Source organism: Stenotrophomonas sp. 28608_Sma (genome assembly GCF_056486185.1).
Genome location: NZ_CM151308.1, coordinates 2,171,050 through 2,286,392, shown reverse-complemented (window position 1 = coordinate 2,286,392; position 115,343 = coordinate 2,171,050). Strand labels below are relative to the sequence as shown.

The window sequence follows — 115,343 nt, the reverse complement described above, 5'->3', positions numbered from 1 at the left end:
AGCGCCTTCAGCAGGCCCCACATGTAGAACGCCAGGGTGAACGAGAACGGCAGGCCGCACAGCACCACCGCGGTCTGCATCGCACTGAAGTTGCCGGCCAGCAGCAGGCCGACGCTGGCCACGGTGATGCCGGCCGCCCAGAACACGCGCAGCCAGATCGGCGCGTCGTGGCCATCCTCCACGCCGTCGTCGACCCGGCGGGTACACAGGTTGGCGATCATCAGCGTGCCCGAGTCGACCGGGGTCAGGAACAACACGAAGCCGATCACCACGGCAGCGCCGGCCACGTACGGCGCGGCGGGCAGGTACTCCAGCAGCTTGAACAGCGTCATCGCCGCATCGTGCTGGGCCACGTCACCCAGAATCGCCTGGCCGTGGTTGAGCACCAGGTCGATGGCGGTGTTGCCGAAGATCGACAGCCACGCCAGGGTGAAGCCGAGCGGGATCAGCAGCACGCCCATGATCACTTCACGGATGGTGCGGCCACGCGAGATGCGCGCCACGAAAAGACCGACGAACGGCGCCCAGGCGATCCACCACGCCCAGTAGAACAGCGTCCACGAGCCCATCCACTCACGGCCCTTCGGGTCGTTGAGGTACATGTCGAAGCTCTTGCGCACGAATGCGCCGAGATAATCGCCGGTGTTCTGGATCAGACCATCGAACAGGTGCAGGGTCGGGCCGGTGACCAGCACGAACAGCAGCAGGCCGCACAGCAGGCGCACGTTGAGGTTGGAGAGCCAAGCAATGCCCTTCTCCACACCCGCCACCACGCCGATGGTGGCCACCACCATCATCACCAGCACGATTGCCACCAGCACCTGCGGCGTATCCGGAATGTGGAACAGGTAGACCAGGCCGGACTGCACCACCAGCGCGCCGATGCCGAGGTTGGTCACCATCGAGATCAGCGTGGCAAGGATGCCGAAGCCATCGACCATGTCGCCGATGCGGCCATGGATGCGCTCACCGAAGATCGGGTACAGCGCCGAGCGCAGCGCCAGCGGCAGGTCGCGGCGGTAGGCGAAATAGCCCAGCGCCACGCCGACCAGCGCGTACAGCGCCCAGCCGTGCAGGCCCCAGTGCAGGAAGGTCAGCACCATCGCCTCGCGGCCGGCGGCCACGGTACCGCCGGGCTGCCCGGGCGGATTGAGGAAGTGGTCCAGCGGCTCGTAGGCGCCGTAGTACAGCAGCGCGATGCCGATGCCGGCCGAGAACAGCATCGACACCCAGGCCACGTAACCGAAGGCCGGTGATTCCTCGTTGTGGCCCAGGCGGATGCGGCCATACGGTGAGAACGCCAGCCACAGCACGAAGCCCAGGCACAGCACGATCAGCAGCATGTACCACCAGCCGAACGCCGCCGAGACTTCGGCCTGCGCCCACTGCAGCCAGTGCTCGCTGCTTTCGGGATAAAGAACGGTGAGCAGCCCGAGGATGCCGATCGACACCGAAGAGCTGAAGAAGACAAAACGGTTCAAGCGCAGGGGCGAACGCTTGGGATGAGCCAGGGAAGACATGGGGTCGTCTCATCAAGTCCGAGGGGGCACATGGGCGGGGCCGGACCGGTAAACCGGGCCCATGGCGTGGGGCGCGAGCGCATCCTAGGGTTTATTGATTGAACGTTCAATCAATAAAAAGCATAATGGCGGGCAGCCCGATCCTTCGGGTCGCAATCCGTGGAGAGACAATGCCGAAGAAAGGCGTGGAACCGGTACGGCGCGAACAGCTGATCCGGGCCACTTTCCAGACCATCGACGAGATCGGCATGGCCGATGCGACCGTCGCCACCATCGCGAAGAAGGCAGGGCTGTCCAGCGGCATCGTCGCCCACTACTTCGGCGACAAGGACGGCCTGCTCAATGCTGCAATGCGGCAGATCCTGCGCGAGCTGAAGGACGCGGTCGCCCGCTACCGCGCCGACGCCAGCGACGACCCGCGCGAGCAGCTGCGCGCCATCGTCGACGGCAACTTCGACGACAGCCAGATCAACGGCACCGCGATGCGCGTCTGGCTGACCTTCTGGGCCGCCAGCATGCACCAGCCGGAACTGGCCCGGCTGCAGCGCGCCAACGACCAGCGCCTGTTCTCCAACCTGTGCCACCAGTTCAACCGCCTGCTGCCCCACCCGCAGGCCCGCCTGGCCGCCCGTGGCCTGGCCGCGATGATCGACGGCCTGTGGCTGCGCGGCAGCCTGGTCGGCGGCCAGTTCAACGCCGAGAAGTCCCGGCGCATCGCTTACGGCTACATCGACTTCCAGTTGCAGGCTGTCGCGCTATAAGCGCTTCAGCACCCGCCCCCTTCCAAGGAGTACGCCCCATGACCACCCTGCCCGTCCAACAGCTCTACATCCACGGCCAGCGCGTCGATGCCAGCAGCGGCAAGACCTTCAGGACCGTGAACCCGGCCACCGGTGACGTGATCGCTGAAGTGCAGGTCGCCAGCCAGGCCGACGTCGAACGCGCCGTGCAGAGCGCGGCCGAAGGCCAGAAGGTGTGGGCCGCGATGACTGCCATGGAGCGTTCGCGCATCCTGCGCCGCGCCGTCGAGATCCTGCGCGAGCGCAACGACGAACTGGCGCACCTGGAAACCCTGGACACCGGCAAGGCGCTGGCCGAAACCACCACCGTGGACATCGTCACCGGCGCCGACGTGGTCGAGTACTACGCCGGCCTGGCCACCGCCATCGAAGGCATCCAGCTGCCGCTGCGCGAATCGAGCTTCTTCTACACCCGCCGCGAGCCGCTGGGCGTGGTCGCCGGCATCGGCGCCTGGAACTACCCGATCCAGATCGCCATGTGGAAGTCGGCCCCGGCCCTGGCCGCCGGCAACGCGATGGTGTTCAAGCCGTCCGAAGTGACCCCGCTGACCGCGATCCGCCTGGCCGAGATCTACACCGAAGCCGGTGTGCCGGCCGGCGTGTTCAATGTCGTGCAGGGCCCGGGCCGCGAGATCGGCCAGTGGCTGACCGAGCACCCGGTGATCGAGAAGATCTCCTTCACCGGCGGCGTCGCCACCGGCAAGAAGGTCATGGCCAGCGCCGCATCCTCGTCGCTGAAGGAAGTGACCATGGAGCTGGGCGGCAAGTCGCCGCTGGTGATCTGCGATGACGCCGACCTGGACCGCGCCGCCGACATCGCGGTGATGGCCAACTTCTTCAGTTCCGGCCAGGTCTGCACCAACGGCACCCGCGTGTTCGTGCCGCGCAGCATGCTCGCCGCGTTCGAGGCCGCCGTTGTCGAGCGCGTCAAGCGCATCCGCATCGGCGACCCGATGGCCGCCGAAACCAACTTCGGCCCGCTGACCAGCTTCCCGCACATGGAAAACGTGCTGCGCTACATCGAAAGCGGCAAGGCCGAAGGCGCCCGCCTGCTGACCGGCGGTGGCCGTGCCACCGAAGGCGCGCTGGCCAATGGCGCCTACGTTCTGCCGACCGTGTTCTCCGACTGCCGCGATGACATGACCATCGTCAAGGAAGAGATCTTCGGGCCGGTCATGAGCATCCTCGCCTACGACGACGAAGACGAAGTGGTGCGTCGCGCCAACGACACCACCTTCGGTCTGGCCGCCGGCGTGGTCAGCAAGGACATCAGCCGCGCCCACCGCATCATCCACCGCCTGGAAGCCGGCATCTGCTGGATCAATACGTGGGGGGAGTCGCCGGCCGAAATGCCGGTCGGTGGCTACAAGGAATCCGGCGTCGGCCGCGAGAACGGCATCTCCACCCTCGGCCACTACACCCGCATCAAGTCGGTGCAGGTGGAACTGGGCGACTACGCCAGCGTGTTCTGACCGGCGCGCCCCGAGCGCGCACCCTCGTCCGGCCACCGCGCCGATCCGACATTCCGCCGGGACGCCTGCATGCAGCGCGCCCCGGCCTGCAGGAGACACCCATGAGCACCCACAACGAGTACGACTACATCATCATCGGCGCCGGTTCGGCCGGCAACGTGCTGGCCACCCGCCTCACCGAAGATGCCGATGTCAGCGTGCTGCTGCTGGAAGCCGGTGGCCCGGACTACCGGCTCGACTTCCGTACCCAGATGCCGGCGGCACTGGCCTTCCCGCTGCAGGGCAAGCGCTACAACTGGGCGTACAAGACCGATCCCGAGCCCTTCATGAACAACCGCCGCATGGACTGCGGCCGCGGCAAGGGCCTGGGCGGCTCGTCGCTGATCAACGGCATGTGCTACATCCGCGGCAACGCGATGGACTATGACAACTGGGCCAGCATGCCGGGCCTGGAAGACTGGACCTACCTGGACTGCCTGCCGTACTTCCGCAAGGCCGAAACCCGCGACATCGGCCCCAATGACTACCACGGTGGCGACGGCCCGCTGCGCGTGACCACGCCGAAGGCCGGCAACAACGAACTGTTCGCTGCGATGGTCGAGGCCGGCGTGCAGGCCGGCTACCCGCGCACCGACGACCTCAACGGCTACCAGCAGGAAGGCTTCGGCCCGATGGACCGCACGGTGACCCCGAAGGGCCGTCGTTCCAGCACCGCCCGCGGCTACCTGGACCTGGCCAAGCCGCGCCCGAACCTGACCATCGTCACCCACGCGCTGACCGACCGCATCCTGTTCTCGGGCAAGCGTGCGGTGGGCGTGCAGTGGCTGCACAACGACCAGCCGCAGCGTGCCACCGCCCGCCGCGAAGTGCTGCTGTGTGGCGGCGCCATCGCCTCGCCGCAGATCCTGCAGCGCTCGGGCGTCGGCCCTGCCGACCTGCTGCGCAGCCTCGACATCGACCTGGTGCACCACCTGCCGGGCGTCGGCGCCAACCTGCAGGATCACCTGGAGATGTACCTGCAATACGAGTGCAAGAAGCCCGTCTCGCTGGCCCCGGCTCTGAAGCTGTACAACCAGCCGGCCATCGGTGCCGAGTGGCTGTTCCTGGGCACCGGCATCGGCGCCAGCAACCAGTTCGAGGCCGGTGGCTTCATCCGCAGCGACGCCGAGTTCGACTGGCCGAACCTGCAGTACCACTTCCTGCCGGTGGCGATCAATTACAACGGCTCCAACCCGATCAAGGCGCACAGCTTCCAGATGCACGTCGGTTCGATGCGCTCGCCCAGCCGCGGCCGCATCCACGTGCGTTCGAAGGATCCGCGCGAACATCCGAGCATCCTGTTCAACTACATGTCGCACGACCAGGACTGGCGCGAGTTCCGCGCGGCGATCCGCATCACCCGCGAGATCTTCGCGCAGCCGGCACTGGCTCCGTACAGCGGCCGCGAGATCTCGCCGGGCAGCGCACTGCAGACCGATGCGCAGATCGATGCGTTCGTCCGCGAGCATGCCGAGACCGCCTACCACCCGTCGTGCTCGAACAAGATGGGCCATGCCGATGACCCGATGGCGGTGGTCGACGGCCAGGGCCGCGTGCACGGGCTGGAAGGCCTGCGCATCGTCGATGCCTCGATCATGCCGCAGGTGGTGACCGGCAACCTCAACGCGCCGACCATCATGATGGCCGAGAAGCTGGCCGACGTGATCCGTGGCCGCACTCCCCTGGCCCGCAGCACCGCGCCGTACTACAAAGCCAACGGCGCACCGGTACGCAAGCAGGGCTGACGCAAGCGCCCCGCTTGGGGCCACGGTAGTGCCGGCCGCTGGCCGGCATCCACCGGAATCCCGATCGAGCGCAGATGCCGGCCAACGGCCGGCACCACCAAGCAAAGAGGCCCTTCGGGGCCTCTTCGCGTTTTCCCTACGGCGGGGTATGCTGCAATGACCGGCCGTTGTCGATACGCTCAGGGCCGGAACCTAATACATCACGATTCCTGGAGGGGGAATATGAGTCTGGATCGTCCCTGGCTGCAGAGCTATCCGAAAGGCGTTCCCGCCGAAATCGACGTCAACGAATTCCATTCGGTCGCCTCGGTCTTCGACGCTTCCGTCGCGAAATTCCGCGACCGTCCCGCCTACTCCAGCTTCGGCAAGGTCCTCACCTATGGTGAGACGGACGCGCTGGTCACCCAGTTCGCCGCCTACCTGCTGGGTGAGCTCAAGCTCAAGAAGGGTGACCGCGTCGCCCTGATGATGCCCAACTGCCTGCAGTACCCGGTGGCCACCTTCGGCGTGCTGCGCGCCGGCCTGACCGTGGTCAACGTCAACCCGCTGTACACCGCGCGCGAACTCAAGCACCAGCTGGTTGATGCCGGCGTCAGCGCCCTGGTGGTGGTCGACAACTTCGGCGACACCGTCGAACAGGTCATCGCCGATACGCCGGTCAAGCACGTGGTCACCACCGGCCTGGGCGACCTGCTCGGCGCCAAGGGCGCGATCGTCAACTTCGTGCTGAAGTACATCAAGAAGATGGTGCCCAACTACCACATCAAGGGCGCCGTCCGCTTCAAGCAGGCGCTCAAGCTGGGCAGCCGCCACGCGCTTCCGGCGGTCGAGATCGACCACGACGACATTGCCTTCCTGCAGTACACCGGCGGGACCACCGGCGTGGCCAAGGGTGCGATGCTGACCAACCGCAACCTGATCGCCAACATGCAGCAGGCGTCGGCGTGGCTGTCCACCTCGGGCATCGAGCCGGGCAAGGAAGTGATCATCACTGCCCTGCCGCTGTACCACATCTTCGCGTTGACCGCGAACGGGCTGGTCTTCATGAAGTTCGGTGGCTGCAACCACCTGATCACCAACCCACGCGACATGAAGGGCTTCGTCAAGGAGCTCAAGGGCACCCGCTTCACTGCCATCACCGGCGTCAACACGCTGTTCAACGGCCTGCTCAACACCCCGGGCTTCGACGAGATCGACTTCTCTTCGGTCAAGTTCACCCTGGGTGGCGGCATGGCGGTGCAGCGCGCCGTGGCCGAACGCTGGAAGAAGACCACCGGGGTGACCCTGGTCGAGGCCTATGGCCTGACCGAAACCTCCCCCGCGGCCTGTATCAATCCGCTCACCCTGCCCGAGTACAACGGTGCCATCGGCCTGCCGATCCCGTCCACCGATGCCTGCATCAAGGACGACAACGGCAACATCCTGGCGCTGGGCGAAGTGGGCGAGCTGTGCATCAAGGGCCCGCAGGTGATGAAGGGCTACTGGCAGCGTCCGGAAGAAACCGCCACCGCCATCGATGCGGACGGCTGGCTGCACACCGGCGACATGGCGAAGATGGACGAACAGGGCTTCTTCTACATCGTCGACCGCAAGAAGGACATGATCCTGGTGTCCGGCTTCAACGTGTACCCGAATGAGGTCGAAGACGTCATCGCGATGATGCCGGGCGTGCTGGAAGTCGCCGCCGTCGGTGTCCCGGACGAAAAGTCCGGCGAAGTGGTCAAGGTCGTCATCGTGAAGAAGGACCCGAACCTGACCGCGGAAATGGTCAAGGAACATGCGCGGGCAAACCTGACCGGTTACAAGCACCCCAGAATCGTAGAATTCCGAAAGGAGCTGCCGAAGACCAACGTCGGCAAGATTCTCCGTCGCGAGCTGCGTGATACGCCCGCCCAGTAAGGGTTTCCGGGCAACGGGAGAGTACAGGGACCCCGCCGGAGACGGCGGGGTCTTTTTATTGCCGGAACATGGCCGGTACAGCGCTTGCGGGCGGTTCACGACGGGTGCATAGAATCAGTCGCCGCCGCACGTTCAGCCCGCCCCCTCACTCCTCTCCGTCCGCTCTGCGGTTGGCCGGACGGTCACACGGAGAACTCCCATGTCCGCAGTACGCCCCATCATCACCCGTCCCTCGCAGCACCCTACCCTGCGTATCACCGAAGAACCCGAGCGGGATGTCTACTGGATCCACATGCACGCCAACCTGGTCAACCAGCCGGGCCGGCCGTGCTTCGCCTCGCGTCTGGTCGATGACATCGTCGACTACCAGCGCGAACTGGGCGATCGCCTCAGCGCCTCGCACGCTCTGTCACCCCATGTCGTTCTTGCCTCGGACAGCGACGTGTTCAACCTGGGTGGCGATCTCGAACTGTTCTGCCGCCTGATCCGCGAGGGCGACCGTGCCCGCCTGCTCGACTATGCCCAGCGCTGCGTGCGCGGCGTGCATGCCTTCCATGCCGGCCTGGGCACCCGTGCCCACAGCATCGCCCTGGTCCAGGGCAATGCACTGGGGGGCGGCTTCGAGGCCGCACTGAGCTGCCACACCATCGTCGCCGAGGAAGGCGTGTTGATGGGCCTGCCGGAGGTGCTGTTCGACCTGTTCCCCGGCATGGGCGCCTACTCCTTCCTGTGCCAGCGGATCAGTCCGCGGCTGGCGGAGAAGATCATGCTGGAAGGCAACCTCTACACCGCCAGCCAGCTGAAGGAAATGGGCCTGGTCGACATCGTGGTGCCGGTGGGCGAAGGTGTTGCCGCAGTCGAACAGGTGATCAAGGAAAGCCGACGCATCCCGCACGCCTGGGCGGCGATGCGTGAGGTCAACGAGATCGCCACCATGGTGCCGCTGCATGAAATGATGCGGATCACCGAGATCTGGGTAGACACTGCGATGCAGCTCGGCGAGAAGTCCCTGCGCACCATGGATCGGCTGGTACGGGCGCAGGCCCGGCGCAATGGCGACCCGGCCTGATCGTCTGGCGGGTCAGGACGGGCTGCGCTCGCTGTCGTCGCGGTGCGGTGCCCCCGCACTACGGGCAGCCAACGCATTCCTGCCGTTGCGCAGAGCGGTCGCCAGGTTGCTGAGGCGGGAGCTCCATTCACCCTTCAGCTGCCAGTCCGCCATGCGCATGATTTCGCCACTGGAGGCGGCAACCTGGACAAGCCCCAGGTTGCTTGCCACGCCGCGCAGCGCGTGGGCGTGCTCGCGGAAATCCTCCCAGGCCTGGCGCTCGCCGCAGCCTTGGAGCTGGCCCATGCTCGCGTCGACGTCCGCCAGGCACTGGTCGATGAACTTGCGTTCGAAGCCATCGCCCATGCCCAGCGACGCCAGCTCGTCCAGCACCGCGGTATCGAGCACGCCATCGCCAACCGGCAATGCAGGCACCGACTGGATGCCGGGTTCGGCGCGGGTGTTGGCGGCGACATCGGCCAGCACTTCCAGCAGACGGGTGGCCACCACGGGCTTGGCAAGGAAGGCGCGGGCACCGGCCTGCTCGCAACGCAGGATGGACTCGGGGGTGACGTCTGCGCTCAGCACCATGACCGGAACGTAAGGCATGCCACTGGCCTGCATCACCCGCAACTGCTTGAGCAGGTCCAGTCCGCTCATGCCGGGCATGTGCAGATCGACGATCGCTGCGTCGTAACTGGCCTGCTCCAACGCGTCGAGCACTTCGGCGCCGCCATTGACGCAGGTGACCTTGTGGCCGGCCTTCTCCAGCAACCGCTGCAGCACCATGCGGTTGGCCTCGTGGTCGTCGGCGACCAGAACCCGCAGGCTCCGCACCCGTGCACGATGGCGCAGGAAGGGGTTGGAAAACGCGATGACATTGCCGGCTTCAGCCACCTCGGACGGAACCGCCGGGGCTGATGAGGTGTCTGCGACGTCCAGCGTGATCTCGACCCAGAACACGCTGCCACGCGGGCTGTTCGGCGCATAGCCGACCTGCCCGCCCATCGACTCGACCAGGCCCTTGGCAATGGCGGTGCCCAGACCGGTGCCTTCATGGCGCCGGGCCAGGCCGACATCGCCCTGCTCGAAGGCATTGAACAGGCGTCCGCGCAACGCCACCGGCACGCCGATGCCGGTATCGACGATCTCGAATCGCAGGCGCATCCGCTCGCTGCCCAGCGCATCGGGGCTGGACACGCGCAGATGCACGTAGCCGCTGTCGGTGAACTTGACCGCGTTACCCATCAGATTGAGCAGGATCTGCTGCAGATGACCGGCATCACCCAGCAGGCGCGGCGGCACGTTGTCATCCACCTGCACGCGATAGTCCAGCGATTTGGAGCGGGTCTGCGGGGTCAGGATCAGGTTGATCGCCTGCAGCACGTCGGCCAGCGCGAACTCGTGCCACTCCACGCGCACCTTGCCGGCTTCGATCGCGGAGATGTCCAGCACCTCTTCCACCAGCGCCAACAGGCTGCGGGTCGAGGCCTGGATGGTGTTCAGGCACTCGCGCTGTTCGTCGTCCAGGCGGGTGGTGGCCAGCACTTCGGTCATGCCGGCCAGCCCGTTCAACGGCGTGCGGAACTCATGGCTCATGTTGGCCAGGAAACGGCTCTTGGCTTCGTTGGCCTGGCGCGCCTCTGCCACCGCCCGGGTCAAGGCATGCAGCAGCGAATCGAAGTACAGCGGAATCGCGCCCAGGCCCAGCAGCAGGCCCCAGCCCAGATAGTCGTGGCCGCGCCAGTACGGCGACAGCATCACCGTGCACAGGAAGGCCAGGCAGCCCATGGCCGTGGCCACGCGCAGGTAGGTGCTGCCGTAGCGCATGCCGTTGCCGATCGTGACCCACAGCATCACCGCATACAGCGGTGCCGCCGGCTCACCCTGGATGGTCATGATCCAGGCCATGCAGGTGTAGTCGGTCAGCATGCCGATCACCCGGCGCACATGCGACACACCCGGATTGACCAGGATCGCGGTCAGCAGGCCGGCGGAAATGGTCAGCTCGAAGGCGAGGATCAGCCACGTCGCAGTAAGTGCCTCACCGCCGCCGCTCAGCGAGCGCCAGCCTAGATAGCTGATGAACAGCGCCGTGATGATGATGCGGATCAGGTTCTGCGCGTGCTCGCTGTCCTCGCGCCCGGACAGGCGTTGCTTGAAGCGTGCCAGCAGCGAGCGCTTGTCGGAGCCAGCGGCGGGAGTCGTATCCATGGTCGGATGTCGCATCCTTCGGCGCAGCAGGGAAGAGCAGCACAACGGTACTGCCAGCAACCCCAACCACAGGGAAATGGCCAGCCCCAGGTTGGCCTGCCAGTAAGGGGTCAACAGCACGGTGGTGCCGAAACTGACCATCGCCAGCACGATGGCAGCGGCCAGGTAACGCGGCCCGAAGCGCAGGCCGTTGCCCACCGTGACCCACATCACCACCGCATACACCCACGCCAGCGGCTCACCCATCTGGATCATGCCGACCGCGATCAGGCCGTAATCGGCCAGCATTCCGGCCACCCGCCGCGGATCGGAGCGCTCCGGCTTCCACAGCAGCCAACCGAACAGCAGCAGCGAAAGTCCCAATCCGGTCAGTACCGTCGCCAGCACGCCCTGGTACTGCTCCAGACGGTGCAGGCGCGCACCGGACAGCAGCACATAGACCAGGATCAGCGAGATCAGCACCACCCGCACGATCGCCTGGCCATGTTCCGAATCCGGACGCTGCGCCAGCCGACGCCTCACGCGTGCGAACAGGTCCTGCATGTCACCCACCCGGTCGCGTCGATGCCGTCGAGTGCTGGGCGCAGATATCCATCAACTGCTGGTGGCCGCGCATCAGCGCATCCACGCAGCGTGGATCGAACAGGCGGCCACGCTGGGCATACAGATAGGCCAGTGTGGCTTCCATGGTCCATGCTTCCTTGTACGGACGGGGTGAGATGAGTGCGTCGAAGACGTCGGCCACGGCGACGATGCGCGCTTCCAGCGGAATCGCCTCACCGACCAGCCCATCCGGGTAGCCGCTGCCGTCGTAACGTTCGTGGTGGCGCAGCGCGATCAATGCGCCGACCTGGATGAAGCGGTTCTGGCTGCCACTGAGCAGCTCATGGCCGATGCGTGGGTGCCGACGCATGATCGCCAGCTCCTCGTCGTTGAGCTTGCCCTGCTTGAGCAGCACTGCATCGGGAATGGCGATCTTGCCCATGTCATGCAGCGGCGCGGCCATCTCGATCAGGCGCACGTCGTCTTCGGGCAGGCCCAGCTGCTCGGCGATCAGCCCTGCCACGCGCGCCATGCGTTCAAGGTAGGCACTGGTGCCGGCATCACGGAACTCGATCGCCCGCGCCAACCGCGACAGGGTCTCACGCTCGCGTTCCTCGACCTCGTGCATGCTGGCCAGCAAGCGCTGCTCCAGCGACAACGCGCGTTGCTTCACGTTCTCGGTCTGCTGGCGCAGCTGCAACAGGTTGTAGCAGCGCGCGCGCAGTTCGCGCGGACGGATGGGCTTGACCAGGAAGTCGATGACCCCCGCTTCCAGCGCCGCCTGACGGATCGGCTCGTCGCCGACCACGGTGATCAGGATCACGGGAATGTCGCGATGCTTGGGCAGGCGACGGAAACGGCGGGCGAACTCCAGCCCGTCCATTTCCGGCATGCGGTAATCGAGCAGCAGCAGGTCGACCGGATGCGCCTCACACCAGGCCAATGCGGTCAGCGGATCACCGAAGTCATACACGCTCAGTTCCGGCGCGATATCTTCGATGACGTGACGCAGCATCGTCCGGGCGGACGTCTGGTCGTCAACAATGACGATGTTCAACGCGTACTCTGCCTGGTTTCTCGACCATGCTGGATCATCAGCAGGCGAGGATACCCTGCCGCTGCGAACGCTCGCACCCTGCATCGGCCTGACTCCCGTGTCATGCGTCCCGGTTCATGATCGTCATCACATTGTGAAGCGGACTCTCCACAATGCGCACTCCCCCTGGCGCCGATCAAGCCACAACAGACGTCAAGGTAGTGCATTAACGATACGCCGAGTGCGGGAGGCGTCAATCGCGCCGTCTCATTTCGCGACGGCGCGCACAAACAGGAGTCAAAAAGACGACTTACTGCTCCGGACGCATGTACGGGAACAGCAGCACGTCACGGATCGAGCTGCTGCCAGTCAGCAGCATCACCAGGCGATCGACGCCGATGCCGAGGCCGCCGGTCGGTGCCATGCCGTACTCCAGCGCACGGATGTAGTCGGCGTCGTAGTGCATGGCCTCGTCGTCGCCACCTTCCTTCGCGGCTACCTGGGCCTGGAAACGCTGGGCCTGGTCTTCCGGGTCGTTCAGCTCGGAGAAGCCATTGGCCAGCTCCTTGCCGTTGACGAACAGCTCGAAGCGGTCGGTGTAGCCCGGATCGTTGTCGTTGGCACGGGCCAGCGGCGAGACCTCCACCGGATGGTCGGTGATGAAGGTCGGCTGGATCAGGGTGTGCTCGACCGTGGCCTCGAAGATCTCCAGCAGCAGCTTGCCCCAACCGTAGGACGGCTTGACGCGGATCTTCAAGCGCTCGCAATGGCGCAGCAGCGCCTCGCGGTCGGTGCAGTCGGCAGCAGAGATTTCCGGGTTGTGGTGGCGCACAGCCTCGTCCATGCGCCAGCGGCGGAACGCCGGGCCCAGGTCGATCTTCGCGCCGTCCCACTCCACTTCGGTGGAACCGTTGACGGTCGTGGCCACGTCACGGATCACACCTTCGGTCAGGTCCATGATCTCGTTGTACGTGGCATAGGCCTCGTACAGCTCCATCATGGTGAATTCCGGGTTGTGGCGGGTGCTGACGCCTTCATTGCGGAAGTTGCGGTTGATCTCGTACACGCGCTCCAGGCCACCCACGGTCAGGCGCTTGAGGTACAGCTCCGGCGCCACGCGCAGGTACAGGTCCAAGTCCAGCGCATTGTGGTGGGTGGTGAACGGCTTGGCCGCCGCGCCGCCGGGGATGTAATGCATCATCGGCGTTTCGACTTCGAGGAAGTCGCGGTTGTCCAGCCACGCGCGCATGGCGCGGATGATCTTCGAGCGCTTGATGAACACCGCGCGCGACTCCGGGGTCACGATCAGGTCGACATAGCGCTGGCGGTAGCGCTGCTCGACGTCGGCCAGGCCATGCCACTTGTCCGGCAGCGGGCGCAGCGACTTGGTCAGCAGGCGGATCGATTCGGCCTTGACCGACAGCTCGCCGGTCTTGGTACGGGTCAGGCCGCCTTCGACGGCGATGATGTCGCCCACGTCCCAGCCCTTGAAGGCGGTGTAGGCATCGCCCAGCACCGTGCCCTGCAGGAACAGCTGGATGCGGCCGGACTCGTCCTGGATCTGCGCGAAACTGGCCTTGCCCATGATGCGCTTGGCCATCAGGCGGCCCGCCATCTTCACCTGGCGGCCGTTGCCTTCCAGGGCCTCAGCGGTCCACTGCTCGGCGTCGGCGAATTCTTCCTGCAGGCGGCCGGCGAAGTCCTCGCGACGGAAATCGTTCGGGTACGCGATGCCCTGCCCACGCAGCGTTTTGAGTTTCTCGCGGCGCTCGGCGATCAACTTGTTTTCGTCAACGGGGGGGGTATCGGTAGCTTCGCTCATGGATCTGCGGGAATCGTGTAGTGAGGGGGGATGTTGCGCCCGGCACAGCCGGTTGCCCAGCATACCAAAACCGCCCCGCCCCAGCCCTGGGCCGGGCCCCGGCCCGCTGCCCGGTTGCCGCCAACCTTGGTTGGCGGTCCGTGTGTCGACCAAGGTCGACACCTACCAGGCCCACTGCCCGCCGCTCTGGTAGCCGCCAACCTTGGTTGGCGGTCCGCGTGTCGACCAAGGTCGACACCTACCAGGCCCACTGCCCGCCGCCTGGTAGCCGCCAACCTTGGTTGGCGCTCCATCGTGTCGACCAAGGTCGACACCTACCAGGTCCGCTGCCCGCCGATCTGGTAGCCGCCAACCTTGGTTGGCGGTCCGTGTGTCGACCAAGGTCGACACCTACCGGATTCCGGGGAACCGATGCCCCGGTAGTCGCCAACCTTGGTTGGCGCTCGTCCCGGCGTCAACCGGTCCCGGGGAACGCCTGCCGCAGCTCGTCCACCAGCACCCGCTGGTTCTCCGAGTAGTCGATCGGCACCGATACCAGGTGCACCCCACCCTCGTTGAACGCCGCCTCCAGCGTCGGGATGAACTGCTCGATGGCCGTCACCTCATGCCCCTTGCAGCCATAGGCTTCCGCATACTTCACGAAATCCGGGTTGCTGAACGTCATGCCGTAGTCGGTGAAGCCATCCACCGCCTGCTTCCAGCGGATCATCCCGTAGGCGCCGTCGTTGAGGATCAGCACCACCAGGTTCAGGCCCAGCCGACGCGCGGTCTCCAGCTCCTGGCTGTTCATCATGAATCCGCCATCGCCGCACACCGCCAACACCCGCCGCTGCGGGTACAGGATCGAGGCCATGATCGCCGACGGCAGGCCCGCGCCCATCGTCGCCAGCGCGTTGTCCAGCAGCAGCGTATTGGCCACCTGGGTGCGGTAATTGCGCGCAAACCAGATCTTGTACATGCCGTTGTCCAGCGCCACGATGCCGTCCGGCGGCATCACCTGGCGCACGTCGTGCACCAGCCGCTGCGGGGTGAATCCAGCTTCCTCGGCTCGGTCAGCCAAGTGTTCCAGAATGGTCGCGCGCAGCGGCAGCAGCGCGTCGGCGTTCGGCACTGCACCTTCGATACGGTCGGCCAACTGGGTCAGCGAACGGCCGATGTCACCGATCACTTCCACCTGCGGGAAGTACACCTGCTCCACCGCCGCCTGCGAATAGCCAATATGGATCACGGTCGGCCCACCCGGGCGCATCACGAACGGCGGCTTCTCGGTGACCTCGTGGCCGATCGTCACGATCACGTCGGCCTGGTCGATCGCCATGTGCACGTAGTCGCGCTCGGTCAGCGCGGCGGTGCCCATGTACAGGCCCGAACCACCGGCCACCGCGCCCTTGCCCATCTGCGTGGTGAAGAATGGAATACCCGCGCGCAGCACGAATGCCGACAACGCTTCGCTGGACTGCGGCCGCGACGCCGCCGAGGCGATCATCAGCAGCGGGCGCTTGGCGTTGCGGATGATCTCCGCCGCGCGGTCCAGTGCTTCCGGACTGGCAATGGGACGATCCACCGCGTGCGGCGGAATCAGCGCTACGTCCCCGACCTCATCGGCCGCGATGTCTTCGGGCAGCTCCAGCAGCACCGGGCCCGGGCGCTCTTCCAGCGCGGTACGGAATGCCTCGCGGACGATGGTCGGAATGGTGCGCGCCGAGACAATCTGCCGCGCCTGCTTGGTCAGCGGCTTCATGGTGCTGACGATGTCGACGATCTGGAAACGCGCCTGCTTGCTGGCGACGATGCCCTTTTGGCCGGTGATCATGATCACCGGCCACGCACCCAGCAGCGCGTAGGCGGCGCCGGTGGTGAAGTTGAGCGCGCCCGGGCCGAGCGTGGCCAGGCACACACCCGGCTTGCCGGTCAGCCGGCCATAAGTCGCCGCCATGAACACGGCCGCCTGTTCGTGGCGGGTGATGACCAGCTCGATGCTGGAATGGCGCAGCGACTCGACCACGTCGAGATTCTCTTCGCCGGGAATACCGAAAATACGCTCGACGCCTTCGTTCTCAAGCGCGGCGACGAGCAGATCTGAACCCTTGGACATTGGAATGCCGTCCTTTTCGCTGGACTGATGATGGATCGTTGCAGGAAGGATGGAAGCTGCGCGTCAACGCTTGTCGAACCACACCGTCTGCGCGTTGACGAATTCGCGGATGCCGAAGTGCGAGAGCTCACGGCCGAAGCCGCTCTTCTTCACGCCACCGATCGGCACGCGCGGGTCAGAGGCGGAGAAACCGTTGACGAACACGCCGCCGGTCTGCAGCCGGCGCGCCAACTGCAGGGCCCGTGCGCGGTCGCCGGTCCACAGGTTGCCGCTGAGGCCGAACTCGCTCTGGTTGGCCAGTTCCACCGCATGATCGGCATCACGGGCGCGGCTGATCGAGGCAACCGGACCGAAGGTCTCGGTATCGAAAGCCTGCATGCCCGGCTCCACGTCCGCCAGCACGGTGGGGGCATAGAACGCGCCTGGGCGATCCAGCTGATGGCCGCCGACCAGCAGCTTCGCGCCCGCGTCCACCGAGGCCCGTACCTGCGCGTCCAGCTGCTCCAGCAGGTCCTGGCGTGCCATCGGGCCGATACGGTTGTCGGCTTCACGGCCGTCGCCGATGGTCAGCGCCTGCACCTTCTGGCAGAACTGCGCCACGAACCGGTCGTAGACCGCGTCTTCAACGATGATGCGCTTGCCGGCGATGCAGACCTGCCCGGTGTTCTGGAAGCGCGAAGCCACCGCTGCATCGACGGCAGCGTCCAGATCGGCGTCGGCCAGCACGATGAACGGATCCGAGCCACCCAGTTCCAGCACCACCTTTTTCAGCGCCTGCCCGGCCTGGGCGGCAATGCTGCGGCCGGCGGCCACGCTGCCGGTCAGGGTGACGGCGGCGATGCGGTCATCGGCGATCGCACGGCTGGTGCCCTCGCGGCTGATGTTGGCGGCGATGAAGGTGGCTTCCGGCAGGCCTGCGTCGCGCCAGGCGGCGTCAAGCAGCTGCGCGGTACCGACGATGTTCTCGGCCGGCTTCAGCAGGAAGCCGTTGCCGCCCATCAGGATCGGTACCGCCGCGCGCATCACCTGCCAGTACGGGAAGTTCCACGGCATGATGCCCAGCACCACGCCCAGCGGCAGGTAGGACACGTAAGCCTTGTCGTCGGGCACCTGGGTCGGTTCGTCGCGCAGGAACTGCGCGCCGTGGTCGGCGTACCAGTCGCACAGCACGGCGCACTTCTCGATCTCGGCCAGCGACTCGGCCTGGACCTTGCCCATTTCGGCGGTGGCCAGTGCAGCCAGCTTTTCACGGTCACGGCGCAGTACCACCGCCATCGCACGCAGTACGTCTGCACGCTGTTCAAGGCTCCTGGCGCTCCAGGCCGCGAAGCCAACCTGGCCGCGATCCAGGATTGTTTCCAGTTCGGCGTCGGTGGCGAAGGGATGGCTGGCGATCTGCTGGCCGGTGGCCGGATCGCGGGAAATGGCGGTGCTGGGGGCAGCGGACATGCAGGTCTCCTGGTGTCTCGACAACGGGCGGCGGCCCGTCTCCTGCACAGGAATGTGGACCCGATCGACGGGCACAACAAGGCGTCTGCTTATCCTGTGACCTGCAGTTACCTGCCTGAATGGGGTTATCGGCAGGGCTGCGCCCTGCACCCGCCGAAGCAACAGCAACAGCCGAAGCAACAGCACAAGCTGGTTTCCTGCGGGATGGCGGGGTGGGTCCGGTTGCGGGGGTCGCTGCAAGTACGTCCATGTAAGCTCGGTCGCCGCATCCATGCGGCTCACGCCCCCGCAACCGGCCCCATCCCGCCTTCGACAGTTTTCCGCGATCTGTCGGAACGGATCCAACTTCAGATGAATTTCGATATCTGACAGATGTGTCGACCAAGGTCGACACCTACCAACAGCCGCCGGAATCTGTCAGAGGCGGGGCGGTGTCGGAGTGCGGGGTGTCAGCCGCATGGGCCCGAGGCATGCCTCGGGCGGGTTGGGCAGGACGCCCAATCCCGGTCTTGCCGTGTGCGCAGGACTGCGCACACGAGCAAGCGGCTGCCAAGCCTGCACGGACGTACTTGCGGCGTCCCCGCACTCCGACACCGCCCCGCCAACCCACGGATAGCTCGCTGTTGCTGTTGCCGTTGCTTCGGCTTGAAGCAGGTGCAGGGCTGCAAGCCCTGCCGAACAACCCCCTACCTACGCGGCAGGTAGGTAACCAGTGACAGGTCGTGCCGGCTCTCCGGCACCAGCGCCACGTACTGCAGGTCCAGCAACCCGCGCGTGGGGTGGTTCAGCTTCTTCGCGCCTTCGTCGAACCGGCGCACGTCGTGCTCCGGCCACCACTGGCGGAACTCCTCGCTGTGCGCAGCGATGTCCTCGGCCAGCGCCAGGAACGGGGCCTTGTCCGGCGCCTGCGCCATCGCCGCGCGGAAGCCGGCCAGCAGGCCGCGGGTCATTTCTTCCCAGTTGAGGATCAACGTGCGGTACGGCGGGTACAGGAACATCAGCCGCAGCGTGTTGCGCTCATGTGGCACCAGCTGGCTGTAGTCCACGAACAGGTCGGCGATGGCCGGGTTCCAGGCCAGAATGTCGTAACGGGTATTGCGCACGTAGGCCGGGATCGGCTGCATGGCCTCGACCAGCTGGCGCAGGCCATCGGTCACTGTCTCATCGGGAGATTCCAGTGGCACACCGTAGCCGGACAGCGCGAACGCATAGGCACGCTCGTCGTCGCTCATGCGCAGTACCTGCGCCAGGCGTTCAAGGACCTCCGGCGAAGCGCGCACTTCGCGGCCCTGTTCGATCCAGGTGTACCAGCTGACGCTGACCCCGATCGCCAGTGCGACTTCCTCCCGCTTCAGGCCCGGGGTACGCCGGCGCCCGGCCGGGAGGCCGAGCGTGGCGGGGTCGACACGGGCACGGCAGGCCTTGAGGAAGCCGCCAAGTTCCTTGCGTTCACTTTCGCTGCGCATCATCGGCCCGTCCTACCCTTTGTAGCGTCGAGCCATGCTCGACGCGTCCGCCAGCTCGCGAAAAACAGCCGAGCATGGCTCGGCTCTACACAAAAACGGTTCAACCACCCTCGGCGTTGAGCGCGAGGGTGACGATCTCCGCGCAGGCACGTCGATCAGGCATCGACACGCTTGGAGCCCACGGCCAGGCCGGCCTTCAGGCTGGCTTCGACGAACTCGTCCAGGTCGCCGTCGAGCACCTTCTGCGTATCCGAACGCTCGATGCCGGTGCGCAGGTCCTTGATACGGCTCTGGTCGAGCACGTAATTGCGGATCTGGCTGCCCCAGCCGATGTCGGACTTGGTGGCTTCCACGGCGTCCTTTTCGGCGTTGCGCTTTTGGATCTCCAGCTCGTACAGCTTGGCGGCCAGCATCTTCATCGCGTTGTCGCGGTTCTGGTGCTGGCTGCGGCCGGTCTGGCAGGCCACGACGATGTTGGTCGGGATGTGGGTAATACGCACCGCCGACTCGGTCTTGTTCACGTGCTGGCCACCGGCACCGGACGAACGGTACACGTCGGTACGCAGGTCGGCCGGGTTGATGGTGATGTCGATGTTGTCATCGATTTCCGGCGACACGAACACCGAGGTGAAGCTGGTGTGGCGGCGGTTGTCCGAGTCGAACGGCGACTTGCGCACCAGGCGGTGCACGCCGGTCTCGGTCTTCAGCCAGCCGTAGGCATAGTCGCCTTCCACGCGCAGCGTAGCCGACTTGATGCCGGCGACGTCGCCACCGGAGACTTCCATCAGCTCGGTCTTCCAGCCGCGCGATTCACACCAGCGCAGGTACATGCGCAGCAGGATCTCGGCCCAGTCCTGGGCTTCGGTGCCGCCGGCACCGGCCTGGATGTCGACGAACGCGGCAGCATTGTCCATCTCGCCGGAGAACATGCGCTGGAACTCCAGCTTCTCCACGTGCGACTGGTGCTTGTCCAGGTCGGCGACCACGGCCAGCGCGGTGTCCTCGTCCTGTTCGGACTCTGCCAGCTCAAGCAGCTCGGTGGCATCAGCCAGGCCGTCCAGCACCGAGGCGATGCCGCCCACGGTCTTTTCCAGGCTGGAACGCTCGCGGCCCAGGTTCTGGGCGTATTCGGCGTTGTTCCAGACGTCGGGGCTTTCCAGCTCCCGCGTTACTTCTTCAAGACGCTCTTTCTTGGCGTCGTAGTCAAAGATACCCCCGAAGCGACAGCACGCGATCGGTCAGATCGGTGATGCGCTGGCGGACAGGATTCAGTTCGATCATGTCGGCGGTTATGCATTCAAAAGATGACTGGTAATGATACCGCAGGCCGGGGATGCCCGGAATGAGGGCCTCACCCTGCCCCCAGCGCCTGCCGCAGCAGCGGTAGCTGGCGCCGGCTGCAGGGCACCTTCGCCCCGTCGGCCATGTGCAGCAGGGCCTCGCCGCCGTCCAGCGGCTCGATCGAGCGCAGCTGGCCCCGATGGATCAGCCAGCTGCGGTGCGGACGCAGGAACTCGCCCGGGTCCAGCCGCTGTTCCAGTACCGCCATGGTGATCCGCAGCGGGTAGTCGTGGCCGCGTACCCGCAGGTTCACGTAGTTCCCCGCCGCCTGGGCGTACTCCACGTCGGCGGTGGCGACCAGGAACTCCTTGCCCAGCTTGCGCACCAGGAAGTGCTGGGGGCGCTCGACCGGTTCCACCGGCGGGCCGACATCGGGCGATGCCAGCAGGTGCGCCTCGCCCTGGCGCTGACGGCCGAACCAGGCCACGGCGTGCACGGCAATCACCAGCAGGCTGTAGGTCTGCACGTCCTTGAAGAACTCGTAGAACCACTGCGCCGGCCAGGCGCCATAGGTGTAGTGCTGGCCAATCAGGGCGAAGGCCAGCTTGCGCAGCAGCACCATGGCACTGACATGCAGCAGCCACCAGGCAACACCACCCAGCACGTAGAAGCCGATCCGGCGCCGCCAGGTATCTGCATGCAACGGCCAGCGACGAGCGGCGGCGTGCAGAAGCGCCAACAGGCCCAGGCTGGCCAGCGCACTGCTGAACTCCTCGATCGAGACAGTCCCTGCGGAAAAGGGCTGCGCGTCGCGCAATGCCCGCATCCACTGCGCCAGCACATTGCCTGCGGCGGTACACAGGAACAGCAGCGACCAGAACACTGCAGCCATGCCCGCGCGGTTGGGACGATCTGCAACAAGGGCGGGATCGACCGCCGGATCTCCATTTTCCATGCCGCCATTGTTGCCCATCCGACCCTTTCCGCATCGGCCATTGGTCCCAACAACCCCTCCATTGGACCCTGCAAGGCTGCCATTGCACCCTATCCGCTGGCGACGCTGAGCCTTGCGGCAGAAGGTGAAGCATCCTCCTGACGCCCATTGCCATGCACCGTCGCCACGATCTGGACACCCTGCGCATCGCCGCCTTCGCGTTGCTGATCCTCTACCACGCCGCCATGGCCTATGTGGCCGGCTGGGACTTCCACCTCAAGAGCGCCTACACCGCCGAATGGCTGCAGTGGCCGATGATCGCGCTGAACCGCTGGCGCATGCCGCTGCTGTTTGCCATCAGTGGTATCGCCTTGGGCCTTTCCCTGCCAGACCACGGGCGACTGCAGCACACGCTCCGCCGTGGCTGGCGCCTGCTTCTGCCATTGCTGTTCGGCATCGTCGCCGTCGTGTCCCTGCAGGCCTACTACGAAGCGCTGGACAAGGGCGACGTGGCACCGGGGCTGGCCCGGTTCCTGTGGCGCTACTGGCAGTTCCAGCCGTGGCCGGGCGCGCATTTCAGTGGTGCCGCCTACGGCTTCACCTGGAACCACCTGTGGTATCTGGCCTACCTGCTGCCTTACACCGTACTGGCGGTGGTACTGGCCAGCCTGCTGCGTCCACTGCGCAAGCTGCTGCCAGGCTGGCAGCCGAGCGACCGCCTGCTGGGCGCCTCACTGCTGGTAGTGCCAGTGGCCTGGCTGGCCTGGTCCCTGCTGGTACTGATGCCGCGTTGGCCACCCACCCACGCCCTGCTGGACGACGTTTATGTACATGCCGAGTCGCTGCCGCTGTTCCTCGGCGGCTTCCTGGCGGCGCGCTGGCAGCGCGGCTGGGATCTGCTGGTGCGCGGGCGCCGCGTGACCCTGGCCCTGGCGGTGCTGGGGCTCTGCCTGGAGCTGGGCATCCGCGCACTGGCCCGCCTGCCCCATGTGGGCGATCTGGATGCATGGGTGCTGGCACTGCCGTGGGCCCAGACCGAACGCGTCGGCCGCGCGTTGTATACGTGGTGCATGCTGCTGACCCTGTTCGGCTGGGCGCGGGTGCTGCTGTTCCGCCCGTGGCCAGGCCTGGGCTATTGCCGGGAAGCGGTGTTCAGCTGGTACAGCCTGCATCAGACTGTGCTGATCGTTCTGCTGTACGCGCTGCGCCCGCTGCAGCTGGGCCCGTGGCTGGAACCTGCACTACTGGTGGCTGGCACGATAAGCGGCTGCCTGCTGATCCACGAACTGCTGATCCGGCGCTCGCGCTGGCTGCGGCCGCTGTTCGGCCTGCGCGCCGCATCGTCATCGCTGCTCGTGGCACGTGTTGCGCCGGTGTAGAGCCGAGTCCACACTCGGCTGCTTTGGCGCGGTTCTGTTGAGCTGCGCCTGATTACCAACGGATGATGAGGACAACGGATGTTCCAGACCCACTGGCACCTGTGGCTGCAGCAGACTCTCGACAGCGGCTGGATGCTGGCGCTGATGCAGTTCATCAGCCTGCTCGGCTATGAAATGGCCTATACCGCGCTGATCCTGGTATGTGCATTCGGGGCACGCCTTCGCGCTGGCCTCTGCGTGATGCTGGCGGTGCTGCTGATGGCCTGTGCCACGCATGCAATCAAACAGGGCGCCGCCCTGCCCCGCCCGTCGGATGTGGATGCGCGCGTACTGGATGAAGGGGTGCCGTCGCACCCCTTCGTGGTCAACGGCGGCGGACAATCGTTCTGGTCACTGCCCGATGCGCAGTCCACCGCCATGCTGCGCGCGCAGCCCGACGCCGACTATGGCTTCAACAGTGGCCATGTGGGCGTGGCCACCGCTGCCTGCGTCGGCCTGCTGCTGGCCTTCGGCATTCGCCGACGCTGGCTGCGCTGGACGTTGGCGCTGGGCTGGCCGCTGCTGATGGCGCTGTCACGGATGTACCTGGGCCGGCATTTCCTGGCCGACGTGGTGGGCGGATGGCTGATCGGCATCGGCGTGGCTCTGTTGGCATGGCAGCTGATGCCAGGGATGCGCTCAAGCAGACAGTGGCAGCTGCCGGTCCTGTTGGGGCTTGGCGTGCTGCTGGCGTGGGCGGCAGCGACCACCCGCTTCGTTCCAGTTGGTGAAGCCGGACGACTGCTCGCGCTGGGCCTGCTGGTGGCGTGGCTGCAATGGCGCGGCTGGCCGGTGGATCCGAAGAACATCGTGCAGCGGGGGTTGCGCGTGCTGGCTGTGGTGGTGATCTATCTACTGGCACGGCCGTTGATCGATCTGTTCGCCGCGGCCATTCCGCTGCCTGATGTACCGGCGACCGAAGTGCTGTGGCAGACCGTTGGCACGCTGTTGATCCTCGGTGGCGGTGTGGCACTGGCGCGGTGGATGCAGTGGATTCCGCATGGGGTCTCCAAGGTCTGAGACTAACCCTACCTGTTGGTTACCTTCACGGCATTTGCAACTATTCGCATTGGATGTTCCCAAGAACCTTGCGATTCTCCCTGGTCGCCTTCCAGACGGAAGTGGACCTTTGCCCTGGAGACCTGCAATGGATCAATCCGACATCAATATGCTGGCCGCCTTCATTGAATCAGAGGAGGCTGCGCTTGCTGAAGAACGTCAGGGCGACTTCTATCCGAGTTATCACTATCAACTCGCGGCACTCGCACCAAGGGCTGGTAACGGCCTGCCCCAGGATATGCTGCAACGCTTCTACTTCCATTGGCTGCGAGTGGGAGACTGGAAGGTCGCAGGACTTCCGCAGAGAGACTTTCCCATCCTTGTTGCCGCGTACCAGGAGCTCACGAAGCTCCCTGTGGGCTACGACACACGCCAGCCAGGCCTCAGCCTCCCGCATCTCTTCTGCTTCGGCTTCAATGAACATGGCGAGCTGCCAAGCGGTGTGGTTACCAATGCCGCGGATCTGAAACAGCGCACGCGTCTGGTGGAGCACTGCAGGAAGTACCAGTCGTTCCAGGCCCAGCGAGAGAAGGTCGATAAATTTCTGCCATATCGCCCATTTGCGCGAACCATTCTCGAGACAGCTCGGTTCCTGCAACACGATATCAAGGGTATGGGTCAAATCCTCTATTGGGGCATGGCGCTCATTGCACTGCTCGATGAGGACACACGCATCCAGATGACAAACGACCTGATAGCCAGGAACTGGCCCGAAGACAGGGAACGCGGCCATGTGCTCTCCCTGCTTCATCACACCGCCGAGGCGACCCGGCCCCATTGCGCAGCGGACGCCGAGTTCGACGTTCTCTGCGAACATCTGGCGCAGCTGCACGACACCCGGATCATGACGGGCGACGCAGTCCAGTTGGCGCAGCGGGAGGGCTGGCACGTTGACAACATCCGTGATTGGAATGCCAGCATCACCCTCTATCACGGAGGTGAGTACAGCAGCGAGCCGGGGCATCCCCGGATCAGACTTGATCTCAACAGCTGGCCTGATACCCCTTGGTCAATCAATCTGAGCGTCGGCAATGGCTCCTACGTCGCCTACCGGGACGAACCCACCAGCAATGATTTCCAATTGCCGCCAATCATCGGCGCCACGCTTGATCATTTCCCTGAATGGGTCAAGCAGATAAACGCACGACTAGGAATCAATCTGGTTCCAGGCACTGGCTCAGCTGCATCTGCCTACAAGAATCGTACGTTGGCTAGACAACTCGACGCATGGATGCGCGGGAAATAGCAGCAGGATTGCGTCGTATAGAGCCGAGCATGGGCTCGGCTCTACATCGAGGCAGTCGAGCAAGCTCGACTCTACAAAAGCCCGGGATCGATCATTTCACCTCGAACTCGCCCACAAGCACGGTTTCAGCGCGATCCTTCAATCGCATCGTGACCATCTGGTCCTTCTGCTTCGGCGTGCCCCAGTGCGTGGTCAGCCGCAGCATCAGTGTCGTCGCACCGGTCACCAGCTGCTGGCGGCTGCCGAAGTAGTTGGCCTCCACCTTGTACTTGCCGGGCTTGGCGTTGCGCAGCGAGAACTGCTCGGGACCATAGCCACCAGTGAAGTCCTGCGACATCTGCCCACCCTGATAGGTCAGGCGGTTGCCGTAGTACGCGCGCTCGCCGTTCGGGTCGGTCACCCACAGGTCCATGTCGCTGTTGTCGGCATCCCACGACAGCACCACGCGCAGGTCCAGCGGCATCGCCTGCAGCAGGCGCGGGTCGATGCTGCGGGTATCCAGCCGTGGCGTGCTGCGTGCCACCAGGTTGTTCAGCTCATCCAGCGCGATCAGGGCGATGCCGTCAAAGCGGTTGTCCCACGGCCGCACCACCACCTGGTACAGCGGCGCCAACGCCTGCTGCGGCTTGCCCGCAGCCGCCAGTGCCAGGCCAAGATCGCGGAAGCTCTGCGGTTCTTCCTGGCCCATCGCCAGCACCTGCTCGAACACCGGAACCGCCAGTGCCGGCGCGTCGGCCTGCATCAACCGGTAGCCGAGCACGCGCAGCAAGTGGCGGTTGTCCAGATCCATCTCGGCCAGGTTCGACAGCACACGCAGTGCCAGGTCGCGCTGACCCTGCTCCAGCAACAGGTCGGCCACGTCGAGGAAGAATGCGCTGCTATCGGCGTGTGCATCGCGCTCGGCCAGATAGCGGTCATAGAGCTGCGACGCCGGGCCCTGGCGCAGGCGCCGGGCGATGGCCGAATCCGGCTGCCACGCCGCCAGCTGGATGCCGAGCTCCCCATTGTTGGCGGCAGCGGGCGCAGCGACACGACCACCAGTGACCGTGATTGAATCCAGGGCCTTGTTCGATGCGGACGCTGAGCGACGTGCACGCGCGCTGCTGGCTTCCATGCGCTGCTCGGCAGCTGCGGCCATCGGTGCCGGCGCGGGCGGTGCCGCGGGGGCCGGCGCAGCGAGCATCGCCACCGGCGCCGAGTCCATCGCGTAGTCCGCGGATGCAACTTCCAGCGCCCCGCCTTTCAACTGTGGAGGCGCTCCCTTCGGCCAGCTTCGGTTCCACCACTGCTGGCGCTCCTTCCAACGTGCGGCAACCTGGTCCAGGCGCTGGCGATCGGCGGCGGCGCGATCGCTCACCTGCCGTGCGAAGCGGACATCGTACTCGGCGCGCAGTTTGCCGGACGGGCGGATCGCGTAGCGCAGGTAGTCCTCCAGGGTTTCCAGCACGATCAGAGAGGTATCCGGACCGACCAGGCCGAACTGCTGCGACAGCAGTTGCATTGCCTCGCGGTTGCCTCGGCGATCGGCGCCGAGTTGCTGCAGACGGGCCTGCGCCCACAAGCCCGCCAGCAGCTCACCATCGTCACTCTTCTGCGTTGCCGGCAGCACCTGCCATTCACCACCGCCCACGCGCACCCGCATCGGCACACCGTCCGCCGCAAGGCGGGCATGCAGCCATAGCCAGCCTTCGGCCTCGCTGCGACGATCGATCACAACATCCTGTACGCCACGGCCCGCATCCACCTGCACGTCCAACGGCGAAGACAACAGCTCGCGCGCGGCCGCATCAACATCCTTCCCCAGCGCGACGAAGCGTCCGCCATGGGCTTCGCTCCAGCCACGCAGGCGCACTGCATCGGTTCGCGCACCAGCACTGCTGACCGCGAACAGGCGCTGCTGCGGTGCGAGTGCTGGCAATGCTTCCGGTCCATAGGTCAGCAGGCCATCGCTGACCAGCAGGTATTCCTTCACGCTCGGTTGCGGCTGCCACTGCGCCAGCGCGCTGGCACCGTCAGGGCGTACGGCCTGCAGTGCTGCACGCAGCTCGCTCCAGTTGCCCGCACGGACACGGAAGCGACGCACCGGTTCCGCGCGGTCGCGCAGCACGGTCAACGCCACGGTGCCGTCACCCATCGCTGCGAAGTAGCGATCCAGCAGCGCGAACTCACGCGTGCGATCGCGCTGACCCGAGGATCCGGAGCCGTCCCACAGCAGGCCGATCTCGCTGGGCAACGTGCGCGGCGCGCTGCTGGACGACACCGGCAGCTGCGCCAACAGGTAGTGCCCGTCCTGCCAGGGCGCCACCTGCACCTGCGCCTGACGTGCTGCGGGCAGGCTCCACTGCAGCTGCGACGGCAACTGCGCGCCCTTTCCCTGCCACTGCAGCCGGCCCGCGCTGATGCGGAATGGCGCCGTACCCGCGGCGGTCGCGCCGGGGGCCTGCAGCTTCAGTTCAACCGAGGCTGCACCGGCGGCGAACTGCAGCGGCAGCGTCCACTGCCAGCCCTGGCCGGCGAAGGCCAGCGGTTCGCGAATCACCAGCTGCACGCGCCGGCTGCCGCCGGCCGGCAGCGGATAGATACGCAGGCGGAACTGGTTGCCGGCAGTCTGTTCCAGCAGGCCCGGGTCGACACCGCGGCGGGCGATTTCCTCGAACACCTGGCGGCCACGGTCCTTGGGCACCGGCACGGCGTCACGCAGTTCACCGTTGATGTCAAGTGCGAAGCCGCTGATCTGCTGGCCATCGGCCAACGGGAACTGCAGTTCGCCCTCCAGCACGCGCCGGTTCGGATTGTGGAACTCCAGCGTGATCCGGGTCTGGGCGATGCCGGCCTGGACCTCGCCTTCAATGCGGGCACGCTGCAGTTGCACCGGCTGTTCGGCGGCGGGCGCAATCAACAGCGGGGTGGTGGCTTGCGGCCTGGCAATGCGTGGCGACTGAGCGCCGACAGGCCCAGCCGCGAGGGCCAGCAACAACACAGCGCAGCAACGGACGAAGACCATGACAGGGCTCCAGTGGGATCGTGGACATTTGAACGCACGGACAGCCGGAATGGGGTTGGACCGTGCGCGGCTTTTCTTTGCCCCCACCCACAGGCACCATGCCCCACGCTCCCACACGCGCAAGGATGCCGATGCGATTGCCCCTGCTGGCCACTCTGTTAGCACTGGCCTGCCCCCTGACAGCGCTTGCTGCGGCTCCGGCCAAGAGTCTGTATTTCCAGCACCACGACTGGGTCGTGGCCTGTGACAACACCTTGACCTGCCGCGCCGCCGGCTACGCCACCGACGATGACAGCACCCTGAGTGTGCTGCTCACCCGCAAGGGCGGCCCGGATCAGGCCATCCAGGGCCGCCTGACGCTGCAGCCGGAAGAAGGCCAGACCCAGCCCAAGGGCGCGCTGCATCTGCGCATCCAGCAACAGGACCTGGGCGTGCTGACCCCGGCAAAGAGCGAAGGCACGCACAGCTTGACTGCTGCGCAGACCAGCGCGCTGCTGTCCGCATTGGTGCGCGGCGGTGGAATCGGCGTGACCGATGGCGCTGGCCATCGCTGGCCGCTGTCGGACAAGGGTGCCGCAGCGGTACTGCTGAAGATCGATGAGTACCAGGGCCGCCTCGGCACGCCCGGCGCCGTGATGCGCAAGGGCAGCACGCCTGAATCCAGCGTCCCCGCCGCACTGCCGGTGCCGGTTGTGCGCAAGGCCGCCACCCTGGACTCGACTCCGGATGATCCCGCGTTTGCTCGGCTGGCCGCCTCACCCGCCCTGCGCGCAGCACTGCGTGCCACGCTGGAGGACGACAGCTGCGAAGGCCTGCAGGAAACTGATGCCGACGTTCCGCTCAGCAACTCCCCGCTGCAGGTCCGGCGCCTGGACGCGCAGCATGTGCTGGTGACGGTCCCGTGTTGGCGCGGGGCCTACAACATCGGCGATGGCTATTGGGTCGCGCGCCCGCAGGCGCCGTTCCAGGCGCAATGGGTGACCAGCGATGCGATCGACTACGCCGACGGCCAGATCATTGCCGCGCAGAAGGGCCGCGGGCTCGCTGACTGCATGTCGTACGCAGCCTGGACGTGGGACGGGACGAACTTCATCGCGACGTCCGAGGTGGCACCTGGGCTATGCCGGGGCGTGCCCGGTGGCACCTGGGATCTGCCGATGCTGGTGACCGAGGTCCGCTGACGCCACAGAAAAAGGGGACGGAGGGGATTAAGTCGCAAGTGGCAAACAAGGCACAAGCGACTTAATCCCCTCCGTCCCCTTTTTTCATGCAGGCAGGCAGTGCTCGACGATCAGCTGGATGGCGCTGCCGCCGCGATAGTCGTCGCAGGCCAGTCGATAGGCCAGATGCACATGACGGCCGGGTGCGTTGCCGTGCCAGCCGCCGAAATGGATCGCATTGATCGTGCCAGGCACGCCCGGCAGGCGCAGTTCCAGCTTGAGGTGGCGTTCCTTCAGCACGCGCCAGTTGGCCACTTCGAAGTGGCCGTCGAACAGCGGCTCGGGGAAGCCCTGGCCCCACGGGCCGGCCAGGCGCAGCGCATCGGCATGGCGATGATCGAGTTCGTCGGCGGCCAGTTCGCCGTCGCTCAACACCTGCTGTTGGAGCGCCGCCGGGTCGAGCATCTCCAGCACCACACCGACGAACGCGGCCTTGAAGTCATCGACGTGATCCAGCCGCATGCTCAGTCCAGCCGCCATGGCATGCCCACCGAAGCGTTCGATCAGGCCCGGATGCCGCGCATCGACCAGTGCCAGTGCGTCACGGATGTGCAGGCCGGGAATCGAGCGCGCCGAGCCACGCAGCGTGTCGGCGCCCGGTTCGGCCGGGGCGAAGGCGATCACCGGGCGATGCAGGCGATCCTTCATCTTCGACGCGACCAGGCCGACCACGCCCGGATGCCAATCGGCATCGAACAGGCAGGCGGCCACCGGACGCTGGCCGGCCATGTCCAGCACCACGCGGGTCAACGCCTGCTCGGCGTCGTCAGTCATCGACTGCTGCACGGCGCGCCGTTCCGAATTGATCTGCTCCAGCGTCTGCGCGATCTCGCGCGCCTGGCGCGGGTCTTCGGTCAGCAGCAGCGCGATGCCCAGCGCCATGTCTTCCAGCCGGCCCGCAGCGTTCAGGCGCGGGCCGAGTGCGAAGCCGATATCGGTGGCGGTCAGTCGCGCGGCATCACGGCCACTGGCTTCGATCAGCGCACGCAGGCCGACACAGCCCTGCCCCGCACGCAGACGGCGTAGGCCCGCACTGACCAGCGCACGGTTGTTCGGATCCAGTGCCACCAGGTCGGCAACGGTGCCGACCGCCACCAGGTCCAGCAGCGTGGTCAGGTCCGGCCCCTTGCCATCGGCAAAGACGCCGGCCTCGCGCATCTGCCGGCGCAGCGCCATCAGCACGTAGAAGATCACGCCGACACCGGCCAACGACTTGCTGGGGAAGGCGTCGCCGTCCAGATTCGGATCAACGATCACGTCAGCCGGCGGCAGCTGCGGGCCGGGAAGATGATGGTCGGTGACCAGCACCTGCCAGCCACGGGCCTTGGCCGCAGTCACACCCGCGTGGCAGGCAATGCCGTGGTCGACCGTGACCAGCAGGTCCGGTTTCAGCTCGGCCAACTCCTCCACCAGTGAAGGTGACAGGCCATAGCCGTGCACCATGCGGTTCGGCACCGCGTGGAAGACATGCTGCGCGCCGAGCATGCGCAGGCCACGCACACCGACCGCACAGGCGGTAGCACCATCGCAGTCGAAATCGCCGACCACCAGGATGCGCTTGTCGTTGGCGATGGCCTCGACCAGAAGGCCCACTGCATCGTCGATGCCGGTCAGCAGCTCGGGCGCATGCAGGCTGCCCAGCTTCGGCAGCGCCAGCTCCGGGGTACCGGCACCGCGACTGGCGTAGAGCCGCGCCAGCAACGGCAGCGTGCCCTCCGGCCAGTTGGCGGGCGCAACCGCATCGCGGCGGCGGATCGTCGGCGTATCAGAGGAGGGCTGCACGGCATCGGCGGCAAGGGACATCGGCATCGCCGGTTACGAAAGACAGAGGGATGATACCGCGCGTGGGAGAGGCTGGCGGGATTGCGCCCGGCTGCTGCGGTAGTGCCGGCCGCTGGCCGGCAACCCCGGCAAACATCGGGGGTCAGAGCCGCTTTCCGATGGAAAACGGATCCGATCCCGCTCAATCGTGAAGCTGGCGCGGCTTCTTCCAGAACTGCCAGCGCTGGCCACGATCCAGCTGGAACTGCAGGCCATCCTCGAAATCCAGCACCAGCCGCTGCAGCTCGCCACGTTTCAGCGCGGCCAGCAGCGGACGGATCGCATCATTGCCGAGCTGCTGCAAAGAGCGCAGCTGGCGCAGGTCGACCAGTGCATCCACCGCCTGCTCGCCATCCACGGCCACGCCTGCCGCCAGAGCCAGGCCCTGCAGCAGGGCATCACGACTGCGCACCTGCGCATGCGGCGTACTGACCGACACCGGCATCACGCCACCGCCCCAGAACCACAGCGAATTGATCGGCTGTTGTCCCTGCGCGGCGCGCTGCTGGTTCCAGGAATGATTGTGCAGCAGCACCTGCGCCTCGGTCATCAGCGCCCGCCAGCGGCGACCGCCCTCGCCTTCCGGCAGGTGCGAGAACAGGTCATCGCCCAGCACCTCGTCCGGACTGTCGAAGTCCGGCAGGGCCAGGTCGATCGGAAGCCGCAGGTACCAGCGCGAGGGATCGGGCGCGTCGAGCACGAACCCGGCATCGGCGAACAACGGCTGCAGCACCGGCAGCAGGGCCAGGCTGTCGGCCAGCGTCGGCCGCAGTGTTTCGCCATAGGCCATCATCCGCGCACCGTGCATGTCCGGCACCATGCAGGCCGGATCGGCACGCAGCCAGCACGCGCCGGCAGCATCGCCGACGTCACGCTGGCGGCTCAGTGCGGCCACCGGCCAGTGCGGCGCGGCGACCGTGAAATGGCGCTGCAGCTGCGCCCGCTCGCCGGCTTCGAACTGCGAGGCGTTGGCGCGGCCCAGGGCACGCGCCACGTCATCAGGCAGCGCAGCCGCGGCAAAGCGGCTGCGCGCGGGCAACAGCAGGGTCGCCGTTGCCACCGGGTCAGTCCACGTAGCTGACGCTGACGATCTCGTACTCGCGCTGGCCGGCCGGGGCGTCGATCACGATCGAATCGCCTTCCAGCTTGCCGATCATCGCGCGCGCCACCGGCGAGGAAATCGCGATCAGGCCCAGCTTGATGTCCGCTTCCAGGTCACCGACGATCTGGTACTTCTTCTCTTCGTCGGTTTCCACGTCGGCCAGCGTCACGCTGGCGCCGAACACCACCTTGGAGCCGGCATTGAGCTTGCTCACGTCGATGATCTCGGCGTGCGACAGCTCGCCTTCCAGCTGCTTGATGCGGCCTTCGATGAAGCCCTGTTCCTCGCGCGCGGCGTGGTACTCGGCATTTTCCTTCAGGTCGCCATGCTCACGCGCTTCGGCGATGGCCGCAATGACCTTCGGGCGCTTGACCGACTTCAGGTGATCCAGCTCGTCGCGCAGCTTCTGCGCGCCCTTCATCGTGATGGGGGCTCTCATGCATTCAACTCCTTGTGCAGCTCCTGCAGCGACCAGACGGGGCCGGTGCCGCGGAATTCCAGTGAATCCACCAGCGCCTTGGCGCCGGCAATGGTGGTCGAGTAGGTGACGCGATGCTGCAGCGCCTCGCGACGGATCGAGAACGAGTCGTTGATCGCCGAACGACCTTCGGTCGTGTTGACGATGTAGACGATCTCGCCGTTCTTGATCGAGTCGACGATGTGCGGACGGCCTTCGACCACCTTGTTGATGATCTCGCAGTCCATGCCGTGCTGCTGCAGCCATGCGGCGGTGCCACGGGTGGCGACCAGGCTGTAGCCACGCGCCAGCAGCGCCTTGGCCACCGGCAGCACGCGCTTCTTGTCCGGATCGCGGACGGAGACGAAGGCCTTGCCGACCGGCGGTGCCTTGATGCCACCGGCTTCCTGCGCACGCGCGAAGGCGGCGTTGAAGGTGCGGCCGACGCCCATCACCTCACCGGTGGAGCGCATCTCCGGCCCGAGGATCGGGTCGACGCCCTGGAACTTGGCGAACGGGAAGATCGCCTCCTTCACCGAGTAGTAGTCCGGCACGATTTCCTTGGTCGCGCCCTGCTCGGCCAGGCTCTTGCCAGCCATGCAACGGGCGGCGATCTTGGCCAGCGGCATGCCGGTGGCCTTGGACACGAACGGCACGGTGCGCGAGGCACGCGGGTTCACTTCCAGCAGGTAGATGGTGTCGGCACCTTCATCGCTGGTCTGGATCGCGAACTGGGTGTTCATCAGGCCGACCACGTTCAGGGCCTTGGCCAGTTCCACCACCTGGCGACGCAGCTCGGCCTGGGTTTCAGCCGACAGCGAGTACGGCGGCAGCGAGCACGAAGAATCGCCCGAGTGCACGCCGGCTTCTTCGATGTGCTCCATCACGCCGCCGATCAGGACGTTGCCCTGGGCATCGGCAATGATGTCGACGTCGCACTCCACGGCGTTGTCGAGGAAGCGGTCCAGCAGCACCGGCGAATCGTTGGACACCTTCACCGCGTCGCGCACGTAGCGGGCCAGGTCGGCTTCGCCGTAGACGATCTCCATCGCACGGCCGCCCAGCACGTAGCTCGGGCGCACCACCAGCGGGTAGCCGATCTCGCGGGCCAGCAGCAGGGCTTCCTGGTCGTTGCGGGCGATGCGGTTCGGCGGCTGCTTCAGGCCCAGCTTGTCGACCAGCTGCTGGAAGCGCTCACGGTCTTCGGCCAGGTCGATGGAGTCCGGGCTGGTGCCGATCACCGGCACGCCGTTGGCTTCCAGCGCGCGCGCCAGCTTCAGCGGGGTCTGGCCGCCGTACTGCACGATCACGCCCTTCGGCTGTTCCAGTTCGACGATTTCCAGCACGTCTTCCAGGGTCAGCGGTTCGAAGTACAGGCGGTCGGAGGTGTCGTAGTCGGTCGACACGGTTTCCGGGTTGCAGTTGACCATGATGGTTTCATAGCCATCCTCGCGCAGCGCCAGTGCCGCGTGCACGCAGCAGTAGTCGAACTCGATGCCCTGGCCGATGCGGTTCGGGCCACCACCCAGGATCATGATCTTGTCGCGGTTGCTCGGCGCGGCCTCGCACTCGTCCTCGTAGGTCGAGTACAGGTAGGCGGTGCCGGTGGAGAACTCACCGGCGCAGGAATCCACGCGCTTGTAGACCGGGCGCACCTTGTGCGCACGACGCAGCGCGCGGATGGCGGCTTCGTTGGTACCAGTCAGCTGCGCCAGGCGTGCGTCGGAGAAGCCAGCGCGCTTCAGCTTGCGCAGGCGGGCGGCGTCCAGCGCGTCGATGCCACCGGCAGCGACTTCGGCTTCGGCCGCGATGATTTCCTCGATCTGGTCCAGGAACCAGTGATCGATGAACGACAGTGCGTAGATCTCTTCCACGCTCATGCCGGCACGGAACGCATCGGCGACGAAGAACAGGCGCTCCGGGCCCGGGGCCTTCAGCTCGCGGCGCAGGGTCTGCAGGTCTTCTTCATTGCTCAGGTCCAGGCCGGTCGGGTCGAAGCCGACCTTGCCGGTTTCCAGGCCACGCAGCGCCTTCTGCACCGACTCCTGGAAGGTACGGCCCATTGCCATCACCTCGCCCACCGACTTCATCTGGGTGGTCAGGCGGGCATCGGCGGCCGGGAACTTCTCGAAGGCGAAACGCGGGATCTTGGTGACGACGTAGTCGATCGACGGCTCGAACGAGGCCGGGGTCAGGCCACCGGTGATTTCGTTCTTCAGTTCGTCCAGGGTGTAACCCACGGCCAGCTTGGCGGCGACCTTGGCGATCGGGAAGCCGGTGGCCTTGGAGGCCAGCGCCGAGGAACGCGACACGCGCGGGTTCATCTCGATGACGACCACGCGGCCGGTCTTCGGGTTGATGCCGAACTGCACGTTCGAGCCACCGGTATCGACGCCGATCTTGCGCAGCACGGCGATGGAGGCATCGCGCAGGCGCTGGTACTCCTTGTCGGTCAGGGTCTGCGCCGGCGCCACGGTGATCGAGTCACCGGTGTGCACGCCCATCGGGTCCAGGTTCTCGATCGAGCAGACGATGATGCAGTTGTCCGCGGTATCGCGGACCACTTCCATCTCGAACTCCTTCCAGCCCAGCACCGACTCTTCCACCAGCACTTCGGTGGTCGGCGACAGTTCCAGGCCGCGGCTGACGATCTCGACCAGCTCTTCGCGGTTGTAGGCGATGCCGCCACCGCTGCCGCCCAGGGTGAAGCTGGGGCGGATGATGGTCGGGTAGCCGACGCGGGTCTGGATCTCCAGCGCTTCGTCCAGGGTATGGGCGACGGCGGCGGTCGGGCATTCCAGGCCGATCTCACCCATGGCGACGCGGAACAGCTCGCGGTCTTCGGCCATGCGGATCGCTTCGCGTTTGGCGCCGATCAGCTCGACGTTGTACTTCTCCAGTACGCCGTTGTCGGCCAGGTCCAGCGCGCAGTTCAGCGCGGTCTGGCCACCCATGGTCGGCAGCAGTGCATCGGGCTTTTCCTTGGCGATGATCTTCTCGACCGTCTGCCAGTTGATCGGCTCGATGTAGACGGCGTCGGCCATCTCTGGGTCGGTCATGATCGTGGCCGGGTTGCTGTTGACCAGCACCACGCGGTAACCCTCGTCACGCAGGGCCTTGCAGGCCTGGGCGCCGGAGTAGTCGAACTCGCAGGCCTGGCCGATGACGATCGGGCCAGCACCGATGATGAGGATGGTCTTGAGGTCAGTGCGCTTGGGCATTTTCTTCTCTAAGTCAGTACAGCGTGACAAGGGGGGTGATCGCACGCTGTCGATCAGGAATCTTGATCCGCAGCGCCGCGCCAGCGGCAGCAGCGTTGCGGGGTTTACGGTCCATCGCGACGCCACCGGGGGGCCGGCGGCGTACTGATCACGCCTTGGCCTGCTCCATCAGCACCACGAAGCGGTCGAACAGCGGACCGACATCGGTCGGGCCCGGCGACGCTTCCGGGTGGCCCTGGAACGAGAACGCCGGCACGTCGGTGCGGGCCACGCCCTGGTTGGTGCCATCGAACAGCGAGCGGTGGGTCACGCGCAGGGTCGGCGGCAGGGTCGCTTCATCGATCGCGAAACCGTGGTTCTGCGAGGTGATCATCACCCGGCCGCTGTCCAGGTCCTGCACCGGGTGGTTGGCACCGTGGTGGCCATGGCCCATCTTCATGGTCTGCGCGCCCGAGGCCAGGCCCAGCAGCTGGTGGCCCAGGCAGATGCCGAAGGTCGGGATCTTCACGTCGATGAAGGTCTTGATCGCTTCGATGGCGTAGTCGCACGGTTCCGGGTCACCCGGGCCGTTGGACAGGAACACGCCGTCCGGCTTCAGCGCCAGCACTTCGGCGGCCGGGGTCTGCGCCGGCACCACGGTCACTTCGCAGCCGCGCTCGGCCAGCATGCGCAGGATGTTGGTCTTCACGCCGAAATCGTAGGCCACGACCTTGTACTTGGCCGGCACGCTGACGAAGGCATTGGCATCCAGGTCCAGCTGGCCCTCGGTCCAAGTGTAGGTCTTCTCGGTAGTGACGACCTTGGCCAGATCCATGCCCTTCAGCCCCGGGAACTTGCGGGCAGCTTCCAGTGCCTTTTCCACGTCGATGTCACCGGCCATCAGCGCACCGTTCTGCGCGCCCTTCTCGCGCAGGATGCGGGTCAGCTTGCGGGTGTCGATGCCGGCGATGGCGACCACGCCACGCTGGATCAGCCAGTCCTGCAGCGACACCTGGCTGCGCCAGTTGCTGGGACGGCGGGGAACATCGCGCACGATCAGGCCGGCCGACCACACCTTGGACGCTTCATTGTCCTGGTCGGTCATGCCGGTGTTACCGATATGCGGATAGGTCAGCGTGACCATCTGCCGGGCGTAGGACGGGTCGGTCAGCACTTCCTGGTAGCCGGTCATGGCGGTGTTGAACACCACCTCACCGACGGACAGGCCGGGCGCGCCTACGGATTCGCCCTCGAATACGGTGCCGTCTTCGAGGACGAGGATTGCGGCTTGGGTCACGGGAATCTCACTTTGGCTACCGAGGGGGCTGCCGAAGTCACGCCTGCGCTTCACGGAAATCCGGTTGCAAAAAAGCGCGGACGTGCGGTCTGGGACCGGTCCGGCTTTCGTGATTCGGCGAGTGCGAATTGTAGCGCTGCCGGGGCGCTCGCGCCAGCGGTTATCGCACTTCATGAACAGGCGATTGCGCATTCATTTCAATCCGGCGGCGTATGCGGGCCGCCATGACCCTGGTAGACGCCAACCTTGGTTGGCGCTTCCCGGAAAGCCTGCCAACCAAGGTTGGCATCTACCATCGGCCTGGACCGTTACCGGGGGCCGTCCAGCAGGTCCCGCACCCGGTAGCTGCCCGGGGCGCGGCCCTGCAGCTGGCGGGCGGCGAACAGCGCGCCTCTGGCGAAGATGTCGCGGTTGGTGGCCCGGTGCACCAGCTCGATGCGCTCACCCAGGCCGGTGAACTGCACCAGATGCTCGCCGACGATGTCACCGGCACGCAGGCTGGCGTAATGCGGCTCCGCCCCACCCCGCTGCCCGGCCGCGCCCAGGGTCAGCGCGGTACCCGACGGCGCGTCCTTCTTCTGCGTGTGGTGCGATTCGACGATGTCGCAGTCCCAGCCGGCCAGCGCCTGCGCCGCGCGCTCGACCAGCTCGTCCAGTACCGCCACGCCCAGGCTGAAATTCGACGCCCAGACCAGCGGGATGGACGCCGCCGCGGCCTCCAGCGCCTGCCGCTGTGTGCTGGAGATGCCAGTAGTGCCCGAGACCAGGCCCGCACCCCGCTCCACGCATAGCGCCAGCATCGGGTCGAAGCCCTCCGGCAGGCTGAAGTCGATCGCCACATCGAACACCGGCGCGCCAGGCAGTTCGCTGGCGCCGAAGAACGGCACGCCGTCGACCACGCGCTGGGTCGGCGCACGGCCGGTTACCGCAGCCACGATCTGCAGGGTTTCGGGATGTTCGGCGGCCAGCCGCAGCAGGGCCTGGCCCATGCGCCCGGAGGCACCGTGAATGAGCAATCGCAGGGGAGTCTGGTTCATGCCTGCAGGCTAGCGGCAGCACGCCCGCTCCGGCAAGCGCCATCGCTGCTACGCTGCATGCCCTTTCATGCAATGGATGGCAGCTCCTTCATGCAGATCAGCGAACAGCTGGTGCTGGTCACTGGCGCCGGCCGCGGCCTTGGCAAGCACATCGCCCGCGCCTTCGCCACCCAGGGCGCCCGCGTCATCATCAACTACCACTGCAGCGAAGCCGCCGCACGTACGCTGGCCACTGAGCTGGGCGGACAGGCGATCGCGCTGCCGGCCGACGTCACCGACCGCGCCCAGGTCGATGCGATGCTGCAGCACGCACTGGCCCACTTCGGCCAAGGTGTCACCACCGTGGTCAACAACGCGCTGGCCGCTTTCTCGTTCAATGGCGATGCCCGCGACGGCGCCGCGGAAATCGGCTGGCCGGCCTTCCAGGCGCAATTCGAGGGCAGCGTGCGTGGCGCACTGAACACCGTGCAGGCCGCCCTGCCCGGCATGCAGGCGCGCCGTTTCGGTCGCGTCATCAACATCGGCACCAACCTGTTCCAGAATCCGGTGGTGCCCTATCACGACTACACTGCCGCCAAGGCCGCGCTGCTGTCGCTGACCCGCACCCTGGCAGGCGACCTCGGCCCGCACGGCATCACCGTGAACATGCTGTCCGGCGGCCTGCTGCGCACCACCGATGCCAGCGCCGCCACGCCCGAAGCGGTATTCGACTACATCGCCGCCAACACCCCGCTGCGCAGCGTCACCACCCCGGCCGAGTTCGCCGATGCGGCGCTGTTCTTCGCCAGCCCGTGGTCGCGCGCGGTGACCGGCCAGAACCTGGTGGTCGACGGCGGGCTGGTGCGGAACTGAGCCGATGCGCATCTCCGAGGTCAGCCGCCTCACCGGTGCCAGCGCCAAGGCCATCCGCTTGTACGAGGCGCGCGGCCTACTGCCGCCCGTGCCGCGCCTGAACCGCTATCGCGACTACAGCGGACAGGACGTGGCCTGGGTGCAATTGATCCTTCAGGCGCTGCGGTTGGGCATCACCCTGGCCGCGATCTCGCGCCTGCAGGGTCGCGATGGACAGCTCGACTGGCCAGCGGTACTGGCCTTGCTGGAACAGCAGCGCAGCCGCGTTGCCAGCGAACGGGCACGGCTGGCGCAGGTCGAGCTCGACCTGCAACAGGTCAGCGACGAACTTCAGCAATGGCTGCACTCCGGCAGTACTGACTGCATCCTGCAACCCAGCAGCTGCACCACCGGCGTTTGACTCTGCCCCTGGGGCATAGCCCAACCTCGCGCACTTTCCATTGCCCGAGGTTGCCGTGTCCCGTTCCATCCTGATCCTGCTCGGCCATCCCGACCGCGACAGCCTGTGCGGCGCCCTCGCCCAGCGCTACGCCACCGCCGCCGAGAATGCCGGCCACTGGGTGCGCTTGATCGCATTGGGTGAACTCGAGTTCGATCCGGTGCTGCGGCGTGGCTACCGCCAGATCCAGCCGCTGGAAGCCGACCTGCAGGACGCGGCGGAAGCGATCGAGGCCTGCGATCACCTGGTGCTGGTCTATCCCACCTGGTGGGGTGCGATGCCGGCGCTGCTGAAGGGCTTCTTCGATCGCGTGCTGTTGTCGGGGTACGCCTTCCGCTACCGGCGCGATTCGGTGTGGTGGGACCGGCTGCTGGCCGGGCGCAGCGCGCGGGTGATCACCACGCTGGATACGCCGCCCTGGTACTACCGCTGGATCTACCGCGACCCGGGCATCACCCAGATCCGCGCCCCCCTCCTGGAATTCTGCGGCATCCGCCCGGTGCGTGTCAGCCGTCTCGGTGCGGTGCGCAGCAGTACCCCAGCACAACGCAGCAAGTGGCTGGCGTTGGCAGCAGAGCTGGGTTCACGCGCCAGGTAGATCCAAGCCATGCGTGGATGAAATGCCGGCCACGTTCCATGTGTCGCGTTTGCCAATTGACCGCCAGGCACCGTGCCTCAAGGCTGAGGGCCCTCTTCCGGCCCAGGCAACGCCCATGAAATCCTCGACTGTCTTCAGCAAGTGCGCCAGGAAGACCGGCTTTTCCGGCACGTCGACGACCCGCTACCGCTTGCTGGATGCCGCCCTGCTTGTCGTGAATCACCAGCGCGCCAGCGAAAGCCGGGGCTTCTATGTGAATGCTGGGCTCTACTTTCCAGAACTGCTCGAGCATCCCCTTGCGCCTGACGATCTTGAAACGGCTTTCCGGTACCGCTCCAGCATTCCCACGCCCCATGTCGACTGGCGGATCGAAGAGACGCCCGGCCTGCGCCGGGCTTTCATCCAGCAGGATCTGGATGATCTGCTGGAGGCCGGCAATCGCGATGGGATGAAATGCCTGCTGCTCGATGCCCTTGCCGACGTGGCGGGCTTCGCGGCAACCCATGGAAACCGCGAGTCGGTGCGGCGGTTGAATCAGGACGGGAACTTCCGGGCGATCATCCGCAGAGAGGTCTAGTAGATCCACGCCATGCGTGGATGGACTCCAGGAGTGTGCGAACCAAGGTTCGCACCTACCAGGACACATTCAGTGCTGTTTGGGCGGCGTCGGCCCGCAGCTGTCGCAACCGCCACAGGCGCCACCGCCTCCGCTCACCGGCCGTGCGATCTTCCGCCCCAGCGCCTGCAGCCAGGCAGCGCGGCCCGGCTTCAGCAGGGCCAGCGCCAGCGCCCCGCGCAGCTTGCGCACGGCGCCGGGGAACTGCTTCTTCAACACCACCCAGGCACTGACCAGTACGGCCACCGCGATGATCAGGTACTGGATCAGCAGGCCGGTATCCATCAGCCGCCTCCCAGCGCCTTGGTCACCTGGTAGGTGATCAGCGCCGCCACGTAGGCCGCAGCAAACAGGTAGAACGCCGAGAAGGCCATCGTCTTCCACGAATTGGTCTCGCGCTTGATGGTGGCCAGCGTCGAGATGCACATCGGGGCGTAGATGTACCAGACCAGCAGCGACAGCGCGGTGGCCAGCGACCAGCCGTCGCTGATCAGCGGGGTCAGTGCCTGGCTGGCGGCATCGTCATCGGCTGCGGACAGCGCGTACACGGTCGCCAGCGAGGACACCGCCACTTCGCGCGCGGCCAGGCCCGGAATCAGCGCGATGCAGATCTGCCAGTTGAAGCCCAGCGGCGCGAAGAACACCGCCATCGCATGGCCGATCTGGCCCGCATAGCTGTAATCGATGGCCGGCATGGTGGCGCCGGCCGGAGCCGCCGGGAACGACAGCAGCACCCACAGCAGGATGGTCAGCGCCAGGATGATGCCGCCGACACGCTTGAGGAAGATCATGCCGCGCTCGTACAGGCCGACCGCCAGGTCGCGCACGTGCGGCAGGCGGTATGACGGCAGCTCCAGCATCAGCGGGTGCTCGCTCTTGTCGCGGCGCCACTTCTTCATGATCCACGACATCGCCAGCGCACTGAGGATGCCCGCCGCATACAGGCCGAACAGCACCAGGCCCTGCTGGTTGAACACGCCCCACACCGTCTTCTGCGGGATGAACGCGCCAATCAGCAGCGCATACACCGGCAGGCGTGCCGAGCAGGTCATCAGCGGCGCGACCAGGATCGTGGCCAGGCGGTCACGCGGGTCCTGGATGCTGCGCGTGGACATGATGCCCGGCACCGCGCAGGCGAAGCTGGACAGCAGCGGGATGAACGAGCGGCCGGACAGGCCGGCGGCGGCCATCATGCGGTCGAGCAGGAACGCCGCACGCGGCAGGTAGCCGGATTCCTCCAGCACCAGGATGAAGAAGAACAGGATCAGGATCTGCGGCAGGAACACCACCACGCCACCCACACCGGCGATGATGCCGTCAGTCAGCAGGCTGGCCAGCGGGCCTTCCGGCAGCACGCTGCCAACAAACGCACCAAGCCAGGCGAAACCGGCCTCGATGCCGTCCATCAACGGTGTCGCCCAGGCATACACCGCCTGGAAGATCAGGAACATCACCACCGCCAGGCTGATCAGGCCGAACACCGGGTGCAGCAGCCAGCGGTCCAGCGCGTCGTCGACCTTGGCGGTCCGCGCCGGCATGCGCACGGCCACTGACAGGATCTCGCGCACCTTGGCGTGGTAGTCGATGCCACCTTCCGGGCCCGGCACCGGCGCATCCAGGTGCGGCACCATCGCATCGAGGCGCTCGACCAGGGCTTTGGCGCCCTGCTTGCGCACCGCCACGGTTTCCACCACCGGCACGCCCAGCTCGCGCTCCAGCGCGGCCACGTCCACCTGGATGCCACGGCGCTGGGCCGCATCGACCATGTTCAGCGCAACCACCATCGGCTTGCCCAGCTCGCGCAGTTCCAGCGCGAAGCGCAGGTGCAGGCGCAGGTTGGTGGCGTCGATCACGCACAGCAGCACATCCGGTGCAGCCTCGCCCGGGTAGAAGCCCCGGCACAGGTCACGGGTGATCGCCTCGTCCAGGCTGGCCGGGTGCAGGCTGTAGGCACCGGGCAGATCGAGTACGGCGAACTCGCGACCGGACGGCGCGCGCAGGCGACCTTCCTTGCGCTCGACGGTGACGCCGGTGTAGTTGGCAACCTTCTGCCGGCTGCCGGTCAGCTGGTTGAACAGCGCGGTCTTGCCGCTGTTGGGGTTACCGACCAGCGCAATGCGCAGGGGCGCGGTAGAAGTTGCAGCGGTCATGCGCGACGCTCCTGGCGGTTGGCGTCGACCACGACGCGCTTGGCTTCACTGATACGCAGCGCAAACCGGGTGAACCCGACCTGCACCAGCAGCGGCTCGCCACCGACCGGGCCCTTGGCCACCAGGCGCACTTCCTCGCCCTTCACGAAACCCAGCTCGCGCAGGCGACGGGCGATGGCATCGTTGGCATGGAGGTCCTGCACGGACTCGACCACGGCCGAGGCGTGCAGCGGCAGTTCGGACAGCGTCATCTAGCGCATTCTCTGCTGGATGTAAATGGTTCTCGATTCTAACATTCCCGCGTCGCGTCATGGCCCATGACCAATGGCCCGCTATGATCCATACAGGTATGGAGTGACCCTGGAATCCCATGAACGATGCTTTGCAGATCGAGCGCAGCGGCGCCGTCCTCACCCTCTGGCTGAACCGGCCCGAGCTGCACAATGCCTTTGACGCCGGCTTGATAGCGCGGCTGACCGCCGCCCTCGAAGCCGCCGGACGCGACGACGCGGTGCGCGCGGTAGTGGTGGCCGGCCACGGCGCCTCCTTCTCGGCCGGCGCCGACATGCAGTGGATGCGTGGCATGGCCGCCGCCAGCGAGGCCGACAACCGCGAGGACTCGCTGGCCCTGGCGCGGCTGATGCGCACCCTGGACGAGCTGCCCAAGCCGACCCTGGCCCGGGTCCACGGCGCGGCCTTCGGTGGCGGCGTCGGCCTGGTCGCCTGCTGCGACATCGCCATCGCCAGCACCGCGGCCCGCTTCGGCCTGACCGAAAGCCGCCTCGGCCTGCTGCCAGCGGTGATCTCGCCCTACGTGATCGAGGCCATCGGCCCGCGCCAGGCCCGTCGCTGGTTCGCCACCGGCGAGCACTTCGATGCCGATACCGCACTGCGCATCGGCCTGGTCCACCAGCTGGTCGAGCCCGAGCGCCTGGACGAGGCCGTGCAGCGCCAGCTGGCCCTGCTCGACAAGGCCGGCCCGATCGCTTCTTCCAGCGCCAAGCAGCTGGTGCGGCAGGTGCGTGACAGCCATGACCGCGACGCCCTGGATCGCGATAATGCCGCCCTGATCGCGCGCCTGCGGGTGTCCGCCGAGGGCCAGGAAGGCCTGGGCGCCTTCCTCGACAAGCGCGCGCCCCACTGGGTCACGGAAGCCTGAACATGCTCGATCATCTTGGTTTGACCAGCGCCGACCTGGCGCGCAGCAAGACCTTCTTCCTGCAGGCGCTGGCGCCGCTGCAGATCGGCGTGGTGATGGAAGTCACCGCCGAACAGACCGGCGCGCACGACCACATCGGCTTCGGCAGCGAGGGCAAGCCGTTCTTCTGGCTCGGCAATGGCGGCACCGCCAGCCACGGTGTGCACGTGGCCTTCGCCTGCACCAGCCGCACCCAGGTGGACGCCTTCCATGCCGCTGCCCTCGCCGCCGGCGGTCGCGACAACGGCACGCCGGGCCTGCGCCCGTGGTACCACCCCGACTACTACGGCGCCTTCGTGCTCGACCCGGATGGCAACAACATCGAGGCGGTATGCCACCGCCCTGCCGACGAGGTGGCCGCATGAGCGACTACGTCCGCATCGTCGAGGTCGGCCCGCGTGACGGTCTGCAGAACGAAAAGCAGTCGGTGTCCACCGCCGACAAGATCGAACTGATCAACCGCCTGTCGGGCACCGGCCTGCGCAGCATCGAGGCGACCAGCTTCGTCAGCCCGAAGTGGATCCCGCAGCTGGCCGATGCCGCCGAGGTCTACGCCGGCATCCAGCGCCGGCCCGGCATCCACTACCCGGTACTGGTGCCGAACGAACAGGGCTACGACCGCGCCCGTGCGGTGGGCGTGGAGGAAGTGGCGGTGTTCACCGCAGCGTCCGAGGCGTTCAACCGCACCAACACCAATGCCGGCATCGACGAATCGCTGGCCCGGTTCGAGCCGATCCTGCGCCGCGCCGCCGCCGATGGCGTGCGCGTGCGCGGCTATGTCTCCACCGTGCTCGGCTGCCCCTACCAGGGCGAGGTGCCACTGGCCGACGTGGTGCGGGTGGCGCGTGCCCTGCACCAGATGGGCTGTTACGAAATCTCGCTGGGCGACACCATCGGCGTCGGCACCCCGCGCAAGGCGCGGGCGATGCTGCAGGCGGTTGCCGCCGAGATTCCGATGGCGGCACTGGCCGTGCACTTCCACGACACCTATGGCCAGGCCATCGCCAACATCGCCACCTGCCTGGAAGAAGGCGTGCGCGTGGTCGACAGCGCGGTGTCTGGCGCCGGTGGCTGCCCGTATGCCAAGGGCGCCAGCGGCAATGTCGCCAGCGAGGACGTGGTCTACCTGCTGCAGGGCCTGGGCCTGGACAGCGGCGTGGACCTGCCGGCACTGGCCGAGACCGGCCGCTGGCTGGCCGGCCTGCTCGGCCGCGCCACCGCCAGCCGCACCGGCCAGGCACTGGCCGCCGCCGGCTGACCGCCGCGCTGCGCCGCCCTGCAGCGGCGGCGCAGTGCACAACAGCGGCGGTCGCGGCTTCCGTTAGAATCGGCGGTTCTCGAACCTGCAGGACCGTGCAATGCAGCTGTCTTCCGTACGTGCCGTGATCACTGGCGGCGTCTCCGGCCTCGGCCTGGCCGTGGCCCAGCACCTCGTCGCCCAGGGCGGCAAGGTGGCCCTGTTCGACCTCAACGACGACAAGGGTGCTGCTGCCGTTGCCGGGCTGGGTGCCGACAAGGCCCGCTACTTCAACGTCAACGTCAGTGATGAAGCGGCCGTCTCGGCAGCCATCGACCAGGCCCACGATTTCCTCGGCGGCCTGAACGTGGCGATGAACTGCGCCGGCATCCTCGGCGCCGGCCGCGTGCTGGGCAAAGAAGGCCCGATGCCGCTGGCCGGCTTCCAGGGCACGGTGATGGTCAACCTGGTCGGTAGCTTCAACGTTGCAAAGGCCGCGGCCAACCGCATGCAGCACAACGAAGCCGGCACCGACGGCGAGCGCGGCGTGATCATCAATACCGCCAGCATCGCCGCCTACGAAGGCCAGATCGGCCAGGCCGCGTACGCCGCCAGCAAGGGCGGCGTGGTGTCGATGACGCTGCCGATGGCGCGCGAACTGTCGCGCTTCGGCATCCGCGTCAACACCATCGCCCCGGGCGTGTTCTGGACGCCGATGGTCGATGGCATGCCCGAGGCGGTGCAGCAGTCGCTGGCCGCGTCGATCCCGTTCCCGTCGCGCCTGGGCAAGCCGGAAGACTTCGCCAGCCTGGTCGGCTTCATCCTCGGCAACACCTACCTCAATGGCGAGACCATCCGCCTGGACGGCGCTACCCGCCTCGCTCCGAAGTGATTCCCCCCGGGCGCCGGGACGGCGCCCTCCCCCAACGACCTAGATCACCATGAAAGCCAACGACATCAAGAAGGGCAACGTCGTCGAGTACAACAACGGCGTGTACCAGATCCGCGACATCGAGCGCAGCTCGCCGCAGGGTCGCGGCGGCAACGTCCGCTTCCGCTTCATCATGTACAGCGTGCCGGGCGGCAACAAGCTCGATGCCAGCTTCGATGCCGACGACAACCTGGTCGAGGTCGAACTGCTGCGCCGCCAGTCCACCTATTCGTACAAGGACGGCGATGCGTTCGTGTTCCTCGATGACGAGGACTACACCCCGTACACCCTGGACGCGGACGTGATCGGCGACGACGCCGGCTACATCACCGACGGCCTGACCGGCATCTACGTGCAGGTGATCGACGAGCAGCCGGTGGCGATCCAGCTGCCGGCCTCGGTGGTGCTGGAAGTGATTGAAACCCCGCCGGAACTGAAGGGCGGCACCGCCACCAAGCGCCCGAAGCCGGCCAAGCTCAACACCGGCATCGAAATCATGGTGCCGGAGTACATCGTCAACGGCGAGCGCGTGCTGGTGAACACCGCCACCGGCGAATTCGCGGGCCGTGCCGACTAAGCGCCTTGCGCTGATCGGTTGTCTGTCCCTGCTTGCGGCGTGCTCGCCGCAGGCAGCGGACAATGCTGCCGACGCCACGCCAGCCGAACCGGCCGTGACCGCCGCACCAGCGGTGGAGGCACCGGCCGCCGTGGAGGCCATCGCCGAAGCGGAGCCCGCTACCGAGCAGCCCTCGGGCGATGAGGACCTGGACAAGGTACGTGCAGCCGCAGGCTGTCCGGTCCCGGAGGATGTGTATGACGTCGACGACGTGCGCATCTACTGCGCGATGCCGGCCGACGTGCAGGCCTTCCTCGCGCGCGAGAACACCTGCCAGCATTTCGCCGGCGAAGAGCCGTACGACGACGAGCGTCGCCGCGAACTGGAAGAGGCCAGCGCGAAGTACTGCGAGGGCCGCGAGAAGATCTTCACCGATCTGGTCGCGCGTCATCGCGGTGACTGCGCTGTCCGCGCAGCGCTGATCGGGATCAACGGCCGCTATGACCTGGACTTCGATCTCGACCTGAAGCCCTGCGAGGGCTGACCCCTCGATGATGTAGAGCCGAGCGTGGGCTCGGCTCTACAGATGGCTTACGGCTGCTTCGCGCCGAAGTTGCCGCAGCCGTGATACTGGCGGGTGCCGATGGTCAGGTTCACCCTGGCCTCGAACGCCTCGCCACTCATGTCGTCCTGGCAGGTCGTGCGCTGGAAGCTGAGCTTGACGTCGGTGCCATCGGACGCCTTGCCGCTCCATCCATCGGCACCTTCGGTGGGTTTGGCCACGTCGAAGCGGCGCTCGCCGTAATCGACTTCCACCCGCAGGCCCGGCGTGTCGCCATCTACGACCGCGAGCCAGCCGGGTTCATTGCCGGTGGCACGGAACGCGGCATTGCCGGCACTGCCATCGCCTTCGGTGGCTTCGACCGCATGGCACTCGCGATCGGCTTCGCCCTTCAGGCTCAACAGGCCGTCATCGCTGCCCTTGGTCCAGAAGCTGTTGCCCTTGCCATCGCCGTACTTGGCACCCGACGCCGCACGCTCGGAGCTCATGGCGAAGGTGCGTTCGCCGATCACCACCGTGGCCGCATCCTCGCCATTGAAGGTCGCGCGCACGCTCAGATCACCGCACTGGTACGTCGTCTCGCTGCCACCTTCGCTGCTGGCGCTCGGCTGCGGCGTGGCAGGCAGGGTGTCATTGCCGCCTGCGGCGGGCGGCTGTGCCGGCTGGCACGCGGCCAGCACCAACCCGAGGGAGGCTGCCAACAGACTGGGGACTACACGCATGGCTCGACTCCTTGTCGACACTACAGAGATCTTCGACCCTACCACCTGCCGGTGAGCGGGGCCTGAAAGCGGCCTGACCGCACTCACGTGGCCAGCACCGCCATCGACAGCAACTGTGCGCCACTGTCGCCGGAACTGCAGGTCCAGACCCGCAGCAGGCGCAGTTTCAGCTCGCGCTCCTGGCCCTGCCCGCGCACCGACAAGCGCACGTCACTGGACAACAATGCCAGGCGTCCGCACAGCAGCGTTTCCACCGCGCACGATTGCAGGCTGCTCACCCGCAGGTTCCCGGCCAGCCAGTCGCCCAGCCAGGGCAGATCGAGCATGCGCCCGCCCTGCCCATCCATCATGAACAAGGCCGGCGATACCAGCGCGGTCAGCGCATCGTGGTCGTCATCCAGCAATGCCTGCCGCAGGCGCTGTTCCAGCGCTGCCAGCTGCCGCTCATGCAGGTCTTCAACGATGTCCCGTTCCATCCACGGATCCTTCCGGCATCGGCCGGCGCCTGCGCAGGCGTTGCGCGATCCACTGCCGCGCGCCCTGCACTACTACATAGAAGACCGGTACGAAGAACACCGCCAGCACGGTCGCACTGACCATGCCGCCGAACACGCCGGTTCCGATCGCCTGCTGGGTTTCCTTCGATGCGCCCTGCGCCAGCATCAGCGGCACCACGCCCAGCGCGAACGCCAGCGAGGTCATCACGATCGGCCGCAGGCGCAGCCGTGCCGCCTCCAAGGCCGCTTCGACCAGGCCACGGCCCTGCTGCTGCAGCTGGCGTGCGAACTCGACGATGAGGATCGCGTTCTTCGCCGACAGCCCGATCACCGTGATCATGCCGACCTTGAAGAACACGTCGTTGGGCATGTCGCGCAACAACACGGCGGCGACCGCGCCGAGAAGGCCCAGCGGCACCACCAGCATCACCGCCAGCGGAATCGACCAGCTCTCGTACAGCGCCGCCAGCACCAGGAACACCACCAGCATCGACAGCAGCAACAGCCACGGCGCCTGCGCGCCCGATTCACGCTCCTGCAGCGACTGGCTGGTCCATTGCAGAGCGAAGCCAGACGGCAGCTTCTCCGCCAACCGCTCCATCTCCGCCATCGCCTGGCCGGTCGACACGCCGGAGGCCGGGGCGCCGGACAGATTCAGCGCCGGGAAGCCGAGATAGCGCTGCAGCTGCAGCGGCGCCTCGGTCCAGTGCGGGGTCACCAGTTCGGACAGCGCCACCATGCCGCCCTCGCTGTTGCGCACGTACAGCTTCAGCACGTCCTCCAGTTCCATCCGGTGGGGTGCATCGGCCTGCAGGATCACCTGCTGCAACCGGCCCTTGTTGGGGAAATCATTGACGTACTGCGAGCCCATTGCCGCCGACAGCGTGCTGCTGATGTGTTCGAAGCCCACGCCCATCGCCTCGGCCTTGGCCCGGTCGATATCCAGCCGCACGCTGGTACCCGCTGGCAGGCCATCGGCATGCACCTCGGACAGCAGCGGGCTGGCCTCGGCCAGCTTCAGCAGCTGCTGCAGGGCCGCGCGCAGTTCGGCCTGGCTCTGCCCGGTACGCGCCTGCAGGGCGAGCGAGAACCCGGACGAACGGCCCAGGCTGTCGATCGCCGGCGGCATCACGCTCATCACCTCGCCCTCGGCAATCGTGGACATCGCCTTCTGCGCGGCCTCCACCTCGCCGGCCGCGGTGGCGCCTGCACGCTCGCTCCAGTCCTTGAGCATGGTGTAGGTCAGCGCCGCGCTCGGGCCGGAACCGGAGAAGCTGTAGCCGAGGATCGACTGGTTGGAGCCGATGCCCGGACGCGAGGCCACGTGCCGCTCGTAGGCTTCGACCACGGCCAGCGTGCGCTCGGCGGTGGCTTCGGCCGGCAGCTGGATCGAGGTCATGAAATAGCCCTGGTCTTCTTCCGGCAGGAACGCACCCGGCAACCAGTGCAGGCCCAGCAGCAGTGCCACTACCAGTGCGGCGAACACGCCCATCACCCGCCCACTGCGCTGCAGCACCGAAGCCACGCCACGCTGGTAGCGCCCGGTCATCGCCTCGAAGCCACGATTGAAGGCGCCGAACAGCCCACCACGACCATGGTGTCCATGGGTATTCGGGCGCAGCAGGGTCGCGCACAGCGCCGGGGTCAGGCTCAATGCCAGCAGCGCCGAGAACAGGATCGACACCGCCATCGCCACGGTGAACTGGCGGTAGATCGCGCCCACCGAGCCGCTGGCCAACGCCATCGGAATGAACACGGCGGTCAGCACCAGGGTGATGCCGATCACCGCACCGGTCAGCTCGCGCATCGCCTTGATGGTGGCCTCGCGCGGCGGCAGTCCTTCCTCGGCCATGATCCGTTCCACGCCCTCGACCACCACGATGGCGTCGTCGACGATGATGCCGATCGCCAGCACCATGCCGAACATGGTCAGCACGTTGATCGAGAAGCCCAGTGCCAGCATCACCGCGAAGGTGCCGAGCAGCGCGATCGGTGCGACCAGCGCCGGAATCAGCGTGTAGCGCCAGTTCTGCAGGAACAGGTACATCACCGCGAACACCAGCAGCATGGCCTCCAGCAGCGTCTGCACCACCTTCTGGATCGAGATCTTCACGATCGGTGCGGTGTCGAACGGAATGCTCGACTCCACGCCGCGCGGCAGCAGCGGCGCCAGTTCGGCCATGCGCTCGCGTACCGCCGACGCGGTGCGCACTGCGTTCGCGCCAGGACGCAACTGCACCCCGGCGGCGGTCGCTGGGTGGCCATCCTCACGGGTGCCCCACGCATAGCTCTGCGCGCCCAGTTCGACGCGGGCGACATCGCCCAGCACCACCCGTGAACCGTCTGCCCCGGCGCGCAGCACGATGGCTGCGAACTGCTCCGGCGTGGACAGCTGCCCATCGGCGCTGAGCGGCACGGTGATGCGCTGGCCCGGAACACCCGGCGAATCACCGATGCGTCCCGGCGAGATCTCCAGGTTCTGCTGCTCGATGGCGGTGGCCACATCGCCCATGGTCAGGCCGTAGCCGGTCAACCGGGTCGGGTCCAGCCAAACGCGCATCGCCTGTTCGGCACCGAACAGCTGCACGCGGCCGACGCCATCGATGCGGCGCAGCTCTTCGATGATGTTGCGCGCCATGAAGTCGCCCAGTGCGGCCTCGCTGACGCTGGCATCCGGCGAACGCAGGCCGACCAGCATCAGGAAGCCGGAATCGGCGGCCTCCACGAACAGGCCGTTCTGGCGCACGCTGCGCGGCAGGCGCGGCTCGATCGCCTTGATCCGGTTCTGCACGTCCACCTGCGCCAGCTCCGGGTTGGTACCGGGCTTGAAGGTCGCAGTGATCGAGGCTTCGCCGGAGGTGTCCACCGACGATTCGAAGTACAGCAGGTGCTTGACGCTGGACAGCTCGCGCTCGATCAGCCCGACCACCGCATCATTCAGCGTCTGCGGGCTGGCACCCGGGTAGCTGGCATAGATGCTGACACTGGGCGGCGCGACCGCCGGATAGCGCTCCACGGCCAAGCGCGGAATCGCCAGTACGCCGGCCAGGATGATGAAGATCGCCAGCACCCAGGCGAACACCGGGCGATCGATGAAGAAACGTGCCATGTTGGATTTTCCTGGAGGGGCTGGCCCGGGAAAGGCTCAGCCCTTGCTGCCGGCCTGCACCGCGCCGGCGCTGGCGACCGGCACCTGCCAATCGCGCGCATCGACCACCACGCCTTCCTGCAGGCGTTCCTGGCCCTCGACCACCACCTTTTCGCCCGCCTTCAGACCGGTGCGCACCAGCCACTGGCGATCAACGCTGCCGTCGACTTCCAGCGTGCGGATCACCGCCTTGCCATCGCCACCGATCACCCAGGCATAGGCCTGGCCACCGGCGCTGCGCAGCACGGCCTGCTGCGGCACGGTCAGCGCACTGGCCGGTGCACCCCGCGGCACTTTCGCGCGCACATACATGCCGGGCAGCAGCTGGCGCTGCGGGTTGTCGACCAGGATGCGGAGGATCACATCACCGGTACGCGCATCGACGTTGATGCCGGAGAACAGCATCTGGCCACGCTCGGACAGCGGCTTGCCGGCGGCACCGATGATCGTCACCGGCAGCTCGCCACCACCGGCAGCACTGCGCTGCAGCGATTCCAGCTGGGCCGCCGGCTGGCGCACATCGACGTAGACCTGGTCGATCTGCTGTACCACCGCCATCGGCTCGGCATCGGCCACGCCGACCAGTGCGCCTTCGGTCACCAGCGCCTGATCGATGCGGCCGGCAATCGGCGCGCTGACCGTGGCATAGCGCAGGTCGAGCTGGCGACGGGCCAGGATCGCGCGCGCTTCGTTGACTGCGGCACGTGCCTGTTCGTACTCGGCACTGGCATCGTCGCGATGCTGCTGGCTGACGGCCTGTGCCGCGGCCAGTGCATGCAGGCGCTGCGACTGCACGCGACTGCGGCCCAGGGCGGCCTCACTGCGCTGCAGCGCGGCCAGTGCCGAATCGACATCGGCACGGAAGGCCGCCGGATCGATCTGGAACAGGGCCTGGCCGGCGTCTACTTCCGCGCCCTGGTCAAACAGCCGGCGCTGCACGATGCCACCCACCTGCGCTCGGATCTGCGCGGTGCGCACGGCGGCCACGCGGCCAGGCAGTTCGTCGTCACGCTGCACCACCTGCGGGCCGACGGTAACCACGCTCACGCGGGGTGCGGCTTCGGGCGTGGCTTCGGGGGTGGAGCAGGCCGTCATGGCCAGGGCGAGGGCCGCGATCAACGCGACCGGAGTCCTGAAGGTTCTCATTGCTGTGCACAATGCCGCGCGGGCGGCTGATAGGTTCTGAAGAACCCAGTGTGCGTGGCGATGATGGGGTTTCGATGGAGGAACTGTGGAGATACGATGGAGGCAAGCACCTTAAGGCCCCGCCCCTGCATGCATGCCGCCCCTGCCCTCGCCGCCCTCGTCCTGATCGTCGAGGATGAGGCCGAGATCGCCGACATTCTTACCGCCTATCTGGAACGCGAAGGACTGCGTACGCTGCGCGCCGCCGACGGCCACAGCGCGCTGGACCTGCATCGCAGCGCCCGCCCCGACCTGGTCCTGCTCGACGTGCAGCTGCCGCGGCTGGATGGCTGGAGCGTGCTGACCCAGCTGCGCCAGCGCGGCGAGACGCCGGTGATCATGCTGACCGCACTGGACCAGGACCTGGACAAGCTGACCGCACTGCGCATGGGCGCTGATGACTACGTGGTCAAACCATTCAATCCGGCCGAAGTGGCGGCGCGCGTGCGCGCCGTGCTGCGGCGTACGTTGCGCGCCTCGCGCGTGGATGCCCCGACCGCGCTGCGGGCGGGCCCGCTGCTGATCGACTCGGCCACCCACGCCGTACACGTGGAAGGCGAAGGCTACAGCCACGAAGTGCTGCTCACGCTCACCGAGTTCAAGCTGCTGCACTGCATGGCGCTGGCGCCGACCCGCATCTTCAGCCGCAGCGAACTGATGCACGAATGCCTGCCGGAAAGCGAGGCGCTGGAGCGCACGGTCGACAGTCATGTCAGCAAGCTGCGCCGCAAGCTGGATGAAGTGGGCATGGTCAATGTGCCAGCCAGCGTGCGTGGCGTCGGCTACCGGTTGATGGCCGACCGCTGATGACCCGCCTGCGCCGCTCCGGGCTCAGCCGCCACATCATCGTCTCGATGTCGCTGATGGTGATCGGCGTCATCGTGATGATGATCCTGTCATCGTGGCTGCTGTATGCAGTGCTGGTCGAATTTTTCCCCGGCACTACCGAGGAGCCGGAAAGCTGGCTGCCGACCGGCCCTGAACTGGCATGGATGGTCGGCGTGATCCTGACCGGCCTGGCGCTGGCCATCGCCGCCTCGTTCCGTCTTGCCCATCGCATCCTGTCGCCGTTGAATTCGCTGGTGGACAGCGTGCGCGCGCTCGCGGGCGGCGACCTCGGTGCCCGTGCCAGCGTCGAGGAAAACTCGCCGGGCGAAGTGGCCACCTTGGTCGAGGACTTCAATGCCATGGCGCGGCGGCTGCAGCACGTGGAGAGCGAGCGTGCGATGTGGCATGCAGCCATCGCCCATGAACTGCGGACTCCGGTGACGATCCTGCGCGGCCGCCTGCAGGGCCTGGCCGAGGGCGTCTTCCAGCCGGACGAATCACAGTTCCGCAGCCTGCTCGCCCAGGTCGAGGGCCTGTCACGACTGATCGAGGATCTGCGCGTGCTGAGCCTGTCCGACAATGCGCGGCTGGACGTGCGCCGCGCACGTACCGACGTGGTGGCCGAAGTGCATTCGGTGATGACCCTGGTCGATCCCCAGTTCCGCGCCGCCGGCTTCGTGCTGGAGCTGGAAACCAGCCGCGAAGAACACAACGCGCACTGCGACCCGACCCGTCTGCGCCAGGCGCTGCTGGCGCTGCTGGAGAACGCGCGCCGCTATGCCAGCCCGGGCAAGGTGCGGATTGCCGTGCATGACACACCGGGCCATGTGCAGGTAGCGATCGAGGATGAGGGCCCGGGCATCGCCCCTGAGCTGCACGCCGACATCTTCTCTCCGTTCATGCGTGCCGACGGTTCGCGTTCGCGCCAGGGTGGCGGTAGCGGGCTCGGCCTGGCGGTGGTCAAGGCCATCGCCGACGCGCACGGCGGCCGCGTCTACTGCACGGCGGGCAACGCTGGTGGCAGCCGTTTCGTTATCGAGCTGCCGCGCCAATAGCCGGCGTGGCTGCCTGTTCCCGCAGGCGGGCACCGAGCGCAGCGAGGTTGGCGTCGATCGCATCCATTTCGTTGCGCTGCTTCTCCGGCAGCTGCTGACGCAGCTGTACGCGCAGCGCCTGCCAGGCCGGCACCGCCTGTGCGCTGGCGGTGGCAACCGCTTCGGCCAGCACCGCCTGCTCATCGGCCAGCGGCAACCCGTAGCCGCCGCCCGCCAGCAGCGTCCCCGGGCGCAGCCACTGCCCGCTCTGCTCCAGCAACCCCCGCAGGCTGCGCGTTTCAGCGCTGTCCGGTGCGGCCAGCAGCTGCCGCTTGAGCACATCGCGCGCGCGCAGTTCGGCGCGGCGTTGCGCAGCCTGTTCCAGCAGCAACAGGCCGGCACTGGCACGCAGGTCCCCCTTCAGCAGCCACGGCGCCCGTTGCCGTGCAGGCAGCTTCAACCAGCCGCGCACATCGCGTGCGGGCAATGCCAGCTGGGCTGCGGCCACGCCGAACAACTGCTGGTAGTGGTCGCGCGCCGAAGCGAAGTAGTAACCCTGCGCCTGCGCTGCATCGCGGTCCGTCAGTACCCCCTCGTCCAGCACATGCAGCTGCGACAGCCGACGCTTCAAACCACGCGGACTCAGCTGGGCCAGCCCGGCCTCGCCCAGCCGCGGCACACCCGCCTGCAGCAGCTTGGCGGTTTCCACCGCGCAGTTGTTGCTGACGAAGTAATAGCGCCCGTCATAGCTCCAGTGCACCTGCGCAGTGCGCTCGAGCAGGCTGGCGATCTCGCCGGGCGACAACTGCAACGGCAGCGACTGCAACCCGCGCAGCTCGACCTTGGTGTACTCATCCACAACCTGCTGCAGCGGCAGCACGAACAGTCGCGACGGGTAGCCACCAGTAAGGCCACGCCAGTTGGAAATCTGCACGTCACCAACGAAGGCACGGAACGAAAGCACACGGTGGTATTCCAGGTCCAGGCGACAGTCCGGCCCCGGCGCACGGCCCGGCCGGCAGATCACCAGCCGCAGCATGCTGTGGCCCCAGCGGCTCATCGGCTGCGCGCTGCCTTCGGCAAACAGGTAGTCCACCGCGTAGACGCGTGCCGGGTCGAGGTGCAGCAACGACGCCGCACCCTCTTCCGGTTCGGCCTGGAGCAAGGGCAGCGTCGTAGCGCACTGCGGCTGTGGAAGCGACGGCGGTGTTCCGAAGTGAGCCTGGTACCACTGCGCCAACGCGGGGCGCCGGCAGGCGAACTCGCCATCGAGCACGAAATGCTCGGCGTTCACTGCCAGGTACTCGGCCGGGTCCTTCAGCTCATAGGCATCCGGACTGCGGTCATGGAAGTCGTTGTCGCCACGGCCGAGATGCCAGGGCTTGCGCTGCCATCCGGCCAGATCACGCCAGCGCATACTGCGCGACCAGTTCGCCGCCGTACGGTCGGCAACATGGGTCAGTTCGTGTACCAGCGCGCTGCGGCGTGCGCGCCGGGCGCCGGGCATGCCGTCATCCAGAAGATCGCGGCGCAACGTGATGCGGCTGGCGAAGGCGCGGCCATGCACCTCGGCGGGAAGGCCATCACTCCAGCGCACCTGCACCTGCGCCGGCAGGGCGCGCAGCAGGCCATCTGGCAACAATGACTGCACGTCGGCCAGGGTCTGCGTCGCCACCTGCTGCTGTGCAGGGCTCAACCCCGCAGGATCGAGCTGCAGGCGATCAGCCGCGTGCGCGACATGAGCGATCAGCAGTAGAGCCACGCCGTGCGTGGCTGCGTTCCGTGCAGATGTCATGGCGTTGCCGGCCAGCGGCCGGCACTACCCGAAGGCGGGATCAACGCGCCAGCAGCGCGCGGGCCAGTTCCAGGTCGCTCTGCTGCTGTGCGGCAGTGCTCTGCTCACGCAGGTGGACAAGCGCCGCCTGCAGGCGAGCGCCACGGATCTGGCCGTCGCTGGCGACGAACGCGGCGGCATCGTCGCGCGCAGCCAGTACCACCTTGTCATCGCCCGAGCTGCTGCCCGAGGAACCGGAGGACGCACCGGTGGCCGAGCCGGCCGAGGTGCCGGCGAAGCTGGAAGCGAAGCCGGCCAGCGGCAGGGACAGCAGGGCAAGCAGCAGAAGCGGACGGGTCATCGGTTCGAAGCCGGTTGTTAGGAAGCGTGGAGCGTAACGGGTGCGTGAAGGATTTGCCCGGCTCAAACGTCGAACAGCTTGCCGGGATTCAGCCGCGCTTGGGGATCGAACGCGCGTTTGACCGCCTTCATCAGCGCGATCTCGGCCGGGCCGCGGGTGCTGTCCAGGTAGCCCTTCTTGACCAGACCGATGCCGTGCTCGGCCGAGATGCTGCCGCCGAAGCGGGCCAGCACCTGCGCCAGCAGCTTGGTTACGTGCTCGCATTGCGCCACGAAATCAGCGTCACTGGTGTCGTCCGGCTTGAGCACGTTGATGTGCAGATTGCCGTCGCCGATGTGGCCGAACCACACCACATCGAAGTGCGGGTAGGCCTGCCCGATCAATGCCTGGGTCTCGGCCAGGAACGCCGGCATCGCCGAGATTCGCACCGAGACGTCGTTCTTGTAGGGCTTGTAGCGCGCCAGCGATTCGGTGATGCCTTCGCGCAGGCGCCACAGCTGCGCGGCCTGCGCGTCGCTGGCACTGATCACGCCATCGCTGACCCAGCCATTGCCCATGCAGTCCTCGAACGCGGCCATCGCAGCCGCTTCCTGGGCCTCGTCGCCGGCCGCGAACTCGGTCACCACGTAATACGGGTGCACTTCGTCGAACGGCGCCTGCGCGCCATGCGCCAGCACGTGCTCCAGCGCCCGGTCGGTGAAGAATTCGAAGGCCTGCAGCTGCAGGCGCGCGCGGAACGCGGCGAATACCTGCATCAGCACCTCGAAGCTGGGTACGGCCAGCAGCATCACATTGCTGGCCGGCGGCGGATCGGTCAATTTCACCGTGGCTTCGACGATCACGCCCAGCGTGCCTTCCGAGCCGATCATCAGCTGGCGGAAGTCGTAGCCGCTGGAGTTCTTGATCAGGCCCTTGTTGAGCTCCAGCAACTCGCCATCAGCCGTGACCACTTTCAGGCCGGCGATCCACTCGCGGGTGTTGCCGTAGCGGATCACGCGGATGCCACCGGCATTGGTAGCGATGTTGCCGCCGATCGAGCAGGACCCGCGCGCGGCGAAATCCACCGGGTAGATCAGGCCGTGATCCAGCGCGACGTTGTGCACGGCCTCCAGCGGCATGCCGGCCTGCACCACCAGGGTGCGATCGACCGCGTCGTAGGCCAGTGCCTTGTTCATCCGTTCCAGGCTGAGCACCAGCTCGCCGTTGGCGGCCACCGCGCCACCCGAGAGGCCGGTGCGGCCACCGGACGGCACCACGGCCACGCCCTCGCCTGCGCTCCAGCGCATCAACGCCTGCACTTCCTCGACCGTGGCCGGCAGTGCGATCGCCAGCGGCGCCGGCGTCCAGCGTCGGGTCCAGTCGCGCCCGTAATGCTCCAGGTCGGACGGATCGGTCTTCAGCTTCAGGCCGGGGCAGGCTTGTTGCAGCGAGGCAATGCGGGAATCGGTCATGACGGTCCAGCGCGGTGCGTGAAGAACGGGCAAGCGTGCCAGCGGCACGCGCCAGCGTCCAGCCCCGCAGCCGTGCAGATAGCTACGGATGCAACCAATTGCGCACTGCACCATGGTCGCTGCGATCTGGCATAGTGGTCAGCCCCTGTCCCACTGGCCGTGTCGCCCCATGTCGCCGAAGAAGACCTCGTTCCCGAAGCAGGATATCCGTGTGCTGTTGCTGGAGGGGGTCAGCCAGACCGCCGTGGAGGTGTTCAGCGCCGCCGGCTACAGCCAGATCGAAGCGCACACCAAGGCGCTGCCCGAGGACGAACTGAAGGCGCGCATCGCCGAGGCGCACATCGTCGGCATCCGTTCGCGCACCCAGCTCAGCGCCGAAGTGCTGGCCGAGGCCAAGCGCCTGATCGCGGTGGGCTGCTTCTGCATCGGCACCAACCAGGTCGACCTGGACGCGGCCGAACTGGCCGGCATCCCGGTGTTCAACGCGCCGTACTCCAACACCCGCAGCGTGGCCGAGCTGGTGATCGCCGAGGCGATCATGCTGACCCGCGGCATTCCGCAGAAGAACGCTGAATGCCATCGCGGCGGCTGGTCCAAGTCGGCCAGCGGCAGCCACGAAGTGCGCGGCAAGACCCTGGGCATCATCGGCTATGGCCACATCGGCACCCAGGTCGGCGTGCTGGCCGAATCGCTGGGCATGCAGGTGATCTTCCACGACGTGGAAACCAAGCTGGCACTGGGCAATGCCCGCGCAGCGGCCAGCCTGGACGACCTGCTGGCGCGCGCCGACATCGTCACCCTGCACGTGCCGGAGACCCCGTCCACGCAGTGGATGATCGGCAGCACCGAGCTGGCGAAGATGCGCAAGGGCGCGCACCTGATCAATGCCGCGCGCGGCACCGTGGTCGACATCGATGCGCTGGACGCGGCCCTGGCCAGCGGCCACGTCGGCGGCGCCGCGCTGGACGTGTTCCCGGTCGAACCGAAGGGCAATGGCGATATCTTCGAATCGCCGCTGACCCGCCACGACAATGTGATCCTGACCCCGCACGTGGGCGGCAGCACGCTGGAGGCGCAGGACAACATCGGCGTGGAGGTGGCGGCCAAGCTGGTGCGCTACAGCGACAACGGCAGCACCCTGTCGGCGGTCAACTTCCCGGAAGTGACCCTGCCCGAACACGAAGACAGCCTGCGCCTGCTGCACATCCACCAGAACGTGCCGGGCGTGCTGTCCAGGATCAACGAGATCTTCTCGCGCCACAACGTCAACATCGACGGCCAGTTCCTGCGCACCGACCCGAAGGTGGGCTACGTGGTGATCGACATTACCGCCAGCGAGGCACAGGCCGCCGCCGTGCGCGACGAGCTGGCCGCGATTCCGGGCACGCTGCGGACGCGCATCCTGTATTGAAAAAAGGGGACGGAGGGGATTAAGTCGTTTGCGGCACATGCGCTATAAACGACTTAATCCCCTCCGTCCCCTTTTTACCTCAACGTGCCAGCCACCGGCGCGCCATGCGCTGCATGGACTCGTCCGATTCCGGATCGGAGGCGACTTCGGTCACCGGCCGCCATGCCAGGTCAAGTGACTCCTCGCTGAGCACGAAGGCTTCGCCACCCAGCGCGCGGATCACGAAACGCACGTCGTAGTGCCAGTGCCCCGGCACATCCTTGCGCTCCGGAATCCAGTGCTTGTCCAGATCGAAGATGGCCGGGTCTTCCAGTACCAGCCCGCTCAGGCCCGACTCCTCTTCGGCCTCCTTCAGCGCGACCTGGGCCAGGTCACGGTCGCCGTCTGCGTGGCCGCCCAACTGCAGCCAGCGCTGCAGCTTGCGGTGGTGGGTCAGCAGCAGGCGCTGGCCATCGGCACTGACCAGCCAGCAGCTGGCAGTGAAGTGGCCGGCCAGCCGCTCGCGCCGGAACGGATCTTCCGGATCGTCCAACAATGTGCCGAATTCGGCAGCCAATGCGTCGTGGGCGGGCTCGCGGCGGGCGTAGTCCCGCAGCAGGCCACGCAGGCGATCGTCAAGCACGGCAAGGGTTTCGGCGGTCTGGCTCATGAATGGGCGGCGTTTGGAAAAATACTGCTCATTATCGCCGTTCATTGTTGCGATTGCGCTTGTGCGTTGGCTTCAGCTTTGGCTAAGGTACAGCGGGCCGTTCGCGCGGCCTTCACCATTCCAGGGTTGCCGGCAACGTATCGGCGGCCCACCCAATCCGATCACTAGGAAGTACTGCATGCTGAAAGCTCTGTTGAGGGTCAAGCCGGTTGAACCGGCCGGGCACGTCGATGCCGGCGAACCCATCGAAGGCAGCCTGGACGGCGAAGCCACGTTGAAACGGACCCTCACGGCTAAACACCTCATCCTGCTTGGCGTGGGTGCGGTGATCGGCGCTGGTATCTTCGTGCTGACCGGCCAGGCCGCGGCCAACCATGCCGGCCCGGCGGTGATGCTTTCGTTCGTGCTGGCCGGTTTCGCCTGTGCCCTGGCGGGCCTGTGCTACGCCGAGTTCGCGGCGATGATGCCGGTCTCCGGCAGTGCCTACTCGTACTCCTACGCCACCCTGGGCGAAGGCATGGCCTGGTTCATCGGCTGGTGCCTGGTGCTGGAGTACCTGTTCGCCTCGGCCTCGGTCGCGGTGGGCTGGTCGGCGTACCTGATCAGCTTCATCACCACCACCCTGCACATGCCGTTCCCGGATGCGCTTAGCGCAGCCCCGATCGCCTGGACCGGCAGCGAGTTCATCGCCTCGGGCAAGCTGTTCAACCTGCCGGCAGTACTGATCGTGGCGGCGGTGTCCGGCCTACTGTACGTGGGCGTGACCCAGTCGGCCTTTGTCAACGCGATCATCGTGGCGATCAAGGTCACCGTCATCTGCCTGTTCATCGGCATCGGCGCGGCCCACATCGACCCCGCCAACTGGCAGCCGTTCATTCCGGAAAATACCGGCGTGCCGGGTGAGTTCGGCTGGAGCGGCGTGTTCCGCGCGGCCACCATCGTGTTCTTCGCCTACATCGGCTTCGACGCGGTCTCCACCGCCGCCGGCGAGACCAAGGACCCGCAGCGCAACATGCCGATCGGCCTGCTTGGCTCGCTGGCCGTGTGCACCATCGTCTACATCATCGTCTGTGCGGTGCTGACCGGCATGATGCCGTACCACCTGCTGGGCACCGACAAGCCGGTGGCCACCGCGCTGGAGCCCTACCCGACCCTGTCGTGGCTGAAGACGTTCGTGGAAATCGGCGCCATCGCCGGCCTGTCCTCGGTGGTGCTGGTGATGATGATGGGCCAGACCCGCATCGCCTACACCATCTCCCGCGATGGCCTGCTGCCGAAGTTCTTCGGCAGGGTCCACGCCCGCTTCCGCACCCCGTACGTCGCCACCATCGTGGTCGGCGTGATCGCCGCCGCACTGGCCGGCCTGGTACCGCTGAACGTGCTGGGCGAACTGGTCTCGATGGGCACCCTGCTGGCCTTCGCCACGGTCTGCATCGGCGTGCTGGTTCTGCGCTATACCAAGCCGGACATCCACCGCCCGTTCCGCGTGCCGGCGGTGTGGATCATCTGCCCGCTCGGCGCGGCGACCTGCCTGTTCCTGTTCTGGCAGGCGTTCGTGGTGCACTGGCACCTGTTCGTCGGCTGGACGCTGCTCGGCCTGCTGATCTACCTGGGCTACGGCATCCGCAACAGCAAGCTGGCCAAGTCGCCCTGATCCGCCTACGGGCCGGCCTTGCGCCGGCCCGTCCGTTTTCCCCGCGCGCCGGTCATGGCGCGCTTCGACAAGACCACCACACATGTTCAAGCAACTGTGGGCCACCAAGCACCCGCATGCCGCCCATGAAGACGCCAACGGCCTGAGCCTGCGCCGCCACCTCGGCCCCTGGGGCCTGACCGCCCTGGGCATCGGCGCGGTGATCGGCGGCGGCATCTTCGTCATCACCGGCCAGGCCGCCGCCAACCACGCCGGCCCGGCGATCATGCTGTCGTTCGTGCTGGCCGCCATCTGCTGCGCCTTCTGCGCGCTGGCCTACGCGGAATTCGCCTCGATGGTGCCGGTTTCCGGCAGCGCCTACACCTATACCTACGCCACCTTCGGCGAGCTCTCCGCCTGGTTCATCGGCTGGATGCTGGTGCTCGAGTACGGCGTCTCCGCCTCGGCGGTCGCGGTCAGCTGGACCGGCTATTTCCTCAGCCTGCTCAGCCAGTTCGACATCCATCTACCGGCGGCGCTGGTCAGCGCGCCACTCGACGCGCAACTGCGCCCGACCGGCGCGATCGCCAACCTGCCCGCCGCCGCACTGGTGCTGCTGCTGACCTGGCTGTGCTACGTCGGCATCAGCAAGTCCTCGGCGATGAACATGGCAATGGTCGTGCTGAAGACCGGCCTGATCCTGCTGGTCATCGTGGTCGGCTGGAAGTACGTGGACACCAGCAACTGGACCCCGTTCATTCCGGCCAACGAAGGCCCCGGCAAGTACGGCATGGAAGGCGTGCTGCGTGGCGCGGCGATGGTGTTCTTCGCCTACATCGGTTTCGAGGCGGTGTCGGTGGCGGCGCAGGAATCGAAGAACCCGCAGCGCGACATGCCGTTCGGCATGATGCTGTCGCTGGTGATCTGCACCGTGCTGTACATCGCGATGGCCGCAGTGATGACCGGCCTGGTGCCGTTCCAGCTGCTGGGCACCGATGAGCCGGTGGTGACCGCCGTGGCGGCGCATCCGCAGCTGGGCTGGTTGCGCTGGGTGGTCGAGGTCGGCGCGCTGGTCGGCCTGTCCTCGGTGGTGCTGGTGATGATCATCGGCCAGCCGCGCATCTTCATGATCATGGGGCGCGACGGCCTGCTGCCGCCGGTGTTCACCAAGATCCACCCGAAGTACCGCACCCCGCACATCAACACCGTGATCACCGGCATCGGCATCGCCCTGCTGGCGGCGCTGTTCCCGCTGGACATCCTGGGCGAGCTGACCTCGATGGGCACGCTGATCGCGTTCGCGGCGGTGTGCGCGGGCGTGCTGATCCTGCGCCGCACCCAGCCGGACCTGCCGCGTCCGTTCCGCATGCCGATGGCGTGGCTGATCTGCAGCCTGGGCGTGCTGAGTTGCCTTGCCCTGCTGTCGGCGATGACGATGCACAACTGGATGCTGATGGGGGTGTGGACGTTCGTCGGCTTCGTGATCTATTTCTGCTACGGCTTCAGACACAGCCGCCTGCGGGGTAAGTAAAGGGATTGCAGGGCCTGCGGCCCTGCACCCGCCTTTGAAGCCGGAGCAACGACAAGAGCTGGGCTGAGGGTTTGGCGGGGAGGCATGGGTTCGCGGGGGACGCCGTGAATCCATCCCTGGAGGCTTGGCCGCGGCATCCATGGCGCGGATACCCCCGCGAACCCATGCCTCCCCGCCCATGACAGTCTCCCGGCGCATCCGGTGGATCCACGCCATGCGTGGATGAATTCGGTCTGGGAAATGAATTCTCTGTAGAGCCGAGCCATGCTCGGCTCCGAGCAAGCGCAGCGCCGCGACCCGCTTCTGCCTTTCCTTCTTCACTCCGTGGCTGACGCGCACGGAACCTGTCCGTGGTCGGGCGGGTGGGTTGTGCAGGGGTGTCCGCGGCATGGATGCCGCGGCCAAGCCCCCAAGGAAGGGTCTACGGCGTCCCCTGCGCAGCCCACCCAACCGGCCAACCCGCGAAATCTGCTTCTGACGCCAGCCACGAGGGGCTCAGCCGTTGGCCGAATCCAGTAAAATCGCCGACATGAACGCCCCCACCTTCCCGTACGACACCGCGCGCCTGAGCGAACTGGCCCAGCTGCTGATCGACAACGTCCGCGAACTGGCCCACGCCGGCTGGACCCCGGCCACCAGCAGCAACTTCTCCCACCGCCTGGACGACCGCCACGCCGCGATCACCGTCTCCGGCAAGGACAAGGGCCGCCTGATCGAGGACGACATCATGGTGGTGGACTTCGACGGCCTGGCCGTCGGCCGCCCGCTGCGCCCGTCCGCCGAGACCCTGCTGCACACCCATCTGTACCGCCGTTTCCCGGAAATCGGCTGCGTGCTGCACACCCACTCGCCGGTGCAGACCGTCGCCTCGCGCCTGTACGCGCCGCAGGGCCACATCCGCCTGGAAGGCTACGAGCTGCTGAAGGCCTTCGCCGGCAACAGCACCCACGAGATGGCCATCGACGTGCCGGTGTTCGCCAACACCCAGGACATGAACGTGCTTTCGAAGCAGGTCGATGACCTGCTCGACCGGCAGAACCTGTGGGGCTACCTGATCGACGGCCACGGCCTGTATGCCTGGGGCCGCGACATGGCCGAGGCACGCCGCCACCTGGAAGCGTTCGAGTTCCTGTTCCACTGCGAGCTGGAACTGCGCAAGCTGCGCGGCTGAACCCGCACGCAGGTGCAGATGCCGATCCGGAATCTGCACCTCGTGCCCACCCTGCTACCCTGTCTTCCCCCCGAGACGTTCAAGCTGCCGCCATGAGCCGACTGCGCATCTACGACGACACCCGCCCCGAATCACCGCTGCTGGACACCCAGGACGGCGCGATCATCGCTGCCGAGCTGCAGAAGATCGGCGTCACCTTCGAGCGCTGGCAGGCCACCGCACCGGTCGCACCGGGCGCCAGCCAGGATGAAGTGTTCGCCGCTTACCGCGCGGACATCGACCGCCTGGTTGCCGAGCGCGGCTTCAAGAGCGTGGACGTGGCCTCGATCGCCCCGGACAACCCGAACCGCGCCGAGCTGCGCAAGAAGTTCCTCGACGAACACTTCCACAAGGAAGACGAGGTGCGCTTCTTCGTCGCAGGCTCCGGCCTGTTCACCCTGCACGTGGGTGACAAGGTCTATGAGATCGAGTGCGTGAAGGACGACCTGATCGCCGTGCCCGACGGCACCACCCACTGGTTCGACATGGGCGATGAGCCCAGCTTCGTGGCGATCCGCTTCTTCACCGAGCCGGACGGCTGGGTCGGTCACTTCACCGGCACCGACATCGCGCAGAAATTCCCCCGTTACGTACCTACCCAGGCGTCCTGATCCATGCAGCCCCGCGTCATCCTGACCGATATCGAAGGCACCACCAGCAGCATCTCGTTCGTCAAGAACGTGCTGTTCCCCTATGCCCGCAAGGCGCTGCCCGCGTTCGTCGCCGAGCACGGCCAGCAGCCGGAAGTCCGCCGTTGGCTGGATGCGGTGGCCACCGAGATCGGCGGCGCCTGCCAGGACAGCCTGGTGGCCGAGACGCTGCAGGGCTGGATCGACCAGGACCGCAAGCACACCGCACTGAAGGCGCTGCAGGGCCTGATCTGGGACGAAGGCTACCGCCGCGGCGACTACACCGCGCACTTCTACCCGGAAGTGGCGCCGGTGCTGAAGGGCTGGCACGCCTCCGGCCTGCCACTGTACGTGTACTCCTCCGGCTCGGTGCCGGCGCAGAAGCTGTTCTTCGGCTTCAGCGACGCCGGTGACCTCAGCCCGCTGGTGTCGGGCTGGTTCGACACCGAAGTCGGCGGCAAGCGCGAGGCCGACAGCTACCGACGCATCGTGCAGGCCATTGGCGTGCCGGCCGGCGAGATCCTGTTCCTGTCCGATGTGGTGGAAGAGCTGGATGCTGCCCGCGAAGCCGGCCTGCAGACCCGCCTGATTGATCGCCTGGATGACTACCCGCTGCCGCGCACCGGCCAGGCCGCCAACAGCCATGAGCGGGTCGAGAATTTCCAGCAGATCCAGCTCTAAACGCGGCCCGCCGATGGGCTCTGCGGCATCGGCTACCGGGTACCGTTCTTGGTAGATGCCAACCTTGGTTGGCATACGACCGATGTGTCAACCAAGGTTGACACCTACCAAAGTGGTGGAAGAGCTGGATGCTGCCCGCGAAGCCGGCCTGCAGACCCGCCTGATTGATCGCCTGGATGACTACCCGCTGCCGCGCACCGGCCAGGCCGCCAACGGCCATGAGCGCGTCGAGAATTTTCAGCAGATCCAGCTGTAAAGAAGAGATGTGTGCGGACCAACGGTCCGCACCTACCCGTCTCCGCTTCTGGTAGATGCCAACCTTGGTTGGCATGTTCGGGGTGTGCCAACCAAGGTTGGCACCTACCAAAACAGGATGCGCCGCCCTCAACGATCGTTGAGGGTTTTTACCTTCAGCGCTTCGCGCAGCGTCGTCAGATCCACCGGGCCACGCACTGCGATGTCGCGGGTTTCGCCCGGCAGCAGATCCAGCAGGTTGTCTTCCACCTGCACGTCCAATGCACCGAAGTCGATCCACGCCGAACGCATGTAGGCCGCGCTTTCCAATCGCAGACGGTAGTGGTCGCCTTCAATGGACAGGCTGGCCTTGAGCTTCTGCCGCGGCAGGATCTGATCCTTGGCCTCAACGAAGCCGACCACCTGGCGGGCACTCACCGCCCCGTTCTGCAGCAGTTCGAACACGGCCACCGTGCGCTTCGGGTCGGCACCGGCCAACAATTCGGCATCGCGGAAATCACCGATCGAGGTGACACCGGCCGCCGCCAGCGTCACCGCGTCCTCGCGACGACGCAGCACCTTGCCATCCACATCCATCACCCGCAGCCGCCAACGTGCGTCTGCGGCAGCGCCATCATTGATCAGGCGCACCCGCGTACTGCCCTCATCACGCAATGCCGCCAGCGTGACCGGCGCGAAGAAGCGCCGCGCGGCGTAGTGCAGCGCCTTCCAGCGACCGAAGTAGTCCACGCTGGACCATGAAGCACCCGGCCAGACGTCGTTGAGCTGCCAGTACAGCGAGCCCATCGTGTACGGCCGCGAGGCGCGATGGTGCAGCGCGGCCAGCGCGATGCCATCGGCCTGCATCACCTGGCTGAGGTAGACGAAGTCCTCGAAGTCCTTCGGCGTGCCGTAGCCCAGTTCGATGTAGTGCAGCAGGCGGCTGTTGCCCTCGCCGGCCATGAATTTCTGGTGCGCGCGGATCACCGGGCTGTCGATGCGCTGCTCGGCGCGGGTGGCAATCTGGTCCACGGTGGCCACCGACGGCCATGCCTGCAGGCCGTACTCGGACATGAAGCGCGGCGTCTCGCGCAGGTAAGCCTGCACCGGCAGCGCCGGATTGCCCCAGACCTGCCAGTAGTGCTTGTCGCCACGGGTCGAGTCGTTCGCCTTTTCGTCCAGGTCGTTACTGGGCGAGCTGGACCAGTACGGCACGCCCAGCCCCTCCTCACCCACTACCTGGCGCAGGTCATTGCCGAACAGGTCGACATAGCCCTGCCAGACCTTCTCGGCAAACGCCGGGTCGGCCGCCTTCAGGTCGCGGCCGTGGCCCCAGTCCTTCCAGGCGGTTTCTTCCTCGTTGTTGCCACACCACAGCACGATGCTGGGGTGATGGCGCAGCCGGCGCACGTTGTCGCGCGCCTCGGCCACCACGCTGGTACGGAATGCCGGATCGTAGCCCGGCTGCATGCCGCCGCCGAACATGAAATCCTGCCAGACCAGCAGGCCCAGCTCGTCGGCGATGTCGAAGAACGCGTCGTCCTCGTAGTAGCCACCGCCCCAGTTGCGCAGCATGTTCATGTTGGCATCGCGCGCGGCGGTCAGCACCTGGCGCAGGCGTGCGGCATCGACGCGTGCGGAGAAGGCGTCGAACGGAATGACGTTGGCGCCCTTGGCAAAGATCTCCACACCATTGATGACGAAGGCGAAGCCCTGCCCTCCCTTGCCGTCTTCCTCGCGGCGCAGTTCGACCGTGCGCAGGCCGATGCGCTGCTCGCGCGCCAGCGTTGCATCGGCGCCACCGTCCAGGCGGGCCTGCACGGTGTAGCGGTCCTGTGCACCGTGGCCGACCGGCCACCAGCGCTGCGGCTTGACCAGTTCGACCGGTACTTCGACGGCGTTCTGGCCGGGCTTCAGCAGCACCGTGCGCTGCACCTGGGCCACGATGCGACCCTGCGGATCGCGCACATCGACATTCACCACCGCAGAACCGGCCGCCGCGCCCTGCTCCATCTCCAGCAGCACGGCCAGCTTCGCCTGCTCCGCGCTCAATGCATCGGTACGCACGGCAAGATCGGTCAGGCGGTGCGCATCCCAGGCCTGCAGGTCGACCCCGCGCCACACGCCGGCGGTGACATAGCGCGGGCCCCAGTCCCAGCCGAAGTGATAGGCCGGCTTGCGCGCGAAGTTGCCGACCATCGCGTCTTTGGGCTCATCCCCATAGGGTGAAGGATAGTTGCCGGCAATCTTGTGCGGCATCGCCTGCACGCCCGGCAGCAGCGTGCGGATCGGTGAGCGGAACACGATCTGCAGTTCATTGCCGTTCGCGCGCAGGCGCCCGTCCACACGTGCATGCCACGTGCGGTGCGCGTTGTCCGCGCGCAGCAGCGGCTTGCCGTTGAGGCTGACCTCGGCGTAGGTATCCAGCCCGTCGAAACGCAGTTCGGCATTCGGCTTGGCCAGCGTCGCCGCATCCACGTCAAAGCGGGCGCGGTACTCCCAGGCAGCCAGGCCGATCCATTGCAGCTCGGCCTCGGGTGCACCGACGTACGGATCGCGGATCAGCCCATGCGCCAGCAGGTCGGTGTGCACGCTGCCCGGCACCTTCGCCGCACGCCATTGCTGCAGGCCTGGACGCGCGGCGCCCTGCGCGTCGCCGGGCAGCATGCGGAATTCCCACTGCGCCTGCAGCGGGGCTGCGGCCACCGGGAAGGAGATGGCTGCAGTCAGCAGCAGGAGCAGACGGACAACGAGGGAAAGGCGATGCACGTGGCGCTCCTGTTTTTCCGCCGGGCGTGACCCAGCGCTACCGATTTCGGATTGCCAGGCATGGCCTGGCACTACTGCATTCGAACGATCTTCAACGCACGACGTTCAACACTTCGTAGCACGCGCCCATGGTGTGATAATCCACCTTGCCGGCAGGGCTTTTCTCGTCGCTGTACTTGCGGTTGTCGGCATCGAGGATGCGGAACCATGCACCGTACTGGTGGTCGACGAAGTGCTCCCACGAATACGCCCAGATGCGTTCGTACCACTGCCAGTAGCGGTCATCGCCGGTACGCTTGGCCATCAGCGCGGCGGTCGCCAGCGTTTCGGCCTGCACCCAGAAATACTTGTCGTCGTCGCAGACGAAGCTGTCGCCACCGATCGGTGCGCCATCCATGCCCGGCTGCCGCCGCGATTCAGGTGCGAAGCCGTAGTACAAGCCACCCCGGGTGTCGTCCCAACTGCGTGCGACGGCGACGTCGAACAGATGCTGCGCGGTCGGCACCAGCCAGTCGGCCTGCACGTGGCGATCGAGGATCAGCAGCAGTTTGGCCCACTCGGTCTGATGCCCCGGCTGGAAGCCCCACGGGCGGAACAGGTGCTTGGGATCGTCCAGGTTGTAGTCCCAGTCGATTTCCCAGTTCACATCGTAATGTTCCCAGACCAGGCCACCGGCCTTGGCGGCCTGGCGGCGGGTCATGTTGTCGGCCAGCTGCAGCGCGCGCTCGACATAGCGCTGCTCGCCACTGGCCTCGAACGCGGCCAGCATCGCCTCGCACATGTGCATGTTGGCGTTCTGGCCGCGGTAGCCAGTGAAGCTCCACTGGCCGTCAGCCTCGTCCTTGTACAAGCCATGCTGCGGCTCCCAGAAGCGCGCTTCCAGCAGCTGCCAGGTCTCGTCCATCCAGTCGCGCGCCTGCTCGATGCCCGCCTTCAGCGCGCAACTGTAGGCCAGCAGCACGAAGGCCACGCCGTAGCAGTGGTTCATATCGTCCTCGACCTTGCCGTCGCGCAGGGTCCAGGCATAACCGCCGGTGGCCGGGTTGCGGTGCACCTCGCGCAGATAGCGCACGCCATGCTCGACAGCCTCCCGGTATTCGGCATTGCCGAACTCGCGGTAGGCCATCGCATAGTTGAAGACGAAGCGGGTGCTGCTCACCAGGTGGCGGTGGCTGGCATCGTAGATGCTGCCGTCATCACGGAAGTAGTGGAAGAAACCGCCGTCCGGATCGATGCAGCGCGGGTGGTAGAACGCCATCGTGTCGGCGATATGCGCGCGCAGGAACGCGGGTGAACGGAAATCGGGCGAGGTGCTCATGCGGTAATGTCCTGGGCCTGCAGCAGCTGCTGCACTTCATCGAGCGAGGGCATCGCGGCGAACGCGCCCTTGCGGGTAACAGCCAGCGCACCCACGGCGGCGCCGAAGCGCAGCGTGGCGGTGATCGCCTCCGGGTCCTGGCAGAACGCGGCGAAACCAGCACCCGCCCCACCCCGCTCCAGCAGGCCCACCAGCACGCCACCGACGAAGGCATCGCCGGCGGCCGTGGTGTCGACCGTGGCCACGCGGAAACTGGTGACCGTGCCGTGGTTGTCGCGGGTGTACCACCGCAGCGTGGCCGCGCCATCGGTGACGATCACCCAGCGCGCCTGCGCGGCCAGCAGGCGCCGCAGCACCACCGCCTCGCCATCGGCGCCCAGCGGTGCGGCCAGGTAATCCAGTTCCTCGCGCGACAGCTTGACCAGGTCGGCGCGCTCCAGCGCCTGCCACAGGCGCGGCGTCGGATCTTCGTTGGCTGGCCACAGAGCCGGGCGCAGGTTGAGGTCCAGGCTGACCACCGCACCGGCGGCACGGGCGCGCTCCATGCCGGCGAAGGTCGCCTCGGCGATGGCCGGCTCGGTCAGGCTGTTGGAACAGACGTGGAAGCACTGCGCGCTGTCGAGGCACTCCGCCTGGAAGTCACTGTCACGGAACAGCAGGTCAGCCGCCGGCGGGCGGTAGAAACTGAAGCTGCGCTCGCCACTGGCATCCAGCGCGACGAAGGCCAGCGCAGTCTTGGCGGCGTCGGTGCGCACGATGTAATCCGTCCCCACGCCGTGCTGGACCAGACTGTCGGCCAGGAAGTCACCGAACATGTCGCGGCCAAGCATGCCGACGAACTGGGTCTTCGCCCCCAGCCGCGCAGCCGCCACCGCGACGTTGGCCGGCGCACCGCCGGCGTACTGCAGGAACGCGCGCGGGGTATCGGCCGAGGCCGGCGGCTGCGCTAGTAGATCGATCAAAATTTCGCCGAAGCAGACAATGGCACCCATTTCCGACTCAGCCTCCCTGCGTTGCGGAAGCCGGCGGGCGCGAACCCACCAGGCCGTAGAAGATGATGTAGACGTAGCAGACCACCGGCAGCACGAAGCTGAGGTGCAGACCGATGCGGTCGGCCAGCATGCCCTGCAGCAGTGGGATGATCGCGCCGCCGACAATGGCCATGATCAACAGGCTGGACGCCTTGTTGGTCAGCGGGCCCAGGCGTTCGATGGCCAGCGAGAAGATGGTCGGGAACATGATGGAATTGAACAGACCGGTCGCCACGATGCCGTACAGCGCGACCTTGCCACCCGACGCCAGCGTGACGCCCAGCAGCACCACATTGGCCACTGCGAATCCGGCCAGCAGGCCGCGCGGCGAGTACTTGGCCAGCAGCCACGCACCTGCAAAGCGACCAACCATGGCGCCCCCCCAGTAGGCCGACACATAGTGCGTGGCCTGCTGTTCAGTCATGCCGCCGATCTCCGGCAGTGCCAGGTAGTTCACCATCAGGCTGCCGATGGACACCTCAGCACCGACGTAGAAGAAAATAGCCAGCACGCCGAAAAGTACGTGCGGATGCTTGAGTGCATCCAGCAGCGTGTGGTGGCCGCTGTCGGCCTGCTCGGTGGTCTCGGTCAGGCTGGGCAGGCGGAACAGGTAGACGAACACTGCCAGCAGCACCAGTGCGATGGCCAGGCCCACGTACGGGCCCTGCACCGACTGCGCTTCGGCGGTACGGTAGGCAATCTGTTCGGCCACGGGCAGCGCGTTGATCTCGTCGCCGCTCTTCACTGCGGTGCTCAGAATCAGGAAACCACCAAACAGCGGCGCCAGCGTGGTACCCAACGAGTTGAGTGCCTGCGCCAGGGTCAGACGGCTCGATGCGGTCTGTTCCGGGCCCAGCAGCGCAACGTAGGGATTGGCTGCCACCTGCAGCACGGTAATGCCGGTAGCAAGTACGAACAGCGAACCAAGGAACGCTTCATAGGTGCGCAATGCGGCCGACGGCCAGAAGCCCAGCGCGCCCACGCCGGCGATCAGCAGGCCGGCGATGATGCCCTTCTTGTAGCCCAGGTGGGCCACCAGCCGACCGGCCGGCACCGACATCAGGAAGTACGCGCCGAAGAAGGTGAACTGCACCAGCATCGCGCGGGTGTAGTTCAGTTCGAACACCGCCTTCAGGTGCGGAATCAGCACGTCGTTGAGGCTGGTCAGGAAGCCCCACATGAAGAATATGGTGGTGGCAACCGCCAGAGCAGCACGGACATTCATGACCGGCGCCTGGCTGCTGGAGGTACCCGATGGACGGGGCGTTGCGGAGATCGGCATGCGGTACGCGCCTCGATGCGCGGAAGGTCGTTGTTGCGTGGAAGGGGTGTATGGAAGGAATCAGTTCGGTCGTGCGGCACTGCTTTCGCGGATGCGCAGCTGCACCGGCGCGACCGTGCGCCGTGGCGGCGCATCCGGTTCGTCCAGTCGTTGCAGCAGCAGCGCGGCAGCTTGCCGGCCCCGCTCGCGCGGATCGGCAGTGAGCGTAGTCAACGGCGGCACCGCGACCGACGCCTCGGAAATATCATCGAAACCGGTAACGGCAAAGTCACCGCCCGGACGGATGCCACGCGAATTCAAGCCCAGCATCAAGCCCAGCGCGACGGTGTCGTTGTAGCAGACCGCTGCACTCGGCCGATGGCCGTCGGCAAACAGCTCATCGGTGCGCGCCGCAGCTTCCAGACGGTTCGGTGCCGACTCGATCATCCAGCCCGGCGGCAGCGACAGACCGGCCTCGGCCAGCGCCTGCTGGAAACCGGCACGGCGCTGGTGGCACGAACTGGACGCAGCGTGGCCACCGAAGAAGGCGATCTGACGATGGCCGCGCTCGATCAGGTGGCGGGTGGCCAGATAGGCGCCGTGCTGGTTGTCCAGGGTCAGGAAGTCCCAGTCGGCCCCCTCCAGTTCGCGGTTGAACAGCAGCACGTTGGCGTTGGCACCCAGCGCCTGCCGCAGCAGCGCGGTGTCGCTACCCTCGGCCGGCGACAGGATCAGGCCGGCCGGTGTGTGCTCCATCAACGTGGACAGCACTGCCTGCTGGCGCTCCGGCGATTCACCGGTGCTGCCGAGCAGGGTCACGTAACCGCGTCCGCCCAGCGCCTCGTCCACGCCGGACGCGAATTCGGCGAAGAACGGGTTGGACAGATCGTTGATCACCAGCGCGATGCTCGACGAGGTCCGCCGGCGCAGGTTGGCCGCCGCGCGGTTGTAGACATAGCGCTGGCGGCGCAGTTCGGCCTCGACCTTGGCGCGGGTATCGACGTTGACCAGCGGGCTGCCGCGCAGCACCAGCGATACGGTCGCCCGTGACACGCCGATGGCACGCGCGATGTCGGTCACCGTCACTGCCTTGCCGGCGCGCTTGCTGGGACTGCTGCCGTTGTCGTTCATCGTCTTCCCGGACTCCGCTGGAGGCTCAAGCCTAATGGATCAGGGCCGTGTCGTGCCGTGCCGTTCGCTGGGTCACCGCGAACGGCACAGTCCGGCTCAGCGCAGCTGGCTGCCCGGTGCCGCGCACCAGGACACCGGCAGGTCCTTCACCGCCGTACCCCAGCCCTGCTCCGGCGCCTTCGCGTCAAGCGCGAACTGCAGGCGCGGGCCCTGCTGCAGCTGGTTCCAGTCCAGCCAGACCGGCGCATGCGCCTGGCCATCGACCTGCACGCCCTGAACGTACTGCAGGCGGCGGCCATCGGCACCCGGCGCGTCGATGCGCAGGGTGCGGCCATTGCCCATGTCCACTTCCACCTTGTTGAAACGCGGGGTGTGCAGCAGGAACTGGCCGCTGCCGGGCACCGCCGGATACACGCCGATGGCGCTGAAGAGATACCAGGCCGACATCGTGCCGAGGTCGTCGTTGCCGGTCACGCCATTCGGGGCATTGGTGAACAACTGCTGCGCGGCACGCACCACGGCCGCGGTCTTCCACGGCTGGCCGATCAGCGTGTACAGCCACGGCGAGTGCAGGTCCGGCTCGTTGTTCGGGTTGTAGCGGAACTGGTTGTAGTAGCTGTACGGCCCGACCACCCACTCCTTGCGGGCTGCATTGAGCGGGTCGGCCTGCAGCGCGTCCATCGCGAAGAACGCATCCAGGCGGCGGCCAGCCTGTTCGCGGCCATCCATCGCTTCGACCAGGCCCGGCACGTCCTGCTGCGCCAGCCACTGATACTGCCACGCCGTCCCCTCATGGAAACCATGGTGCGAGCGCGGGCTGTAGTGACCATCGGCCGGCGTGTACCACTGGCCGTCTTCGGTACGCGGGCGCGGGAAACCGGTGAAGCCGGTCTCGGCGTCACGCACCTGCGGGTCCCACACCTTGCGCCAGTTGCGGCCGCGCTCACGCAGCGTCGCCGCGTCCTGCGCGTGGCCGAGGCCATCGGCCATCTGCGAAAGCGCGCAGTCGGCCAGCGCATATTCCAAGGTGGCCGAACCGCCGTGGTGCGGATCGACGTCCATGCCCTTGGATGGGAATGCGCGGTCGTAGACCACGTAGCCCTTGTCCAGGTAGGTCGGGTTGCCGGAACGGCCGGCCATCCGCGAGTTCAGCGGCGGCGTGCCGAACGCGTTGCGGCGCAGCGCATCCCACGCCTGCGATTCACGGCCCTTGAGCGCACCGAAGCGCCACAGGTCGACCATGAACGGCGTGACTGGATCGCCGGTCATGATGTTGGTCTCGAAGTTGGCATAGCCCCAGCGCGGCAGCCAGCCACCCTGCTCGTCGATCGCCAGCAGGGTACGGCCGATGTCACGCGCCACGTCCGGGCGGGTCAGTGCCAGCCACTGGTTCTGCGCGCGGTAGGTATCCCACAGCGAGAAGTACTCGTAATAGGTCCAGCCATCGGCGCGGTGGATACCATCGTCATAGCCGCGGTAGCGGCCGTCGGCATCGTTGCCGGTCATCGGCTGCAGCAGCGCGTGGTAGGCCGCGCTGTAGAACACGGTGCGGTCATCGGCCGTACCGCCCTGCACACGCACCCGACCCAGCTGCTCGCGCCACGACTGCTGGGACAGCGCACGCATGCGGTCGAAACCGAGCAGCGCCCCACCCTGCATGCCGTCCGCGCGCAGATTGATGCGCGCGCCTTCGGCGTCCACATGCGAGATCGCGCTGACCGCCGTCACCGACTGGCCCTTGGCCAGGTCGAAGCTGAGCCAGGCGCCGTTCGGCTTCTGCTCGCCTTCCATGCTGTGGCGCGCACCCGGCAGGCCACCGCCTTCGCCCCAGGTACCGTGTGCCTTGAACGGGCGGTCGAACTCGATGCGGAACCAGGTGGTGTACTGATGGCCACCACAGAAACTCTTGGTGACCAGCTTGCCTTCCACCACGCGGTCGCCGACCACATCAACCACGCTGCCGATCACCGAGTGGCGCTCGTTCGCCTGGCCGACATTGACCAGCACGTGGCCATCGCCACTGCGCTGGCTGAAGGTGTAGCGCTCGGCCGCGGCACGCGTACGCGCGGTGGTCTCGGCATCGATGCCGCCGTAGCTGGTCAGCCGCACCTTGTAATAACCCGCCTGGCCGATCTCGCCGTCATGCGTGTACGACGCGGCATAGGCCTTGTGGTCAAACTTCTTCGCGTTGCCGGTATCGAAATCGCCGCCGGGACCGATCGAACCGGTCACCGGCAGCACCGACACCTGCCCGCCCTGCTCCCAGCAACCTGCGCCGGAGATGAAGGAGTGGCCGAAACCGCGGATCTTCTCGTCGTCATAGCGCCAGCCCGAATAGTGGCTGCCGATCGGGCTGACCTGGATCAGGCCGAACGGTGCCGACGCGCCCGGGAAGGTGTTGCCGTCGTCCTTGCTGCCGATGAAGGTGTTGACCTCGCGCTCCAGCGCAGCCGGCGCGGCCTGCAGCAGCATCGGCACTGACGACAGTGCAAGCAGGCAGGCCAGGCGCAGCAGCGGGCGCGAGGACACTGGGACGGCGGGAGCGGACGGCACTGGGCGCATGTCGGGTTCCTGTAGTCGATGAGGCGGAGGCAGACGGCCGGGGCCGTCCGGCACCGTTCCGCAGAGCCCCGCCATGACTGGCAGAAAGCTCCCCCTGGAATGACGCCCGACCCACCAGACCGTGAATTTAGATCGATTCAAGTAGAGCATGCAGGTTCAGCCGAATGCATTCTGCGGCGCAGCATGAGAGGGGGTGTTCGGCAGGGCTGCGCCCTGCACCCGCTCCGAGCTGGAGCAACAGCAACACCAACAGCAGAAGCTGATTTCCTGTGGGGAGGCGGGGTGGGTCCGGTTGCGGGGGCCGCTGCAAGTACGTCCATGTAAGCTCGGTCGCCGCATCCATGCGGCTCACGCCCCCGCAACCGGACCCACCCCGCCTTCGACAGTTTCTCGCGATCTGCAGTAGATCCACGCCATGCGTGGATCAATCTCTGTCGGATAACGAAATCAATCGGGATCAGATCCGTTTTCCAACGGAAAACGGATCTGACCCCATGACCTCGCGTGATTCCAAGACCTATCCAACCGTCACCAGGAAACTGTCGGGGGTGGGGCGATGTGGGCTGGCAGGACCGTTGGCGCCATGGATGGCGCCATCGAGCCCCCATGGGTGAGGGCGCTTTGCTTGCGAAGCACTGCTTCGCAAGCGCCCGAACGCCCAGCCGCCAGCGGCTGGGCCGGACCCCGGAGGGGGGTTTACGGCGTGTCCTGCCAGCCCACACCGCCCGGCCAAACCAGCAGAAAACCAGAGCCGCTTTGGTTTTGGTTTTGGCTTTGGCTTTGGCTTTGGCTTTGGCTTTGGATTTGGCTTTGGCTTTGGCTGTTGCCGGCCAGCGGCCGGCACTACCGCAGGTGCAGGGCGCAGCCCTGCCGCCCCACCCTCCCCTGCGCACGAAAACGATTTCACTGATTTCAGCAAACCGTCAGGCCATCGCCACGCCAGTACCATATTGCGGAGCAGCATGCGCCCGCGGGCGACCCATGCTAAAAAACGCCCGCCCATCGCTTAGATCGATCCAAGAACGACACTGCGATGGCCGGGAGTTGGGGGAGCAGCAACAGGACGTACCAGGCCACGCGCACGGTGCTACTGCCACTGCATGGCAATAGCGACAATGTCACTTCAAATTAGATCGATTCAAGTTGTCCGTGCCACGTCACCGGATCAATCCAGGAGAGAGGGAGAGATGGGAATGAAGCATTCAACACGTACGCATGGTCAGGACGCACTGGCGCTGGCCATCGCGCTGGCCTTGGCCGCCGCCGTCATTCCGGCTGGCGCCGCCGCGCAGCAGGCCGCTTCCACCGGCGCGCAGGAAGCCACCAACCTGGACAGCGTCCAGGTCACCGGCTACCGCTACGCCATTGAAAAGAGTCTTGAGCAGAAGCGCGACGCCAACGCCGTGGTCGAAGTGATCACCGCCGAAGACGTCGGCAAGTTCCCTGACAAGAACGTGGCCGACGCTCTGCAGCGCGTGCCCGGCGTGGTCATCACCCGCAGTGGCGGCGAAGGCAAGAGCGTCAGCGTGCGTGGCCTGGCACCCGACCTGACCCTGACCCAGTTGAACGGCAACTACGTGGCCACGTCGGAAACCAACGACGAAGCCACCCGTTCGTTCAACTACACCCTGCTGCCGTCGAACATGCTGTCCAGTGCCGAGCTGTTCAAATCACCGGAAGCCCGCATCGATGAAGGCGGCATCGGCGGCACGGTCATCCTGCACACCCGCCGTCCGCTGGACATGGAGTCCAACTCGGGCTTCGTCACGCTCGAGGGCACCTCCTCCGATACCCACCACGATATCGACCCGCAGGCGTCGGCCCTGTATTCGTGGCACAGCAAGGACGAGCGTTTCGGCGTGCTGATCGGCGTGACGCAGCAGAAGCGCACCACCCGCACCATGGAAGCCAGCACCGAGGACTACCAGTGGTACGGCGCCGGCAAGGCGCGCGATGCCTATGGCAACGTGCAGGCGCAGGATGGCATCCACTACTGGTGGGGCAAGTCAGGCTTCAACAACCAGACCGGCGGCAACTACAGCGACTTCTTCATGCCGACGTCGGTCAACTTCGCGGTGAAGGAAGAGAAGCGCGAACGCAAGGGCGGCCAGCTGACCTTCCAGTTCAAGCCGGTCGACAACGTTACGATGACGGCCAACTACTTCCGCTTCGAGCTGCAGGGTGACTACACCCAGAACATGCTGAAGATTCCGGAATGGAGCATGGCCCGCTTCAACGGCGATGGAAACTGGGCCGGCGGCCGCCTGCTCAACGGCCTGGATTTCGATCCCAGCGGCAACACCGTTACCGGCGCCCAGTTCGAAAAGCTGGCTGGAAAGACCTACTACTGCAGCGAAGACCAGGCCAAGGCCGCTGGCCTCAAGCCCGGCGGCTGGGGCCCGGACGACTGCACGGTTCCGACGCCGCAGCTGACCGGTGGCTACAGCAAGGAAAAGGCGCTCTCGCAGACCGCTGACCTGACCATCGACTGGGACATCAGCCCGCTGTGGAAGGCCTCGTTCACCGGCGGCCGTACCTGGTCCGAAGGTGGTCCGTCGATGAACTTCCGGATGTCGGCCAAGCCGCGCCGCAAGGTCGGCAACGATTACCTGTCGGGCAACCTGTACAGCGCCTGGGACCTGACCGGTACGCCGTCGGCCACCTTCTCGCCCGACCTGCAGCAGCAGCTGATGAACGGCATCGCCGAAGTCGACACCGGCTCGACCGATTCGTCGTGGAAGCGCACCGAGGTCAAGCAGAACTACTTCCAGGCTGACGTCACCAAGCTGTTCGAGTCCGGCTGGCTGGACTCGATCCAGTTCGGCGCCAAGTACCGTGACGGCAAGGTCCATCGCAATACCGGCAACACCTACTGGGTGTGCCCGGGCCGCGACCCGGCCGACTATGACAACAGCCGCTACCAGAGTGGCTGCGATCCGACTGCGGGCGACGCGCAGCCGGGCTTCTTCCTGTCCAATCCGATCAGCAACATCGCGGGCGGCTTCAATGCCAACGTGTTCCCGGGCATCAACTACCCGGCCTACATCGATTACCTGAACAAGACCTACGGTGGTTCTCACAACCGCACCGAGGAAGACTTCGTCTACAACGTCAACGAGAAGATCTACTCGGGCTACTTCCAGGCCAACTTCCGCACCGAACGCGTGCGCGGCAATGTCGGCGTGCGCGTGGTGCGCACCAAGCAGTTCGCGCAGTCCTCCGACTCGATCGAGAAGTTCAACGACTACTTCCTGGACAACGCGTCCGGCGCACCGATGGCGTGCACCGATCCGGCCGCTGCGGCCTACCCGACCTACAGCTGCGAGAGCGGCTTCGTGCGCCTGCCGCACGATCTGGCGCAGAGCAAGACCTACAGCCTGATCGGCGTGGATCGCACCTACACTGACGTACTGCCGAGTTTCAATATCGCCTGGGACATCACCGACACGCTGGTGCTGCGTGGTGCCGCATCGAAGGTGATCGCCCGCCCTGGCTACACCGACATAGCAGCACCGGGCGCACTGAGCTATTACAGCGAAGAGTACGTCAATGATCGCCGCGTTGCCGGTGGCGCATCGACCGCAGGCTGGGTCGGCCAGGGCAGCAACAAGCAGCTGGAACCGTTCAAGGCCACCCAGTTCGACCTGGGCCTGGAGTGGTACTTCCAGCCGGGCGCGGTCGCCGGCGTCGGCCTGTTCCGCAAGAACGTGGACAACTTCACCCTGCCGGTGGTGCGCGACACGCCGATGGTCATCAACGGTGAAGCGGTGAACGTGCAGCGCTACGAGACCCAGGCCAATGGCCGCGATGGTGTCTCGCAGGGCGTCGAGCTGTATGGCCAGTACACGTTCGATTTCGGCTTCGGCGTGCAGGCCAACTACACCTACAACGACACCAACCTGGCCTCCATTGTTCTGGACGGTCAGGAAATCGGCTCCTCGCCACTGGTCGGCAGCGCCAAGAACCAGGCCAATGTCACGGTGTTCTACGAGAACGAGAAGTTCCTCGCGCGCGCCTCGTTCAACCGTCGCGGCCAGGTGGTCGGTGGGCTCAACAATGGCCTCACCGTCTACACCGAGCCGTATGACCAGCTGGATCTGAACGTGGCCTACAACCTGACCCCGGACTGGACCCTGACCGCCTCGGTGATCAATGCCACCAAGTCCGAGCAGCGCGTTCACCTGGGCAGCGACACCAAGGCACGCCTGATCTCCAATACCTACGCAGGCCGCCAGCTGTACTTCGGCGCTACCTGGAAGTTCTAAGGCAACACCGGGTTGCCCGGGCCTGCCCCGGTGCAACCCACGCCCCGCCCTGGCGGGGACGTTCCTCCACGGCAGCCACGCTGGTACAGGTGGCTGCCGTTTTCATTGGTGCTTTGTCTTCGGTTCAGCCCTGCGCTTGACCCTGCCAATGTTGGAAGGTGCACACTGGCGCCACCCCAAGAGCACCGAAGGAGCTACAGATGGAATTCCACGTGGAAGGCATGACCTGCGGCGGCTGCGCACGCAGCGTGACCAAGGCGATCGAGCTGGTCGATCCGCAGGCCAGCGTGCAGGCAGATCCGGCCAGCCGTCGCGTGCAGGTGCAGACCTCGGCCAGCGAAGCGCAGATCGTGGCGGCGCTGACCGATGCAGGCTTCCCGCCGCGCACGGCCTGATCCCCTACCCTGCGCCTGCAACGAAAAGCCCGCCCGGTGCAGCTGCACCGGGCGGGCTTTTTCATGCACGCAACGCCAGGTCAGTGCTTGTGCGTGCGGCGCCGTACTGCACCGGTCTTCGCGGTCTCCGGCGGTGCCAGGGTCTCTTCGTCTTCGCCCAGCCGCTGCAGGATCGGGCATTCCGGGCGCTCATCGCCCGCACAGCAGCTGATCAACGACTTCAGCGTGTCGGCCATCTGCCGCATGCTTTCGATACGCTGCTCCAGGTCGGCGATGTGCTGTTCGGCAAGATGCTTGACGTCGGCACTGTGCCGCGAGGTGTCGTTCCACAGGCCGAGCAGATCGGTGATCTCCGCCACCTGGAAGCCAAGATCGCGCGCCCGCCGAATGAAGCGCAGGCGGTGGATGTCCGCCTGCGAATATGCCCGGTAGCCGGACTCGGTGCGATCGGCCGCAGGAATCAGGCCGATCTGTTCGTAGTAGCGGATCATCTTCGCCGAAACGCTGGACGCCTTGGCGGCTTCACCGATGTTCATGCGGTTCTCCTTCAGTGGCTCGCAGCGGGGGCATCCGCCATCGGCGGCTGGAAGCGGCGCAGGCGCAGTGCGTTGCCCAGCACGAACACGCTGGACAGCGCCATCGCACCGGCGGCGAACACCGGCGAGAGCAACACACCCCATACCGGGTACAGCACGCCGGCCGCCACCGGAATCAATGCGGTGTTGTAGGCGAAGGCCCAGAACAGGTTCTGCCGGATGTTGCCCAGCGTTGCCTTCGAAAGCGCGATGGCATTCGGCACGCCCTGCAGGTTGCCCGACATCAGCACCACATCGGCCGACTCCACCGCGATATCGGTGCCGGTGCCGATGGCCAGGCCGACATCGGCCTCGGCCAGCGCCGGCGCATCGTTGATGCCGTCTCCAACGAAGGCGACATGGCCGTGCGTGGCCTTCAAGCGACGCACCGCTTCGACCTTGCCTTCCGGCAGCACCTCGGCAACGACTTCATCGATACCCAGCTGGCGTGCGATCGCCTGCGCGGTGCCGGCATTGTCGCCGGTGATCATCGCCACCTTCAGGCCAAGCTGGTGCAGCGCCGCGATCGCGGCCGGCGTGCTCGGCTTGATCGGATCGGATACTGCGATGATCGCTGCCAGGCGTCCATCGATGGCCGCGTACAACGGCGACTTCCCCTGCGCGCCGAGTTCGGCCGCCAGCGCCGCAAATGCGGTGATATCCACGCCCAGGTCGCGCATGAAGCGATCAGCACCGACCTCCACACGCGCACCCTCGACGCTGGCGCGTACACCCATGCCGGTGACCGATTCGAAGTCGACCATGGCCGGCAATGCGATGCCATGCTCGGTGGCTGCATCGACGATGGCGCGGGCGATCGGATGCTCCGAACGTGATTCCACGGTGGCGACGGCGGCCAGCACTGTGCCGCGATCAAAGCCGTCGGCGATCTCCAGGTCGGTCAGGCGCGGGCGGCCTTCGGTCAGCGTGCCGGTCTTGTCCACCGCCACCACCTGCGCGTCCTTCAGCAACTGCAGTGCTTCACCCTTGCGGAACAGCACGCCCATCTCGGCGCCACGACCGGTTCCGACCATGATCGACGTCGGCGTGGCCAGACCCATTGCACACGGGCAGGCGATGATCAGCACCGCCACCGCATTGACCAGCGCGAAGCTCAGCGCCGGCGATGGGCCGAAGATCAACCAGACCGCGAAGGTCGCCAGTGCGGCCAGCATCACCGCCGGCACGAACCACAGGGTGACCTTGTCGACCACCGCCTGGATCGGCAGCTTCGAGCCCTGTGCCTGTTCGACCATGCGGATGATCTGCGCCAGCATGGTCTGCGCGCCCACCGCCGTGGCACGCACGGTCAGTGCACCTTTCTGGTTGACCGTGCCGCCGACCACGCTGCTGCCCGGCTGCTTCTCGACCGGAATCGGTTCGCCACTGATCATCGACTCGTCGATGTAGCTGCGCCCCTCGATCACCTCGCCATCGACCGGCACGCGCTCGCCCGGGCGCACTTCCACCACATCGCCGCTCAGAACCTCGTTGACCGGGATCTCGATCGTACGGCCGTCACGGATCACATGCGCGACCTTGGCCTGCAGGTTGACCAGGCGCTTGATCGCCTCGGAGGTGCGGCCCTTCGCGCGCGCTTCAAGGAAGCGGCCGAGCAGGATCAGCGCGACGATCACCGCCGCTGCTTCGTAGTAGACGTTCACCGTGCCCGGCGGCAGCAACCGCGGTGCAAAGGTCGCCACCACCGAGTAACCGAACGCTGCGGCGGTACCCACCGCCACCAGCGAGTTCATGTCCGGTGCCAGCCGCAGCAGTGCCGGGAAACCCTTCTGGTAGAAACGGCGGCCGGGAATGGCCAGCACCAGCAGGGTCAGTACGAACTGCAGGTACCAGCTGGTCTGCATGCCGAGGGTGGCCATCACCCATTCGTGCATGCCGGGAATCAGGTGCGACCCCATTTCCAGCACGAACACCGGAAGTGCAAGTGCGGTGGCCACGATCAGGTCGCGTTTCAGTTCGGCGCGCTCGGCATCCTTCTTTTCCGCCGCTTCGTCATCGGACTGAACGCCCGCTTCGATGGCATGGGCGGCATAACCGACCTTGTCGATGGCCGCTACCAGCGCATCCACAGCGGCCACGCCGCGCACCGTAGCGCGTTCGGTGGCCAGGTTGACGCTGGCCTGGCTGACGCCCGGTACCGCCAGCAGCGCGCGCTCGACGCGACCGACGCAGGAGGCACAGGTCATGCCTTCCACTGCCAGCTCGATGGTGCCGGCCGGCACGTCATAGCCCACCCGCTCCACCGCCTGGATCAGCGCGGCGCGATCGACCGGACCGGACGGGCGGATATCCGCGCGCTCGGTGGCCAGATTGACCGAAACACTGCCGACGCCCTCGACCTTGGACAGCGCCGCTTCGACACGGCCGACGCAGCTGGCGCAGGTCATGCCCTCGATGGGCAGGCTGATGGTGGACGGGCTTGCGGGGACTGCAGTGGCGCGGGGCGTGCTCATGATCGGATTCCCGGGGTTCCTTCTGGATGCGGACAGGCTAAACCTTGCCATCGTGGGAAGGTCAAATCCAGCCACCCCGGGGTTCATGAAGGGGTTCATCCACGCATGGCGTGGATCTACCGGGCGGACGGGGGCGCCTTGCGGATCAAGGCCCGACGCCCCCGCCGTCCACCTCAGAAGGTGAACACGTATTCCAGCGCGAACTCGCGGCCAACCGCGCCGAGCAGGCGGGTCGGAGCGAAATCGTAGTCCAGCTTGTACGGGTCCTTGTGGTTCCAGCTGGCCGAGTTGAACGCGTTGTTGACGTAGACATTGACCTTGGCATGCTCGGTCACCTGGTAGCCCACGTTGAAGTTCCAGGTGATGAACGGCCCGACCCGCCCGTAGTAGCGCGCCGTCTGCTGGCCGGCGTTGGGATTCGGATTCGGCGAGCCGTCCGGACGCGTCGCCGGCTCCAGACAGTTGAGCGACGGGCTGTCGCTGGGCACGTAACCATCGGCGAACGGCAGGCAGCCGCCAGGATTGTTCAGGCGATCGGTGCCCCAGTGGTAGCGCACGCCCGGCACCGGACCGATGCGATCGGCATAGACGTTGGCATTCCAGTTGCCACGCTGCCAGGCCAGGCTCGCGCGCAGCTTGCTGCGCAGGTCACGGTCACGACGCTCCGGGTTCGGATCGTTGGCATAGCGCTGCTCCTTGGTCGAGATCTGGTTGGTGTAGTTCAGGCCGAGCTGGAAGCTGCCCCACTGCGCGGTTTCCAGACGATAGCGCGCGGTCAGGTCGATGCCGCGCACTTCGCGGCTGGCCAGGTTGAACGGGCCGCGCTCGATCGATACCAGGCGGCCGTTGCTGTCACGGTTCACGCGGGCCAGGATGCCAGCGCAATACTCGCCACCGGCCGGATTGGCCCACGGCGTACCGTCCATGTTCTTGCCGGTCAGACAGCCCGCTTCGCTGGCCAGCACCTCGTCGGCGCCAACGTCGACGATCATGTCTTCCAGCTTGATTGCCCAGTAGTCGGCACTGACCGAGAGATTGGGCATCACGTCCCAGACGAAACCGACCGTCCACGAATCACCGGTCTCCGAGCGCAGCAGCGGCGTGCCACGCCGGTTCACATCGAACGTGTACCAGACATCGGTATTGCCCACGCCACAGTTGTTGACCAGGTACGCGCCGCTCTGGATGCAGCGCAGGCGGTCATAGGTCTGCACTTCAGAGCTGCTGGGCTGGCCCAGCAGGTAGTGCATGTCCGGCGCATGGAAGCTGGTGGCATAGGAGCCACGCACCAGCAGCGACTCCACCGGGCGCCATTCCAGGCCGACATTCCAGGTGGTCTCCTTCTGGCTGCCGATGTCCAGCGCTTCGCCGCTGTTGTCAGCCTTGTAGCTGCCATAGCGGTCATAGCGCGCGGCCGCAGTGGCGGTCACGCTTTCCAGCAGCGGGATCTTGAACTCGACGCCGGCCGAATAGCGGGTACGCTCGCCGCCACCGCGATCGACGTTCTGCAGGTCGAAATCGATGCCGGCGCGCGGATCCGGACTGAGGTGATAGCCCTGCTGCGCGACTTCGGCCACCGCCGCGAACGAGATCGGACCGGCCCAGCCCTGGAACAGCTCGCCGGTGATGTCCGCCGACGCCTGGTTGACCCATGAGGACGCACGGTTCTTCGCCACCGTGCCCATCTGCCAGTACTGGTCCGGCGTCAGCGGGTTCCACCAGCGCGATTCGTTCAACGCATAGATCGCCTCGCCGTCGGCGGTAGTGCCCAGCTTCGGGCCGAGGAAATAGTCGTACGACTTCTGCTTGTCGACCACGTTCTGCCGCTCTTCAACGCGGTAGTAGGAACGGCCCACCGTGGCGCTCCAGTCGAAGCGATCGGCCAGGCGACCACGCAGGCCCGCACTCCAGTCCCAGGACAGTTCGCGGTTGGTGTTGCGCAGCGTATCCAGGCCGCCCACCTCGTTCGGGGTGAACTGGCGCACGCCGAGGATCGGGCGGTTGCGGTTGGCGTCCCAGTAGTAGCCGTTGTCATCGTCGATCAGCGACACGCCGGGCGGATTGGTGCCCCAGATCGCTTCGGAGCGGTACACCGCCAGGTTGGTCCAGGCCTGCAGGTCATTGCTGAAATCGAAGGTGGCATACAGGTTGCCGGACACGTTCTCGGCACCGCCGGTGAGCAGCCAGTTGGCGTAGTCGGCGCTCATGCCGCACAGGCGGCCGGTGTTGCTGATGGTGTTGGCGGCGTAGTTGTAGACCAGGCGATCGGCGGTGTAGTACTCGCCATCGAACTTCTCGCAGGTGCCGGTGGGCGGCGCCAGGCGCTGGCCGGTGGTGGGATCGATCAGCGCCAGGCCGGCGGTGGGACGGAACCCGACCTTGCGTTGTTCCATGTTCCAGGACGGGTACGGCGCATCGTCGGCATCGTCCATCTGCGGGCGGTCACGTCCGAACAGCGGATCGCGCTTGGTGTACTGCAGCGCGTAGGTCACGCTCCAGTTGTCGCCGGTCTTGCCGCCGGCCCAGGACAGATCCCAGGTATCGCGGCCGCCTTCGGTGGAGGTACCACCGCGCACGCGTACTTCGTCGCCGTCATAGTTGGTCTTCAGGATGACGTTGACCACGCCGGCGATCGCATCCGAGCCATAGATGGCCGAGGCGCCACCGGTCAGCACTTCGATGCGCTCCACCGCGGCAGCGGGAATGTTGCCGTAGTTGGAGAAGTTGGTTTCGCCACCGTAGGGCAGCGGGTAGTCCGCTACGCGACGCCCGTTGACCAGCAGCAGCGAACGGTTCGGGCCCATCCCGCGCAGGTTCAGGCCGCTGGCATTGGGCGTGTGCGAACCCCACTGCGAGGCCGCCTCGACGGTGCCGGTGGCTTCAGTGAGTGTCTTCAGCGCGTCGTACACGCTGACGAAGCCTTCCTTCTGGATCTGTGCGGCGGTGATCACGTTGACCGGCGCTGGGCCTTCAACGCTGGCGCGCTTGATGCGCGAACCGGTGACGGTGACCGCGTCGAGATCCTTGGTGGACGAACTGGCGGCCTCCTGCGCGCTGGCCGCCAGGGGCAACAGGGCCAGGACCAGGGCCTGGGACAGCAGGTGACGACGCTTGCGGACGATCTGAGCCATGGGTGGTTGCTCTTCGAAAGTGTGGACGCACGGACGGGTGGTGGCGCGGCACTACGGCTGATCCGGGCACCTGGATCGGTTCAAGACCGTCCCGACACCCTCCCCTGTGGATCGATCCAAACTAAAGCACAGCTGAACCACGCCCGGCATGCGGCGACGCAGCAACACGTGGCGTAATGCCGTTATCGGCTGCAGGTATCCAAAACAATCAACGGGTTGCGAAACATCGCTGAGAAGACGGCGCACACGTCAATGACACGATCGCGACAATCGTGCGCGGAACTGTTTTGTCCGCCCTCAGCGGCTTCTCTCGTCCGATTGAAGCGGGACAAAACGGCCATTGCGGAGTGCATAGTGGCTTGAGGCCTTCCCGTCAGGCCCGGCACCCCACCACGTGATGGTGAACCCGTCGTGCTGCCAGACCACCGAGGAAAAGTCGGACTCACTTTCGGGACTTCCCGAGTTCTGGCTGGCCAGGGACACGGTCTCAAGGCAACTACTGATCAGTATCCTGCCCCGCTCGACAGGTTTGGGCGGGATCAATTCGTAGACGAAGAGTTCGATCTCGCGCCCCGCGCCACAATGGCCCATCGGGCTATCGGCGTTTGAATCGAATACCTGGTACATCGCCCGAAAGCGTTGATTTCCAATCAGATGCTCGCGCGTGTCGACGAACGCACCATTAGCAGCGGGAGTCAGCGTCACCCCGCTCAGGACAGTGTCGATGCGGATTCCCTCGGGACCGGCCGCCTTCCAGATCAACACGGGGGACTGCCCCTCTTCCGCAGCTGTTACAGCGGCAGGCAGCAGACAGAGAAGCAGCAAGAGCAGTCGAGGCATGCAGAAGGAGGATCGTTGCCACAGGGATGTGGGCCCCCACTGTCGAGAATCTCGATTGGATCGTCCAGTCGGAAACACGGATGCCCCTGCGTTCCGCTGTTTGGCGAATGCTCTGGCTATTCGAGCGCGTCAAAAGCGTCGCTTTTCGGCAATGCGTGCGCATCCAGATGGGGTCAGAGCCCTTCTGCGAAGGGATCCGACCCGGGACTTGCGATCAGGCGTCCAGCGCCTGCCGCAGCGCGGCTACGGTGGCGGTTGCGGTCTGGCTCCAGTCCGGGTCCAGTCCGCGCAGCGCCGGGTTCTGGAACTGCATGGCCGAGCGGCGCAGGCCCTTGGCCGAGGCGTGCAGTTCGGTGCAGCCGGTCTGCCTTGCCACGGTAGCGATGTTGCCCGGTGCCAATCCGGCACCAGCCATCACCGTAATGCGGCCTGCTGCGTGGGTAACGAGGCCTGCCAGCACATCGGCACCCGCCTCGGCACTGACCTGACCGCCCGAGGTCAGCACGCGCTGGCAGCCCAGCCCGATCACCTGCTCCAGCGCGGCGGGCAGATCGCGGGCGGCATCGAAGGCGCGATGGAAGGTCACCTGCAACGGCCCGGCAGCCTGCACCAGCTCGCGGCACAGCGCCACGTCGATCCCGCCCTGTACATCCAGCGCGCCGATCACCACGCCATCGCAGCCCAGTGCGCGGCACTGCGCGATGTCACGCAGCATCAGTTCGGTTTCCAGCGCGTCGTAGTGGAAGTCGCCCGGGCGCGGCCGCACCAGCACGAACAGCGGAATCGACAGGCGTTCGCGGGCAATCGCAATGCTGGCGAACGACGGTGTGGTGCCGCCTTCGGCCAGGTTGTCGAACAGCTCGATGCGGTCGGCACCGCCGGCCTGCGCGGCCAGCGCCGATGCCAGCGAATTGCTGGCGATCTCCAGGGTGAGCCGCGTGCTCACGTCTGGGTGCTCGTGTAGATCGATGGCGAGTCGCGCAGGTCATCCTGGCGCTGCCCATCGCAGACCGCGTAGACAAAGCCGCGATGCAGCGCGTAAGCGCCGACCTCGCCCTGCTTGTTCATGGCCAGGAAGCAGACCTGCAGTGTCTTGCTCGCTTCCGGGCGCTTGCGCACCACGCGGTCGATCGCTTCGCGGCAGGCCTGCGCCGGCGAGCGCCCCTGGCGCATCAGCTCGACCACCAGGAACGAGGCGGCGTTGCGGATCATCTCTTCACCCACGCCCGAAGCGGTGGCCGCGCCCACGTCGTTGTCGACGTACAGGCCGGCACCGATGATCGGACTGTCGCCAACGCGACCGTGCAGTTTCCACGCCATGCCGCTGGTGGTGCAGGCACCGGCCAGATGGCCATTGGCATCCAGTGCCAGCATGCCGATGGTGTCGTGGTTGTCGCTGTTGCCGGGAATACCGCGGCGCTCGGCATTGATCTGCGGCTGGTACTTCTCGGTCTTCAGCCACTCGCGCCAGGCCGCTTCGGCCTGCGGCGTCAGCAGGTGCTTGCGCTCGAAACCCTGCTGCACCGCGAACTGCTGCGCGCCCTCGCCCACCAGCAGCACGTGCGGGCTGTTCTCCATCACTTTGCGCGCCACCGACACCGGATGCAGGATGTCGACCAGCGCGGCCACTGCACCGCAACGGCCATCGCCGTCCATGATGCTTGCGTCCAGGCTCAGCACGCCGTCGCGATCCGGGTTGCCGCAATGGCCGACGGTGGGGTTGCACAGCTCGCTCTCGGCCCAGCGTGCACCGGCTTCGACCGCATCCAGTGCGCTGCCACCCTGCACCAGCACCTTCCATGCGGCCTGGTTGGCCGGCACGCCGAAATCCCAGGTTGATACGACCTTCGCCCCGCCCTGGCTGCGCGCCTGCACGCCCGGTAATGCTGCGATGCCTGCGGCCAGTGCGCCGGCTTGAAGGAACTGCCTGCGATCCACCATTCTCCCCTCCCAGTCTGCAATGCGCGGCCGGCCCGATGCCGGCCCTGCCGATCAGTCGTGCGTGGGCTGCCGTGCGGCGTGCCAGACCGCTGCGCCGAGCACGCCCAGCTGGCCATGCTCCACGCGCCACACCGGTACCTGGCGCAGCACCTCGGTCAGCACACCCTTGTTGAGGAAGCGCTCACGGAAGCGGCCATCGGCCAGGAAATCCTGCACATGCGCGGAAATGCCACCGGCCAGGTACACCGAGCGCGCGCCGACGGCGATCGCTGCGTCGCCGGCCAGGCTGCCCAGCCAGGCACAGAACACCTGCAGTGTTTCCACGGCCAGCGCGTCTTCTCCGCTGCGCGCGGCGCCGATCAGTGCCTCGGTGCTGGTCCACACCGGGGTGACGCCGCGCAGTTCGCACAGGCACGGATACAGGTTCATCAGGCCACTGCCGGACAGCACCCGTTCGTTGTCCACGTGCGACCAGCGCTGCAGCAGTTTGCCCAGCACCTGCAGTTCCAGCGCGTTGCCGGCGCCGAGCGCCGCATGGCCGATCTCGCTGGCCAGCACCGGACGCTCGCCATCGGCGAAACGCAGCGCGGCACCCAGGCCGGTACCCGCGCCCAGCACCAGCGCCGGGAAGGCCTGGGCTGGATCGGCGTCGCCGTTCAGCGGCACCAGGGTTTCCGGCTGCAGGTACGGGATGGCCAGCGCCACCGCTTCGAAATCATTGATCAGCTGCAGTTCGCGCAGGCCGGACTGTTCGCGCGTGGTCGACAGCGAGACCGTCCACGGCAGGTTCGAGTTGATCAGCACATCGCCATCGAGCAGGCCGGCGATGGCCACCACCGCGGTCTGCACCGGCTGGCCGAGGCCACTGGTGAAATCGGCCAGGATCGCGGCCAGGCTGGGGTGCTCGGCGCAGGCATAGGTGCGATGGCTGCCCAGCAGCGGCGCCTGGCCGGGTCGGGTATCAGCCAAGGCCAGACGGGCGAAGGTGCCGCCGACATCGGCGACAACGAGACGGCGCGGAAGACCGCCGCGGGCGGAGTCGGTAGAAACCGGAGACGCTGCTGCGATGGTCACGCTGGCCTGCTTGGATCGATTGAATCGCCCCGATTCTCAGGCATCGGGGCGGCTTTGCCTAGCGCGCCGATGGTTCAGGTTGGCCTACATGCCTTCCTGTTCGGCCACCTGCACCCCGTCCACCAGCACGCGCAGGCGCTGCGGGCGGAAGCCGGCGAACAACAACGGCCGGGTGCGCTCAACCAGTACTTCGTGACCGGCGATCCGCCGCATCCACGACTGTACCAGCGAGAACGAGAAGTGGGTGCCCGGATGCAGCGGATGCTGCACCCAGACCTTCTCGGTAGCGCTCTGCAGCAGCATCGCGCCGGTGAACCAGTGGCGGCTGAGGGTCACCGGCGTGGTGCCGGCCATGAAGCGGATATCCATGCGGGGTCCTTTCGCGTTGGGCAGCGGCGCCCTGGATCAGGGCTGGGCAGTCTGCAGGCTATAGCTGGTGGTGGCGGTGAACACCGCGCCGTCGGGCTGGGTCGAACGCACCTCGACCTTGTGGGTGCCCACCGCCAGATCGGTCGGCAGCGCGCCACGCCACAGGTGCGGCGATGCGGTGGCTTCCGGCGAGCGGTCGTAGCCGCGCAGGCTGTTGGCCAGATCATCGGCCACGTTCTCCACCATCAGGCGCGGGTCGGGCTGGCTGACCTGCTTCATCGGCTGCCAGGCGCCGCCATCGACGCGGTACTCGACCACGCTGGCGTCCTCACCCATGTAGACGTTGGCGTAGACACCCCACGCCGGATAGGCCCCCTGGCGCAGCACCTTGGGTGCATGCAGGCCGATCTGCTCGCTGGCCGGCTGGCCGGCCACGCGGTACTGCAGGCGATAGCTGCCGTTGCCGGCCACGTCGAGCAATGCATAGCCCTTCGGCGTGCCGTCGCTCATGGTGCTGTCCGGCACGCCGGCGGCATTCTTGACGCCCGACCAGAACGCACCGCAGTTGGCACCGACGTTGTATTCGTGCAGCGGCTTGTCACCGTTCCAGCCCTCGGCCTTGCCGTGGTAGACGTGCTGCTGGGTGTGGCTGTGGCCGCTGAGCACCAGCACGTTGCGGAAGTCCTTCAGCAGGTCGAACAGGCGCTGGCGGTCGGCGTGACGGAAGGTCTCGCGCCCCGGCGCCGCGTCGAACAGCGGGATGTGCATGCCCAGCACCAGCAGGCGGTCCTTGTGCAGGCCCTTCAGGTAACTGGCAAGGAAGGCGAACTGGTCCTCGCGCAGGCCGCCGATGTACTTCGGCTTGGCCTTGGGGTCGTAGACCACGTCGTCCAGGAACACGAAGCTGGCGCCACCCTCTTCCACCGCGTAGGTGTCCGGGCCGTAGATGTTGCGCCAGCTGTCGAGCGAGTGTTCGTCGCTGGCCGCATCGAAGTCGAGATCGTGATTGCCCGGCACGTGGAACCACGGCACGCCAAGCTGGGTAGTGACCTTGTTGATCGCCGGGTACAGGGTCAGGTCGTCGTTGACGATGTCACCCAGGGTGGTGCCCATGCGCGCCCTGGTCTGGTCAACCAGCGGCGCCACGATCGACTGCTGGTAGTAGCCGATGTCCTTCAGGCTGGCGGTCTGCGAATCGGTGAACACCAGCATCTGGAAACCACGGCGGCTGTCATGGCGATCCGACTGCAGGGCGAAATCCCAGTTGCGGGTGACGTCGCTGGTCGCGGCGATGCCACCGTACTTCAGTGCCGGTGAACCGTTTGGGCGGTAGTGGCGCCAGAACGAAGGCAGGCCATCGGCCGCCTTCGGGAACGAATACGCATCGGGCTTGATCACGAACACGGTCTGGCCGTCGCGCACTGGCAGGCTGTAGCTGCCATCGGCGGCGGTCTTGACGATGGCCTCGCCGTTGGAGACCTGCACCCCGGCCAGGCCCGGATCGGTCGCACCGCGCCCGGGTTTGCCGTCGCGCTCCAGGTAGACCTTGCCGCTGACCACGGTATCCGCGGCCCAGGCCGGCGAGGTCAGCAACAGGCAGCACAGCCAGGCGGCAGGCAGTTTCATGGGCGGTCCGGGTAAAGAAAGACCGCCTATTGTAGATTCCGTTGGTGACATCGCGCACGCGATGACGCATGCCGGTAGTGCCGGCCGCTGGCCGGCAGCCCTCAGATGCCAGGCGAGCATGAGTTGCCGGCCAGCGGCCGGCACTACCGCAGCTCAACGATGGCGCTTTTCCAGCACCGCCCGCGCATCATCCAGCGACAGCCCGCGCGCGCGCAGCAGCACCAACAGGTGGTACAGCAGGTCCGAGGCCTCGCCCAGCAGCGCCTCGTCGTCCTGCGCCACCGCCGCAAGAGCCGTCTCCACGCCCTCCTCGCCCACCTTCTGCGCGATGCGGCGGATGCCGCCCTCGAACAGGCTGGTGGTGTAGCTGCCCGGCGGGCGTTGCGCCTCGCGCATCGCCACCAGCTGGCCCAGCCCACCCAGGAAGTCCTTCGGTGCCCCGTCGAAACAGCTCTCCGCGCCGGTGTGGCAGGTCGGCCCGGCCGGGCGTGCCATCACCAGCAGCGTGTCGGCATCACAGTCGACACTGATCGACTGCACCACCAGCACGTTGCCGGACTGCTCACCCTTGGTCCACAACCGCTGCTTGCTGCGGCTGAAGAAGGTCATGTGGCCGATGGCCAGCGTGGCAGCCAGCGATTCGGCGCTGACATAGCCCAGCATCAGCACCTGCAGGGTGTCGGCATCCTGCACCACCGCCGGCAGCAGGCCGTCGCCCTTGCCCCAGTCCAGCGCCTGCAGCGCATCCAGCGATGGCCTCACTTCAATAGACATCCCGCACCTCGATCTGCTGTCCGCGCAGGTAGCGCTTCAATTCCGGAATGGCGATGGCGCCGCTGTGGAACACGCTGGCCGCCAACGCGCCGTCGACGTCGGTCTGGTCGAAGGCCTCGGCGAAGTGTTCCATCGCACCGGCACCGCCCGAGGCGATCAGCGGCACCTGGCACAGGGCCCGCGCCTGCTGCAGCTGCACGACATCGTAGCCACGGCGCACACCGTCGCTGTCCATGCAGTTCAGCACGATCTCGCCAGCCCCACGCCGTTGCGCTTCGACGATCCAGTCCAGGGTCCGCAGCGGTACCGCCTGGGTCTTGTCCGGGTCGCCGCTGAAACGGCGTACCCGCCACTGGCCGTCCGCTTCGCGTACCGAGTCCACACCCACCACTACGCACTGCACGCCGAACTCATCTGCCAGCTCGGTGATCAGCTCCGGGCGGCCCAGCGCCGGCGAGTTGATCGACACCTTGTCGGCACCGGCGAACAACACGCGACGCGCGGTTTCCACGCTGTCGATGCCACCGGCCACGCAGAACGGAATGTCGATCAGCCGCGCGATGCGCTCGATCCACGCAACGTCAACCGACCGTGCTTCGGGACTGGCGCCGATGTCATAGAACACCAGCTCGTCGGCACCCTGGTCGCGGTAGCGCTGCGCCAGCTCGGCGATGTCGCCCATGTCGACGTGATCGCGGAAGCGCACGCCCTTGACCACGCGGCCATCGCGCACGTCCAGGCACGGAATGATGCGGCGGCTCAACATGCCAGCGCCTCGCTCAGGTCCATGCGCTGCTCCAGCAGGGCCTTGCCGAGGATGGCACCGCCGCAGCCGGCAGCACGCGCCTCGGCCACATCGGCCACGTCACGGATGCCACCGGACGCCTGCACCGCCACGCCCGGCAGCAGCGCCGACAGGTGCTGGTAGAGGCTGATGTTGGGCCCGGCCAGCATGCCGTCGCGGGCGATGTCGGTGCACAACAGGTGACGCATGCCGGCACGCACATAACGCTGGGCCAGGTCATCCAGGGTCACGCCGGCGTTCTCGGTCCAGCCGTGCACCGGCAGCTGCCATTGGCCCTGGGCATCCTGGCGGGCATCCAGCGCGATGGTGATGCGCTCGGCGCCGAACTCTTCCAGCCAGCCGACCACTTCGTCGGGGCGGCGTACTGCCAGCGAACCCACCACCACGCGGCCGGCGCCGGCGTCGAGGATGCGCGCCACGTCGTCGCGGCCGCGCACGCCACCACCGGTCTGCACCTGCAGCGGGGTCTGCGCACGAATGGATGCCAACAGCGGCGCCAGCGTGTAGCCACCTGCACGCGCCGCATCCAGGTCAACCAGGTGCATCCACTGCGCGCCCTGCGCGGCGAAGGCCTGTGCGCGCGGCAGCGGATCGTCGCCATACGAGGTTTCCTGCGCATAGTCGCCCTGGCGCAGCCGCACCACGCGGCCATCGCGGATATCCAGCGCGGGATAGACGATGAAACTCATGCAGCAGTGCCCTCGAGGAAGTTGCGCAGCATCAACGAACCGGTTTCGCCCGAGCGCTCGGGGTGGAACTGCGCGCCGTAATAGCGCCCTTGCTCCACCACCGCAGTGAACAGGCCGCCGTGGTCGCAGGCGGCGACGGTGTGGGTATTGAGCGGCGCCGCGTAGCTGTGCACGAAGTAGGCGCTGGCGCGCTCCGGCACGCCCTGCAGCAGCAGCGATTCGCGCAGCGGAAGCAGGCGGTTCCAGCCCATGTGCGGCACGCGGATGCCACAGGCCGGCACCAGCTTGCGCACGACGCCGGGAATCAAGCCCAGTGTCTCGACGCCGGCCTCCTCGGACCGCTCGAACAGCAGCTGCATGCCCAGGCAGATGCCCATCAGCGGCACTTCCAGTCGTTGCAGCGGCTCCACCAGGCCCTGCGCGTGCAGGCGCTGCATGCCGGGACCGGCGGCGCCGACGCCGGGCAGGATCACCCGCTGCGCACCGACCAGACCGTCGGCATCGCGCACCAGCCGCACCGTCGCGCCCAAGCGCTCCAATGCGTAGCGCACCGAGCCCAGGTTGGCACCACCGGCATCGATCAGCGCGACGTCGCTCACAACGCCCCCTTGGTACTCGGCAGTGCCGTGCCCTGGCGGGCCAATGCCGGGCGCAGCGCGCGTGCCAGCGCCTTGAAGCAGGCCTCGACCTTGTGGTGATCGTTGTCGCCCCGTACCTGCAGGTTGAGGTTCAGGCCGCTGGCATCGCACAGCGAACGGAAGAAGTGCGGCACCAGCTCGGTCGGCATGTCACCCACCCGCTCGCGCTTGAACTCGCCCTCGAACACGAAATAGGGGCGGCCGCTGAAGTCCAGCGCAGCGCTGGCCAGGGTCTCGTCCATCGGCAGGGTGAAGCCGTAGCGGCCGATGCCGCGCTTGTCGCCCAGCGCCTCGCGCAGGGCCTGACCCAGCGCCAGCCCGGTGTCCTCGATGGTGTGGTGCTCGTCGATGTGCAGGTCGCCCTCGGCCTGGATGTCCAGCGCGAACCCGCCGTGCTTGCCGATCTGTTCCAGCATGTGGTCGAAGAACGGCAGCCCGGTGGCGATGCGCGCATCACCGGCACGGTCCAGATCCAGTTCAACGCGGATCTTCGTCTCCTTGGTGTTGCGCTGGACCACCGCGGTGCGTGGCGCGTCGGCCAGTGCGTGGGCGATGCCCGGCCAGTCCCACTCGCCACCGAACTGTTCGGTGCGCAGCTGGAAGCCACGGATGTTGAGGTTGTCGGCGAACTGCAGGTCGGTGATGCGGTCACCAACCATGCCCGAACGCGCCCAGTCGATGCTGCGGTCCTGCAGGTAGCCTGTCATCAAGCCGATGCCCGGCTTGCGGGTCGGCGCATTGTCCTGCGGCCAGCTGCAGTCGATCAGCACGTCACGGAAGGTGATGCCCTGGCTCTCGAAGATCTGCAGCATCAGCTCGTTGGGGCCATCGAAGCTGGCGCGCGGGTAGCTGTCGCTGCCGAGGCCATCCTGATTGGTGACGATCACGAACTGGTAGCCGGCATCCCGCAGCTTCAGCAGCGCCGGGATCACCTGCGGCACGAAGCGCAGCTTCTCGTAGGCGTCGATCTGGAAATCGGACGGCTCCTCGATGAGGGTGCCGTCGCGGTCGATGAACAGGATTGGTGTCATGCTGCGGCCCTCCGCGCCGACAGGGCCGCAAGCACGCGGTCATTCTCTTCGGGGCTGCCGATACTGATGCGCAGTGCATCACCCAGCTGCGGCGCGGCGCGCTGGTCGCGCACCACCACACCGGCATCCAGCAAGGTGTCGAACGCTGCCTGCGCATCAGCGAAGCGGACCAGCAGGTAGTTGCCGGACGAGCGGTACACGCGACGAACGCCAGGCAGGCCCGGCAGCGCAGCGAACAGACGTTCGCGCTCGGCGATTACCGTGGCCACGCGCTCGGCGGTACGTGCCAGTGCGGCCGGCTGCAGCGCCTGCACGGCCAGCTCGGCGCACGGGGTCGGCACCGGGTACGGCGCCTGGCAGCGCCGCAGTACGGCAATCAGTTCCGGCGCGGCGATCAGGGTGCCGATGCGCGCGGCCGCAAGTGCGTGCGCCTTCGACAACGTGCGCAGCACTGCCAGATTGGCGTGCGTGGCCAGCAACGTGGTCGCCGACGGGCGCTGCGCGTACTCGACATAAGCCTCGTCCACCACCACCAGCGCTTGCCCGCGCAATGCAACCGCCACGCGTTCGACCTCGTCCAGGGCGATGTCACTGCCGGCCGGGTTTGACGGTGCGCACAGGAACACCAGCGTGGCATTGCGTGCCCTGGCGGTGTCGATCACAGCATCCAGATCGGCACGCAGGCCGTCTTCGGTATCCACCAGGGGCACTTCAATCAGTGCGGCGCCCTGCAAGCGCGCGCAGACCGCGTACATGCCAAACACCGGCGGCGTAACCAGCACGCCATCGCGGCCCGGCACGCACAGGGCACGCACCAGCAGATCAATGGCTTCGTCGCTGCCACGGCCGATAAGCAGCTGCGGCGGCGTCACGCCGTACAGCGCCGCCAAGCCCTCACGCAACGCCAGCGGCTGCGGTTCCGGATAGCGCCGGCTGTTGCCCGCCGCATCAGCCGGATTGGCCCAGGCCGACTCGTTGGCGTTCAACCAGACCTCGCCCTGCACCGCCGCGCTGCGCGCCGAGCTGTAGCCGTCGAAGGCCTGCAGATCCGGGCGCACCAGCGCCAGCACATCATCGATATCCGCGTTCATGCCGCCGCCTCCATGCGAAGCGCAACCGCACGCTCATGCGCATCCAGGCCTTCGGCGCTGGCGATGATGCGTGCGCAGCCGCCGATTGCCGCCAAGCCGGCAGCGCTGGCGCTCTGCACGCTGATCAGGTTCTGGAAGCTGGCCACGCTGACACCGCTGTAGGCGCGCGCGGCACCCGCAGTGGGCAGCACGTGATTGGTGCCGCTGCAGTAGTCGCCCAGCGCTTCGGGGGTGTAATCGCCCAGAAACACCGAGCCGGCCGCCTGCACCTGGCCCAGCCAGTCGCGCGGTTCGCGCAGCGCCAGGATCAAGTGCTCGGGCGCATAGCGGTTGCTGATCGCGAAGGCCTCGTCCAGCGAATCGACCTGGATCAGCCGCGACGCCGACAACGCCTGTCGCGCGATCTGCTGGCGCGGCAGCAGGGCCACCTGGCGCTCCACCTCTGCCTCGACCGCCGCCAGCATCGCGGCATCGTCGGTCAGTAGCAGCACCTGCGAATCCGGACCATGCTCGGCCTGCGACAGCAGGTCGGCGGCAACGAACGCCGGATTGGCGCCGGCATCGGCGATCACCAGTACTTCGGAGGGACCAGCCGGCATGTCGATGGCGGCGGCGCCATCCTGTGCGACCTGCTGCTTGGCTTCGGTGACGAAGCTGTTGCCGGGCCCAAACAGCTTGTCACAAGCCGGAATGCTGGCCGTGCCATAGGCCATCGCGGCGATCGCCTGCGCACCACCCAGCTTGAACACGCGCTGCACGCCGGTCAGGCGCGCGGCTACCAGCACCGCCGGATCGGCGCTGCCATCGGCGCGCGGCGGCGTGCACAGCACCACCTGCGGGCAGCCGGCCAGCTGCGCCGGAACGCCCAGCATCAACGCGGTGGACGGCAACGGCGCGCTGCCCGCCGGCACATACAGGCCCACCCGGCCGATCGGACGCAACATGCGTTCGCAGACCACGCCCGGCGCGGTTTCAACTGCATAGCCTTTGCCCATGCCAGCGGCGTGGAAGCGCGCGATGCGTTCGGCGGCTTCGACCATCGCCTGTCGCAGTTCGGCGGGCACAGCGGCTTCGGCAGCGGCGAATTCGGCTTCGGAAACTTCAAACGAGGCCAGCTCGACACGGTCGAAACGTGCAGTAATCGCACGCAATGCGTCGTCGCCCTGCGCGCGCACCTGTGCAATCAGGGCCGCCACCGCGTCACGGGTCTGCTGCGCCACGGTCTGCACCGGGCGGGTCAATGCCGCGCTGCGCGCGGCCTCATCAAGTCGGGACCAGATCAGACGGTTCATGCCAGCGACCGCTCCACGCTCAGTACCATCAGGCCCTGCGCACCCGCACGCTCGAGTTCCTCCATGCGCTGCCAGCTCAACGGGCCGGGGCACATGGTCTGCAGGCGCAGCGCGCCGCCATCGGCCGGCAACCGCACCAGCGGCTCGGCATCGGCCAGCAGCTGCGCCAGCGCGTCGACGCGATCTTCGCTGGCACGGAACATCAGCAGCTTGCGGTCCTGTAGCTGAACCACGCCGTCGAGGCGGCGCAGCAGCATCGCGCGCAGCGATGCACGTGCATCATCCGGCGCGCGCACCGCGCCGGCCAGCACCGCCTCGCTGTCGAGCAGGTTGTGCACCGGGGTCAGCTGGTTGGCGCGCAGGGTGGCGCCGCTGGAGACCAGATCGCAGATCAGGTCGGCGGTGCCCAGGCGCGGGGCGATTTCCACCGAACCGGACAGCTCGACCACCTGTGCGTCCACGCCCTGATCGGCCAGCCACTGCTTGAGGATGGCCGGGTAGCTGGTGGCGATGCGGGTGCCGGCCAGCTGCGCCGGACCCTGCCACTGCCGTTCCTCGGGCACCGCCAGCATCAGCCGGCACTGGCCGAAGCCCAGCCCGCGCAGCGCTTGGTAGGCGTCCGGTAGGCCGATCTGACGGCGTGCCGCGGCCTGTTCGTCCAGCTCGTTGCGGCCGACGATGCCGAGGTCGCAGACGCCGTCGGCGATCAGACCGGGGATGTCGTCGTCGCGCACCAGCAGCAGGTCCACCGGCAGCGATTCGCCGTAGCAGAACAGCTTGTCGCGGCTCTCGCGCCAGCTCAGGCCGCAGGCGCTGAGCAGGTTGCGCGCGGGTTCGGCCAGCCGGCCACTCTTCTGGATGGCGATACGCAGCCGGTCTCGTGCCGGCGCTGCCTGGGTTGCACTCATGGGGGATGTCTCGAAGTTCGGAACGGGGCGCGGATCAGCGCGAAGCAAGGCGGTCGATGGCGGCGGCATAGCCTTGATGGCCATGCTCGAGCGTGCGTGCCACCCGTCCGGTGGTGGTCACGCTGACGCCGGTGCGCTCGTGGATCTCGCGGTACGGCACGCCCTGCTGCAGCAGCGGCACCACTTTCCAGCGGTCGGCCATGGCTTCCAGCTCGGCCGGGGTGCACAGATCACGCAGGAAGGCTTCGACCTGTTCCGGTTCGCGCAGGGCGGCAAAGGCTTGGGCCAGGGCTTCCAGGTCGGCCTTCGGGTCTTTGGCGGCAATCTCGGGGCGGGCTTTCACGGGGTCGTATCCATGCATCAATGTAATAGCGCATTAGTACATTAGCGCATTCTTGCGCAGTGCGTCAAATCGAGGATTGAGGGGGCGGCAGGGCTGCTGCCCTGCACCCGCCAAGAGCCAGAGCAAAAGCAAATGCTGATTTGCTGAGCGTTGGCGGGGAGGGTCCGGTGACAGGGGACGCCGTTAACCCATCCATGGGGGCTTGGTCGCGGCATCCATGCCGCTCACACCCCTGCCACCGGACCCTCCCCGCCTTCGACAGTTGGCCGCGATCTGCTGGATCTCGCTGGGAAAGTGATCGAGAACGGCTTTTGTAGAGTCGAGATCCTATGTTCGTGGTCAAGCCTGCTGGAAGCAGGCTTGACCCACCTTCAGCATGGCCGGATCGAAGTCCCGGCCGCTTTTGAAGACACCCCAGGCGATCCTGGCCAGCTTTCTGGCCAGGATGTTGAAGACGGCGGTGCTGGGGTGACCGCGTTTTGACAGCTCGTCGTAGAGCGGTTGCCCCCGACGACACCGCTTGAGCCCCATGGCGGCCATGTAGAGCATCTGGCGCAGCACTGGCGCGCCCTGTTTGGACAGCCGACGCCGTCCCGTTCTGCCGCCAGACTCGTTGGGCCGGGGATCCAGGCCCGTGCAGGCGATCCACGCGTTGGCGTTGGCCAACGGCCAGCGCGTCATGTAGTAAATCAGGTGAGCGGCGACGGCGGGGCCGATACCAGGGATGGTCAACAGGCGCTTGTAGAGCGTGCCATGCTCTCCATCGCGACCCAAGCGCTGCAGTTCGCTTTCCAGCTCGGACAGCGTCCCAGCCAGAGCGCAGAACAGATCTGACAGCTCCCCGGGGGCACTTTTGCTTACCCCGAAGGATTGCTCCAGGCGCGCGCGTGTCTTTACCAGCGTCTGCCGCTTGCGCAGCAAATCGTGCATCTGTTGCTGCTCGTCGGTACGCGGTACGTATTCACGCAGGCGATCGTTCTCCTTCTTCACGTACCGGGCGATCGCTTCGGCGTCCATGGCGTCCGTCTTGCCACGCGAGCCCGTCGCCCGGCCGTAGTGCTTGATCAGACGTGGATTGATCACATAGACAACGTGGCCTGCCTGGCCAGCCATCCGAGCCAACAACTCGTAGTACCGCCCCGTCGCCTCCATGCCAATCCGGCATCGCTGGGGCAAGGTGTTGAGCCACTGGGCTATGCCGGCCCGGGTGTTGGCGATCCTGTCGCCGGCCTTGCGGTCGGCCACTGCCGGTACGAACTCCTTGGAGTCCACGTCCACGCCAATATCGAGAGAATCAGACATTTGTACGGCTCCCAGCTATCTTTAAGGGGCTGGGGTGGTACCGCACCGACGTTAGCTTGCCTACATCGACGATCCCCTTTGGGGGCCGTACGATCCTTTATCGACGTTCGTGTGCGGGATGGGGATCGCTCGACTCGTCTGTCGGCTAGTATCCGCAGATGCATGCTTGACGGTCCCTCCACCCTGGCTCCTACATACCGCGTAGGAGCCGGGAGGAACATACAAGCCATGCTCGACTGCGCTTCGTTCAGAAACGCAGAACGCCCACCAAAGGGTGGGCGTTCTGCTTTCAAATCAACAACCTGGCCCGACTCAGGGCAGACAGTGCACCTCGGCCTGCAGCGCCCCGCGCCGCAGGCATTCACCGAACAGGCTGCCCTGCCGGCTCGGCAGGGACTGGATGTTCTCCAACGCCCCCGCTCCCGCCCGGCACGTCCGCGAGGCCAGGGCCTGCAGATCGTCCTCCAGCTGTGCGCGGTCGATCGCATGGCAGCGATCAACCGCCAGCCGGTACTGCGCCGGTCCGATCCGCGTGCTGTGCAGCGACGGATCACTCTGGCAGCCCGCCAGCAGGAGCACGCTCAGCACTCCTGCGGCGGCAGGCTTCACACCATCGCCTTGGACTGCTCCAGCTCCACCAGCAGGGTGCTGGCCAGCTCGTCGCGGGAGACTTCGAACTGCTGCTCGCGCAGCAGGTCCTTCACTGCCACCACGCCGCGCGCCAGTTCATCCTCACCCGTCAGCACCACGAAGCGGATGCCGGCCTTGGCCGCGTACTGGAACTGCTTGCCGATCTTCTTCGGCTCCATCTGCACTTCGGTGTTGATGCCACCGGCACGCAGGCGGCGGGCAATGTCCAGCGACTGCGGCATGCCCTGCTCGTCCATCAGCGCCACCAGCGCCTGTACGCTGCTGGCTTCGATGCCGTCGATCAGGCCGGCCTCGCGCAGCTGCCAGAACAGACGCGACAGGCCAATGGAGATACCCACGCCCGGCAGCTTGGACTTGCTGTAGTGGCTGGCCAGGTCTTCGTAACGGCCGCCCGAGCAGATCGAGCCGATCTGCGGGTGGTCGGTCAGCGTGGTCTCGTAGACGGTGCCGGTGTAGTAATCCAGGCCGCGCGCGATGGAGAAGTTCAGGCAGTACGCGGTTTCCGGCACGCCCAGCGCCTGCACCAGCTGCAGCACTTCGCGCAGTTCGGCGACGCCGGTGCGCAGGATCTCCGAAGAACCGGCGTCGGCTTCCAGCGTGGCCAGCTGCGCCAGCGCATCGGCATGGCCCTGCGAACGCACGGCGACGAACGCCAGGATCTTCTCGACCTGTTCTGCCGGGATGTTGAAGCCCTCGCCCACCAGCGTCTCGCGCACATAATCGGCGCCGCGCTTGTCCAGCTTGTCCACTTCGCGCAGCACCGCCAGCTGGCGCTCACCCTCGGCCACACCCAGGCTTTCAAAGAAGCCGCGCATCAGCTTGCGGTTGTTCAGCTGGATGCTGAAGTCACCGATGCGCAGTTCCGAGAACACCGCATGGATGACCGCCAGCACTTCAGCGTCGTAACGCACGCTCAGGCTGTCCTTGCCGATCACATCGATGTCGCACTGGTAGAACTCGCGGAACCGGCCGCGCTGGGCGCGCTCGCCGCGGTACACGCGCTGCATCTGGTAGCGACGGAACGGGAAGGTCAATTCGTGTTCGTGCTCGGCCACATAACGTGCCAGCGGCACGGTCAGGTCGAAGCGCAGCGCCATTTCCGGCAGTGAACGATCACCCGATTCGGCGGCATTGGCCAGCGCGCCGGTGGACTGCACGAAATACACCTGGCGCTCGGTCTCGCCACCGGACTTGGTCAGCAGCACATCGGACAGCTCGAACACCGGCGTCTCCACCGGCAGGAACCCGAAGCGCTCGTAGTTGCGGCGGATGACGTCCAGCATGCGCTGGAACGCAATCTGCTCGCGCGGCAGCAGTTCAAGGGTGCCGGGCGGGGTACGGGGCTTGATCACGGGCGGAACTCCTGCTGGAACGGGACGTGGGAGGGGGCGACATTCTAGCGCCCCCGCCACGAGCAGGGTCGAACGGCCGCTTGAAGTATCATAAGGCCCTCCCCGCCCGCGATACGCCCCCCGCAACATGTCACGGCCTTCCGGCGCTCCGCCCGCCACCAACGATCCCGCCTCGCCGTCCTGCACCACGCTGGACTGCCTGCACTGCTCGGTTCGCCACCTTGCGGTGTGCTCGGCGCTGTCGCCCGATGAAGTGCAGGCGCTGGAGCAGGTCACCGTCTCGCAGCAGGTCAGCATGGGCAGCACGCTGGCCCGCACCGGTGAAGAGCGCGACCATGTCTATACATTGACCGGCGGCGCACTGCGCCTGGTGCGCACCCTGGCCGACGGCCGCCGTCAGATCAACGGCTTCGTGCTGCCCGGCGACTACCTGGGCCTGAGCGGCAGCGACCACCATCGCTACGACATCGAGGCCATCGCCGACAGCCGCGTATGCCGCGTCGCGCTGCCACAGATGAAGGCACTGCGCAGCCGTTTCCCGCACCTGGAGCGCAAGCTGCTGCAGCGTGCCTGCCAGGAACTGGATGCCGCGCAGGACGCCGCGCTGGCACTGGCGCGCCTGCAGCCGGCCGAGAAGCTGGCTGATTTCCTGCTGCGCCTGGCCGCGCGTGAGGCCAAGCTCGGTGGCGACGGCATGCGCGTATCGCTGCCGATGGGCCGCGGCGATATCGCCGACCATCTGGGCCTGACCATGGAAACGGTCAGCCGCACCTTCACCAAGCTGCGCCAGCAGGGGTTGATCGCCCTGCCCCACCTGAACGTGGTGGAGATCCTCGACGAGGATGGGCTGCGCACGCTGGCCGGTGAAGGGTTGATCTGACCGTATCGCGGTCCGTGGGGTTGCCGGCCAGCGGCCGGCACTACCCGAATGCATTTCCCTGGTAGTGCCGGCCGCTGGCCGGCAACCGCGCCCGATCCGTGCTGTATCTCTCCGGTAGTGCCGGCCGCTGGCCGGCAACCACGTCCATCTCCAGTCAGCGCAGCAGCACCTCGCGCAACGCCGCGTAATCGGCCGACAACGGTTCGGCGTGCGCCGGTCGCTGCAGCAACGCATCCAGCGCAGGCGGCACCGCCACCGCTTCGCCGATCAGCGTTTCGACCACGGCCTCGAACTTGGCCGGATGCGCCGTGGCCACCACCGCCCAGTCGCCCTTCGCACCACGCGCACGCAGGTCCTGCAGCACCTTCACCGCCGTCGCCGTGTGCGGGCAGAACAGCTCGCCGCGGCTGGCATGCGCCGCCGCAATCGTCGCGCGGATGGTTACGTCATCCACCGCGAACGCACGGAACGCAGCACGCAGTTCCGCGTCGTCGCCGTGGTAGAGCCAGCGCAGTCGCTCGAAGTTGCTCGGCGCACCCACGTCCATTGCATTGGCCACCGTCGCCACACTGGCCTGCGGCTGGTACTCGCCGCCATTGAAGTACGCCGGCAGCACCGCATTGGCATTGGTGGCCAGCACGATCTGACCGATCGGCACGCCCAGCGCGCGCGCCAGCACGGCCGCCATCGCATTGCCCAGGTTGCCGGTCGGCACCACCAGATTGAGCCGGCGACGATGCGCCGCGTAGTGGCTCAACGCCGCATGCGCGTAATAGCTCATCTGCGGTAGCAGTCGGCCCAGGCTGATGCTGTTGGCCGAGCTCAACGGCACCTGCGCCTGCAGTTCGCGGTCAGCCAGTGCCTGCTTGACCATCGCCTGGCAATCGTCGAACGCACCCGCCACACGCAGGGCCTGGATGTTGTCGCCGAAACAACCGAGCTGATGCGCCTGGCGCGGAGATACGCGGCCATCCGGATACAGCACCACCACCCGCACGCCGGGCTGGCGATGGAAAGCCGCTGCCACCGCAGCACCCGTGTCGCCGGAGGTGGCGACGACAATCGTCAGATCGCGGTCCTTGCCGGCCTGCAGCCGCGACAGCGTACCGGCCAGGAAGCGCGCGCCGATATCCTTGAACGCCGCCGTTGGCCCATGGAACAGCTCCAGCACGTGGTCACCGTCGCCGAGCGCACGCAGCGGCACCGGGAAGTCGAACGCCTCACGACAGATCGCCGGAAGCGCAGTCTCGAGTGCATCGCCAGCAAAGAACGGCATCAGCAGATCGGCGGCGGTATCGGCCAGGGTCGCCCCGGCCTGCAGCTCGCGTGGCGCCGGCAGCATCTGCGGAACGTACAGCCCACCATCAGGCGCCAATCCGGCGGCGATCGCCGCGCTGAGGCCAACGGCCGGAGACTGGCCGCGGGTCGAAACAAATTGCATGGGTTCGGTATCCAGTAAAGGGGAAGGATTCAGCACAAGCGGGCTCCCGGTGCATCCAGCGGCGACACCCAGGCATCGCTGTCGAAACCGGCGGCGGCAAATGCCGCCTGCACCGGTGCGGCAGCGGCGCGGGCCTGGTCGGCGTCCTCGAACCAGGCGAACACGCTGGGTCCGGCACCGGAGATGCCCGCCCCCATTGCATGGGCCGACAGCGCCGCATCGCGAGCTGCTTCGAAACCTGCAATCAGGCCGGCCCGCCGTGGTTCGACCAGCACGTCGCGCAATCCAGCCCGCACCAGTGCGGCATCGCTGCGATGGCAACCACTGAGCACCAGTGCGAGGTTCGCGCTCTGCGCCACGAACTCGCCCAGCGCATAGCTGCCCTGCAGGGCCTGGCGTGCGCGGCGTGTTTCCAGCACCGCGTGCGGATGCACCAGCAGGCTGTGCCAGGTAGCCGGCACTGGAATCGGCAGCAGCCGATCGGCCGTGCACAGCGCAAGACCACCCAGCAGCAGCGGCCCCACGTTGTCACCGTGGCGGCCACCACTGGCCACCGCCTCGCCATCCAGCGCAAACGGATACAACGCCTCGCGCGACAGCGGCACATCCAGCAGCGCGTTGGCGGCGACCAGCGCCGCAACACTCGACGCTGCCGAACCGCCCATGCCGGAACCGAACGGAATGCCCTTGTCGATCTCCACCGCGAAACCGAAGTCCAGGCCCAGCCCTGCGCGCAGCGACATCAACGCTGCACCCGCAGTGTTTCCAGCCGCATCCAGCGGCAACTCAATGGCACTGCCACGGATCGCCTCGATGCGCACCAGCGGCTCATCGATGCGGTGCACGCTCACGGTATCGCCAATGCCGGCAATGGCATGGCCGAGAATATCGAAGCCCACCGCCACGTTGGCCACCGAGGCAGGCGCGAACGCACGTGCGATCACAGGCGCGCTCCTTCACCGGCCGCGACCCGCAGCAGGTCGGCAAACACACCCGCCGCGGTGACTTCCGGGCCGGCGCCCGGCCCCTGCACCACCAGCGGGTTGTCACAGTAACGGCGGGTGCGGAACTGGACCACGTTGTCGGTCAGCCGCAGGTTGGCGAAGGCATGATCGGCCGGCAGTTCCTGCAGGCCGACCGAGGCGCCATCGGCACCCAGCTGTGCCACATAGCGCAGCACCGCCCCCCGCGCCCGCGCGTCCTGCAGGCGCTGCAGCAGGCTGGCATCAGACTCACCCAGCCGCGCCATGAAATCATCCACGCTGCCATCGCGCAGCAGCGCCGGCACCAGGCTTTCCACCTGTACCTGTTCCAGGCTGAGCGCGTGGCCGGCTTCGCGGGCGAGGATCACCAGCTTGCGCGCCACATCCACGCCTGAAAGATCATCGCGCGGGTCCGGCTCGGTGTAGCCCATCGACCGCGCCTGCGCGACCAGCTGCGAGAACGGCTGGCTGCCATCGAAGCGGTTGAACAGCCAGGCCAGCGTGCCGGAGAAGATGCCTTCAATCGCCAGCACCTCGTCACCGGTATCGACCAGATCGCGCAGCGTGGTGATCACCGGCAGGCCCGCACCGACCGTGGCCTCGTAGCGGAAGCGCGCACCACTGGCCGCCGCAGCGGCGCGGATGCGCTGGTAGCGCGGCAGCGGCCCGGCGCCGGCCTGTTTGTTGGGGGTGACCACGTGAATGCCGGCCGCCAGCCAGCCCTCATAGCGCTCGGCCACCTCGGCACTGCCACTGCAGTCGATCACAACCGCATGCGGCAGGTGGGCGGCCAGCAGGTGTTCGGTGAAACGATCCAGATCGCTGGACTCGCCCGCTTCGCGCAAGGCCTCCCGCCAGTCGGCGTGCAGGCCATCCACTTCCAGGCGCATGCGCGAACGCGAGGCCAGCGCGCGCAGGCGCAGATCCACATTGGCCTTGGCCAGCAACTGCGGGCGTGCGGCAAGCAACTGGTCCAGCAGTGCGGCACCGACGTTGCCCGGCCCGATCACACCGACCGCAAAGGTCTGCGGCGACAGCCAGAAGCCGGCATGTGCAGCGCGCAGGGCGCGGGTGGCATCGGCACTGTCCACCGCCACCGAAATGTTGCGTTCGGACGAGCCCTGCGCGATCGCCAGGATGTTCACCTGCGCACGGCCCAGCGCCTCGAACAGACGTGCGGCCACACCGGGCTGGCCGGCCATGCCGTCACCGACCGCGGCCAGCACGCTGACCCCCTCACTGACCTGCACGCGTTGCACCTGGCCCACCGACAACTCATGCGCGAACGCGTGCAGCAGTGCCTCGCGGCCACGGCCGGCTTCAGCAGCACGCACCACGCAGCAGATCGAATGTTCCGACGACCCCTGCGAGATCATCACCACCGACACCTGCGCCTGGCGCAGGGCGGCAAACACACGCTCGGCGGTACCGGGCACACCGATCAGCCCGGTGCCTTCCAGGTTCAGCAGGGCCAAGCCGGGGCTCAGGGTCAGGCCCTTCACCGGCCCGCGCGGCGAGCGCTCGGCGCTGATGCGCGTCCCCGGATGCGCCGGCTGGAAGGTATTGCGGATGAAGATCGGCAGGCCGAGGCGGATCGCCGGCGACATCGTCTGCGGGTGCACCACCTTGGCGCCGAAATAAGCCAGCTCGCAGGCCTCGTCGTAGCTCAGCGACTCCAGCTGCACCGCCTCGGGCACCAGCCGCGGGTCGGCCGACAGCACGCCGTCGACATCGGTCCAGATGTGCAGTTCATCGGCGTTGAACAGCGCGGCGAAGATCGCGCCGGAGTAATCGCTGCCGTTGCGGCCGAGCGTGGTGATGCGGTCATGACGGTCACGGGCGACGAAGCCGGTGGCGACCAGGCGTGGCTGCGGATGCTGCAGGCGCCACTTGGCCAGGCGGTCGGCGCTGGCTTCCCAGTCGACATCCACGCCCAGTTCGCCATGTCCCACCACCAGTACGTCGCGCGCATCCAGCACTGCACAGTCTGCGCCCAGCGCCTGCAGGTGCGTGCCGAGCAGCTGCGCGGAAAACACTTCGCCCAGGCCCTGCACGCGGTCGAGTACTTCGCGTGGCAGCTCGCCGATCACCGCCAACGCCGCCAGCACGTCGGCCAGTTGATCGAAGCGGGCGTCGATCCATTCGACGGTCTCGCCCACCTGCTCGCCCAGCAGGGCCACGGCGGCGCCACGGTGGCGCGCGCGCAGCGCATGCCAGGCCTCGCGCCAGCCTTCGTCCCCCTTGGCTGCCAGCTGGGCCAGATCGATCAGTGCGTCGGTGACGCCCTTCATCGCCGAGACGACAGTGACCTGCAGCGATTCGGGGCGGGCCAGCAGCAGGCCGGCAACATGGCGGTAGCGTTCGGCATCGGCCACCGAGGTGCCGCCGAACTTGTGCACGACGATGGACGGTGCAGCCAGATCGGCCGGGGCAACGGGATGAGCGGGGGCGTGGGAAGACATGCAGACCTCGGTAGGAGGCCCCGTCGTATGCAGGTGTCGAGTTTCCCCGCCACCTGTATGGTGCGGGGCCGTGGTTTTCGGGAGTTACACGAAGACGACGGGCCGCACCAGGGCAGTGGTGACGGTGGTGGTGGTAATGGTGGTGGTGGCGACCGGCGCAGTCGAACGGCCCGCAGTAGCGGGGGCGATCAGGCTGGCGTGGGCGGCATCAAGAACCATGACGCACAGAAAACACCGTGCGCCGGGCCGCTGTCAAGTGCTGCGGTGCAAAAAGTCGTTGCCGCGATCATCGGCCAACATGCCGACATTTGGTTGCATCTGAGACAAAGCGGCCATCAGTATGCTTGACGGCCACATTCAGCCGGCATGTTCGGCGATCGCGCGGGGCGTGCGATGCGCATGCGCGCACAGCATCACGCCGGCCACCAGGAACACGATCGCCAGCGCTTCGAGCAGCGAGGGCCAGCGCTGCTGCCAGGCGAATGCGTAGAGCAACGCGAACAGGGTCTCGAACACGATCATCTGGCCGGTCAGGGTCAGCGGCAGCAGGCGGCTGGCACGGTTCCAGAACGCATTGCCAAGGATCGAGGCGACCACCGCCACACCCGCGCTGATCGCCCAGAAACCACTCCACTGCGCCGCCGTGTGCCCGCCGGTGTGGCCGATGAAGGCCATCGGCACCAGCAGTAGAGCCAGGCCGCCGGTGGTGACACCGGTCAGCAGCGACCAGTCGTGGCTGGACAGATCCGGTCGGCGCGCCAGCCAGCGGCTGTTGCCGATCGAGTACAACGCCCACGAGAACAGCGCGCCGAACGCGCACAGCAGGCCGATCAGGCGCTGCCGCCACGGTGTCGCGAGGTGCTCAGACATCAGTGCTTCCCAGCCAACCAGTGCCACGCCCAGCACGCACAGGCCCAGTGCCGGCAGCAGCTGCTTCAGCGGCACCGCGCCCTGCTCGCGCACACCGACCAGGGTCACTACCACCGGAATCAGGCCGACAATCAAGGACGCCGCCGCACCGCCAGCCCACTGCACCGCCGTCGCCAGCAGCAGGAAGTACACCAGGTTCCCGGCCAGGCTCAGCCACAACAGACCGATCCACTCGGCGCGGCCCAGCCGTGGTGCCAGCCGCTTCCAGCGCGGCAGCAGCAGGGCTACGGCGATCAGACCGTAGACCAGATAGCGGCCGGCAGACAGTTGCAGGGCATTGAACGACTGCAGCACGGCGGGCGCGAGGAAGACCACGCCCCACAGCGCGCCAGCGGCAACGCCATTGGCGATGCCCAGGGCCATCGGGTTGTTGCGCATTCGGGTTCTTCGGGGGGAGAGAACAGGCCGCGCAGTGTAAGCGCTGGCCGCTGGACGCTCTTGACCGAGGCTACTGCCCTTCCGCCTTTGTAGCGTCGAGCCATGCTCGACTGCCGTTCGCGAGGTGGCCGGTGCAGAAGCCGTCGAGCATGGCTCGACGCTACAGTCCGGCGTTCCTGCGCCACGCGGCGGGGGTCTGCCCACACTCACGGCGCAGCGCGCGGGTCAATGCGCTCTGCTCGGAATAGCCTGCGGCCAGCGCGATATCACTGATCGGCGCCGTGCTGGTGCGCAGCTGGTGCTTGGCCCAGCGCAACCGGCTTGCACTGAGCCAGGCCTGCGGGCTGAGACCGAACTCACGCTGGAACAGCGCGTGCAACCGGCTCTCGCTGACCCCGACAGACGCGGCCATGCGCGCCACCGGCCACGCCTGGCCCGGATCGGCCTGCACTGCCGCACACAGTCCCTGCATGCGCGCGCCACTGCCGGCCGGTGCAAACACCTGCAGCAGCTGCGGCAGCAGGGCCGGCATCGGCTGCCCGTCCTGCACGCCCGCCAGGCGTTGTCGCAGCGCATGCGGCAGGTGCAGCCAGCGCTGCCGGCACAGATGCTCCTGCGTGCCGTCATCAAGCACGCCGGGAGGACAATCGACGATCACGAAACCGTTCGGACCATCGGCCATCTGGTCATGCGCTTCGCCGGCCGCAACGAAAACCCCCTGCAGCAGGTCGAGGCGACCACCGCGGCCTTCCATCTCGAAGTGCAGTTCGCCCTGCAGCGGCAGCACCCACTGCGCGTAGTCATGGCGGTCCAGGCCGGTGGCCTGGCCGTAGTGCCGCAGATGGAAGATGGCGCCCATCCGCGCAGTGTGCGCGTGTAGCAACGGCCGTGCAAACCGCTGCTATAGTCGATCCGTCATCCAACGCAGGGAGTGCAGGACATGACCTATCGGCAGGTGTCACTGGTGCTCGCCAGCAGCCTCGGCCTGGCGCTCGCAGCTTCGGCGTCCGCACAGGAGCGTACGCCCCCGGCCCCGCACTGCATGGACGCGGTCGGCGTGCAGGAAGTGGAGCAGGCATCACCGCGCTCGATCGCACTGCGCGCCGCCTCCGGACAGGCCTATCGTATCGACTTCAGCGAGGATTGCCCCGGCGTCCGCGGTGCCACCTCGCTGAAGCTGGAAGCACCTGCCGGCTGGGCCTGTGGTCGTCCCAGCGAACGCGTCGTGGTCGACGGCCGCCGCTGCGCCGTCAGTGCGGTCACCGCGCTGCAGGATCGCGACTACGCCAGCGTCGCCCGCGACAGCGACCGCCTGCGCACGGCCACCCTGCCCGCCGTGACCATCCGCGAGCGCAGGGACATCCGCCGCAGCTTCGGCGGCTCACCGTCGTACTGCTTTGCCACCCGCAACGTCCGCGCGTGGTCATCCGACCCGCAGGGCATGCTGGTGGAGACCAATCCGCGCCGCAATGGCGGCCACCGCTACTACCGGGTCGAACTCGGCAGCCACTGCCGCCAGCTCGACCGTGCGCCGCAGCTGAGCTTCCACTCGGGCCCGCAGAACGGCCTGATCTGTGGCAATCCCGGCGATCGGATCATGACTGCCGAGTTCGAGACAGACGATCTGCGCGGTGAAAGCATCGCCCCGCTGCCGCAGTACACCCGCGGCAGCTGCACGATCCAGGCGGTCTACCCGGCCTCCAGCCAGGCGTCGAACTAACCGTCGACGCCCAGAAAGGTGAACGGTGCGCTGGGCACGAACTGGCCCAGTGCATCGCCGGCAAAGGTGTTGCGCTGGTCCTTGCCAAGATCGAGCTTGAGCACCTGGCCGCCGAAATCGACCTTGTTCAGATCGACCCAGAAGGTGTTCGGGGTCAACGCCGACTCGAAGAAGTACAGCCGCCGCTTGTGATCAGCCACCGTGCGCCAGCGCGTGGATGAGATGTTCGGCTCACCCGGCGTGGTGATGCCATACGGCACCGACGCGTTGCGGATCACGCTGAACACACTGGCCAGGGCCTCCACCGGGTCTTCGGCCTTGGGTATGGCGTTGATGTAGAACGAGGCGCGCGCGAAACGATCGGCGGAGCGGTTGGTGCCCGGCAGCATCACCGTGCCGCCGATCTGCTGCCAGTAGCTGTTGAGGGCCAGCTGCTGCTCGAAGATCGGCGAGTTGGTCATCACCTGATAGCGCCGGTCATGGTGAATCACCTGGCGACCGCCGATGTACTCGACGATGGCGCTGTCGCCGGTGGCATCGGACAGCGACAGGTGCAGCGTCGCCTGGCGGTCTTCGCCCGGCACCTTGTCGGTGACGATCGAGTACGGCTCACGCTTGAGCGCCGCGACCGCCTCGTCCACGGTGGCGAAATTGTCCAGCACATACTGCGCCCACAGCGAGATCGCCAGTCCCGGCTTGTTGCCACGCTGCTGCGGATACTCCGATTCCACCAGCCACAGCAGGTTGGCCACCAGCCCCTTCTCGTTCATGCCATCGGTGGTCGACACGTCGTAGCCGGTGGCCACCACGCTGCCGTAGCGCGCAGTCCAGGCCAGCGATTTCGGACCGGCCAGGCCGGTGCGTGCGATGCCACGCGGCAACACGTAGAGGTTGGTCGCCACATCGACCTTCCAGTCCATCGAGCGCGCAGTGATCACATCGCCGTTGTCGCCCCGATACACCGCACGCGTGCAGGCCAGTGCCGGCGTGATCGCAGATGCCAGCGCCATGGCCAGCATTGCCTTTCCCTTCCACTTCATCCGTGCCATGTCGTTACGCTCCTTTCCCCGTGGTCCGTCGATCTGACCCGATCCATGGTGACACAGGGGTGAAGCCTCAGCGCACGAAGCGATCGTGCAGCCAGAAGCCCACCACCATGGCAGGCACGAACCACAGCGCTTCACGCGATGCGACAGCCAGCCCGGCGATGGCCGGTCCGGGGCAGTAACCAGCCCATCCCCAGCCGATACCGAACAGTGCAGCACCCAGCAGCAGGCGAGCATCGACATCACGTGCACTGGGTAGCTGGAAGCACAGTGCGAACCACGGCTGCGCGCGTCGCAGCACCCAGCGCTGCCCGACGGCACTGACCAGCAGTGCCGAGCCCAGCACCCACATCAACGTCGGATCAAAATCACCGGCCACATCGAGGAAGCCGAGTACCCGACGCGCGTCGGTCATCCCCGAGAGCGCAAGCCCCGCGCCAAACAGCGCACCTGCCACCGCAGCGGCCACGACCGCGCGGCTCATGCCAGGCCTCCGCCGTGACGGACCAGGAACGTGGTCAGCATCGCGCAGGCCATGAACACCAGCACTGCCAGCAGCGAGCGCTTCGAGCCTCGGGCCATGCCACAGACGCCATGACCACTGGTACAACCACTCCCCAGGCGCGTGCCGAAGCCCACCAGCAGGCCGGCGCCGATCAACTGCCAGGCGGGCAAGGCATCGCGCAGCAGCACACGTGGCGAGGCCTCGGGCAGCGACTGCCACCACAGCACCAGCCCCGCTGCTGCGAGCAGCCCCAGCAGGAATGCCCAGCGCCAGCCACGCTCGCCTTCCGCTGCGCGCAGGCTGCCCGCAGCGATCCCGCTGATACCCGCCACGCGCCCGACAGTGGCGAGCAGCAACACCGCGGCGGCGCCGATCAGCGCTCCGCCAGCCACCGCAGTCCATGGCAGGTTCATGCCCTGCCCTCTTTCACGCCGCTCATGGGATTGCCCTTTGATTTAGATTTATCTAAATTAGACACTTCTAAACAAAAAGGTCAACCATGGCCCGCACCCCGCTCGACAGCGCCGCCATGGCCGAACACACCGCCGAGGCTGCAGCCCTGCTCAAAAGCTTGGCCCATCCTGCGCGGCTGCGCGTGCTGTGCCGCCTGGTCGAAGGTGAGGCACCAGTGCCGGAACTGCAGGCACTGACCGGACTCAGCGCATCAGCGCTGTCACAGCATCTGGCGGTGCTGCGCGGACTGGATATCGTCGCGACGCGTCGCGAAGCACAGGCCATCCACTACCGCGTGATTGAAGGGCCCGCACTGGGCGTGCTGCAGGCGCTGCATGCTGCCTACTGCGGTGGCACTTCGCGTTGACGCTCAGCCGGCGTGCAGGGCGGGCTGCACGACGTTGTCGAGCAGATCCACCGGGGTCGGCGCCGAACGATCACCTTCCAGCGCCCGGCTGAAACCCGACCAGTCGCTGGCCGACAGCTGGCGCAGCAGCGCCGCATCCACCGGCAACGCGCGCATCGACCAGTATGGAAACTGACGCTGGCCCAGGCGGCCGCGCGCC

97 protein-coding genes (2 of these 97 only partly in view) are annotated in these 115,343 nt (G+C 66.7%); 34 read left to right on the top strand and 63 right to left on the bottom strand.

The features are described 5' to 3' along the window. Nucleotides 1-1,520, bottom strand: the 5' portion of a protein-coding gene (locus ACZLHH_RS10700) for a BCCT family transporter (protein WP_032129837.1). 31 nt of this gene lie to the left of the window's left edge; 1,520 of the gene's 1,551 nt are visible here — the first part of the coding sequence; its start codon is at nucleotides 1,518-1,520; its stop codon lies off the left edge, out of view. A gap of 170 nt (nucleotides 1,521-1,690) precedes the next feature. Between ACZLHH_RS10700 and betI the strand changes: the two genes are divergently transcribed. From betI to rpfF, 5 genes are all read left to right on the top strand, one after another. Beyond that, nucleotides 1,691-2,281 carry a transcriptional regulator BetI gene (gene betI / locus ACZLHH_RS10695; protein ID WP_005409501.1) on the top strand — a complete coding sequence of 197 codons (591 nt, stop codon included), beginning with the start codon at nucleotides 1,691-1,693 and terminating at the stop codon, nucleotides 2,279-2,281. Nucleotides 2,282-2,319: 38 nt separating this feature from the next. After that, nucleotides 2,320-3,792 carry a betaine-aldehyde dehydrogenase gene (gene betB / locus ACZLHH_RS10690; RefSeq protein ID WP_149909282.1) on the top strand — a complete coding sequence of 491 codons (1,473 nt, stop codon included), beginning with the start codon at nucleotides 2,320-2,322 and terminating at the stop codon, nucleotides 3,790-3,792. A 101-nt stretch (nucleotides 3,793-3,893) separates the two neighbouring features. Continuing rightward, complete coding sequence (betA, locus tag ACZLHH_RS10685) at nucleotides 3,894-5,576, top strand: choline dehydrogenase (protein ID WP_049429885.1); 1,683 nt, start codon at nucleotides 3,894-3,896, stop codon at nucleotides 5,574-5,576. A 222-nt stretch (nucleotides 5,577-5,798) separates the two neighbouring features. Further along, nucleotides 5,799-7,475, top strand: a complete 1,677-nt coding sequence (locus ACZLHH_RS10680; protein ID WP_149909281.1) for a long-chain fatty acid--CoA ligase — start codon at nucleotides 5,799-5,801, stop codon at nucleotides 7,473-7,475. Between the two features lie 199 nt (nucleotides 7,476-7,674). Continuing rightward, nucleotides 7,675-8,544 carry a diffusible signal factor synthase RpfF gene (rpfF, locus tag ACZLHH_RS10675; RefSeq protein ID WP_012480080.1) on the top strand — a complete coding sequence of 290 codons (870 nt, stop codon included), beginning with the start codon at nucleotides 7,675-7,677 and terminating at the stop codon, nucleotides 8,542-8,544. A gap of 12 nt (nucleotides 8,545-8,556) precedes the next feature. On the opposite strand, the gene ACZLHH_RS10670 is transcribed toward rpfF, so the two are convergent. The 8 genes from ACZLHH_RS10670 to ACZLHH_RS10635 form a co-directional block, all read right to left on the bottom strand. Further along, entirely contained in the window at nucleotides 8,557-11,280 is a 2,724-nt protein-coding gene (locus ACZLHH_RS10670) for a response regulator (RefSeq protein ID WP_149909280.1), read from the bottom strand. A 1-nt stretch (nucleotide 11,281) separates the two neighbouring features. Continuing rightward, the gene (gene rpfG / locus ACZLHH_RS10665; RefSeq protein ID WP_006364528.1) at nucleotides 11,282-12,421 is read right to left on the bottom strand and encodes a cyclic di-GMP phosphodiesterase response regulator RpfG; all 1,140 of its coding nucleotides are present in this window, start codon (nucleotides 12,419-12,421) and stop codon (nucleotides 11,282-11,284) included. A gap of 205 nt (nucleotides 12,422-12,626) precedes the next feature. After that, nucleotides 12,627-14,138, bottom strand: coding sequence for a lysine--tRNA ligase (gene lysS, locus ACZLHH_RS10660; RefSeq protein WP_032129833.1), 1,512 nt, complete (start codon nucleotides 14,136-14,138; stop codon nucleotides 12,627-12,629). Nucleotides 14,139-14,592: 454 nt separating this feature from the next. Next, on the bottom strand, nucleotides 14,593-16,233 hold the full coding sequence (locus ACZLHH_RS10655) for an acetolactate synthase large subunit (protein WP_149909279.1): 1,641 nt from the start codon (nucleotides 16,231-16,233) through the stop codon (nucleotides 14,593-14,595). Nucleotides 16,234-16,296: 63 nt separating this feature from the next. Beyond that, a complete protein-coding gene (locus tag ACZLHH_RS10650; RefSeq protein WP_149909278.1) occupies nucleotides 16,297-17,682 on the bottom strand; it encodes an NAD-dependent succinate-semialdehyde dehydrogenase in 1,386 nt (461 codons plus the stop codon). 686 nt (nucleotides 17,683-18,368) lie between these two features. Then, on the bottom strand, nucleotides 18,369-19,151 hold the full coding sequence (locus ACZLHH_RS10645; RefSeq protein ID WP_180844039.1) for a helix-turn-helix transcriptional regulator: 783 nt from the start codon (nucleotides 19,149-19,151) through the stop codon (nucleotides 18,369-18,371). 152 nt (nucleotides 19,152-19,303) lie between these two features. Next, a protein-coding gene (prfB, locus tag ACZLHH_RS10640) for a peptide chain release factor 2 (RefSeq protein ID WP_097048047.1) occupies nucleotides 19,304-20,429 on the bottom strand; the annotation gives its coding sequence in 2 pieces (ribosomal slippage) (nucleotides 19,304-20,353 and nucleotides 20,355-20,429; 1,125 coding nt in all). A 70-nt stretch (nucleotides 20,430-20,499) separates the two neighbouring features. After that, on the bottom strand, nucleotides 20,500-21,402 hold the full coding sequence (locus ACZLHH_RS10635; protein ID WP_149909277.1) for a LytTR family DNA-binding domain-containing protein: 903 nt from the start codon (nucleotides 21,400-21,402) through the stop codon (nucleotides 20,500-20,502). A 134-nt stretch (nucleotides 21,403-21,536) separates the two neighbouring features. Between ACZLHH_RS10635 and ACZLHH_RS10630 the strand changes: the two genes are divergently transcribed. The 3 genes from ACZLHH_RS10630 (at nucleotide 21,537) to ACZLHH_RS10620 (ending at nucleotide 25,086) form a co-directional block, all read left to right on the top strand. Next, nucleotides 21,537-22,742, top strand: a complete 1,206-nt coding sequence (locus tag ACZLHH_RS10630; RefSeq protein WP_149909276.1) for an acyltransferase family protein — start codon at nucleotides 21,537-21,539, stop codon at nucleotides 22,740-22,742. Nucleotides 22,743-22,820: 78 nt separating this feature from the next. Then, on the top strand, nucleotides 22,821-23,801 hold the full coding sequence (locus tag ACZLHH_RS10625; RefSeq protein WP_180844040.1) for a phosphatase PAP2 family protein: 981 nt from the start codon (nucleotides 22,821-22,823) through the stop codon (nucleotides 23,799-23,801). Nucleotides 23,802-23,928: 127 nt separating this feature from the next. After that, nucleotides 23,929-25,086: a hypothetical protein gene (locus tag ACZLHH_RS10620; protein ID WP_180844041.1), complete on the top strand. Its 1,158-nt coding sequence runs from the start codon at nucleotides 23,929-23,931 to the stop codon at nucleotides 25,084-25,086. A gap of 91 nt (nucleotides 25,087-25,177) precedes the next feature. Here the strand turns inward: ACZLHH_RS10620 and ACZLHH_RS10615 are convergent, their stop codons facing one another. Next, nucleotides 25,178-28,090, bottom strand: a complete 2,913-nt coding sequence (locus ACZLHH_RS10615) for a VIT domain-containing protein (RefSeq protein ID WP_180844042.1) — start codon at nucleotides 28,088-28,090, stop codon at nucleotides 25,178-25,180. A 131-nt stretch (nucleotides 28,091-28,221) separates the two neighbouring features. Between ACZLHH_RS10615 and ACZLHH_RS10610 the strand changes: the two genes are divergently transcribed. Beyond that, nucleotides 28,222-29,271, top strand: coding sequence for a DUF1176 domain-containing protein (locus ACZLHH_RS10610; protein ID WP_149909273.1), 1,050 nt, complete (start codon nucleotides 28,222-28,224; stop codon nucleotides 29,269-29,271). A gap of 84 nt (nucleotides 29,272-29,355) precedes the next feature. Here the strand turns inward: ACZLHH_RS10610 and recJ are convergent, their stop codons facing one another. The 6 genes from recJ to ACZLHH_RS10580 form a co-directional block, all read right to left on the bottom strand. Then, nucleotides 29,356-31,113 (bottom strand): single-stranded-DNA-specific exonuclease RecJ, encoded by a 1,758-nt coding sequence (recJ, locus tag ACZLHH_RS10605; protein WP_180844043.1) that lies wholly within the window; start codon nucleotides 31,111-31,113, stop codon nucleotides 29,356-29,358. Nucleotides 31,114-31,273: 160 nt separating this feature from the next. Continuing rightward, on the bottom strand, nucleotides 31,274-32,191 hold the full coding sequence (locus ACZLHH_RS10600) for a phosphoglycerate mutase (RefSeq protein WP_149909271.1): 918 nt from the start codon (nucleotides 32,189-32,191) through the stop codon (nucleotides 31,274-31,276). 4 nt (nucleotides 32,192-32,195) lie between these two features. Next, nucleotides 32,196-32,660, bottom strand: coding sequence for a transcription elongation factor GreA (greA, locus tag ACZLHH_RS10595; protein ID WP_026347191.1), 465 nt, complete (start codon nucleotides 32,658-32,660; stop codon nucleotides 32,196-32,198). Between the two features lie 8 nt (nucleotides 32,661-32,668). Next, a complete protein-coding gene (gene carB / locus ACZLHH_RS10590; RefSeq protein ID WP_149909270.1) occupies nucleotides 32,669-35,911 on the bottom strand; it encodes a carbamoyl-phosphate synthase large subunit in 3,243 nt (1,080 codons plus the stop codon). A gap of 148 nt (nucleotides 35,912-36,059) precedes the next feature. After that, a complete protein-coding gene (carA, locus tag ACZLHH_RS10585) occupies nucleotides 36,060-37,187 on the bottom strand; it encodes a glutamine-hydrolyzing carbamoyl-phosphate synthase small subunit (protein WP_005413213.1) in 1,128 nt (375 codons plus the stop codon). A gap of 308 nt (nucleotides 37,188-37,495) precedes the next feature. Then, nucleotides 37,496-38,176, bottom strand: coding sequence for a 4-hydroxy-tetrahydrodipicolinate reductase (locus tag ACZLHH_RS10580; RefSeq protein WP_343205591.1), 681 nt, complete (start codon nucleotides 38,174-38,176; stop codon nucleotides 37,496-37,498). Nucleotides 38,177-38,314: 138 nt separating this feature from the next. Between ACZLHH_RS10580 and ACZLHH_RS10575 the strand changes: the two genes are divergently transcribed. From ACZLHH_RS10575 to ACZLHH_RS10560, 4 genes are all read left to right on the top strand, one after another. Then, entirely contained in the window at nucleotides 38,315-39,076 is a 762-nt protein-coding gene (locus ACZLHH_RS10575; RefSeq protein ID WP_429000428.1) for a 3-oxoacyl-ACP reductase, read from the top strand. 4 nt (nucleotides 39,077-39,080) lie between these two features. Continuing rightward, the gene (locus ACZLHH_RS10570) at nucleotides 39,081-39,476 is read left to right on the top strand and encodes a MerR family transcriptional regulator (protein WP_107432692.1); all 396 of its coding nucleotides are present in this window, start codon (nucleotides 39,081-39,083) and stop codon (nucleotides 39,474-39,476) included. Nucleotides 39,477-39,531: 55 nt separating this feature from the next. After that, nucleotides 39,532-40,113: an NAD(P)H-dependent oxidoreductase gene (locus ACZLHH_RS10565; RefSeq protein WP_180844045.1), complete on the top strand. Its 582-nt coding sequence runs from the start codon at nucleotides 39,532-39,534 to the stop codon at nucleotides 40,111-40,113. 115 nt (nucleotides 40,114-40,228) lie between these two features. Then, nucleotides 40,229-40,690, top strand: coding sequence for a DUF4304 domain-containing protein (locus ACZLHH_RS10560; protein WP_071229303.1), 462 nt, complete (start codon nucleotides 40,229-40,231; stop codon nucleotides 40,688-40,690). 69 nt (nucleotides 40,691-40,759) lie between these two features. Here ACZLHH_RS10560 and ACZLHH_RS10555 read toward each other — a convergent pair whose 3' ends face one another. From ACZLHH_RS10555 to ACZLHH_RS10545, 3 genes are read right to left on the bottom strand one after another with little or no spacing between them, the layout of a single operon-like run. Continuing rightward, on the bottom strand, nucleotides 40,760-41,014 hold the full coding sequence (locus ACZLHH_RS10555; protein ID WP_180844046.1) for a DUF6587 family protein: 255 nt from the start codon (nucleotides 41,012-41,014) through the stop codon (nucleotides 40,760-40,762). Further along, nucleotides 41,014-42,879: a ferrous iron transporter B gene (feoB, locus tag ACZLHH_RS10550; RefSeq protein ID WP_049400127.1), complete on the bottom strand. Its 1,866-nt coding sequence runs from the start codon at nucleotides 42,877-42,879 to the stop codon at nucleotides 41,014-41,016. Before feoB ends, ACZLHH_RS10555 begins: the two co-directional genes overlap by 1 nt. Beyond that, nucleotides 42,876-43,130 carry a FeoA family protein gene (locus ACZLHH_RS10545; RefSeq protein ID WP_032128790.1) on the bottom strand — a complete coding sequence of 85 codons (255 nt, stop codon included), beginning with the start codon at nucleotides 43,128-43,130 and terminating at the stop codon, nucleotides 42,876-42,878. The genes feoB and ACZLHH_RS10545 overlap by 4 nt, the downstream gene beginning before the upstream one ends. Before the next feature lie 119 nt (nucleotides 43,131-43,249). Between ACZLHH_RS10545 and ACZLHH_RS10540 the strand changes: the two genes are divergently transcribed. The 6 genes from ACZLHH_RS10540 (at nucleotide 43,250) to ACZLHH_RS10515 (ending at nucleotide 47,345) form a co-directional block, all read left to right on the top strand. Further along, entirely contained in the window at nucleotides 43,250-44,038 is a 789-nt protein-coding gene (locus tag ACZLHH_RS10540) for an enoyl-CoA hydratase-related protein (protein WP_032128789.1), read from the top strand. A 2-nt stretch (nucleotides 44,039-44,040) separates the two neighbouring features. Continuing rightward, nucleotides 44,041-44,442, top strand: coding sequence for a VOC family protein (locus tag ACZLHH_RS10535; RefSeq protein WP_180844047.1), 402 nt, complete (start codon nucleotides 44,041-44,043; stop codon nucleotides 44,440-44,442). Further along, the gene (locus ACZLHH_RS10530) at nucleotides 44,439-45,335 is read left to right on the top strand and encodes a hydroxymethylglutaryl-CoA lyase (RefSeq protein ID WP_071229300.1); all 897 of its coding nucleotides are present in this window, start codon (nucleotides 44,439-44,441) and stop codon (nucleotides 45,333-45,335) included. Before ACZLHH_RS10535 ends, ACZLHH_RS10530 begins: the two co-directional genes overlap by 4 nt. Nucleotides 45,336-45,435: 100 nt before the next feature. Then, nucleotides 45,436-46,206 (top strand): SDR family oxidoreductase, encoded by a 771-nt coding sequence (locus ACZLHH_RS10525; RefSeq protein ID WP_049457458.1) that lies wholly within the window; start codon nucleotides 45,436-45,438, stop codon nucleotides 46,204-46,206. Nucleotides 46,207-46,255: 49 nt separating this feature from the next. Continuing rightward, nucleotides 46,256-46,822, top strand: coding sequence for an elongation factor P-like protein YeiP (gene yeiP / locus ACZLHH_RS10520; protein WP_005409468.1), 567 nt, complete (start codon nucleotides 46,256-46,258; stop codon nucleotides 46,820-46,822). Further along, a complete protein-coding gene (locus ACZLHH_RS10515; protein WP_180844048.1) occupies nucleotides 46,812-47,345 on the top strand; it encodes a hypothetical protein in 534 nt (177 codons plus the stop codon). Before yeiP ends, ACZLHH_RS10515 begins: the two co-directional genes overlap by 11 nt. 47 nt (nucleotides 47,346-47,392) lie before the next feature. Here the strand turns inward: ACZLHH_RS10515 and ACZLHH_RS10510 are convergent, their stop codons facing one another. From ACZLHH_RS10510 to ACZLHH_RS10495, 4 genes are all read right to left on the bottom strand, one after another. Further along, nucleotides 47,393-48,085, bottom strand: coding sequence for a COG3650 family protein (locus ACZLHH_RS10510; protein WP_180844049.1), 693 nt, complete (start codon nucleotides 48,083-48,085; stop codon nucleotides 47,393-47,395). An 83-nt stretch (nucleotides 48,086-48,168) separates the two neighbouring features. Continuing rightward, nucleotides 48,169-48,561: a nuclear transport factor 2 family protein gene (locus tag ACZLHH_RS10505; RefSeq protein ID WP_180844050.1), complete on the bottom strand. Its 393-nt coding sequence runs from the start codon at nucleotides 48,559-48,561 to the stop codon at nucleotides 48,169-48,171. Further along, entirely contained in the window at nucleotides 48,542-51,691 is a 3,150-nt protein-coding gene (locus ACZLHH_RS10500; RefSeq protein WP_180844051.1) for a multidrug efflux RND transporter permease subunit, read from the bottom strand. The genes ACZLHH_RS10505 and ACZLHH_RS10500 overlap by 20 nt, the downstream gene beginning before the upstream one ends. Nucleotides 51,692-51,727: 36 nt before the next feature. Then, on the bottom strand, nucleotides 51,728-52,876 hold the full coding sequence (locus ACZLHH_RS10495) for an efflux RND transporter periplasmic adaptor subunit (protein WP_032128781.1): 1,149 nt from the start codon (nucleotides 52,874-52,876) through the stop codon (nucleotides 51,728-51,730). A gap of 129 nt (nucleotides 52,877-53,005) precedes the next feature. Between ACZLHH_RS10495 and ACZLHH_RS10490 the strand changes: the two genes are divergently transcribed. Further along, entirely contained in the window at nucleotides 53,006-53,722 is a 717-nt protein-coding gene (locus ACZLHH_RS10490; protein WP_020424480.1) for a response regulator, read from the top strand. Next, nucleotides 53,722-54,798, top strand: coding sequence for an ATP-binding protein (locus ACZLHH_RS10485; RefSeq protein ID WP_180844052.1), 1,077 nt, complete (start codon nucleotides 53,722-53,724; stop codon nucleotides 54,796-54,798). Before ACZLHH_RS10490 ends, ACZLHH_RS10485 begins: the two co-directional genes overlap by 1 nt. Here the strand turns inward: ACZLHH_RS10485 and ACZLHH_RS10480 are convergent. From ACZLHH_RS10480 to ACZLHH_RS10470, 3 genes are all read right to left on the bottom strand, one after another. After that, a complete protein-coding gene (locus ACZLHH_RS10480) occupies nucleotides 54,776-56,572 on the bottom strand; it encodes a DUF7844 domain-containing protein (RefSeq protein ID WP_180844053.1) in 1,797 nt (598 codons plus the stop codon). The genes ACZLHH_RS10485 and ACZLHH_RS10480 overlap by 23 nt on opposite strands. Before the next feature lie 40 nt (nucleotides 56,573-56,612). After that, nucleotides 56,613-56,912 carry a DUF2388 domain-containing protein gene (locus ACZLHH_RS10475; protein WP_014037036.1) on the bottom strand — a complete coding sequence of 100 codons (300 nt, stop codon included), beginning with the start codon at nucleotides 56,910-56,912 and terminating at the stop codon, nucleotides 56,613-56,615. A gap of 62 nt (nucleotides 56,913-56,974) precedes the next feature. Beyond that, nucleotides 56,975-58,363 (bottom strand): FAD-binding oxidoreductase, encoded by a 1,389-nt coding sequence (locus tag ACZLHH_RS10470; RefSeq protein WP_478478782.1) that lies wholly within the window; start codon nucleotides 58,361-58,363, stop codon nucleotides 56,975-56,977. Nucleotides 58,364-58,532: 169 nt separating this feature from the next. Here ACZLHH_RS10470 and serA point away from each other — a divergent pair, with 169 nt between their 5' ends. Then, entirely contained in the window at nucleotides 58,533-59,774 is a 1,242-nt protein-coding gene (gene serA, locus ACZLHH_RS10465) for a phosphoglycerate dehydrogenase (protein WP_180844055.1), read from the top strand. A 79-nt stretch (nucleotides 59,775-59,853) separates the two neighbouring features. Here serA and ACZLHH_RS10460 read toward each other — a convergent pair whose 3' ends face one another. After that, a complete protein-coding gene (locus ACZLHH_RS10460; RefSeq protein WP_149909258.1) occupies nucleotides 59,854-60,468 on the bottom strand; it encodes an NUDIX hydrolase in 615 nt (204 codons plus the stop codon). Between the two features lie 133 nt (nucleotides 60,469-60,601). On the opposite strand from ACZLHH_RS10460, the gene ACZLHH_RS10455 reads away from it, so the two are divergent. The 6 genes from ACZLHH_RS10455 to ACZLHH_RS10430 all read left to right on the top strand — a co-directional run bounded on the left by ACZLHH_RS10455 (nucleotide 60,602) and on the right by ACZLHH_RS10430 (nucleotide 66,363). Then, nucleotides 60,602-62,077, top strand: coding sequence for an amino acid permease (locus ACZLHH_RS10455; RefSeq protein ID WP_149909257.1), 1,476 nt, complete (start codon nucleotides 60,602-60,604; stop codon nucleotides 62,075-62,077). A gap of 82 nt (nucleotides 62,078-62,159) precedes the next feature. Next, entirely contained in the window at nucleotides 62,160-63,587 is a 1,428-nt protein-coding gene (locus ACZLHH_RS10450; RefSeq protein ID WP_010482555.1) for an amino acid permease, read from the top strand. A gap of 529 nt (nucleotides 63,588-64,116) precedes the next feature. Next, on the top strand, nucleotides 64,117-64,758 hold the full coding sequence (locus ACZLHH_RS10445) for a methylthioribulose 1-phosphate dehydratase (protein ID WP_071228231.1): 642 nt from the start codon (nucleotides 64,117-64,119) through the stop codon (nucleotides 64,756-64,758). Between the two features lie 92 nt (nucleotides 64,759-64,850). Beyond that, nucleotides 64,851-65,408 carry a 1,2-dihydroxy-3-keto-5-methylthiopentene dioxygenase gene (locus ACZLHH_RS10440; protein ID WP_053511800.1) on the top strand — a complete coding sequence of 186 codons (558 nt, stop codon included), beginning with the start codon at nucleotides 64,851-64,853 and terminating at the stop codon, nucleotides 65,406-65,408. A 3-nt stretch (nucleotides 65,409-65,411) separates the two neighbouring features. Continuing rightward, entirely contained in the window at nucleotides 65,412-66,107 is a 696-nt protein-coding gene (gene mtnC / locus ACZLHH_RS10435; protein ID WP_149909256.1) for an acireductone synthase, read from the top strand. A 97-nt stretch (nucleotides 66,108-66,204) separates the two neighbouring features. Next, nucleotides 66,205-66,363, top strand: a complete 159-nt coding sequence (locus ACZLHH_RS10430; protein ID WP_429000429.1) for a hypothetical protein — start codon at nucleotides 66,205-66,207, stop codon at nucleotides 66,361-66,363. Between the two features lie 128 nt (nucleotides 66,364-66,491). On the opposite strand, the gene ACZLHH_RS10425 is transcribed toward ACZLHH_RS10430, so the two are convergent. From ACZLHH_RS10425 to ACZLHH_RS10400, 6 genes are all read right to left on the bottom strand, one after another. Continuing rightward, nucleotides 66,492-69,110 carry a beta-mannosidase gene (locus ACZLHH_RS10425; protein ID WP_180844056.1) on the bottom strand — a complete coding sequence of 873 codons (2,619 nt, stop codon included), beginning with the start codon at nucleotides 69,108-69,110 and terminating at the stop codon, nucleotides 66,492-66,494. 91 nt (nucleotides 69,111-69,201) lie between these two features. After that, nucleotides 69,202-70,428, bottom strand: coding sequence for an AGE family epimerase/isomerase (locus ACZLHH_RS10420; protein WP_100468325.1), 1,227 nt, complete (start codon nucleotides 70,426-70,428; stop codon nucleotides 69,202-69,204). Then, nucleotides 70,425-71,420, bottom strand: coding sequence for a carbohydrate kinase family protein (locus tag ACZLHH_RS10415; protein WP_180844057.1), 996 nt, complete (start codon nucleotides 71,418-71,420; stop codon nucleotides 70,425-70,427). Before ACZLHH_RS10415 ends, ACZLHH_RS10420 begins: the two co-directional genes overlap by 4 nt. 7 nt (nucleotides 71,421-71,427) lie before the next feature. After that, nucleotides 71,428-72,684, bottom strand: coding sequence for an L-fucose:H+ symporter permease (gene fucP, locus ACZLHH_RS10410; RefSeq protein WP_429000430.1), 1,257 nt, complete (start codon nucleotides 72,682-72,684; stop codon nucleotides 71,428-71,430). 117 nt (nucleotides 72,685-72,801) lie between these two features. Next, on the bottom strand, nucleotides 72,802-73,851 hold the full coding sequence (locus ACZLHH_RS10405; protein WP_014037023.1) for a LacI family DNA-binding transcriptional regulator: 1,050 nt from the start codon (nucleotides 73,849-73,851) through the stop codon (nucleotides 72,802-72,804). Nucleotides 73,852-73,947: 96 nt separating this feature from the next. Beyond that, entirely contained in the window at nucleotides 73,948-76,413 is a 2,466-nt protein-coding gene (locus ACZLHH_RS10400) for a GH92 family glycosyl hydrolase (protein ID WP_180844059.1), read from the bottom strand. A 1,187-nt stretch (nucleotides 76,414-77,600) separates the two neighbouring features. Between ACZLHH_RS10400 and ACZLHH_RS10395 the strand changes: the two genes are divergently transcribed. Further along, nucleotides 77,601-80,678 (top strand): TonB-dependent receptor, encoded by a 3,078-nt coding sequence (locus ACZLHH_RS10395; RefSeq protein ID WP_180844060.1) that lies wholly within the window; start codon nucleotides 77,601-77,603, stop codon nucleotides 80,676-80,678. Between the two features lie 200 nt (nucleotides 80,679-80,878). After that, complete coding sequence (locus ACZLHH_RS10390; RefSeq protein WP_021204511.1) at nucleotides 80,879-81,073, top strand: heavy-metal-associated domain-containing protein; 195 nt, start codon at nucleotides 80,879-80,881, stop codon at nucleotides 81,071-81,073. Between the two features lie 80 nt (nucleotides 81,074-81,153). On the opposite strand, the gene cueR is transcribed toward ACZLHH_RS10390, so the two are convergent. The 21 genes from cueR to hisS form a co-directional block, all read right to left on the bottom strand. Beyond that, entirely contained in the window at nucleotides 81,154-81,609 is a 456-nt protein-coding gene (cueR, locus tag ACZLHH_RS10385) for a Cu(I)-responsive transcriptional regulator (protein ID WP_032129957.1), read from the bottom strand. An 11-nt stretch (nucleotides 81,610-81,620) separates the two neighbouring features. Further along, the gene (locus ACZLHH_RS10380; protein WP_180844061.1) at nucleotides 81,621-84,122 is read right to left on the bottom strand and encodes a heavy metal translocating P-type ATPase; all 2,502 of its coding nucleotides are present in this window, start codon (nucleotides 84,120-84,122) and stop codon (nucleotides 81,621-81,623) included. 173 nt (nucleotides 84,123-84,295) lie between these two features. Beyond that, entirely contained in the window at nucleotides 84,296-87,253 is a 2,958-nt protein-coding gene (locus ACZLHH_RS10375; RefSeq protein WP_180844062.1) for a TonB-dependent receptor plug domain-containing protein, read from the bottom strand. Nucleotides 87,254-87,550: 297 nt separating this feature from the next. Beyond that, on the bottom strand, nucleotides 87,551-88,093 hold the full coding sequence (locus tag ACZLHH_RS10370; RefSeq protein WP_219634854.1) for a hypothetical protein: 543 nt from the start codon (nucleotides 88,091-88,093) through the stop codon (nucleotides 87,551-87,553). A gap of 214 nt (nucleotides 88,094-88,307) precedes the next feature. Further along, nucleotides 88,308-89,039, bottom strand: coding sequence for a copper homeostasis protein CutC (locus tag ACZLHH_RS10365; protein ID WP_180844063.1), 732 nt, complete (start codon nucleotides 89,037-89,039; stop codon nucleotides 88,308-88,310). Next, entirely contained in the window at nucleotides 89,036-90,034 is a 999-nt protein-coding gene (locus tag ACZLHH_RS10360; protein ID WP_180844064.1) for a glycosylasparaginase, read from the bottom strand. Before ACZLHH_RS10360 ends, ACZLHH_RS10365 begins: the two co-directional genes overlap by 4 nt. Nucleotides 90,035-90,085: 51 nt before the next feature. Further along, nucleotides 90,086-91,108: a glucokinase gene (locus tag ACZLHH_RS10355; protein WP_180844065.1), complete on the bottom strand. Its 1,023-nt coding sequence runs from the start codon at nucleotides 91,106-91,108 to the stop codon at nucleotides 90,086-90,088. An 84-nt stretch (nucleotides 91,109-91,192) separates the two neighbouring features. Continuing rightward, nucleotides 91,193-91,477 (bottom strand): hypothetical protein, encoded by a 285-nt coding sequence (locus tag ACZLHH_RS10350; protein ID WP_076738991.1) that lies wholly within the window; start codon nucleotides 91,475-91,477, stop codon nucleotides 91,193-91,195. Between the two features lie 36 nt (nucleotides 91,478-91,513). Further along, nucleotides 91,514-93,103, bottom strand: a complete 1,590-nt coding sequence (locus ACZLHH_RS10345) for a calcineurin-like phosphoesterase C-terminal domain-containing protein (protein ID WP_180844066.1) — start codon at nucleotides 93,101-93,103, stop codon at nucleotides 91,514-91,516. Nucleotides 93,104-93,256: 153 nt separating this feature from the next. Further along, a complete protein-coding gene (gene hisIE, locus ACZLHH_RS10340; protein ID WP_180844067.1) occupies nucleotides 93,257-93,877 on the bottom strand; it encodes a bifunctional phosphoribosyl-AMP cyclohydrolase/phosphoribosyl-ATP diphosphatase HisIE in 621 nt (206 codons plus the stop codon). Further along, the gene (gene hisF / locus ACZLHH_RS10335; protein WP_180844068.1) at nucleotides 93,867-94,643 is read right to left on the bottom strand and encodes an imidazole glycerol phosphate synthase subunit HisF; all 777 of its coding nucleotides are present in this window, start codon (nucleotides 94,641-94,643) and stop codon (nucleotides 93,867-93,869) included. Before hisF ends, hisIE begins: the two co-directional genes overlap by 11 nt. Continuing rightward, nucleotides 94,637-95,371 carry a 1-(5-phosphoribosyl)-5-[(5-phosphoribosylamino)methylideneamino]imidazole-4-carboxamide isomerase gene (hisA, locus tag ACZLHH_RS10330; protein WP_180844069.1) on the bottom strand — a complete coding sequence of 245 codons (735 nt, stop codon included), beginning with the start codon at nucleotides 95,369-95,371 and terminating at the stop codon, nucleotides 94,637-94,639. Before hisA ends, hisF begins: the two co-directional genes overlap by 7 nt. Further along, complete coding sequence (gene hisH / locus ACZLHH_RS10325) at nucleotides 95,368-95,970, bottom strand: imidazole glycerol phosphate synthase subunit HisH (RefSeq protein WP_008268504.1); 603 nt, start codon at nucleotides 95,968-95,970, stop codon at nucleotides 95,368-95,370. Before hisH ends, hisA begins: the two co-directional genes overlap by 4 nt. Next, nucleotides 95,967-97,040, bottom strand: a complete 1,074-nt coding sequence (gene hisB / locus ACZLHH_RS10320) for a bifunctional histidinol-phosphatase/imidazoleglycerol-phosphate dehydratase HisB (RefSeq protein ID WP_071229228.1) — start codon at nucleotides 97,038-97,040, stop codon at nucleotides 95,967-95,969. The genes hisH and hisB overlap by 4 nt, the downstream gene beginning before the upstream one ends. After that, entirely contained in the window at nucleotides 97,037-98,131 is a 1,095-nt protein-coding gene (gene hisC, locus ACZLHH_RS10315; RefSeq protein ID WP_071229229.1) for a histidinol-phosphate transaminase, read from the bottom strand. The genes hisB and hisC overlap by 4 nt, the downstream gene beginning before the upstream one ends. After that, nucleotides 98,128-99,423 (bottom strand): histidinol dehydrogenase, encoded by a 1,296-nt coding sequence (gene hisD / locus ACZLHH_RS10310; protein ID WP_049398513.1) that lies wholly within the window; start codon nucleotides 99,421-99,423, stop codon nucleotides 98,128-98,130. The genes hisC and hisD overlap by 4 nt, the downstream gene beginning before the upstream one ends. Next, on the bottom strand, nucleotides 99,420-100,331 hold the full coding sequence (gene hisG, locus ACZLHH_RS10305; RefSeq protein WP_180844070.1) for an ATP phosphoribosyltransferase: 912 nt from the start codon (nucleotides 100,329-100,331) through the stop codon (nucleotides 99,420-99,422). Before hisG ends, hisD begins: the two co-directional genes overlap by 4 nt. 34 nt (nucleotides 100,332-100,365) lie before the next feature. Continuing rightward, nucleotides 100,366-100,674: a YerC/YecD family TrpR-related protein gene (locus ACZLHH_RS10300; RefSeq protein WP_180844071.1), complete on the bottom strand. Its 309-nt coding sequence runs from the start codon at nucleotides 100,672-100,674 to the stop codon at nucleotides 100,366-100,368. A 339-nt stretch (nucleotides 100,675-101,013) separates the two neighbouring features. Continuing rightward, nucleotides 101,014-101,976 (bottom strand): IS110 family transposase, encoded by a 963-nt coding sequence (locus ACZLHH_RS10295; protein WP_132808894.1) that lies wholly within the window; start codon nucleotides 101,974-101,976, stop codon nucleotides 101,014-101,016. Between the two features lie 312 nt (nucleotides 101,977-102,288). Beyond that, a complete protein-coding gene (locus ACZLHH_RS10290) occupies nucleotides 102,289-102,555 on the bottom strand; it encodes a hypothetical protein (RefSeq protein ID WP_256201512.1) in 267 nt (88 codons plus the stop codon). A 26-nt stretch (nucleotides 102,556-102,581) separates the two neighbouring features. Next, nucleotides 102,582-103,979: a histidine--tRNA ligase gene (gene hisS, locus ACZLHH_RS10285; protein ID WP_180844072.1), complete on the bottom strand. Its 1,398-nt coding sequence runs from the start codon at nucleotides 103,977-103,979 to the stop codon at nucleotides 102,582-102,584. A 127-nt stretch (nucleotides 103,980-104,106) separates the two neighbouring features. Between hisS and ACZLHH_RS10280 the strand changes: the two genes are divergently transcribed. Next, a complete protein-coding gene (locus ACZLHH_RS10280; RefSeq protein ID WP_180844073.1) occupies nucleotides 104,107-104,859 on the top strand; it encodes a Crp/Fnr family transcriptional regulator in 753 nt (250 codons plus the stop codon). 154 nt (nucleotides 104,860-105,013) lie between these two features. On the opposite strand, the gene thrC is transcribed toward ACZLHH_RS10280, so the two are convergent. Genes thrC through thrA form a run of 3 tightly spaced genes read right to left on the bottom strand, consistent with a single transcriptional unit; the run spans nucleotide 105,014 to nucleotide 109,745 of the window. Further along, nucleotides 105,014-106,300 (bottom strand): threonine synthase, encoded by a 1,287-nt coding sequence (gene thrC / locus ACZLHH_RS10275; RefSeq protein ID WP_071228887.1) that lies wholly within the window; start codon nucleotides 106,298-106,300, stop codon nucleotides 105,014-105,016. A 29-nt stretch (nucleotides 106,301-106,329) separates the two neighbouring features. Then, nucleotides 106,330-107,244 (bottom strand): homoserine kinase, encoded by a 915-nt coding sequence (locus ACZLHH_RS10270; protein WP_180844074.1) that lies wholly within the window; start codon nucleotides 107,242-107,244, stop codon nucleotides 106,330-106,332. Next, a complete protein-coding gene (gene thrA / locus ACZLHH_RS10265) occupies nucleotides 107,241-109,745 on the bottom strand; it encodes a bifunctional aspartate kinase/homoserine dehydrogenase I (protein WP_180844075.1) in 2,505 nt (834 codons plus the stop codon). The genes ACZLHH_RS10270 and thrA overlap by 4 nt, the downstream gene beginning before the upstream one ends. Before the next feature lie 27 nt (nucleotides 109,746-109,772). Between thrA and ACZLHH_RS10260 the strand changes: the two genes are divergently transcribed. Further along, nucleotides 109,773-110,093: a hypothetical protein gene (locus ACZLHH_RS10260; RefSeq protein ID WP_180844076.1), complete on the top strand. Its 321-nt coding sequence runs from the start codon at nucleotides 109,773-109,775 to the stop codon at nucleotides 110,091-110,093. A gap of 9 nt (nucleotides 110,094-110,102) precedes the next feature. On the opposite strand, the gene ACZLHH_RS10255 is transcribed toward ACZLHH_RS10260, so the two are convergent. Next, nucleotides 110,103-111,053, bottom strand: a complete 951-nt coding sequence (locus tag ACZLHH_RS10255; protein WP_049462024.1) for a DMT family transporter — start codon at nucleotides 111,051-111,053, stop codon at nucleotides 110,103-110,105. 160 nt (nucleotides 111,054-111,213) lie between these two features. Continuing rightward, nucleotides 111,214-111,912 (bottom strand): helix-turn-helix domain-containing protein, encoded by a 699-nt coding sequence (locus ACZLHH_RS10250; protein ID WP_049462025.1) that lies wholly within the window; start codon nucleotides 111,910-111,912, stop codon nucleotides 111,214-111,216. An 81-nt stretch (nucleotides 111,913-111,993) separates the two neighbouring features. Between ACZLHH_RS10250 and ACZLHH_RS10245 the strand changes: the two genes are divergently transcribed. Continuing rightward, the gene (locus ACZLHH_RS10245; protein ID WP_180844077.1) at nucleotides 111,994-112,773 is read left to right on the top strand and encodes a DUF6491 family protein; all 780 of its coding nucleotides are present in this window, start codon (nucleotides 111,994-111,996) and stop codon (nucleotides 112,771-112,773) included. Here the strand turns inward: ACZLHH_RS10245 and ACZLHH_RS10240 are convergent. The 3 genes from ACZLHH_RS10240 to ACZLHH_RS10230 all read right to left on the bottom strand — a co-directional run bounded on the left by ACZLHH_RS10240 (nucleotide 112,770) and on the right by ACZLHH_RS10230 (nucleotide 114,737). Next, entirely contained in the window at nucleotides 112,770-113,822 is a 1,053-nt protein-coding gene (locus ACZLHH_RS10240; protein ID WP_032127421.1) for a linear amide C-N hydrolase, read from the bottom strand. The two genes, ACZLHH_RS10245 and ACZLHH_RS10240, sit on opposite strands and share 4 nt — an antisense overlap. A gap of 67 nt (nucleotides 113,823-113,889) precedes the next feature. Beyond that, nucleotides 113,890-114,303 (bottom strand): DUF6691 family protein, encoded by a 414-nt coding sequence (locus ACZLHH_RS10235; RefSeq protein WP_049462028.1) that lies wholly within the window; start codon nucleotides 114,301-114,303, stop codon nucleotides 113,890-113,892. Further along, a complete protein-coding gene (locus ACZLHH_RS10230) occupies nucleotides 114,300-114,737 on the bottom strand; it encodes a YeeE/YedE family protein (protein WP_032127423.1) in 438 nt (145 codons plus the stop codon). Before ACZLHH_RS10230 ends, ACZLHH_RS10235 begins: the two co-directional genes overlap by 4 nt. Nucleotides 114,738-114,823: 86 nt before the next feature. Between ACZLHH_RS10230 and ACZLHH_RS10225 the strand changes: the two genes are divergently transcribed. After that, nucleotides 114,824-115,144: an ArsR/SmtB family transcription factor gene (locus ACZLHH_RS10225; RefSeq protein ID WP_180844078.1), complete on the top strand. Its 321-nt coding sequence runs from the start codon at nucleotides 114,824-114,826 to the stop codon at nucleotides 115,142-115,144. Nucleotides 115,145-115,147: 3 nt separating this feature from the next. On the opposite strand, the gene ACZLHH_RS10220 is transcribed toward ACZLHH_RS10225, so the two are convergent. After that, nucleotides 115,148-115,343: the 3' end of a BLUF domain-containing protein gene (locus ACZLHH_RS10220; protein WP_032127425.1), read on the bottom strand. The gene runs 233 nt beyond the window's last position; the window shows 196 of its 429 coding nt (coding positions 234-429); its start codon lies beyond the right edge, outside the window — the gene reads right to left on this strand; its stop codon occupies nucleotides 115,148-115,150.

Coding starts and splice junctions, on each gene's coding strand:
- betI (WP_005409501.1), top strand. CDS start 1,691: ATGCCGAAGAAAGGCGTGGAACCGGTACGGCGCGAACAGCTGATCCGG.
- betB (WP_149909282.1), top strand. CDS start 2,320: ATGACCACCCTGCCCGTCCAACAGCTCTACATCCACGGCCAGCGCGTC.
- betA (WP_049429885.1), top strand. CDS start 3,894: ATGAGCACCCACAACGAGTACGACTACATCATCATCGGCGCCGGTTCG.
- ACZLHH_RS10680 (WP_149909281.1), top strand. CDS start 5,799: ATGAGTCTGGATCGTCCCTGGCTGCAGAGCTATCCGAAAGGCGTTCCC.
- rpfF (WP_012480080.1), top strand. CDS start 7,675: ATGTCCGCAGTACGCCCCATCATCACCCGTCCCTCGCAGCACCCTACC.
- ACZLHH_RS10670 (WP_149909280.1), bottom strand. CDS start 11,280: ATGCAGGACCTGTTCGCACGCGTGAGGCGTCGGCTGGCGCAGCGTCCG.
- rpfG (WP_006364528.1), bottom strand. CDS start 12,421: ATGCAGGGTGCGAGCGTTCGCAGCGGCAGGGTATCCTCGCCTGCTGAT.
- lysS (WP_032129833.1), bottom strand. CDS start 14,138: ATGAGCGAAGCTACCGATACCCCCCCCGTTGACGAAAACAAGTTGATC.
- ACZLHH_RS10655 (WP_149909279.1), bottom strand. CDS start 16,233: ATGTCCAAGGGTTCAGATCTGCTCGTCGCCGCGCTTGAGAACGAAGGC.
- ACZLHH_RS10650 (WP_149909278.1), bottom strand. CDS start 17,682: ATGTCCGCTGCCCCCAGCACCGCCATTTCCCGCGATCCGGCCACCGGC.
- ACZLHH_RS10645 (WP_180844039.1), bottom strand. CDS start 19,151: ATGATGCGCAGCGAAAGTGAACGCAAGGAACTTGGCGGCTTCCTCAAG.
- ACZLHH_RS10635 (WP_149909277.1), bottom strand. CDS start 21,402: ATGGGCAACAATGGCGGCATGGAAAATGGAGATCCGGCGGTCGATCCC.
- ACZLHH_RS10630 (WP_149909276.1), top strand. CDS start 21,537: ATGCACCGTCGCCACGATCTGGACACCCTGCGCATCGCCGCCTTCGCG.
- ACZLHH_RS10625 (WP_180844040.1), top strand. CDS start 22,821: ATGTTCCAGACCCACTGGCACCTGTGGCTGCAGCAGACTCTCGACAGC.
- ACZLHH_RS10620 (WP_180844041.1), top strand. CDS start 23,929: ATGGATCAATCCGACATCAATATGCTGGCCGCCTTCATTGAATCAGAG.
- ACZLHH_RS10615 (WP_180844042.1), bottom strand. CDS start 28,090: ATGGTCTTCGTCCGTTGCTGCGCTGTGTTGTTGCTGGCCCTCGCGGCT.
- ACZLHH_RS10610 (WP_149909273.1), top strand. CDS start 28,222: ATGCGATTGCCCCTGCTGGCCACTCTGTTAGCACTGGCCTGCCCCCTG.
- recJ (WP_180844043.1), bottom strand. CDS start 31,113: ATGTCCCTTGCCGCCGATGCCGTGCAGCCCTCCTCTGATACGCCGACG.
- carB (WP_149909270.1), bottom strand. CDS start 35,911: ATGCCCAAGCGCACTGACCTCAAGACCATCCTCATCATCGGTGCTGGC.
- ACZLHH_RS10580 (WP_343205591.1), bottom strand. CDS start 38,176: ATGGGCCAGGCCCTGCTGCGGCTGGCCGCCGAACATCCCGAAACCCTG.
- ACZLHH_RS10575 (WP_429000428.1), top strand. CDS start 38,315: ATGCAGATCAGCGAACAGCTGGTGCTGGTCACTGGCGCCGGCCGCGGC.
- ACZLHH_RS10570 (WP_107432692.1), top strand. CDS start 39,081: ATGCGCATCTCCGAGGTCAGCCGCCTCACCGGTGCCAGCGCCAAGGCC.
- ACZLHH_RS10560 (WP_071229303.1), top strand. CDS start 40,229: ATGAAATCCTCGACTGTCTTCAGCAAGTGCGCCAGGAAGACCGGCTTT.
- ACZLHH_RS10555 (WP_180844046.1), bottom strand. CDS start 41,014: ATGGATACCGGCCTGCTGATCCAGTACCTGATCATCGCGGTGGCCGTA.
- feoB (WP_049400127.1), bottom strand. CDS start 42,879: ATGACCGCTGCAACTTCTACCGCGCCCCTGCGCATTGCGCTGGTCGGT.
- ACZLHH_RS10545 (WP_032128790.1), bottom strand. CDS start 43,130: ATGACGCTGTCCGAACTGCCGCTGCACGCCTCGGCCGTGGTCGAGTCC.
- ACZLHH_RS10540 (WP_032128789.1), top strand. CDS start 43,250: ATGAACGATGCTTTGCAGATCGAGCGCAGCGGCGCCGTCCTCACCCTC.
- ACZLHH_RS10535 (WP_180844047.1), top strand. CDS start 44,041: ATGCTCGATCATCTTGGTTTGACCAGCGCCGACCTGGCGCGCAGCAAG.
- ACZLHH_RS10530 (WP_071229300.1), top strand. CDS start 44,439: ATGAGCGACTACGTCCGCATCGTCGAGGTCGGCCCGCGTGACGGTCTG.
- ACZLHH_RS10525 (WP_049457458.1), top strand. CDS start 45,436: ATGCAGCTGTCTTCCGTACGTGCCGTGATCACTGGCGGCGTCTCCGGC.
- yeiP (WP_005409468.1), top strand. CDS start 46,256: ATGAAAGCCAACGACATCAAGAAGGGCAACGTCGTCGAGTACAACAAC.
- ACZLHH_RS10510 (WP_180844049.1), bottom strand. CDS start 48,085: ATGCGTGTAGTCCCCAGTCTGTTGGCAGCCTCCCTCGGGTTGGTGCTG.
- ACZLHH_RS10505 (WP_180844050.1), bottom strand. CDS start 48,561: ATGGAACGGGACATCGTTGAAGACCTGCATGAGCGGCAGCTGGCAGCG.
- ACZLHH_RS10500 (WP_180844051.1), bottom strand. CDS start 51,691: ATGGCACGTTTCTTCATCGATCGCCCGGTGTTCGCCTGGGTGCTGGCG.
- ACZLHH_RS10495 (WP_032128781.1), bottom strand. CDS start 52,876: ATGAGAACCTTCAGGACTCCGGTCGCGTTGATCGCGGCCCTCGCCCTG.
- ACZLHH_RS10490 (WP_020424480.1), top strand. CDS start 53,006: ATGCATGCCGCCCCTGCCCTCGCCGCCCTCGTCCTGATCGTCGAGGAT.
- ACZLHH_RS10485 (WP_180844052.1), top strand. CDS start 53,722: ATGACCCGCCTGCGCCGCTCCGGGCTCAGCCGCCACATCATCGTCTCG.
- ACZLHH_RS10480 (WP_180844053.1), bottom strand. CDS start 56,572: ATGACATCTGCACGGAACGCAGCCACGCACGGCGTGGCTCTACTGCTG.
- ACZLHH_RS10475 (WP_014037036.1), bottom strand. CDS start 56,912: ATGACCCGTCCGCTTCTGCTGCTTGCCCTGCTGTCCCTGCCGCTGGCC.
- ACZLHH_RS10470 (WP_478478782.1), bottom strand. CDS start 58,363: ATGACCGATTCCCGCATTGCCTCGCTGCAACAAGCCTGCCCCGGCCTG.
- serA (WP_180844055.1), top strand. CDS start 58,533: ATGTCGCCGAAGAAGACCTCGTTCCCGAAGCAGGATATCCGTGTGCTG.
- ACZLHH_RS10460 (WP_149909258.1), bottom strand. CDS start 60,468: ATGAACGGCGATAATGAGCAGTATTTTTCCAAACGCCGCCCATTCATG.
- ACZLHH_RS10455 (WP_149909257.1), top strand. CDS start 60,602: ATGCTGAAAGCTCTGTTGAGGGTCAAGCCGGTTGAACCGGCCGGGCAC.
- ACZLHH_RS10450 (WP_010482555.1), top strand. CDS start 62,160: ATGTTCAAGCAACTGTGGGCCACCAAGCACCCGCATGCCGCCCATGAA.
- ACZLHH_RS10445 (WP_071228231.1), top strand. CDS start 64,117: ATGAACGCCCCCACCTTCCCGTACGACACCGCGCGCCTGAGCGAACTG.
- ACZLHH_RS10440 (WP_053511800.1), top strand. CDS start 64,851: ATGAGCCGACTGCGCATCTACGACGACACCCGCCCCGAATCACCGCTG.
- mtnC (WP_149909256.1), top strand. CDS start 65,412: ATGCAGCCCCGCGTCATCCTGACCGATATCGAAGGCACCACCAGCAGC.
- ACZLHH_RS10420 (WP_100468325.1), bottom strand. CDS start 70,428: ATGAGCACCTCGCCCGATTTCCGTTCACCCGCGTTCCTGCGCGCGCAT.
- ACZLHH_RS10415 (WP_180844057.1), bottom strand. CDS start 71,420: ATGGGTGCCATTGTCTGCTTCGGCGAAATTTTGATCGATCTACTAGCG.
- fucP (WP_429000430.1), bottom strand. CDS start 72,684: ATGAATGTCCGTGCTGCTCTGGCGGTTGCCACCACCATATTCTTCATG.
- ACZLHH_RS10405 (WP_014037023.1), bottom strand. CDS start 73,851: ATGAACGACAACGGCAGCAGTCCCAGCAAGCGCGCCGGCAAGGCAGTG.
- ACZLHH_RS10400 (WP_180844059.1), bottom strand. CDS start 76,413: ATGCGCCCAGTGCCGTCCGCTCCCGCCGTCCCAGTGTCCTCGCGCCCG.
- ACZLHH_RS10395 (WP_180844060.1), top strand. CDS start 77,601: ATGGGAATGAAGCATTCAACACGTACGCATGGTCAGGACGCACTGGCG.
- ACZLHH_RS10390 (WP_021204511.1), top strand. CDS start 80,879: ATGGAATTCCACGTGGAAGGCATGACCTGCGGCGGCTGCGCACGCAGC.
- cueR (WP_032129957.1), bottom strand. CDS start 81,609: ATGAACATCGGTGAAGCCGCCAAGGCGTCCAGCGTTTCGGCGAAGATG.
- ACZLHH_RS10380 (WP_180844061.1), bottom strand. CDS start 84,122: ATGAGCACGCCCCGCGCCACTGCAGTCCCCGCAAGCCCGTCCACCATC.
- ACZLHH_RS10375 (WP_180844062.1), bottom strand. CDS start 87,253: ATGGCTCAGATCGTCCGCAAGCGTCGTCACCTGCTGTCCCAGGCCCTG.
- ACZLHH_RS10370 (WP_219634854.1), bottom strand. CDS start 88,093: ATGCCTCGACTGCTCTTGCTGCTTCTCTGTCTGCTGCCTGCCGCTGTA.
- ACZLHH_RS10360 (WP_180844064.1), bottom strand. CDS start 90,034: ATGGTGGATCGCAGGCAGTTCCTTCAAGCCGGCGCACTGGCCGCAGGC.
- ACZLHH_RS10350 (WP_076738991.1), bottom strand. CDS start 91,477: ATGGATATCCGCTTCATGGCCGGCACCACGCCGGTGACCCTCAGCCGC.
- ACZLHH_RS10345 (WP_180844066.1), bottom strand. CDS start 93,103: ATGAAACTGCCTGCCGCCTGGCTGTGCTGCCTGTTGCTGACCTCGCCG.
- hisIE (WP_180844067.1), bottom strand. CDS start 93,877: ATGTCTATTGAAGTGAGGCCATCGCTGGATGCGCTGCAGGCGCTGGAC.
- hisF (WP_180844068.1), bottom strand. CDS start 94,643: ATGTTGAGCCGCCGCATCATTCCGTGCCTGGACGTGCGCGATGGCCGC.
- hisA (WP_180844069.1), bottom strand. CDS start 95,371: ATGAGTTTCATCGTCTATCCCGCGCTGGATATCCGCGATGGCCGCGTG.
- hisB (WP_071229228.1), bottom strand. CDS start 97,040: ATGACACCAATCCTGTTCATCGACCGCGACGGCACCCTCATCGAGGAG.
- hisC (WP_071229229.1), bottom strand. CDS start 98,131: ATGAACGCGGATATCGATGATGTGCTGGCGCTGGTGCGCCCGGATCTG.
- hisD (WP_049398513.1), bottom strand. CDS start 99,423: ATGAACCGTCTGATCTGGTCCCGACTTGATGAGGCCGCGCGCAGCGCG.
- hisG (WP_180844070.1), bottom strand. CDS start 100,331: ATGAGTGCAACCCAGGCAGCGCCGGCACGAGACCGGCTGCGTATCGCC.
- ACZLHH_RS10295 (WP_132808894.1), bottom strand. CDS start 101,976: ATGTCTGATTCTCTCGATATTGGCGTGGACGTGGACTCCAAGGAGTTC.
- ACZLHH_RS10280 (WP_180844073.1), top strand. CDS start 104,107: ATGTCACGGCCTTCCGGCGCTCCGCCCGCCACCAACGATCCCGCCTCG.
- thrC (WP_071228887.1), bottom strand. CDS start 106,300: ATGCAATTTGTTTCGACCCGCGGCCAGTCTCCGGCCGTTGGCCTCAGC.
- thrA (WP_180844075.1), bottom strand. CDS start 109,745: ATGTCTTCCCACGCCCCCGCTCATCCCGTTGCCCCGGCCGATCTGGCT.
- ACZLHH_RS10260 (WP_180844076.1), top strand. CDS start 109,773: ATGCAGGTGTCGAGTTTCCCCGCCACCTGTATGGTGCGGGGCCGTGGT.
- ACZLHH_RS10255 (WP_049462024.1), bottom strand. CDS start 111,053: ATGCGCAACAACCCGATGGCCCTGGGCATCGCCAATGGCGTTGCCGCT.
- ACZLHH_RS10250 (WP_049462025.1), bottom strand. CDS start 111,912: ATGGGCGCCATCTTCCATCTGCGGCACTACGGCCAGGCCACCGGCCTG.
- ACZLHH_RS10245 (WP_180844077.1), top strand. CDS start 111,994: ATGACCTATCGGCAGGTGTCACTGGTGCTCGCCAGCAGCCTCGGCCTG.
- ACZLHH_RS10240 (WP_032127421.1), bottom strand. CDS start 113,822: ATGGCACGGATGAAGTGGAAGGGAAAGGCAATGCTGGCCATGGCGCTG.
- ACZLHH_RS10235 (WP_049462028.1), bottom strand. CDS start 114,303: ATGAGCCGCGCGGTCGTGGCCGCTGCGGTGGCAGGTGCGCTGTTTGGC.
- ACZLHH_RS10230 (WP_032127423.1), bottom strand. CDS start 114,737: ATGAACCTGCCATGGACTGCGGTGGCTGGCGGAGCGCTGATCGGCGCC.
- ACZLHH_RS10225 (WP_180844078.1), top strand. CDS start 114,824: ATGGCCCGCACCCCGCTCGACAGCGCCGCCATGGCCGAACACACCGCC.